The organism is Rhodanobacter thiooxydans, assembly GCF_030291135.1.
Lineage (GTDB): Bacteria > Pseudomonadota > Gammaproteobacteria > Xanthomonadales > Rhodanobacteraceae > Rhodanobacter > Rhodanobacter thiooxydans_A.
Window position 1 is genome coordinate 2,773,332 of record NZ_CP127409.1, and the last position, 114,934, is coordinate 2,888,265.

General features: G+C 67.7%; 96 protein-coding genes and 1 riboswitch (2 of these 97 only partly in view). Of the genes, 46 read left to right on the forward strand and 50 right to left on the reverse strand.

Annotation, left to right across the window (positions count from 1 at the left end):
• The 3 genes from QQA13_RS12835 to QQA13_RS12845 form a co-directional block, all read right to left on the reverse strand.
• On the reverse strand, window positions 1-665 hold the start of the coding sequence (locus tag QQA13_RS12835) for an ABC transporter ATP-binding protein (RefSeq protein ID WP_108470926.1). Its footprint begins 1,102 nt before the window's first position; only the first 665 of its 1,767 coding nucleotides appear in the window; it begins with the start codon at window positions 663-665; the stop codon falls past the left edge of the window.
• Window positions 666-854: 189 nt separating this feature from the next.
• Window positions 855-1,466 carry a peroxiredoxin gene (locus tag QQA13_RS12840; protein WP_108470927.1) on the reverse strand — a complete coding sequence of 204 codons (612 nt, stop codon included), beginning with the start codon at window positions 1,464-1,466 and terminating at the stop codon, window positions 855-857.
• 249 nt (window positions 1,467-1,715) lie between these two features.
• A complete protein-coding gene (locus tag QQA13_RS12845; RefSeq protein WP_428992318.1) occupies window positions 1,716-2,723 on the reverse strand; it encodes a serine kinase in 1,008 nt (335 codons plus the stop codon).
• Between the two features lie 292 nt (window positions 2,724-3,015).
• On the opposite strand from QQA13_RS12845, the gene QQA13_RS12850 reads away from it, so the two are divergent.
• From QQA13_RS12850 to QQA13_RS12860, 3 genes are read left to right on the forward strand one after another with little or no spacing between them, the layout of a single operon-like run.
• Window positions 3,016-4,518, forward strand: a complete 1,503-nt coding sequence (locus QQA13_RS12850; RefSeq protein ID WP_108470929.1) for a B12-binding domain-containing radical SAM protein — start codon at window positions 3,016-3,018, stop codon at window positions 4,516-4,518.
• The gene (locus QQA13_RS12855) at window positions 4,493-5,713 is read left to right on the forward strand and encodes a nucleotidyltransferase family protein (RefSeq protein ID WP_108470930.1); all 1,221 of its coding nucleotides are present in this window, start codon (window positions 4,493-4,495) and stop codon (window positions 5,711-5,713) included. Before QQA13_RS12850 ends, QQA13_RS12855 begins: the two co-directional genes overlap by 26 nt.
• 9 nt (window positions 5,714-5,722) lie before the next feature.
• A complete protein-coding gene (locus QQA13_RS12860) occupies window positions 5,723-6,682 on the forward strand; it encodes a class I SAM-dependent methyltransferase (protein WP_108470931.1) in 960 nt (319 codons plus the stop codon).
• Here the strand turns inward: QQA13_RS12860 and QQA13_RS12865 are convergent.
• The 15 genes from QQA13_RS12865 to QQA13_RS12935 all read right to left on the reverse strand — a co-directional run bounded on the left by QQA13_RS12865 (window position 6,644) and on the right by QQA13_RS12935 (window position 21,736).
• Window positions 6,644-7,789 (reverse strand): glycosyltransferase family 4 protein, encoded by a 1,146-nt coding sequence (locus tag QQA13_RS12865; protein ID WP_108470976.1) that lies wholly within the window; start codon window positions 7,787-7,789, stop codon window positions 6,644-6,646. The genes QQA13_RS12860 and QQA13_RS12865 overlap by 39 nt on opposite strands.
• Window positions 7,786-8,913 carry a glycosyltransferase family 4 protein gene (locus QQA13_RS12870; RefSeq protein ID WP_108470977.1) on the reverse strand — a complete coding sequence of 376 codons (1,128 nt, stop codon included), beginning with the start codon at window positions 8,911-8,913 and terminating at the stop codon, window positions 7,786-7,788. Before QQA13_RS12870 ends, QQA13_RS12865 begins: the two co-directional genes overlap by 4 nt.
• 13 nt (window positions 8,914-8,926) lie before the next feature.
• A complete protein-coding gene (locus tag QQA13_RS12875) occupies window positions 8,927-10,444 on the reverse strand; it encodes a B12-binding domain-containing radical SAM protein (RefSeq protein ID WP_108470932.1) in 1,518 nt (505 codons plus the stop codon).
• A 25-nt stretch (window positions 10,445-10,469) separates the two neighbouring features.
• Window positions 10,470-11,153, reverse strand: a complete 684-nt coding sequence (locus QQA13_RS12880) for a class I SAM-dependent methyltransferase (protein ID WP_108470933.1) — start codon at window positions 11,151-11,153, stop codon at window positions 10,470-10,472.
• Between the two features lie 20 nt (window positions 11,154-11,173).
• Window positions 11,174-12,394: an amidohydrolase family protein gene (locus QQA13_RS12885; protein ID WP_108470934.1), complete on the reverse strand. Its 1,221-nt coding sequence runs from the start codon at window positions 12,392-12,394 to the stop codon at window positions 11,174-11,176.
• Window positions 12,395-12,398: 4 nt separating this feature from the next.
• Window positions 12,399-13,283 (reverse strand): class I SAM-dependent methyltransferase, encoded by an 885-nt coding sequence (locus QQA13_RS12890; RefSeq protein WP_108470935.1) that lies wholly within the window; start codon window positions 13,281-13,283, stop codon window positions 12,399-12,401.
• Window positions 13,284-13,441: 158 nt separating this feature from the next.
• Window positions 13,442-14,260, reverse strand: a complete 819-nt coding sequence (locus QQA13_RS12895; RefSeq protein ID WP_108470936.1) for a Wzz/FepE/Etk N-terminal domain-containing protein — start codon at window positions 14,258-14,260, stop codon at window positions 13,442-13,444.
• Window positions 14,261-14,270: 10 nt separating this feature from the next.
• The gene (locus QQA13_RS12900) at window positions 14,271-15,440 is read right to left on the reverse strand and encodes a hypothetical protein (protein WP_108470937.1); all 1,170 of its coding nucleotides are present in this window, start codon (window positions 15,438-15,440) and stop codon (window positions 14,271-14,273) included.
• Window positions 15,437-16,366: a glycosyltransferase gene (locus tag QQA13_RS12905; protein ID WP_108470938.1), complete on the reverse strand. Its 930-nt coding sequence runs from the start codon at window positions 16,364-16,366 to the stop codon at window positions 15,437-15,439. The genes QQA13_RS12900 and QQA13_RS12905 overlap by 4 nt, the downstream gene beginning before the upstream one ends.
• Window positions 16,363-17,616: an O-antigen translocase gene (locus QQA13_RS12910; protein ID WP_108470939.1), complete on the reverse strand. Its 1,254-nt coding sequence runs from the start codon at window positions 17,614-17,616 to the stop codon at window positions 16,363-16,365. Before QQA13_RS12910 ends, QQA13_RS12905 begins: the two co-directional genes overlap by 4 nt.
• The gene (locus tag QQA13_RS12915) at window positions 17,613-18,770 is read right to left on the reverse strand and encodes a DegT/DnrJ/EryC1/StrS family aminotransferase (protein ID WP_108470940.1); all 1,158 of its coding nucleotides are present in this window, start codon (window positions 18,768-18,770) and stop codon (window positions 17,613-17,615) included. The genes QQA13_RS12910 and QQA13_RS12915 overlap by 4 nt, the downstream gene beginning before the upstream one ends.
• Window positions 18,770-19,702 carry a GNAT family N-acetyltransferase gene (locus tag QQA13_RS12920; protein WP_108470978.1) on the reverse strand — a complete coding sequence of 311 codons (933 nt, stop codon included), beginning with the start codon at window positions 19,700-19,702 and terminating at the stop codon, window positions 18,770-18,772. Before QQA13_RS12920 ends, QQA13_RS12915 begins: the two co-directional genes overlap by 1 nt.
• Window positions 19,689-20,642 carry a hypothetical protein gene (locus QQA13_RS12925; protein ID WP_108470979.1) on the reverse strand — a complete coding sequence of 318 codons (954 nt, stop codon included), beginning with the start codon at window positions 20,640-20,642 and terminating at the stop codon, window positions 19,689-19,691. Before QQA13_RS12925 ends, QQA13_RS12920 begins: the two co-directional genes overlap by 14 nt.
• Before the next feature lie 6 nt (window positions 20,643-20,648).
• Window positions 20,649-21,314: an acetyltransferase gene (locus QQA13_RS12930; RefSeq protein ID WP_108470941.1), complete on the reverse strand. Its 666-nt coding sequence runs from the start codon at window positions 21,312-21,314 to the stop codon at window positions 20,649-20,651.
• Complete coding sequence (locus tag QQA13_RS12935; protein WP_108470942.1) at window positions 21,299-21,736, reverse strand: sugar 3,4-ketoisomerase; 438 nt, start codon at window positions 21,734-21,736, stop codon at window positions 21,299-21,301. The genes QQA13_RS12930 and QQA13_RS12935 overlap by 16 nt, the downstream gene beginning before the upstream one ends.
• Before the next feature lie 286 nt (window positions 21,737-22,022).
• Here QQA13_RS12935 and QQA13_RS12940 point away from each other — a divergent pair, with 286 nt between their 5' ends.
• The 5 genes from QQA13_RS12940 (at window position 22,023) to QQA13_RS12960 (ending at window position 27,147) form a co-directional block, all read left to right on the forward strand.
• The gene (locus QQA13_RS12940) at window positions 22,023-23,378 is read left to right on the forward strand and encodes a cytochrome C (RefSeq protein ID WP_108470943.1); all 1,356 of its coding nucleotides are present in this window, start codon (window positions 22,023-22,025) and stop codon (window positions 23,376-23,378) included.
• A gap of 350 nt (window positions 23,379-23,728) precedes the next feature.
• Window positions 23,729-24,556, forward strand: coding sequence for a hypothetical protein (locus QQA13_RS12945; protein ID WP_234411281.1), 828 nt, complete (start codon window positions 23,729-23,731; stop codon window positions 24,554-24,556).
• Window positions 24,557-24,629: 73 nt separating this feature from the next.
• Window positions 24,630-25,214: an RNA polymerase sigma factor gene (locus QQA13_RS12950; RefSeq protein ID WP_108470945.1), complete on the forward strand. Its 585-nt coding sequence runs from the start codon at window positions 24,630-24,632 to the stop codon at window positions 25,212-25,214.
• Window positions 25,211-25,846 carry a hypothetical protein gene (locus QQA13_RS12955; RefSeq protein ID WP_108470946.1) on the forward strand — a complete coding sequence of 212 codons (636 nt, stop codon included), beginning with the start codon at window positions 25,211-25,213 and terminating at the stop codon, window positions 25,844-25,846. Before QQA13_RS12950 ends, QQA13_RS12955 begins: the two co-directional genes overlap by 4 nt.
• Window positions 25,843-27,147, forward strand: coding sequence for a S8 family serine peptidase (locus tag QQA13_RS12960; RefSeq protein WP_108470947.1), 1,305 nt, complete (start codon window positions 25,843-25,845; stop codon window positions 27,145-27,147). The genes QQA13_RS12955 and QQA13_RS12960 overlap by 4 nt, the downstream gene beginning before the upstream one ends.
• Before the next feature lie 61 nt (window positions 27,148-27,208).
• Here the strand turns inward: QQA13_RS12960 and ssb are convergent, their stop codons facing one another.
• From ssb to QQA13_RS12975, 3 genes are all read right to left on the reverse strand, one after another.
• A complete protein-coding gene (gene ssb, locus QQA13_RS12965; RefSeq protein ID WP_108470948.1) occupies window positions 27,209-27,724 on the reverse strand; it encodes a single-stranded DNA-binding protein in 516 nt (171 codons plus the stop codon).
• Window positions 27,725-27,886: 162 nt separating this feature from the next.
• A complete protein-coding gene (locus tag QQA13_RS12970) occupies window positions 27,887-28,870 on the reverse strand; it encodes a DedA family protein/thiosulfate sulfurtransferase GlpE (protein WP_108470949.1) in 984 nt (327 codons plus the stop codon).
• 83 nt (window positions 28,871-28,953) lie between these two features.
• Window positions 28,954-30,156 (reverse strand): MFS transporter, encoded by a 1,203-nt coding sequence (locus tag QQA13_RS12975; protein ID WP_108470950.1) that lies wholly within the window; start codon window positions 30,154-30,156, stop codon window positions 28,954-28,956.
• A gap of 130 nt (window positions 30,157-30,286) precedes the next feature.
• Here QQA13_RS12975 and QQA13_RS12980 point away from each other — a divergent pair, with 130 nt between their 5' ends.
• The 5 genes from QQA13_RS12980 to QQA13_RS13000 all read left to right on the forward strand — a co-directional run bounded on the left by QQA13_RS12980 (window position 30,287) and on the right by QQA13_RS13000 (window position 35,368).
• Window positions 30,287-31,288 carry a polyprenyl synthetase family protein gene (locus QQA13_RS12980; protein ID WP_108470951.1) on the forward strand — a complete coding sequence of 334 codons (1,002 nt, stop codon included), beginning with the start codon at window positions 30,287-30,289 and terminating at the stop codon, window positions 31,286-31,288.
• A gap of 968 nt (window positions 31,289-32,256) precedes the next feature.
• Window positions 32,257-32,877: a YceI family protein gene (locus tag QQA13_RS12985; RefSeq protein WP_108470500.1), complete on the forward strand. Its 621-nt coding sequence runs from the start codon at window positions 32,257-32,259 to the stop codon at window positions 32,875-32,877.
• Window positions 32,874-33,455: a cytochrome b gene (locus QQA13_RS12990; protein WP_108470499.1), complete on the forward strand. Its 582-nt coding sequence runs from the start codon at window positions 32,874-32,876 to the stop codon at window positions 33,453-33,455. The genes QQA13_RS12985 and QQA13_RS12990 overlap by 4 nt, the downstream gene beginning before the upstream one ends.
• Window positions 33,452-33,997: a YceI family protein gene (locus QQA13_RS12995; protein WP_108470498.1), complete on the forward strand. Its 546-nt coding sequence runs from the start codon at window positions 33,452-33,454 to the stop codon at window positions 33,995-33,997. Before QQA13_RS12990 ends, QQA13_RS12995 begins: the two co-directional genes overlap by 4 nt.
• 9 nt (window positions 33,998-34,006) lie before the next feature.
• On the forward strand, window positions 34,007-35,368 hold the full coding sequence (locus QQA13_RS13000) for a GTP-binding protein (RefSeq protein ID WP_108470497.1): 1,362 nt from the start codon (window positions 34,007-34,009) through the stop codon (window positions 35,366-35,368).
• A 121-nt stretch (window positions 35,369-35,489) separates the two neighbouring features.
• Here QQA13_RS13000 and QQA13_RS13005 read toward each other — a convergent pair whose 3' ends face one another.
• Window positions 35,490-35,720 carry a glutaredoxin family protein gene (locus tag QQA13_RS13005; RefSeq protein ID WP_108470496.1) on the reverse strand — a complete coding sequence of 77 codons (231 nt, stop codon included), beginning with the start codon at window positions 35,718-35,720 and terminating at the stop codon, window positions 35,490-35,492.
• A 66-nt stretch (window positions 35,721-35,786) separates the two neighbouring features.
• Between QQA13_RS13005 and QQA13_RS13010 the strand changes: the two genes are divergently transcribed.
• Window positions 35,787-37,169 (forward strand): L-serine ammonia-lyase, encoded by a 1,383-nt coding sequence (locus QQA13_RS13010; protein ID WP_108470495.1) that lies wholly within the window; start codon window positions 35,787-35,789, stop codon window positions 37,167-37,169.
• Window positions 37,170-37,232: 63 nt separating this feature from the next.
• Window positions 37,233-37,439: a hypothetical protein gene (locus QQA13_RS13015; protein ID WP_159082151.1), complete on the forward strand. Its 207-nt coding sequence runs from the start codon at window positions 37,233-37,235 to the stop codon at window positions 37,437-37,439.
• 68 nt (window positions 37,440-37,507) lie between these two features.
• On the opposite strand, the gene QQA13_RS13020 is transcribed toward QQA13_RS13015, so the two are convergent.
• Window positions 37,508-37,951 carry a hypothetical protein gene (locus QQA13_RS13020; protein WP_108470494.1) on the reverse strand — a complete coding sequence of 148 codons (444 nt, stop codon included), beginning with the start codon at window positions 37,949-37,951 and terminating at the stop codon, window positions 37,508-37,510.
• A 92-nt stretch (window positions 37,952-38,043) separates the two neighbouring features.
• On the opposite strand from QQA13_RS13020, the gene QQA13_RS13025 reads away from it, so the two are divergent.
• The 3 genes from QQA13_RS13025 to QQA13_RS13035 all read left to right on the forward strand — a co-directional run bounded on the left by QQA13_RS13025 (window position 38,044) and on the right by QQA13_RS13035 (window position 44,999).
• Window positions 38,044-40,146: a site-specific DNA-methyltransferase gene (locus QQA13_RS13025; RefSeq protein WP_234411248.1), complete on the forward strand. Its 2,103-nt coding sequence runs from the start codon at window positions 38,044-38,046 to the stop codon at window positions 40,144-40,146.
• Entirely contained in the window at window positions 40,143-43,085 is a 2,943-nt protein-coding gene (locus QQA13_RS13030; RefSeq protein ID WP_108470492.1) for a DEAD/DEAH box helicase family protein, read from the forward strand. The genes QQA13_RS13025 and QQA13_RS13030 overlap by 4 nt, the downstream gene beginning before the upstream one ends.
• Window positions 43,086-43,334: 249 nt before the next feature.
• Entirely contained in the window at window positions 43,335-44,999 is a 1,665-nt protein-coding gene (locus QQA13_RS13035) for an APC family permease (RefSeq protein WP_108470491.1), read from the forward strand.
• Window positions 45,000-45,053: 54 nt separating this feature from the next.
• Here QQA13_RS13035 and QQA13_RS13040 read toward each other — a convergent pair whose 3' ends face one another.
• Window positions 45,054-46,643, reverse strand: coding sequence for a hypothetical protein (locus tag QQA13_RS13040; RefSeq protein WP_108470490.1), 1,590 nt, complete (start codon window positions 46,641-46,643; stop codon window positions 45,054-45,056).
• Between the two features lie 235 nt (window positions 46,644-46,878).
• Here QQA13_RS13040 and QQA13_RS13045 point away from each other — a divergent pair, with 235 nt between their 5' ends.
• Together QQA13_RS13045 and QQA13_RS13050 are read left to right on the forward strand one after the other, a co-directional pair.
• The gene (locus QQA13_RS13045) at window positions 46,879-47,469 is read left to right on the forward strand and encodes a YceI family protein (RefSeq protein WP_108470489.1); all 591 of its coding nucleotides are present in this window, start codon (window positions 46,879-46,881) and stop codon (window positions 47,467-47,469) included.
• A gap of 124 nt (window positions 47,470-47,593) precedes the next feature.
• Window positions 47,594-48,292 (forward strand): CDGSH iron-sulfur domain-containing protein, encoded by a 699-nt coding sequence (locus tag QQA13_RS13050; protein WP_108470488.1) that lies wholly within the window; start codon window positions 47,594-47,596, stop codon window positions 48,290-48,292.
• A 19-nt stretch (window positions 48,293-48,311) separates the two neighbouring features.
• On the opposite strand, the gene QQA13_RS13055 is transcribed toward QQA13_RS13050, so the two are convergent.
• The 3 genes from QQA13_RS13055 to metX are packed head-to-tail and all read right to left on the reverse strand — an operon-like array spanning window position 48,312 to window position 51,640.
• A complete protein-coding gene (locus tag QQA13_RS13055; protein ID WP_108470487.1) occupies window positions 48,312-49,394 on the reverse strand; it encodes a homoserine dehydrogenase in 1,083 nt (360 codons plus the stop codon).
• The gene (gene metB / locus QQA13_RS13060) at window positions 49,391-50,578 is read right to left on the reverse strand and encodes a cystathionine gamma-synthase (protein WP_108470486.1); all 1,188 of its coding nucleotides are present in this window, start codon (window positions 50,576-50,578) and stop codon (window positions 49,391-49,393) included. The genes QQA13_RS13055 and metB overlap by 4 nt, the downstream gene beginning before the upstream one ends.
• 39 nt (window positions 50,579-50,617) lie before the next feature.
• The gene (metX, locus tag QQA13_RS13065; protein WP_108470485.1) at window positions 50,618-51,640 is read right to left on the reverse strand and encodes a homoserine O-succinyltransferase MetX; all 1,023 of its coding nucleotides are present in this window, start codon (window positions 51,638-51,640) and stop codon (window positions 50,618-50,620) included.
• A gap of 88 nt (window positions 51,641-51,728) precedes the next feature.
• A riboswitch (SAM riboswitch) is annotated at window positions 51,729-51,844 on the reverse strand.
• Window positions 51,845-52,017: 173 nt separating this feature from the next.
• Here metX and QQA13_RS13070 point away from each other — a divergent pair.
• Window positions 52,018-53,034, forward strand: coding sequence for a cysteine synthase A (locus QQA13_RS13070; RefSeq protein WP_108470484.1), 1,017 nt, complete (start codon window positions 52,018-52,020; stop codon window positions 53,032-53,034).
• 51 nt (window positions 53,035-53,085) lie between these two features.
• A complete protein-coding gene (locus QQA13_RS13075) occupies window positions 53,086-53,820 on the forward strand; it encodes a 2OG-Fe dioxygenase family protein (protein ID WP_108470483.1) in 735 nt (244 codons plus the stop codon).
• Between the two features lie 39 nt (window positions 53,821-53,859).
• On the opposite strand, the gene QQA13_RS13080 is transcribed toward QQA13_RS13075, so the two are convergent.
• From QQA13_RS13080 to QQA13_RS13090, 3 genes are all read right to left on the reverse strand, one after another.
• A complete protein-coding gene (locus QQA13_RS13080; protein ID WP_199909793.1) occupies window positions 53,860-54,228 on the reverse strand; it encodes a PilZ domain-containing protein in 369 nt (122 codons plus the stop codon).
• Window positions 54,225-56,423 carry a DUF1631 family protein gene (locus QQA13_RS13085; protein ID WP_159082150.1) on the reverse strand — a complete coding sequence of 733 codons (2,199 nt, stop codon included), beginning with the start codon at window positions 56,421-56,423 and terminating at the stop codon, window positions 54,225-54,227. The genes QQA13_RS13080 and QQA13_RS13085 overlap by 4 nt, the downstream gene beginning before the upstream one ends.
• Before the next feature lie 126 nt (window positions 56,424-56,549).
• Window positions 56,550-59,516: a bifunctional diguanylate cyclase/phosphodiesterase gene (locus tag QQA13_RS13090; RefSeq protein WP_234411247.1), complete on the reverse strand. Its 2,967-nt coding sequence runs from the start codon at window positions 59,514-59,516 to the stop codon at window positions 56,550-56,552.
• A gap of 432 nt (window positions 59,517-59,948) precedes the next feature.
• On the opposite strand from QQA13_RS13090, the gene QQA13_RS13095 reads away from it, so the two are divergent.
• The 5 genes from QQA13_RS13095 to QQA13_RS13115 all read left to right on the forward strand — a co-directional run bounded on the left by QQA13_RS13095 (window position 59,949) and on the right by QQA13_RS13115 (window position 66,850).
• Entirely contained in the window at window positions 59,949-60,305 is a 357-nt protein-coding gene (locus tag QQA13_RS13095) for a DUF1304 domain-containing protein (RefSeq protein WP_108470480.1), read from the forward strand.
• 11 nt (window positions 60,306-60,316) lie between these two features.
• Window positions 60,317-60,979: a M24 family metallopeptidase gene (locus QQA13_RS13100; protein ID WP_108470479.1), complete on the forward strand. Its 663-nt coding sequence runs from the start codon at window positions 60,317-60,319 to the stop codon at window positions 60,977-60,979.
• Window positions 60,976-61,482, forward strand: a complete 507-nt coding sequence (locus QQA13_RS13105) for a shikimate kinase (protein WP_108470478.1) — start codon at window positions 60,976-60,978, stop codon at window positions 61,480-61,482. Before QQA13_RS13100 ends, QQA13_RS13105 begins: the two co-directional genes overlap by 4 nt.
• A gap of 96 nt (window positions 61,483-61,578) precedes the next feature.
• The gene (fusA, locus tag QQA13_RS13110) at window positions 61,579-63,708 is read left to right on the forward strand and encodes an elongation factor G (RefSeq protein WP_108470477.1); all 2,130 of its coding nucleotides are present in this window, start codon (window positions 61,579-61,581) and stop codon (window positions 63,706-63,708) included.
• A 217-nt stretch (window positions 63,709-63,925) separates the two neighbouring features.
• Window positions 63,926-66,850, forward strand: a complete 2,925-nt coding sequence (locus QQA13_RS13115; RefSeq protein WP_108470476.1) for a TonB-dependent receptor — start codon at window positions 63,926-63,928, stop codon at window positions 66,848-66,850.
• Window positions 66,851-66,917: 67 nt separating this feature from the next.
• On the opposite strand, the gene QQA13_RS13120 is transcribed toward QQA13_RS13115, so the two are convergent.
• Window positions 66,918-67,484 (reverse strand): manganese efflux pump MntP family protein, encoded by a 567-nt coding sequence (locus tag QQA13_RS13120; RefSeq protein ID WP_108470475.1) that lies wholly within the window; start codon window positions 67,482-67,484, stop codon window positions 66,918-66,920.
• A 305-nt stretch (window positions 67,485-67,789) separates the two neighbouring features.
• Here QQA13_RS13120 and QQA13_RS13125 point away from each other — a divergent pair, with 305 nt between their 5' ends.
• Window positions 67,790-69,187, forward strand: coding sequence for a M20/M25/M40 family metallo-hydrolase (locus tag QQA13_RS13125; protein ID WP_108470474.1), 1,398 nt, complete (start codon window positions 67,790-67,792; stop codon window positions 69,185-69,187).
• 75 nt (window positions 69,188-69,262) lie between these two features.
• On the opposite strand, the gene QQA13_RS13130 is transcribed toward QQA13_RS13125, so the two are convergent.
• Window positions 69,263-69,421 carry a hypothetical protein gene (locus QQA13_RS13130; RefSeq protein WP_159082149.1) on the reverse strand — a complete coding sequence of 53 codons (159 nt, stop codon included), beginning with the start codon at window positions 69,419-69,421 and terminating at the stop codon, window positions 69,263-69,265.
• An 855-nt stretch (window positions 69,422-70,276) separates the two neighbouring features.
• On the opposite strand from QQA13_RS13130, the gene QQA13_RS13135 reads away from it, so the two are divergent.
• The 5 genes from QQA13_RS13135 (at window position 70,277) to QQA13_RS13155 (ending at window position 77,801) form a co-directional block, all read left to right on the forward strand.
• Window positions 70,277-71,878 (forward strand): peptide chain release factor 3, encoded by a 1,602-nt coding sequence (locus tag QQA13_RS13135; protein ID WP_108470473.1) that lies wholly within the window; start codon window positions 70,277-70,279, stop codon window positions 71,876-71,878.
• A 51-nt stretch (window positions 71,879-71,929) separates the two neighbouring features.
• A complete protein-coding gene (locus QQA13_RS13140; RefSeq protein WP_108470472.1) occupies window positions 71,930-72,826 on the forward strand; it encodes a CPBP family intramembrane glutamic endopeptidase in 897 nt (298 codons plus the stop codon).
• Between the two features lie 114 nt (window positions 72,827-72,940).
• Window positions 72,941-76,579 carry a response regulator gene (locus QQA13_RS13145; protein WP_108470517.1) on the forward strand — a complete coding sequence of 1,213 codons (3,639 nt, stop codon included), beginning with the start codon at window positions 72,941-72,943 and terminating at the stop codon, window positions 76,577-76,579.
• Between the two features lie 5 nt (window positions 76,580-76,584).
• Window positions 76,585-76,767, forward strand: coding sequence for a hypothetical protein (locus QQA13_RS13150; RefSeq protein ID WP_199909792.1), 183 nt, complete (start codon window positions 76,585-76,587; stop codon window positions 76,765-76,767).
• A 41-nt stretch (window positions 76,768-76,808) separates the two neighbouring features.
• The gene (locus QQA13_RS13155) at window positions 76,809-77,801 is read left to right on the forward strand and encodes a diguanylate cyclase domain-containing protein (protein WP_108470516.1); all 993 of its coding nucleotides are present in this window, start codon (window positions 76,809-76,811) and stop codon (window positions 77,799-77,801) included.
• A 19-nt stretch (window positions 77,802-77,820) separates the two neighbouring features.
• Here QQA13_RS13155 and QQA13_RS13160 read toward each other — a convergent pair whose 3' ends face one another.
• From QQA13_RS13160 to QQA13_RS13170, 3 genes are read right to left on the reverse strand one after another with little or no spacing between them, the layout of a single operon-like run.
• Window positions 77,821-78,294 carry a hotdog fold domain-containing protein gene (locus QQA13_RS13160; RefSeq protein ID WP_108470471.1) on the reverse strand — a complete coding sequence of 158 codons (474 nt, stop codon included), beginning with the start codon at window positions 78,292-78,294 and terminating at the stop codon, window positions 77,821-77,823.
• A gap of 51 nt (window positions 78,295-78,345) precedes the next feature.
• Window positions 78,346-80,796, reverse strand: a complete 2,451-nt coding sequence (locus QQA13_RS13165) for an acyl-CoA dehydrogenase (protein ID WP_108470470.1) — start codon at window positions 80,794-80,796, stop codon at window positions 78,346-78,348.
• A 9-nt stretch (window positions 80,797-80,805) separates the two neighbouring features.
• Entirely contained in the window at window positions 80,806-81,726 is a 921-nt protein-coding gene (locus QQA13_RS13170) for an alpha/beta fold hydrolase (protein WP_108470469.1), read from the reverse strand.
• Window positions 81,727-81,866: 140 nt separating this feature from the next.
• Between QQA13_RS13170 and QQA13_RS13175 the strand changes: the two genes are divergently transcribed.
• The 5 genes from QQA13_RS13175 (at window position 81,867) to QQA13_RS13195 (ending at window position 86,379) form a co-directional block, all read left to right on the forward strand.
• Complete coding sequence (locus tag QQA13_RS13175; RefSeq protein WP_108470468.1) at window positions 81,867-82,445, forward strand: TetR/AcrR family transcriptional regulator; 579 nt, start codon at window positions 81,867-81,869, stop codon at window positions 82,443-82,445.
• A 126-nt stretch (window positions 82,446-82,571) separates the two neighbouring features.
• Complete coding sequence (locus tag QQA13_RS13180; RefSeq protein ID WP_108470467.1) at window positions 82,572-84,356, forward strand: phosphoenolpyruvate carboxykinase (GTP); 1,785 nt, start codon at window positions 82,572-82,574, stop codon at window positions 84,354-84,356.
• 117 nt (window positions 84,357-84,473) lie between these two features.
• Window positions 84,474-85,019 (forward strand): RNA polymerase sigma factor, encoded by a 546-nt coding sequence (locus QQA13_RS13185; RefSeq protein WP_108470466.1) that lies wholly within the window; start codon window positions 84,474-84,476, stop codon window positions 85,017-85,019.
• Complete coding sequence (locus tag QQA13_RS13190; protein WP_108470465.1) at window positions 85,016-85,459, forward strand: hypothetical protein; 444 nt, start codon at window positions 85,016-85,018, stop codon at window positions 85,457-85,459. Before QQA13_RS13185 ends, QQA13_RS13190 begins: the two co-directional genes overlap by 4 nt.
• 17 nt (window positions 85,460-85,476) lie before the next feature.
• On the forward strand, window positions 85,477-86,379 hold the full coding sequence (locus QQA13_RS13195) for a DUF4097 family beta strand repeat-containing protein (RefSeq protein ID WP_108470464.1): 903 nt from the start codon (window positions 85,477-85,479) through the stop codon (window positions 86,377-86,379).
• A gap of 74 nt (window positions 86,380-86,453) precedes the next feature.
• Here the strand turns inward: QQA13_RS13195 and QQA13_RS13200 are convergent, their stop codons facing one another.
• Window positions 86,454-87,365, reverse strand: coding sequence for a hypothetical protein (locus QQA13_RS13200; RefSeq protein WP_108470463.1), 912 nt, complete (start codon window positions 87,363-87,365; stop codon window positions 86,454-86,456).
• Between the two features lie 242 nt (window positions 87,366-87,607).
• Here QQA13_RS13200 and QQA13_RS13205 point away from each other — a divergent pair, with 242 nt between their 5' ends.
• Window positions 87,608-90,508 (forward strand): bifunctional diguanylate cyclase/phosphodiesterase, encoded by a 2,901-nt coding sequence (locus tag QQA13_RS13205; RefSeq protein WP_108470462.1) that lies wholly within the window; start codon window positions 87,608-87,610, stop codon window positions 90,506-90,508.
• A gap of 15 nt (window positions 90,509-90,523) precedes the next feature.
• On the opposite strand, the gene QQA13_RS13210 is transcribed toward QQA13_RS13205, so the two are convergent.
• A complete protein-coding gene (locus QQA13_RS13210) occupies window positions 90,524-91,423 on the reverse strand; it encodes an Hsp33 family molecular chaperone HslO (protein WP_108470461.1) in 900 nt (299 codons plus the stop codon).
• Window positions 91,424-91,521: 98 nt separating this feature from the next.
• Between QQA13_RS13210 and mtgA the strand changes: the two genes are divergently transcribed.
• Together mtgA and QQA13_RS13220 are read left to right on the forward strand one after the other, a co-directional pair.
• Window positions 91,522-92,262 carry a monofunctional biosynthetic peptidoglycan transglycosylase gene (gene mtgA, locus QQA13_RS13215; protein ID WP_108470460.1) on the forward strand — a complete coding sequence of 247 codons (741 nt, stop codon included), beginning with the start codon at window positions 91,522-91,524 and terminating at the stop codon, window positions 92,260-92,262.
• A 98-nt stretch (window positions 92,263-92,360) separates the two neighbouring features.
• The gene (locus QQA13_RS13220) at window positions 92,361-92,789 is read left to right on the forward strand and encodes a CBS domain-containing protein (protein WP_108470459.1); all 429 of its coding nucleotides are present in this window, start codon (window positions 92,361-92,363) and stop codon (window positions 92,787-92,789) included.
• 33 nt (window positions 92,790-92,822) lie between these two features.
• On the opposite strand, the gene QQA13_RS13225 is transcribed toward QQA13_RS13220, so the two are convergent.
• Window positions 92,823-94,085: an NTP/NDP exchange transporter gene (locus QQA13_RS13225; protein WP_108470515.1), complete on the reverse strand. Its 1,263-nt coding sequence runs from the start codon at window positions 94,083-94,085 to the stop codon at window positions 92,823-92,825.
• 116 nt (window positions 94,086-94,201) lie between these two features.
• Between QQA13_RS13225 and QQA13_RS13230 the strand changes: the two genes are divergently transcribed.
• A complete protein-coding gene (locus QQA13_RS13230; RefSeq protein WP_108470458.1) occupies window positions 94,202-95,797 on the forward strand; it encodes a GMC family oxidoreductase in 1,596 nt (531 codons plus the stop codon).
• A gap of 87 nt (window positions 95,798-95,884) precedes the next feature.
• Here the strand turns inward: QQA13_RS13230 and QQA13_RS13235 are convergent, their stop codons facing one another.
• Window positions 95,885-97,771: a M48 family metallopeptidase gene (locus QQA13_RS13235; RefSeq protein WP_108470457.1), complete on the reverse strand. Its 1,887-nt coding sequence runs from the start codon at window positions 97,769-97,771 to the stop codon at window positions 95,885-95,887.
• Window positions 97,772-97,818: 47 nt separating this feature from the next.
• Complete coding sequence (locus QQA13_RS13240; protein WP_108470456.1) at window positions 97,819-98,406, reverse strand: LemA family protein; 588 nt, start codon at window positions 98,404-98,406, stop codon at window positions 97,819-97,821.
• 55 nt (window positions 98,407-98,461) lie between these two features.
• Between QQA13_RS13240 and QQA13_RS13245 the strand changes: the two genes are divergently transcribed.
• Window positions 98,462-99,769, forward strand: a complete 1,308-nt coding sequence (locus tag QQA13_RS13245; RefSeq protein WP_108470455.1) for a serine hydrolase domain-containing protein — start codon at window positions 98,462-98,464, stop codon at window positions 99,767-99,769.
• Between the two features lie 91 nt (window positions 99,770-99,860).
• Here QQA13_RS13245 and QQA13_RS13250 read toward each other — a convergent pair whose 3' ends face one another.
• The 7 genes from QQA13_RS13250 to QQA13_RS13285 all read right to left on the reverse strand — a co-directional run bounded on the left by QQA13_RS13250 (window position 99,861) and on the right by QQA13_RS13285 (window position 108,624).
• Entirely contained in the window at window positions 99,861-100,886 is a 1,026-nt protein-coding gene (locus tag QQA13_RS13250) for an energy transducer TonB (protein ID WP_108470454.1), read from the reverse strand.
• 374 nt (window positions 100,887-101,260) lie between these two features.
• The gene (metJ, locus tag QQA13_RS16215; RefSeq protein ID WP_108470453.1) at window positions 101,261-101,794 is read right to left on the reverse strand and encodes a met regulon transcriptional regulator MetJ; all 534 of its coding nucleotides are present in this window, start codon (window positions 101,792-101,794) and stop codon (window positions 101,261-101,263) included.
• Window positions 101,795-102,486: 692 nt separating this feature from the next.
• Complete coding sequence (gcvH, locus tag QQA13_RS13265; protein WP_108470452.1) at window positions 102,487-102,882, reverse strand: glycine cleavage system protein GcvH; 396 nt, start codon at window positions 102,880-102,882, stop codon at window positions 102,487-102,489.
• A 92-nt stretch (window positions 102,883-102,974) separates the two neighbouring features.
• A complete protein-coding gene (gcvT, locus tag QQA13_RS13270) occupies window positions 102,975-104,075 on the reverse strand; it encodes a glycine cleavage system aminomethyltransferase GcvT (protein ID WP_108470451.1) in 1,101 nt (366 codons plus the stop codon).
• Window positions 104,076-104,162: 87 nt separating this feature from the next.
• Window positions 104,163-106,055, reverse strand: coding sequence for an adenylyl-sulfate kinase (gene cysC, locus QQA13_RS13275; RefSeq protein ID WP_108470450.1), 1,893 nt, complete (start codon window positions 106,053-106,055; stop codon window positions 104,163-104,165).
• Entirely contained in the window at window positions 106,055-106,972 is a 918-nt protein-coding gene (gene cysD, locus QQA13_RS13280) for a sulfate adenylyltransferase subunit CysD (protein ID WP_108470449.1), read from the reverse strand. Before cysD ends, cysC begins: the two co-directional genes overlap by 1 nt.
• A gap of 254 nt (window positions 106,973-107,226) precedes the next feature.
• Window positions 107,227-108,624: an amidase gene (locus QQA13_RS13285; protein WP_108470448.1), complete on the reverse strand. Its 1,398-nt coding sequence runs from the start codon at window positions 108,622-108,624 to the stop codon at window positions 107,227-107,229.
• Window positions 108,625-108,793: 169 nt separating this feature from the next.
• On the opposite strand from QQA13_RS13285, the gene QQA13_RS13290 reads away from it, so the two are divergent.
• Window positions 108,794-110,404 carry an electron transfer flavoprotein-ubiquinone oxidoreductase gene (locus tag QQA13_RS13290; protein WP_108470447.1) on the forward strand — a complete coding sequence of 537 codons (1,611 nt, stop codon included), beginning with the start codon at window positions 108,794-108,796 and terminating at the stop codon, window positions 110,402-110,404.
• 16 nt (window positions 110,405-110,420) lie between these two features.
• Here the strand turns inward: QQA13_RS13290 and QQA13_RS13295 are convergent, their stop codons facing one another.
• The 3 genes from QQA13_RS13295 to galE form a co-directional block, all read right to left on the reverse strand.
• Window positions 110,421-111,251, reverse strand: a complete 831-nt coding sequence (locus QQA13_RS13295) for a glycosyltransferase family 2 protein (RefSeq protein ID WP_286042167.1) — start codon at window positions 111,249-111,251, stop codon at window positions 110,421-110,423.
• A 100-nt stretch (window positions 111,252-111,351) separates the two neighbouring features.
• Window positions 111,352-112,338 (reverse strand): glycosyltransferase family 2 protein, encoded by a 987-nt coding sequence (locus tag QQA13_RS13300; RefSeq protein WP_108470514.1) that lies wholly within the window; start codon window positions 112,336-112,338, stop codon window positions 111,352-111,354.
• 43 nt (window positions 112,339-112,381) lie between these two features.
• Complete coding sequence (gene galE / locus QQA13_RS13305; RefSeq protein WP_108470445.1) at window positions 112,382-113,356, reverse strand: UDP-glucose 4-epimerase GalE; 975 nt, start codon at window positions 113,354-113,356, stop codon at window positions 112,382-112,384.
• A gap of 303 nt (window positions 113,357-113,659) precedes the next feature.
• On the opposite strand from galE, the gene QQA13_RS13310 reads away from it, so the two are divergent.
• Together QQA13_RS13310 and QQA13_RS13315 are read left to right on the forward strand one after the other, a co-directional pair.
• Entirely contained in the window at window positions 113,660-114,406 is a 747-nt protein-coding gene (locus tag QQA13_RS13310; RefSeq protein WP_108470444.1) for an electron transfer flavoprotein subunit beta/FixA family protein, read from the forward strand.
• 112 nt (window positions 114,407-114,518) lie between these two features.
• On the forward strand, window positions 114,519-114,934 hold the 5' end (the start) of the coding sequence (locus QQA13_RS13315) for an electron transfer flavoprotein subunit alpha/FixB family protein (protein WP_108470443.1). The gene runs 529 nt beyond the window's last position; 416 of the gene's 945 nt are visible here — the first part of the coding sequence; it begins with the start codon at window positions 114,519-114,521; its stop codon lies beyond the right edge, outside the window.

The following is a 114,934-nucleotide window of genomic DNA, read 5'->3' on the forward strand; positions in this document are numbered from 1 at the left end:
CGCGGAAAATCCTCGCTGAGCCAGAACAGCCGCGTCATGTCGGCGACATAGCGGCGACCGACCTGCGACTGTTCGCGGCCGAAGATGCGCGAGGCAATCAGCACGAAACCGGCAAGCAGCGGTGCCACAAGCATCAGCGGCGGCGACACCCAGAACGCGAAGCCCAGGCTGACGATCGTGGTGATGCCGGCAACCAGCAGCTGCAACAGCGCGGCAAAACCCTGGGTGAGGGTTTCGACGTTGTAGGTCAGGACGTTCGCGATCTCCGCCGAGGTCGCATCGGCCAGCGAGGCCAGCGGCGCATCGACCAGCCGTGCATGCACCAGGCGCCGCCGGGTCATGCCGTAACGACTGGTCAGGCGCGCGCCCAGCCATGCCACCAGCCAGCGCAGCACGGCGAAGGTCGCGGTGGCCGCGACAAAGACGGCAGCCCGCATCTCCACGCTGCCGCCCACGTCGAACATCCCGCCGGCCAGCCGCAACGCGTGCCCGGGCTGGACCAGCGGCACCAGCAGCACCGCGGCAAGGCTGCCGACCAGTGCCGCCGCCAGCGACAACGCGACATAGGCGGCGATTTCCGCCAGGTCACCGCCGCCGAGCGTGCGCGCGAGCGAACGCAGCAGGTCGAGCGTGTGGCCCTGCGCCGGCGATGGTTCGTCAGGCATCACTGCTGATCCGGATGGATGGCCGGCAAGATCCGCCGCGGTGGCGGGAACGCTCCGTTACGATCGACGGCAGCACCTCGTCACCGCAGGCGACCGCGATGCCGGTGAGTGCCATTCGGCACGCATACGGTTGCATCGTCACCCGGCCCGGCCGGCGCGTAGCTCATCCACTACGCGCCGGGGTCCCGCTTACGGCGCCTTGCCGGCCTGTAGTTTCTGCACGATGGCCAGTGCCTGTTTCACGTGCTCGTCGGGGCGCAGGTGGTCGGTCTCCGAGGAAAGCGTGGCCACGATCTTGCCGTCGCCGGCGATGACGAAGGTCGTGCGCGGGATGAACGCGTGATCGATCTCAACGCCACGCACGTCCTTCATGCCCGGTCGCGCCGCCATCGCCTCCAGGCCGTACGAAAGAGCGACCTTGACCTCGGCGTCCGAGGCGACCGGGAACTTGCCTGCGCAGTACTTCGGATCCGCCGAGAAAGCATCGAGCCGCTCGATGCTGTCGGCCGACACGCCGATGATGGTCGCGCCGGCCGCGTCGAACTTGTCCCGCGCGACCGCAAACGTGTGCGCTTCGAGATCGCAGCCCCCGGTGTACGCCGACGGGTAGAAGTACACCACGACCGGACCTTTCCTGAGCGCATCGGCCAGCGAGAAGGTGAACTCCTTGCCGGCCTGGCTGGCCTGGGCGGTGAACGTCGGCGCCACGGCGCCGGGCGCGAGCGCGGCGGCCGCCGGCATCGCCGAAGCCAGCGCAAGCAGCGCACCCAATGCCATCGATCCCGCAAAACGCTTTTTCATTGCCGTGATCCTCGTGAGGGGGCATCGCCCCGGCCAGAGTCCATCCCGACCGGCCGTGCCCGTTGGACGTGAAACGTGAACCCGCGGAAACCCGAGCTTACTTCGTTGCTGCCACCTTGCGGATGCTCCGATCGAGCCCTGGCCCGTCATGGCTGCAAAAGCCTGAAGCCGCTGTCTTCGGGCGGCACCGAACCACCGCCCACAGGCACCCGCCCGGATCTTTCCTGAGGAAAGCCTTGCGCGGCGCGATCACGGCGCATCGTCCAGCAGTTCCCACAACGCCGCCACGCCGTCCCGCGGATGCTTGCCGCGGCGCAACTCGTGCACGCCCATCGCCATCATCCGCTGCGCGAAGCAGGGCCAGCCGGGCTGGCCGGACGCATACGGCTGATCTGCGGACAATCGCGCGGCGACATCGGCAGCCGGAACCGTGCTCAGCAAGGCGGTGGCGTCGTCGGTGGGCTGGGCCGAAACCAGCACGGTGCCGACCAGTTCCAGTGGAGCCGCGGCGAGCCGGCCGGGTCCCCGCCTCAGGTCGGCTTCGAACTTCTCCACCCCGCTGCGGCGGCGGATCACCGGCGCCCCGCTGATCCAGCGCCGGGCACCGGCGGGGTCGACGAATCGCAGCGCATCGGCCTGCACGTGCAGGTAGTTGGCCACGCCGGTGGCGAGCATGGCGTGCGGCTGCACGAACACCGCGTCCTCGGCGAGAAAATCCATGCCTTGCAGCAGGGCGAGCAAAGCCAGCGTCGATTTGCCCGAGCCGCTGGCGCCCAGCAGCAGGACGCCCTTGCCCCGCCGGCCCACGCAGGCACCGTGCAGCGGAACCAGGCCCTGCCCGCGCGTGGCCAAGGTGAACACGGCGAACTCGATGAGTTCGTAGCGCAGATGGTAGGGCCGCTCCAGCATGTCGGCGGAGGCCACCACCAGGGCCCGCTGCTGCGCGGGCGCCAGCATCACGTAGTTCGACGCGTCCATGACGCCGCAGATCCAGCCGGCTCCCGCCTGCACCTGCACCGGCGGTGGTTCGCCCCCGCCCGGCGACAGCCGCGGCGGCGACAGCTGCAGCTCGATGCGGAACTCCGGCACCGCCGCCGGCAGACGGTGCGGCGGCAGGCCGCCGTAAGCGGCCTCGACCAGCTGCAGCAGCGCCTCGCTCGCGCTTTCGAAACGGAAGCGCCCGCCGAGTATCTGCCGGCTCACGGCACGGCGGCAGCCGGATCGCTCGCGGAAAGGATCCGCGCAGGCGTCCCGCATGTCGCCGTGAGGAGTCGATGCCGTCGTCACCGATCGAGTTGCCCCGCCCAGAGGTGGTTGCACGATGTGGCGAATCCGCAGCGGGTCGCCTGGCCTTGAGTGCGCGGCCACGGCGAAAAGGTTGTCCGGGCGCCCCGCTGACGGCGCCGCGGCACCGGCAACCCGCACGGACCGCCACGCGAGGCAACCGAAGCGCCGCGCGCCGGCACTCACGTCCCGGCAGCATCGACGAGGAGGCCGGTTTCCCTCGCCGCTGCCGCCATTCCCGCGACGAGATCGAGGCCACTTCGCGATGCTGAAGATTCAGGTCGGCCACTCCTACTTCCTCAGGTACGACCCCAAGCAATGGGAACGCGGCAAGCCCTATCCCCCGCTGGCCACGATCCAGATCGCCGCGCTGCTGCGGCGGCGGGGCCACGACGTCGCCCTGTTCGACGCGATGCTTGCCGATGGCGTCGAGGATTACGCAGCCGCCGTGCGCGCCGCGCAGCCGGATGTCGTGGTCCTCTACGAGGACAATTTCAACTACCTGACCAAGATGTGCCTCGGCCGCATGCGCGAGGCGGCGTGCCGGATGATCGCGCAAGCGCATGCGCGCGGCGCCCGCGTGATCGTGGCCGGCTCCGACGCGTCGGATCAGCCGGGCCCCTTCCTCGCCGCCGGCGCGGACGCGGTGCTGCTGGGCGAAGGGATCGCGGCGCTGCTGGAACTGATCGAGCGGCTGGAGCGCGACCCGACCATCACCGCCCGCCACTGGCTCGACGGCATCGACGGCATCGCCACGCAAGTGGACGGCCAGACCCAGGCGCGACGCATCGGCGCCATGCCGCCGGACCCCCGGCTGGTCGGTCCGCCGGCCTGGGACCTGGTGGATATCGCGCGCTACCGCAGCCTGTGGCGCGAACGGCACGGCTACTTCAGCCTCAACATGGCGGCGTCGCGGGGCTGCCCGTTTCGCTGCAACTGGTGCGCCAAGCCGATCTGGGGCAACCACTACAAGCAGCGCAGCGCCGACGACGTGGCGGCGGAGATGATCTACCTGAAACAGGCGTTCGGGCCCGATCACATCTGGATGGCCGACGACATCTTCGGCTTCCACGTCGACTGGGTTGCGCAGTTCGGAGCGCGCCTGCGCAGCGCCGGTGGATCGGTTCCGTTCACCATCCAGACCCGCGCCGACCTGATGAGCGAGCGCATGACCGACGCACTCGAACAGGCCGGCTGCGCCGAGGCGTGGCTGGGTGCCGAAAGCGGCAGCCAGCGCGTGCTGGACAGCATGGCCAAGGGCACCCGGGTCGCCGACCTGGTTGCGGCCCGGGTGCGGCTCGGCCGGCGCGGCATCCGCGTGGGCTTCTTCATCCAGCTCGGCTATCTGGGCGAACAGCTGGACGACCTGCTGGCGACCCGCGAACTGGTGGCGCAAGCCGCGCCCGACGACATCGGCGTGAGCGTCTCCTATCCGCTGCCGGGAACCAAGTTCTACGACAAGGTCAAGGCCCAGCTTGGCGACAAGACGCATTGGCGGGACAGCGGCGACCTGGCCATGATGTTCCACGGCGCCTATGACTCGGACTTCTACCGCAGCGTGCGCGACCTGCTGCACGAGCAGGTCACGCTGCAGCAATCGAAGGCCACCGACCCGCCGGAGCGCCACCGGCAGGCGAGCGCGGCACTCGATGCCAAATGGGATGCGCTGGTCGCATCTGAACGGGCGCACCGCAGCGAGGATGCGACGACGACGAAGCGAATCGATATCCGGCTGCTCCCCCATGCTGCCGCCGCTCAAAGTCGTTAGGGCCGGCCTGCGCCGCACCACCGAGGCGCTCGCCGCGGAGCTGGCGCGGCCGGGCAGCGTCACGCCGCCGTGGAGTGCGCTCGACTGGCAGCTGGCGGCGGTCGCCGCGGCCGTGCATGGGGTGTCGCCGCTGCTGTGCCGATGCTGCGTGTGGCGGAACCCCTCCTGGCAATCGTTCCTGACCGACCAGCGTGAACACGTCGAGCATCGCCATCAACGCATCGATACGCTGCTGCAGCGCATCGATGCCGGCGCCCGCGCTCGCGGCATCGCCCTCGTCGCGCTGAAGGGCTCCGCCTTGCACGCGCTCGGCATCTACGCGCCCGGCGACCGGCCGATGGCCGACATCGACCTGCTGGTCCGCGCGGAGGATGCCGCGCCGGCGATCGCGCTGCTGCAGGAGCTGGGCTACGTGGAGTCGTTCGCCGGGTGGAAGCACCGGGTGTTCAGGCCGGCGGCCGGCGCTCCCTTTGCCGGCCTTGGGGAGCACCGCGACACGCCGGTCAACATCGAGCTGCACACGCGCATCCAGGAGCGGCTGCCGGTCACCGCGGTGGACATCACCGCGCGCATCCATCCGCCACAGCCGCGGCCCGGACTGAACCCCTACCCGTCGCCCGGCGCGCTGATGAACCACCTGCTGCTGCATGCTGCCGGCAACCTCTGCAACCGCAGCCTGCGCCTGCTCCATCTGCACGACATCGCGCTGCTCTCGGCACGCTTGTCCGCGGGCGACTGGAACGTGCTGTGGGACGACCCGGCCGGCGACGCTCCCTGGTATGCGCTGCCGCCACTGCTGCTGACTGCGCGCTACTACCCGGACGCAATCGCGGCCGACGTGCTGGCACGGCTCGCCACCTGTTGCCCTACCCTGCTGCGGATGGCATCGCGCCGCCAGACCCTGACCCGCGTTTCGTCCTCCGACCTGTGGCTGCATGCGCTGCACGGCATCGAATGGTCGCGTTCCCTCGGCGAACTCGGGCGCTACCTCGGGCAGCGAGTCAGGCCCACGCAGGAGGCCAACCGGGAGCGTACCGACATGCTGCGCACGCAGCTCTGGCTGCAGCAGGGGTCGAACTGGACCGGTCTGTCGCACGGACGACGCATCCTTGCCTGGCTGACCCGACCGGTACCGCGGATGGACACGATGTTCGCAGTGCGCGCGGCCCTGGAAGGCCCGGCGCCCGCGCCGTAGCACCCGCCCATGTCGCTGGCGCTACCAGCATCGGATACATCACCCACCCGCCATGCCGCGGAGGTGACGGCGCTGGCGGGTCTGCGACTGCGCTGTCCTCGCTGCGGAACGGCCATCGGCACACTGGATTGCCCGGCATGCGGCTTCGTCATCGTGATCGACGACGGCATCGCCCATGCACTGCCACCCGAATCGGCCGCACACCACGCGCGATTCATGGCCGACTATGAGCGGATCAGGACGTCGGAAGGCCGCGGCAGCGAAAGTGGAGCGTTCTATCTCGCCCTTCCCTACCGCGACACCACGGGAAGGGATCGCCGCCAGTGGCGGATGCGTGCGCGCAGCTACGACTACCTCGTGCGGCGGCTGCCGCAAGGGGGCCGCATCCTCGACCTCGGTGCAGGCAACGGCTGGATGAGTTTTCGTCTGGCGCTGGCCGGGTATCGGCCGACCGCGGTCGACCTGCTCGACAACGATCGCGACGGGCTGGGTGCGGCACGGCACTACCGGGCGCGCCTGCCGGCACTGTTTCCGCGCTTCCAGGCTGAGATGTGCCGCCTGCCGTTCGCGGACGAGCAGTTCGACGCCGCCGTGTTCAATGCCTCGTTCCATTACGTCGAAGACGGCGAAGCGTGCCTGCGCGAAGCTTTGCGCTGCGTGCGCAAGGGCGGCATGGTGATCATCAGCGACACGCCGTGGTACGCCCACGACGCGAGCGGCCGGCAGATGCTGGCCGAGCGTCGCGAAGTTTTTCTGCGCCGCCATGGCACGGCCGCCGATGCCATCGCCAGCTTGGGCTATCTCACCGACGAGCGCCTGCGCCATATGGCAGACGCGCTGTCAATTCGCTGGGAGGTGCATCGTCCCTGGTACGGCCTGCGCTGGGCGCTGCGCCCGCTCATCGCGAAACTTCGTGGCCGTCGCGAGCCTTCAAGGTTTCGACTTTACGTCGCCCGCAAGCCCAGCTGATTCCCGCGATTCCGTGCATGCGTGGCGGTACAGCGCATCGAACAGGCGCGCGGTGCTGTCGGCGTCTTCCAGCAGCGCCCGGCACTGCGCGGCTTGGACCATGCGCAGCCGCAGCGGTTCGTCCGCAAGCACCTGTCGGACGGCATCGGCCAGCGCATCCGCGTCGCCGACGGGCACGCTGCGGGCCGCCGCAGGCGACCACTCCACAAAGTGCCCGACCCCCGTACCCACCGCCGGCACGCCGGCTACCGCTGCCTCCAGCAGCACCAGCGGACCGGCTTCGTGCAGCGACGACATCACCAGCAGGTCGGCCGCTTCCATCAACGGGCGCAGTTCGCGTTGCGTCTTGAAGCCAAGGAAGTTGACGCAGTTTTCCAACCCGAGCTGGTGAACCAGCTGCTGCATCTCGCCCTGCAAAGTGTCCACGCCGACGATATCCATGCGAAAGGCCAGCCCGGCGTCGCGCAACATGGCCAGTGCGCGCAGCAGGATCGGCTGATCCTTCACCCGGTTGAGGCTGGCCACGTGGATCAAACGCGCCGGACCGGCGCGGCGCGCACGCGGCGCGAGCGGCGGCCAAGTCCGCAGGTCGACGCCGAGCGGCACGCGCCGGGCCGCCACGCCGAGCGCGCGCAGCGCCTCGATGACCGGCGCGCTGGCCGCCGTGACGACATCGGCGGCGCGCAGCACGCACGCCTCGCGCAGCCGTCCCTTCCATTGCAGCCGCCCGCCATAGTCGATCGCGTGCAGCGCAACCAGCTCGCCGCCGGCGACATGCACCAGGCTCGGCAGCCGCAGCAGCCTGGCCGCGGCCACGGCCACCAGGCCGCACGAGCCGGAGAAGATCGCCTGGATCCGGTCGAACGGCGCGCGGCGATGCTCGGCGCGGATCGCCGCGATCGCGCGCCATCGGGTCCAGCCGGCGCCGATGTTGTGGATGCTCGCGCCAGCAAGTTCCCAGCGGCCCGCCGCCGCCTCCTGCTGCAGCGCGAAGACGTGCACCTCGTGGGTGCGCGCCAGTCGTTCGATCAGCGCCAGCAAGGCCGGAATCACCCGGTACTCGCCGCTGCGATCCACCCCGCCCGGCACCACCAGCGCGAGTTTCACGACGCTCTCCGGCGCCGCTCGTCGTGCACCTGCGCGTAGGCAGCGGCCCATTGCCGGCCTACCGCAGTGAATGACAGCGCGGCGTCGAAATGGGCGCGCACCTGTGCCGCCGGCGGCCGGTCAGCGGCGGCAGCGACCAGCGCCTCGGCCAGCTGTGTCGCCTCGCCGCAAGCCCACAGCTGACCGACGCCGCTGTCGCCGATCAGCGCGCGAAAGGAGGGAATATCCGTGAGCACCGGCGTGACGCCGCAAGCCAGCGCTTCGAGCGCGGCGTAACCGCAACTTTCGGCGCGGCTGCCCGAGACGAACAGGTCGGCCGCGCGCATCAGCAGCTCGACCTGCGCGTGCGCCACCGTGCCCAGCAAGTGCACGCGCCCGGCAAGCTGCGGATCGCGCGCGCTGCGCGCCCGCACCGCGCCGAGCAGCGGCGCGCTGCCGAAGGCGCACCACAACTGCAGGTCGGGCAGCCGCCGCGCAGCCAGGCTGACGCCGTCGAGCACGCTCAACGGGTCCTTGCCGGCATTCAGATGCCCCACCCACAGCACGCCGGGATCGCCATGCAGGCCGGTGCTGGCGCGGGCATCGGCACGATGGCCGACGCTGAAACGGCTGCTGGATTCGGGTATCGCAAACTGCCGCGTGTGCGGCGCGAACAGCCCGGCCCGGACAAACGGTCGCGCCAGTTCGGGCGCGGTGAAGGCGACGCCGGCCAGCGCCGCATACCAGCGCCGCCACGGCGACCGCCGCCACCGGCGCGGCGGCCGATCGGCGTGGTCCTGCAGGATGATCGGCAGTCGCGGCAGGCACTGCGCGATGGCGAAGGCATCCTCGGCGAAACCCAGGCTGTGTCCGTGCAGCACGTCGATGCCGAGCTGGCCGAGCACGCCGGCGAAACGGCGGCCCCGCTCGGCCGCCGTCGCCAGCCCGCGGATGTCGACGAAGTGATAGTCGATGCCGTCGCGCATGATCCGCTCCTCGCGCGCCGCCGCCTGGATCACCGACACGCGGGTGCCGGCGCTGGCGACTGCCTCGGCGATGTCCGCCAGCGAGTGCCATCGTTCCAGCACCGCGGCCGGCGCAAGTCCCGCCGGCGCGGGCAAAAAATTGAGCTGCGCGACGTGCACGGCGTGCACCCGGCTAGAGGCCCGACACCTGCGGCATGCGCAGGCGCACCAGCCGGTTGGCCAGCTCCAGTTCCCACGGCCGGTTGTACCTGCCGTAGCGATAACGCCAATCGGCCATCGCGCTCAGGCTGCGTTTGGCCCAGGGCGGCGAGCGCAGGTCCTGCACGGTGGGGAAGCGGCAACGCAGCACGGTGACGAAATCGTGGATGCGCTGGCGCAGTTTTTCGTCAAGCCAGGGCGCATCGGCATGGCAGGTGTAGTCGACCCAGCGCGGCTGCGCCCACTCCTCCGGCGTGGTCGGGAACACCACCGGTGCGCCGTCGAGACCGAACAGCGGCTTGGCCGGACGCCGCGCGCGGTCCTGTTCGTGCCGGCTGTTTTCCGGCAGCGGCGTGTAGACGTAGATGACGATCTCGGACTGCGGGTTGATCCGCTTCAGCGCGCGGATGAACTCGAAGGTGTGCTCGGTCTCCTCCTCGGTGTTCTCCGGCGGTGCGACCATGAACGACAGCTCGGGGATCACGCCGTGGCGGCGGCACAACTCCACCACCGCCATCGTCTGGTCCGGCCGCGTGCCCTTGCGGATTTCCTTGAGCATCTGGCCATTGGGCGATTCCGCGCCGATGTAGGCCATCCGCAGCCGGCTCTTGCGCACCAGCTTCCACGCTTCTTCCGACAGGTTGAGCAGGGCGTCGGCGCGGGCGAAGCACCACCACGGCATTTCGAACCTGGCCATCACTTCGAGCAGCGGCAACATGTCCCGTTCGCGATCGAAGAAATTGTTGTCGAAGTACTGCACCGAGTCCGCGCCCAGCTCGTACTTCAGATAACTCAGGTCGCGTTCCAGTTGCTCCGCCGCCGGCAGCACGGTGGTGCCACCGAACATCGCGGCCACGCCGCAGAAGGTGCAACGGAAGCGGCAACCGATCGACGCCTGGTGCGCGACGGTGCGGCGGCCGAGATAGGTGCGCGCGAGGTAGCGCCGCGGGTCGCCGAGCTTGTCGTATGGCAGCACCATGCCGTTGTCGGCCAGCGTGAAACGGCGGTTCGGGTTGTGCACGACCGCGCCGCCCTGCTTCCACGACAGGCCGCCGATCGTCGCCAGCTTCGCCTCGGCCTTGCCGTCCAGCGCGGAAATCAGTTCGGGCAGGGTTTCCCCGGCCTGCCCGCGCACCGCGTAGTCGACGTAGGGCGCGGCCAGCGCCGCGTCCGGGTTGAGCGTGGGGAAATAGCCGCCCCAGATGATCGGCACCACCGGAAAGCGCTCGCGGATCGCGCGGGAGACGGCGATCGCCGGCGCCAGCTGCGGACCGCCCATGACGCTGACGCCGACCGCACCGAAGGCGCCCTGCTCCAGCGCGTGCAAGGTGTCGTTGACGAAATCGCGGTCGACGTTGCCGTCGACGATCTGGCTGTCGTGGCCGCTGCGCTCCAGCGCGGCCGCCAGGTGCAGCAGGGACAACGGGAAGCGCGCGCTGCGCCGCGAGGTGATGGTCGGGTTGATCAGCAAGGTGCGTGAGGCATGGGTCATGGCAAGAGCCTGCGAATTCGGGAAGTCACGGCCCGCGCCGCAGCCGGAACACCAGCGCCACGGGAACCGCCAGCGCGGTGTGGTCGAAACGCGCACCGGCAGGGACGTCGGCCGGGTCGAGCATCGGTTCCAGCACCTGTTCGATGCGCAGCCCGAGTGCGGCGCAGGCCGCGTGCCAGTGGCTGTACAGGTGCTGCGTGTGCCGCACGGCGTAGTGCTGGCCGTCCGACTTGAAGTCGCGCAGCCAGCCCAGCGCATGCCCGATCGGATGCACGTCGCTGCACAGCAGCGTGCCGCCGGGCCGGGTCACCCGGCACAGCTCGGCCAGCGCGCGCTGCAGGTCGTCGAGATGGCCGACGACCAGGCCGCAGAGGGTCAGGTTCGCCCGCGCATCCGGCACCGGCAGCGCTTCGAGGCTGCCCTGCACCAGGTCGATGTCCGCGCCAGCTTGCCAGGCAGCCAGCTCGACGCCGGCGCGCGCGAGCATCGGCGACGAAAGATCCACGCCGATCACGCGCGCCGCACCACGGCGCAGCGCATGCAGCATGTAGCGTCCGCTGCCGCAGCCGACATCGAGCACGGCCTGCCCATGCAGCGTGGCCGGCATCAGCCCGAGCATGGCGCGCTCCTCCGCCTGCATCACCGGGTTGTGCGCATGCGCGGGGTAACTGGCTGCCCACAAGGCATACGCCTCGGCTGGCAGCAGCATCGGCGGACGCGTCGTCACGGCTAACCGGCCTCCATGGCGAGGTTGTGCGCGTGGTGCGCAGCGGCCAGTTCAAGCCCGGGTTCGAGCGCCACCAGCCCGGCGTCGGCCAGCGGCCTGGCCAGCAGTTTCGGCCTGCCGTCCAGCGTCACCGGCACGGCGTCCATGCCGGCGACATCGAACCATTCGGCGAAATCCGGATCGGCGATGCGCGGCACGCCGTGGCGCACCACCGCCCGGATCCGGCTGCGCTCGATGCCGACCAGGCCGCAGCGCTCGTCGCCGCCGCGGTCCTCGACGATCACCAGATCCGCCAGCGCACCCGGCGCCAGGCTGCCGCCGGAGGGCAGCCGCAGGATGCGCGCGGCCTGGCTGGTGACCAGGCCCAGCAACTGCCCGGCGTCCAGCTCGCCGCGGGCGACGATGCCGCGCATTTCATCAAGCAGGTCGCGGGCGCCGCTGAGCCGCGAATCGCTGCCCAGCGCGAGCCGGCCCGCTGCGCACAGGCGCCGCGGGTCCAGCGTGCGTCCGAGCAGGTTGCGGTTGCTGGTCGGACACCAGACCACCGCCGCGCCGCGCTCGATCACCCGGTCGACGTCCTGCTCGCGCAGGCCGACGCCGTGGATCAGCACGCTGTTCGCCGCCAGGCATCCCATCTCGTCGAGCCGGGCCAGTTCCGCCTGCGCGATCGCATCGGTGCCTTCGGCCAGATGGATCAGCCACGGCCGATCGGCAGGCGTGGCGGCGAAGCTCGACCGCACCGGCGGGCCGTAATCGGGCCAGCCCAGCGCATAGCTCCAGCCGTAGTCGCGCAGCACGGCGACCGGGAAATCCGGCTCGTCGAGCGCCGCATGCCAGGGGTCGTGATGCGCCACGCAGGTGGTGCCGGCAAGCAGGTTCTTCAGCGCCCCGTGGCGCAGCCGCAACGCCTTCGGCACCCGCAGCGCGGCGATCACCGCCGGCTCCTCGAAGTGCGCCCGGAAGGCGGCGATCCAGGCGTAGCTGTTCGGGAACGGCGCGCGGGCTGGCAGCGGCGGCACCGTGTTGACGTGCAGATGCTCGTGCGCGTTGATCAGGCCGGGGAAGACCAGATGGTCATGCAGGTCGAGCCGGTACGCCCGCGCCGCCAGCGACGCGCCGATCCGCCCGCCCCGGATCGGCAGCGGCATGCGCGAGTGGCCCGCGGGCGTGACCGAGACGGCCCGGCACAAGCTGACATCCATCGCGGCCTGCAGGAAGTCCATCGACTCAGCGCCGTCGCAGCACGATCAGGAAATGGTCGCCCATGTCGCGCAGCAGCGGCAGCGCGCCCAGGCGATCATCGAGCCGGCCGAGACGCTCGCACCAGCGGCGTCGGCGGCGGTAGTAGTCCACCAGGTAGGGCGGCGGCAGGAACAGGCCCAGCGCGCGATAGCCCTGCAGCGAGAACTGCCCGCTGAAGGCACGGTAGAACTCGCGCGGCAGGTAGTAGCAGGTCCAGATCGTGTGGCGGTTCATGCCCACCGCCGTCGCGCCACGTGCGGCGCGCACGCCGGCGCGCTTGAAGCGGCCGCGCAGGGCGTAGTGCCCCAGCTCCCACGGACAGATCCGGCCCATCACCGAAAACACCAGGGTGCCGCCGGGGCGCAGCAGGCGCGCGCATTCGGTGGCGACGGCGCCGAGGTCCGGCACGCAGTTCAGCGGACCGAAGTTCGAATAGATGCCGTCGAACTCGTCGTCGAGCCGGGCCAGTTGCTGGATGCCGAGGTGTGCGACCGTCACGCGCGACTGCATGGCCGCGGCCGCCGCCCGCGCCCGCGTACGTTCGACCATCAGCGGCGACCAGTCGGTGGCGACGACATGGAAGCCGCGCCGCGCAAACTCCAGCGCGTCGATGCCAGTGCCGCAGCCCAGGTCCAGCAGGCGCGCGCCAGGCGGCACGATGCTGTGCACGGTATCCCACAGGATCAGCCGCATGCGCTGGATCAGCTCGTTGTTGCCGAGGGGCCCGTCGTAGTCGGCGGCGACGCTGTCGAAGGCGCGCTGCGTGTCGAGCAGCTGCGCCTCGTCTGGCGGCGGATGCCGCGGGTGCTGGCGGGTGCTTCCGGCGGGCACGGCGCGGTGCCCGGGTCGCAGCTTGTGCAGTCCACGCATATCGAACGAACTCCGTCCCACCGTGAGGCAGACATCCCTTCACCGCGACACTGCCGACCCCGTCACGGGTCGGCCCCGGCACTTCATGGATCCGCTCCGTGAGTGCGCGCCGGCGCCGGTTTGGTTGAACGGCGCCGGCAGCGGATGCAGCGCCGGATTCAGGTTCCCTGCCGTCGACCGGCCTTCGCCACGGCCGCGCATGCGCCGAGCAGCAGGCCCAGCAGCAGGCCGATGCCCCAGGTCAGTTCGGGATTCGGGAAGGCCTGCTTGTCGGGCACGTAGACCGGCCACATCATCGACGTTGCATAGGTGTAGGTCGGGCCGAGACGTTCCATGAGATCCATCCGCGCCTGCCGCAAGCCGCGAACCTCCTCGTTCTTGTTCGCCAGCAGCAGGCTGGCCAGCACCGCACCCGCGGCATCCTTGCTGCCCGGTGCAGCCGCCCGTTGATAGCGAGCCAGGTCGCCTTCGGCGGTCTGCAGGTCGGCCTCGATGCGGGCGAGTCGCGCGCGCGCCGCCTGCAGCGGCGCCTCTTCCAGGTGCTGGTGGACTGCGGCCAATCGGGTCACCGTCGCCGTGGCCAGTTCGGCGGCCTGCTCGCGGGAGTAGGCCCGCACGCTCAGGCGGATCAGCGGGCCGGCATAGGGCATCGGCTCCAGCTTCAGGCTGTTGCGATAAAGCCTCGCCACGGACGAATCGCGCGCATGGCCGGCGCCTTTCAGGATCTCGTTCTCGAACGGCACCAGCTCCAGCCGCTCGATCACGCGCAACAACGGCTCGACCTTCGGATCCTGGCCCGGCAGCACCTGCCCGACCTGGGCGATCTGGATCCACGCGGTCGCCTGCCACTGGCGTTTCACCAGGTGCGCGAAGGCATAGGTGCCGGCCAGGGTCAGGATCAGCACGCCCGCGAACCAGATCCAGCCGCGGGTGAAGATTCGCCAGAGGTCGATCAGGTAGATTTCGTCTTGTTCCATGGTTGGGCACTCACTGGGGAGAGGACGGAGACACGATCGGCGCAGCGGGCGCGGACATGGGCGCCGGCGCCCGGCGGTTCGGCAGCCAGGCCGCGACAACCTGCATGACCAGGCACAGGCCGATGAAGCCGACGTTCGTCCACGTGTAGGCCTGCGGCGCGAACGGCGCCATCACACAGACGTAGGAAACACGCAGGAAGATCAACAGGGAAAACAGCGACACCGTGGCGCGCAGCCGCGACACGCTCCAGCGCAGCATCACGTACAGCACGACGGCAGCGGCCACCGCGCCGACCGGGCCGAACGCCATCAGGAACGGGAAGAACTCCGTGCCCACGTTGATGGTCGGCGCATCCAGCGGAATACCCGTGCCCGCGGTGGCGACCGAGCCGCTCAGCGGCACGACCTGGTGGATGAGGAAGCTGGAGTTGCTGTAGTGCTTGGCCAGGATCGCGCTGAAGTTGTACGGCCCGGCGGTAGCGTAGAGGAGCAGCCACTTGATGCCTTCCGGTGCCGCGCGATACATCGCGCTGAACGGCAGGGTGAGGTGGTCCAGCGGCCCGGAGCGCAGCATGCCGAGCAGCGAGAACACGCTGACGCCGGCGAAGCCGAGCAAACCGACCGCCTTCCACGGCACGGGCCGGGCCTCGTCCCGGCGCAGCAGGATCACCAGCGCGAACGCGAACACCGCGGCGAACACCCGGTTGCGGTCGATCACCAGGATCGGGAACAGGAAGCCGATGCCGATGAGCGTGTTGCGCAGCCACCGTTTCCTGGCGCACAGCAGCCCGATCGGCGGCAGCACCCAGCAGATGTCCGATACGTGCCGGACGTGCTCGTGCCCATCCTGCATCACGGCGTAGGACGACGGGTTGCTGAACAGCGGGATCGGGAACAGCGCGAGGTCGAGCACGCAGAAAACCGCGATCAGCCCCGCGAAGGCCAGCGCCACGAACGCGTCGCGGGTGCCGACGTAGCTGCGTGCGCGAAAGCGCGAGGCCGGCGGAATCCTGATCTGCGCCTGCACGTCGAACCAGCCGATCGCCGCGGCAACCACCGCCAGCAGCAGCAGGCCCTGCAGATAGTCGACCGGGAGATCGTAGGTGAGCAGGGTCAGCGCGCAAGCCAACAGCAGCGGCAGCGCGAGATAGGCCGACGGCAGACACAGCAAACGTTTCATGCCGCCTCCACGCCATGGCGTCCGGATGCAGGGCGCAGCTTCGACAGCAGCCACAGCCACGACCAGGCGAGCAGATGCTGCGCCAGCGACCACGGCTGCCCCTGCAGGAACGCGATCTTGGCGCCGATGTGGTGCGCCTGCGCCCGCAGCAGGGTCCGGTACGGCTCGTCGAACAGGCACGCCCGGCGCAGCGCCACCTGGCGCGACTCGGCGAGGTTGCCGATCCGCGTGGCGGTGTGCCGCGTCCGACTCAGGTTCGCGCCGTGGATGCGGTAGGCGCAGACGCTGACGTCGATGAAGCCGAGCGCGTCGCGGGCCGCCAGGCGCAGGAACAGGTCCCAGTCCTCGATGCGCAGGCCTTCGCTCCAGCGATCGACGGTGTCCAGCGCGCTCCGGCGCATCAAGGCCACCGGCCCGCCGATGGCCCAGTGGCTGATGATGGCGCGGCGGATACCGTCGTCGGAGCGATACAGGCTCTTGCTGCCGCCGCGAAGCAGGCCCATGCCGCTGTCGTGCAGCCGGTTGCCGTGCTGGTCGACCACGACCGAATCGCCGATCACTGCACCCTTGTCCGGATGCGCCAGCAGGTAGCGCACCTGGGCATCGAGACCGCCCGGCAGCAGGTAATCGTCGCTGGCGCCGGGACGGAGAAACTCGCCGTTCGCGCGCGCCGCCAGCTCGTTCAGCGTCGCCGCGATGCCGCGGTTCTCCCGCCGCACGTACTCGATCGGGATATCCATGCAATGCGTCGCCACCCAGTCGGCAATCCGCTCGGCGGTGCGGTCGGTCGAGCCATCGTCGATGACGATGAGCTCCTTGGCCGGATACGGATCCTCCAGCACGCTGTCCAGGCAGCGCTGCACGAAACGCTCGTGGTTGAACGCGGGGATCAGCACGGACACCAGCGGCACGTCGTCGCTCATCATCGCAGCCCTCCCAGATAACGCCGGGCCACCAGCAGGTTGAAGACGAGATACAGCAGATAGTTGACCGCGAAGGCATACATCGCGCCGACCAGGCCGTAGCGCGCGGCGAACACGTAGACAAGCACGAGGTAGCTGGCCGCGAACACGCATTCGGAGATGACGAACAGTTTCGTCATCGCCTTGGCCAGCATCAGGTAGGAAAGAACGAAGGAGGCGACCTTGATGACGTCGCCGACCAGTTGCGGGCCATACAGCGCGTTGGCGGGAGCGAACTGCGGCGTGAACAGCAGCCAGGTCACCCATCCGCGCAGCGCATACACCATGGTCGCCACCACGATGACCGCCGGCAGGACGTGGCGGCCGGCGCTGCGCAGCTCGGCCAGCAGCGCCTCGCGGCCGTGCGTCGAGGCCAGCTTGGGCAGGTAGTAGATGTTGATGGCCGCGGTGAAGAACAGCAGATAGGCGTCCGACACCTTGCTGACCGCCTGCCAGTAGCCGACCTGCTCCCAGCCGAATTGCAGCGCGAGATGATCGCGCACGGCGATGTTGACGAGCGGCGGCAGCAGCGCGGAGGTGAGGGTCATCACCGAGAACGTCGCCAGGCGCAAGGTCATCTCGCGGTCGTAGCGCAGCCGCAGCATGCCGCGGCGGAAGTACGAGCTGCGCCACCACGCCGGCAAGGCGATCGCCAGCCACAGCAGCTGGCCCAGCACCAGCGCCAGCAGCGCGCCATACAGATGCAGCCAGCGCGCCAGCCAGATCATCATGACGATGCCAACGAGCGCCCCGCCCGCCTGGATGAAGGCCAGCCGGCGCACGTCCATGAAGCCGTTGACCACCGCGAGGATGTAGTTGAGCAGCGCGATGCCGAGCTGGGCGACGGCGAGCACGCGGATCAGGCCGGCATAGCCCGGGTCGCCCAGCAGCCACGCGGCGAGCTGCCGACTGAGCAGCAACGCCGCGCCGCCCATCAGGCAGGAAGCGCAGAACGCGTACCACAGCGCGGCGGACAGCAGGCGCGACAGCCGGGGCGGATCGTCGCGGTACTCGGCGACGTACTTGACGATGGCCGCGCTGATGCCGCCGCCGGCCAGCACCGCCAGCAGCGACATCAGGCTCATGAACTGGCCGAGCCGGCCAACGCCCTCCGGGCCGGCGAACCACGCCACCAGCTTGATCGCCACCAGCCCGGCGAGCAGCCGCGCGGCGGTCGCGAGGCTGGTGTAGAAACCGGCGCGCACGATGTTCATGCGCCGCCTCCGAACGCGTTGCAGGCATCGATCACCCGCGCCACGTCGTCATCGCCCAGGGTCGGCCCCAGCGGCAGGCTCAACACCTCGTCGCACAGTCGCTCGGTCAGCGGCAGGCAGACACGGCGCAATGCGGGATACGCCGGCTGCCGATGCGCCGGCACCGGGTAATGCACCTGGGCCTGGATGCCCTGCGCACGCAGGTGCCGCTGCAGCGCATCGCGCTCGGCGCAGCGCACCACGAACAGGTGCCAGGCGTGCTGTTCCTCGCGCACCGCGCCGGGCAAGCCGATCCGCGGGTGGCGGATGCCGTCGCGATAGCGATGCGCCACCCGGCGGCGCCAGGCCACGTCCGCATCGAGATACTTCAGCTTCACCCGCAGCAGCGCCGCCTGCATTTCGTCGAGCCGCGAGTTCAGCCCCTGGCAGAGGTGGCGGTATTTCACCTCGGAGCCGTAATTGCGCAGCGCCGCGATGCGCCGTGCCAGCGCCGCGTCGCCGGTCACCACCGCGCCGCCGTCGCCCAGCGCGCCGAGGTTCTTGGCCGGGAAGAAACTGAAGGCCGCCGCGTCGCCGAACGCGCCGGCCCTGCGCCCGTCGCACAGCGCGCCGTGCGCCTGCGCCGCGTCTTCGATCAGCAGCAAGCCGCGCCGCCGGGCCAGCGCCGCCAGCGCCGGCATGTCGGCCAGCTGGCCATACAGATGCACCGCCATGATCGCGCGCGTGCGCGGTCCGATCGCCGCCTCCACGCAGGCCGGGTCGAGGTTGAACGTCGCCGCATCGGGCTCCACCGGCAGCGGCACCAGCCGGTTCTCGCTGATCGCCAGGAAGCTGGCGATGAAGGTGTTGCCGGGCACGATGACCTCGTCGCCCTCGCTGAGGACACCGAGTTCCTTGTAGCCGCGCAGGATCAGCGACAACGCATCCAGGCCGTTGCCCACGCCCACGGCATGGCGCACGCCGCACCAGCCGGCGAACTCCTGCTCGAAGGCGACGAGCTCGTCGCCGAGCACGTACCAGCCCGAATCGATGACGCGTGCCGCAGCGGCCTTCAGCTCGTCGGCGTAACGCGCATTGACTTCCCGCAGGCTCAGGAACGGGACGTCGGCCGGGGCGGCTTCCGTCGGTGCGTTCTTCATCACGTCGAGGCCCATCACAGCGGCCACTCGTAGCAATCGTGCACGATGCCGCGCGCACCGAAGTATTCCTTCTGCGTCACCAGCCCGCTGTTGAGCACCGCCCCGGCCTGCTCGGTGGAAATGCCGAAGGAGAAGTAGTGCCGGTCCGCATACGTGCCGCCGATCAGTTCGGCGAGCAGGAAGCTGAGCGCGTCGAGCTGCCGCCCCTCCTCCGATGCAGCCAGGTACTGGGTGTGCACCACCCGGCCAAGATCGTAGACGAGGGCGCCCGCCAGCAGCACGCCTTCCCGGCGCGCGTCGTGCAGAACGATCTGCCGCGGGAAGCGCGCCTGCAGCAGGCGCAGCTCCTGCAGGCTGTGGGTCGGCGCGACGTGATGCTTGCGCAGCACCTGCGACAGCAGCGCGTGGAACGACGCCGGATCGGCGCCGACGTGCAGGCTGATGCCGGCTCGCCCCGCCCTCCTGACCGCGCGCCGGCGCGGCTCGGTGAACTGGAACGGTTCCTGCAGCGCAATCACCGAGGACAGGTCGCGACGCACCACGCGTGCCCCCATGCGCTGCAGCGCGTAAAGATCCTCCTCGGCCGGGTACGCATGGAACACGTGCGGCACCGCCTTGTAGACGATGCGCTGCGCGCCCAGCGCCCGGTAGAGATCGGCCATCTGCCCGAACACGGCGAGCGTCGCTTCGGCACGCAGGGCATGGCCGCTGATCAGCCCGGCATAGGTGAGTCCGCCATGACTGGTCACCAGCTTGTCGCGGATATCCGCCGGGAACACCGCCACGATCCGGCCTTGGTGCTCGACGACCAGCGAACAGTCGACGAAGCGATCGGCGTGGTAGTCCATGTAGCCGCGCCGGTGCAGCAGGTTGCCGTTCCTGGAGCGCTCGACCAGGGCGTCCCAGGCATCGGCATCGGCGGGAACGTAGCGCCTAACCGCGAGCATCGGCGCCACCGTCGAGGTGCGACACGAGGGCTTCGGCCACGCCGAAGCCGTCCACGCCCATGTCGTTGCCGTTGTAGAACATCAGCAGCTTGTCGCGCTGGCGGATCAGCGCGGGGTAGCAGATGGTCCGCGAGTCCCAGCCGCTGTCGGACAAGCCCAGGCCCAGCGCATCGTCGCGGCGTTCCCAGCGGATGCCGTCGTCGCTGCAGGCCAGGCCGGGAAAGTATTCGCCGCTGAGGTTGCCCCGCGTGAAGTACATGACGTACCCGCCGCCGCGCCGGTACACCCGTGGCCGCCCGATCCGGTACTCGCTGCCGTGTGGCAGCAGGCAGACCTGGTCTTCGTGCGGCATGGCGCGCAGATCGTCGGTCTCCGCGTAACGGATGTGGTAACGCGGAAACGGCTGGCCGCCGATGATTTCCCAGTCGTCGCCCACGGCGTACCACAGCCGCCAGCGGCCGCCTTCATGGATGGCCGAATGCACCGCGCCGATCGTGCTGCGGCCGGGCGCGCGATCCAGGATCGGCGTCTCCTGCACGCGCCGGAAGTGCTCGCCGCCATCGGTCGAAATCGCCAGGCCGGTGAAGGCCAGGAACTTGGCCCTGGCCACGTGCTGGAAGCCGACATAGAACAGGTGCAGGCCGCCCGGCGCGTCGACCACGTCGCCCAGGATCATGCCGTTGTCATCGAAACACCCGCCCCGGCCGACGTCGAGTACCGGTTCGGCGCTGACGCGCACGATCGTGGCCGGGTCGTCCGCGCGCACGTCGACATAACCGATGCGGCTGACGCCATCGCCATCGCGAAAGCCCGCGTAGACGCGGATGCGTTCGTCGTCGATGCGATACGGGGTCGGCGTGAGCGCCGAGTGGCGCATCCAGCCGCCCACGCCATGCCGCGCGGTGTCGAATACCAGCCCTTTCTTCCTCCACGCGGCCATGGCCATTCAAAGCTTCACGTCGAAGCTGGACTTGTCGGGCACGGCGCGCGCCGGCGAACCGACGTAGATCCGGCCCGGCTCGGTATCGCGTGTCACCAGCGCGCCGGAGCCGATCACGTTGTCGGGCGCCACCTTCACGTGGTCGTTGAAGGTAGTGTTCACGCCGACGAAGCTGCCGGCGCCGATCTCGCAGTAGCCCGACACGACCGCGTGCGAGGCGATGAACACGTTGTCGTGCACGACCGTGCGGTGCCCCACGTGGTTGCCGCTCCACAGGATGCAGTTGTTGCCGATGCGCACGAAAGGCTGGATCACGTTGCCTTCGAAGATGAAGCTGTTCTCGCCCACTTCGGCATTGCGCCACACGAACGCACGCGTGCTGACATAGGTGGCGAACCGGTAGCCCCGGCGTTTCAGCTCCTGGTAAAGGCGCGTGCGCAGCCGGTTGAGTTGGCTGGCGGGGATCGCGACAAACACGTCCACCTCGCCCGGCGGGTAGTCCGCTTCGAGTGTTTCGAAGGCCACCACGGGACGCCCTGCCAGCGTCGGCTGCACCAGGTAGTCGCGCTCGACACTGAAGGCCGCCACGTCGTAGTCGCTGTCGTGCTCGAAGTACTCGCAGGCGATCTGCGCAAACTCGCCGGCGCCGATCAGGACTAGCGGCCTTGCCATGCCGTCGCCCCCTCCAGCTGCATGACGCCGCTCACCTCGCGCAGGAACTGGTCGTAGTCGGTGATGTAGTCGTCTGGATCGAACGGGTGGTCGGCCAGCACCATCAGCACGCAGTCGTCGCTGAAGTCGTAGAGCTCTCGCCACACCATGCTGCCGAGCAGCAGGCCCTGGGCGGGATCGTCGAGCACGATCTCCGCCACGCCGCTGCCGTCATCCAGCAGGAAAGTGACCGAGCCGCGCACCGCCACCGCCAGCTGGCTGAGATGGCGGTGCGCGTGCCGGCCGCGATGCACGCCGTTCTTCGTGGCGAAGATGTAGTACACGCGCCGGATCGCGAAGGGCACGTTGCCGTCCTGTTCCAGCGCGACGAGCATGCCGCGGCTGTCGCCATGTTTGTGCAACTGGATGCGTTGGATTTCCATGGGTCGGACCCGGCTGCAAATCATGGGATGGCGACTTACAGGCTTGAGTGCCGCCCGACTGGACAAAGGTTGCGCCGGGCAGCAGGCGGCGGATCGCCGGCGCCGCACGGCCTGCCCCCGGGTCAGGCGCAATCGCCGGCGCGCCCAGGCGCCGCGCGCAACCTTTGGTGGCCCGGCCGGCACTTACCCGCAGCCTGCAGCGGTCTGCCGGTACGGCCGGGGCAGCATCGCTGGCCGGCGCGTGGCCCGCGCATCGCCGCATCCGATCAGGACCCAAGGAGAACCCATGTTGCCTTTTCCGACCCGATCCGAAACCGGCCGCCGCGGGAGCCTCCTGTGGCACGGCCTGGCGATCCTGCTGCTGTTCGCCAGCAACGCCGTCCATGCAGTTCCCTCGTTTGCCCGGCAGACCGGCTACGTCTGCGCGGTCTGCCACTCCAGCGCCTTTGGCGGCGGCGACAACGGGCCGGGGCTGACGCCGGTCGGCATGCGTTTCAAGCTCAACGGCTACACCGACGCGAACATCAGCGACGCGCTGCCGGTGGCCGCGCAACTCGTGGCGGCCCGCACCAACCCCGCGCGTGGCGACAGCAAGAGCCGACTGACCGAAGCCGACATCTACCTGGCCGGGCGACTGACTGACCACGTGGGCAGCTTCGTCAAGATCGAGACCGACAACATCGGCAACGGCAAATACAACACCAGGCTGAGCAACCTCGATCTGCGCTTCGTGGCCAAGGCGCTCAAGCTGGGCGGCAAGGATCTGACGCTCGGCGTGAGCGTCAACAACAACCCGGGGTTCAACGACCCCCTCGCCGTGCTGCCAGCCGCTTCGACCCTGGGTCCACCCGGCGTCACCGGGACCCTGCTGAACCTGTCCAGCCCCGGCGCACCGGCCAACCGCGTCATCGGCGCCACGGTCTACGCCCTGTACGACTCGGACTGGTACGGCGAAGTCGGCACCTACAACTCGTTGCAGACGTCCGTGCAGGATCGGCTGGGTTATTCGGTCGGGGGCGATCCGGGCAAGTTCAGCGACACCGGATACTTCCGCTTCGCCTACATGAAGGAGTTCAAGGCCCAGTTCGTCTCGGCCGGCGTGGTGGGTCTGACCACCCGGCGCCAGCGGCCCCGTCTGGGGCCCGCCGACGACATCACCGACCTGGGTTACGACCTCACCTACCAGTACCTGGGCAACCGGCAGAACATCCTGCAGCTCAGCTACGTGAACATCTTCGAGAAGCGCGATTACGGCAGCACGCCTGCCAGTCCCATTGTTCCGGGCCTGCTCGCGCTGCCGCAGGGCTCAGCCCGCGACCAGATCGCCACCGCCATCTACACCTTCAGGCAAAGCTACGGCATCGCGCTGTCCCGCATGGTCAGCACCGGGTCGCGCGACCCCGCCCGCTACATTCCCTACGGCAATCCCGATACCACCAGCAACCTGATCAGCGTGTTCTGGGTACCGTTCGGCAAGACATCCTTCAACTCCCTGGCCAATCTGAGGATCTACGCCACCTGGTTCCGTTTCAGCCGCTTCAACGGCGCGCGCACCAACATCTTCGGCGCGCCGCCCGGGGCGCCGATGACCAACGCCAGGGACCTGAACGCCTTCACGATCTCCGTGAGCGCGGCATTCTGAAGGCGCGCAAGGGCATTGCCGCGTGGCCCGCCCCGTTCACCGGACACCCGCGGGGCTGGCCGCCTTGTACGCGCGGACGCCGGCGCCGTTCCCGCAGCCGGCCGACGATGCCCGTGCCACGTCCGGGCATCGTCCCTTGAGAGAGGACACCCCTTTCCGCGCAGATTCGGCTATAACGCGTGCATGCCTTCCGTGGTGCGGCCATGCCATGGGGCGCAGCCGTACTCGACCGATCGAACAATGACGCGATGTGGCTTACCTGTCCCGCGGTCAAGGCCTCTGGCGCACGTCGCCGCGACGGCGCGTGCCCACGGCACGGTGCCCGTGCGTTCGAGCCCCAGGTAGATTCGATGGCGGCACGTGGCCCACGCTGCGCAGGCATCGTGCCGCACCGGGCCCGGCCCTTCCACCTCGACGTCGGCACCCGCGGCCGCTGCCTTGCCCGCATGGGGCTGGGGCTGCTTGCCGTGGCGATGGCCGCCGCGTATCCCGCCCGGCTGCACGCGCAGTCGACCAGGGTGGCCGGTACGGTCGCACTCGGTTCGCAGCTGGCCGACCGCGGCCTGGCGATCACGCCGGCCACGCCCACCCTTCAGGTGGCTGCCTCGTGGATCTCGTCGACAGGCTGGTCGGTGAGCCTGTCCGGAAGTGCCGAAGTCCGTACGCCGGGGCGCATCGTCCAGACCCTGCTCCAGGGGTCGCGCCACTGGTCGCTTTCCGGCGACTGGCAGATGCAGGCCAGCGTGCTCTACTACCGCTATTCCGGCGACGCCCGCTCGACCGCCTACGACCGCGGCGAAGCCGGGATCAACTGGCTGTACCGGGACATCCTGACGTTCGGCCTGTCGGCCAGCCGCAGCATCGGCTCCGCGGATCGGCGCACGCGGGCCGCCGCCGATCTCGATTTCCACTGGCCGTTGACGGAACATGCCTTCGTTTCCGCCGGAGCGGGCGTCGCCCACGTCCCACCCGCGCGGTACAGCCACTACGGCCAATATGGGCATTACCGGCCCCACGATGGCGAAGGCTTCTACCGCTACGGCCACGTCGGGCTGATGTGGGTCGATGGCGCATGGCGGCTGGAACTCGATCGCGTCATGACGGACCTGGGATCGCGATGGTCGACGCGGGACATGGCCGCGCAGCCCTGGGTCGCCACGCTCTCGCGGTCCTTCTGATCCACCGGCAACCTTTGCCGGCCGAAACGGTACTCACGCATGGACCGACCGCGTTCCGACCACCCACGAAGCCATGAACGACGCTGATACCGACGCTGACGCCACCGATCGCATGCTGCTCCAGCGCATGTCGATGGGCGACCGTACCGCGTTGGCGGTGCTCTACCGCGGCTACCACGGCAGGTTGTGCCGCTTCCTGTCCCGACTGACGCGGCGTCCCGACGTCATCGAGGAGGTCATCAACGACTGTTTCTGGATCGCCTGGCAGAAGGCGGACAATTTCCACGGCGACTCGCGCGTTTCCACCTGGATCATGGGCATTGCCTACCGCTGCGGACTCAAGGCACTGCGCCAGCATGGCGACGAACCCGTCGCCGACGACGCGCTGGGGCAGGATCGCATCCCCGCCCACGACCCGGGCGAAGACCGCGAACTGCGCGACTGGCTGAGCAAGGGTCTCGGCTGCCTGTCGGTGGACCAGCGGGTCGTGATCGAGCTGGTCTACGGCGTGGGGCATTCCCTGGATGACGTGGCCGCCATCATGCAATGCCCCGTGGGCACGGTGAAGGCGCGGCTGTTCCACGCGCGCGTGAAACTGCGTAACGTACTTCCCTCCCTGGCTGGAGACTCGCCGATACGCAAGGAGGGCGCGCCATGATGTTCCAGACGAGTTCCGGTCGCGACTGCGCCCGCGCCTGGGAAGCCATGCCCTGGGTGCTGCAGGGCAGTGCCCCGCGGGAGCAGGGCGAAGCGCTGATGGGCCACCTGGTGCACTGCGAAGCGTGCCGCGCCGAGTTTGCGCAGCAGAGCCGCCTGCAACTGGCGCTGTCGCTGCCCTCCGATATCCCTCTCGACGCCAACGTCGGGCTGAAACACTTGCTGGGCCGCCTCGACGCGCCGGCTCCGCTGGAGGCGCCGTTTCGTTCACGCACGGCAAGCCGGCTGACGCGCGCCCTGGCCGCCGTCGTGCTGATCCAGGCCATCGGCATCGGGGCATTGGGCACGAAGCTGTGGTCGGAAGGCGGTCGCCCGTACTACCGCACCCTCAGCGAGTCGCCCCGGCCGGCCACCCCGGGTTCGATCCGCGTCGTGCCTGATGCGGCCATGAAGCTGGCCGACTGGGACGCGCTGCTGCACGCCCTCGGCCTGCAGGTGGTGGATGGCCCCAACGACGTCGGCGCCTATACCGTCGTACCGCGAAGCACCACCACGACGGAGCAGCAGGTGCTGCAGCAGTTGCGCGCCACTCACGGCATCCGCCTGGCGGAGCCCGTCGCCACCACGCCATGAAGCATGGCGCCATCGTATTCGCTGCGGCGATGGCCCTGAGTGCCTGTGCGCACCTGCGGCCCGCAGCGCCGGCCGATGCCCCCGCCGAACCGCACCGTTCATCCGTGGCCAGCGCATCCGCCATGGACAGCCAGCGCGACATCGTGCTGGCCGTCGCCAACCCGCTGGCCCCTCCCGCCACGCATGCCGGTTCCAGCGTGCTGGGCTATGTCCCGTCCGCAAACTATGGAGTCGGCCAGCGGGCAGCATCGACGCTGGCGGCGCTGAAGAGAACCTACGGCTGGCAGGAGGTCACCGGCTGGCCGGTCAAGGCGCTCGACCTGTACTGCATCGTGCTGACGCCGGCCCCCGGCATGCCCCGCGCCGCCCTGCTCAAGGCACTTGCGGCAGACGCCCGGGTGCGGCTTGCCCAGCCACTGCAGGATTATTCCGTTTACGCCGATCCACCACGGCAGGGTGCCCACCACTACAACGATCCCTATGCCGACTTGCAGCGCGGCTTCGTCGAAACCGATGCGGCACTCGCGCACAACTTCAGCCAGGGAGCCGAGGTCGATGTCGCGATCGTCGATACCGGCGCCGACCTGACCCACCCCGACCTGCGCGGACGCATTCGCGACACCACCAACCTGGTCGACGCGGATCGCGCGGCGTTCGACCGCGACAATCATGGCACCGAGGTCGCCGGCGTCATCGCCGCCGACGCCAACAACCACCAGGGCATCGTGGGGATGGCGCCCAAGGCCCGGCTCAGCATCTACAAGGCATGCTGGTATCCGCCCTCGCCCGGCGCCGGCGCCCGCTGCAACACCTTCACCCTGGCCAAGGCCCTGGCGGCGATCATCGACACCGATACCCGCATCATCAACCTGAGCCTGGGCGGCCCGGCCGATCCGCTGCTCGACCAGCTGCTTGCGCGGCTGCTGGAGCAGGGCCGCATCGTGATCACGGCCCTGCCGCCGGACGGCAACGCCGCCGGCTTTCCCGACAGTGCGCCGGGAGTCATCGTCGTGCGCAGCAGCAACGCATCGAGAGCGCCGCCGGGGGTGCTGAGCGCACCCGGCAACGACATCCTGACCACCCAGCCGGGCGGCGGCTACGACTTCACCTCCGGGTCGTCCATGGCCGCCGCGCACGTGAGCGGCATCGTCGCCCTGCTGCTCTCCATGGCGCCCGGGCTGGATGCGCGTTCGGTGCACGACTTGCTGCTGCAAAGCAGCCGGCTTTCCGACGGCACGCTGCAGGTGAACGCCGCGTCAGCCGTGGCGCGCCTGCGCAGCAAAGAGAAGGCCGCCCCCTGACGGAAACGGCCCGCCAGAGGCGGGCCGTCAGGGAAAGGCGACAAGCGTCGGAGGGTGTTCCTCAGAACGGGATCTCGTCATCCGCGAAACCGTTGTCGGCTGGAGCCGGCGACTGGCGCGACTGGTTGCCGTAATCGCCGCCGCGCGACTGGCCACCGCTTGCGCTGCCGCCGCTACCCTGGCGCTGGCCGCCCTGCGGGCGCTCGCGCTGGTAACCGCCGCCACCCGCGCCACCCTCGCTACCGCCGCCGAGCATCTGCATCTCGCTGGCGATGATGTCGGTGAAGTACTTTTCCACACCATCCTTGCCGGTGAACTTGTCGGTGCGGATGGACCCCTCGATGTAAACCTGGCGCCCCTTCTTCAGGTACTCGTTGGCGATTTCACCCAGCCGGCCGAAGATCTTGATCCGGTGCCACTCGGTACGCTCCTGCTTCTCGCCGGACTGCTTGTCGGTCCACGACTCGGAGGTGGCCAGGCTGAAGCTGCAGATGCTCATGCCGCTGCCGGTGCTGCGCAGCTCCGGGTCTGAGCCAAGGTTGCCGATCAGGATGACTTTGTTGACGCCACGTGCCATGGGTATGTCCTCGTTGAGCCGGGCGCAAGTCTGCGATGGGTTGCGGCCGGAGTGGTGGATCAGGCGGGCTATCATAACCGCAGCACGGGTCCGGCGCAGCGGCCCGGAACCCCGGCAGACGTGGGTTTCGTCCGGCCCAGGCCGTCCGGGCCAGGCGGTGCTTCAGGCCGGCGTGCCGGCAGCCCGCAGGTCGGCCGCAGCGGACGGTACAGGCAGGCGCTCGACCCCGTAGCCGGCCGCGTCCCACGCCTCCAGTCCGCCCAGCAGCGGGCGCACCCGGCGATAACCCTGCGCCATGAGGACCTTGGCCACCCGGGCGGCGGACACTTCGTTCGGGCAGTTGCAGTAGACCACCAGCTCGCGGTCGAGCGGGATGTCGTGCACGCTGCGGTCGATGCCGTGGTCGTCGAGCAGCAGCGCGCCGGGGAGCACTCGCGTATCGAGCAGCCGCGAGCCTTCCGCGCGCACGTCCAGCACGACCGGCGCCGACTCCGACTTCATCGCGCGCTCCAGCTCATCGACCGTGATGCGCGCCATCCGCAGCGTGCGCAGCAGGCGCCGGCGCTGCCACCAGCGTGCCAGGACGTACAGCGCGAGCAGGACCAGCAACACTCCCAGCGCGAACGTGCCGGCATCCGCGATGGCTGCCAGCAGGTCGTCGATCTGATCGGCAAAGGCATAGCCCAGCCCAACCGCCACCGCGCCCCACAGCAGCGAACCCAGCCCGTCGAACCACACGAACCGCGACAGCGGCAAGCCCATCGCACCCACCAGCGGCGGCGCCACCGTGGCCAGCCCCGGCACGAACTTCGCGATCAGCAGCACCTGCCCGCGCCAGCGCTGGAACTGGATCTCGGAGCGCTGCACGCACGAGTCGGGCGACAGCGAGATACGGCACAGTAGGCGCATCACGCCCCCGCCATAACGGCGGCCGGCCGCGTACCACAGGGCATCGCTGAGCAGGCAGGCCGCCACGGTGACCAGCAGCACGCCAACCGGCGACACCTGCCCATGCGCCGCCAGCGCACCGGCCACCACCAGCGTCGGCACCGCCGGCAGCGGCGCGCCAAGCTGGGTCACCAGCACGTTGAGGAACACCAGCAGCACGCCGTACTGCGCGATCAGTGCGAGGATTTCATGAGCCATCGAAGCGGTACCCGATGCAGCGAAGCGCCGAGCATCCATGATTGGCCCGCCAATCGGCTATTGCAAACCCTGCGCGGGCCGCACTACGCCGGTTGGGCTTCGCCTGCAGTCTGGCGACCTATCCGGCGCGAGCCGGCAACCACCAGCGGCAGCCACAGCAGGGTCAGCGCCGCGGCGTAGACGAACACGCCGTCGGGCCCGAGTCGACCCAGCGTGATGCCGCCAAGCGTGCCGCCGACGAACGCGCCGATGAACTGGCTGGTCGAATAGGCACCCATCGCCGCACCGCGCAGGTGTTCCGGCGCCAGCCGCGAGACCAGGCTGGGCAGTGCCGCCTCCAGCAGGTTGAAGGCGGAGAAGAACACCGCCGCAGCCACGCCGAACGCGGCCAGGTGGTTGCCGGACAGTGCGAAGCCGAGCAGGGCCAGACCGATCGCCACCACGCACACCATCACGATGCGCAGGCTCTGCGCGATCTCGCGCATGAGGTGCAGGCTCGCACCCATCACAAACGCAGCCACCGTCATCACCGGCAGGTACAACTCCCAGTGCCGGTTCACCGGCAGGTGCAGCGTGTTCGCCAGCAGCAGCGGCAGGCCGACGAAACTGGCAGTGAGCAGCGCGTGCAGGAAGAACACCGAGCCGTTAAGCACCAGCATCCGCCCGTCGCGCAGCATCGCCAGCACCGGGCCGAAGCCAGCCGCTGCCGGCGCACGGGCACGCGCCGGCGTGGGCACGATCAGCCACAGCAGCGCCAGCGAGGCCAGCGCCAGGATCGAGGTGGCGGCGAACAGCCCGGGCAGCCCGGCGACCGCCTCCAGCGGCGGCCCCAGGATCAGCGCCAGCAGGAACGCCAGCCCGATCGACACGCCGATGATGCCCATCGCCTTGCCGCGGTTTTCCTCGGCGGTGAGATCCGCCGCCAGCGCGATGCCGGCACCGGCCACCGCGCCCATGCCCTGCACCGCGCGGCCGACCACGATGCCGGCCAGCGTATGCGACATCGCCGCGATCAATCCGCCGATGGCGAACAGGATCAGCCCCAGGGTGATCGCCGGCTTGCGCCCGATGCGGTCCGACAGCAACCCCAGCGGAATCTGCAGCAGCACCTGGCCGATGCCGTAGACGCCCAGTGCCAGGCCGATCATGAAGCCGCTGGCGTCGGGCATCGCCTTCGCGTACAGCGAGAATACCGGCATGATCAGGAACAGGCCGAACAGGCGCAGGCTGATCACGCAGGCCAGCGTCAACGCGCTGCGCAGTTCAATGCTTGAGAGTTTGCTCACTGGGGGATGTACATCGCCAAAGCCATGGCCGGCATTATAGGGGGCACCACGCACAACGACTGTGGTGACATGTCGCGGCGCAAGTTCCTGCAGCCCCTATAATCACGTCCTACGCCGCTGCGATGCACCCATGAACTCGATGCCTGCCGACGCCACCCGCCCCGCCGACTTCGCCCAGGTGCGCGATCTTGCCGCCGCCGACATGCAGCGCGTCGACGCGCTGATACGCCAGCGGCTGTCCTCCGACGTGGTGCTGATCAACCAGATCGCCGACCACATCATCGCCGGCGGCGGCAAGCGGCTGCGCCCGATGCTGCACGTGCTGGCCGCCGGTGCCGCCGGCTACCACGGCGAGCATCACACCAAGCTCGCCGCGATCATTGAGTTCATCCACACCTCCACCCTGCTGCACGACGACGTGGTCGACGAATCCGACCTGCGCCGCGGCCGCAAGACCGCCAACGCGCTATGGGGCAACGCCGCCAGCGTGCTGGTCGGCGACTTCCTGTACTCGCGCTCGTTCCAGCTGATGGTGGAACTGGACGACATGCGCATCATGCGCATCCTCGCCGACACCACCAACACCATCGCCGAGGGCGAAGTGCTGCAGCTGCTCAACATCGGCAACGCCGACGTCAGCGAAGCGGCCTACCTGGCCGTGATCGAGCGCAAGACCGCGGTGCTGTTCGCCGCCGCCACCGAACTGGGCGGCATCCTCGGCGGCCTGCCGGAAAACCAGATCGCCGCGCTGCGCCACTACGGCATGGAACTGGGCTACGCGTTCCAGATCGCCGACGACCTGCTCGACTACACCAGTGACGCCAGCACGCTGGGCAAGAACATCGGCGACGACCTCGCCGAGGGCAAGCCGACCCTGCCGCTGATCTACGCGCTGGAGAAGGCGAACCCGGAACAGGCGCAGTCACTGCGCCATGCCATCGAGCACGGCGGGCTCGACTCGCTCGACCGCATCATCGCCTCGATCCGCGATTCCGGTGCGCTGGAACGCACCCGCGAGCGCGCCCTGCTGCACGCCCGCGCCGCCCGCACGGCCCTCACCGCGCTGCCGGCATCGGCGCATCGCGATGCCCTGGCGACCTTGGCCGAGTATTCGGTGCAGCGCACGTTCTGACGGTTGGCGGAATTCAGCCGCGGGGCTCTCCACTTTCGATGCGCTGGCGGGAGCGCATTTTGTCCGCAGGGGGCCTGTGGTCGTGCGCGATGCTCCTGCTGCATTCACAGCAAAAAAGCGTCAGAGGCAAGAGCTTTCGTGCGCCTGCGGCGCCCGAGTTACTTTCTCTTTGCGTGGCCAAAGAGAAAGTAACCCAAGAGAAAGGCCACCCCGCTTACGCGCCTTGCGGGCATCCTGCCCGCAAGGTTCGCGGTCGGGCTACGGGGTTTGTCGACAGGGCATCCTGCCCTGACGACAAACTGGCCGGCATCCATGCCGGCCACCCTGCGGGCTTTTCCTCCGCCCGCCCGCCGCTGCAGAGGGGCCCCGGGTAGAGCAGCGCGCATCCTGCGCGCACTCTTCAAAAGAGCCAGATCAAAAGCCCAAACGAAGCCACAGCAAAGCGACGCTTTGCTGTGGCTTCTGCTCTTCAGCTCCATCACCGAGTGCGGGCCACGATGGCCCGCCGCTCCACCCGGGGTCCCTTGCGCGGCGGTGAGGCGGGGTCGACAGGCCGCGCAGCGGGCGTTGCCAAGGATGGCAACGCCTTTTCGCGCGGGCACGATGCCCGCTCGAAAAGCCCGGCCCCGACTCACGGACTTGTTGGGCAGGATGCCCAACAAGCGCCAAGCGGGGTGGCCTTTCTCTTTGGTTACTTTCTCTTTGGCCACGCAAAGAGAAAGTGACTCGGGCGCCGCAGGCGCACGAAAGCTCTTGCCCCTAGAGTTTTTTGCTTTGAAGGTGGCAAGAGCATCGCGCACAGGGTGCGCTCCTACAGATGTACCCGGCGAGCAAAAGCCCTGTGCTCAAAAGAGAGCAGAGGCCACGGAGTGAACCCATCGACCGTCCCCCATTGGCTCACCCACGGAAACCCATCGTTCAGCCCCCGTCGCTGGCGGCCTCGCCGCCGATCGGCGAGACTTCACCGCATGTTCCGAATGCGCCCAACCCGCTGGCTGTGGTGTCTCGCGGCAACCGTGCTGCCGCTGGCGTCGGTGCACGCCGCCGCGGACGGCTGGCGCTACGACACGGTGCATAGCCAGATCGTCTTCAGCATCAGCCACAACGGCTATTCGCGGCCGTTCGGGCGGCTGCACATCGCACGCGGCTGGCTGCGTTTCGACCCGGACAACTGGAGCACGGCGGCCACCGAACTGGACATCGACCTGGCCAGCTTGGACATGGGCGACGCCGACTGGAACAAGGCCGTGTGCAAACCGGCCCTGCTCGACTGCGCGGGCCAGCGCTACGCGCATTTCGTCAGCACCGGCGTGGAGCGCACGGACGACCGGCACGGCGTGCTGCACGGTCAGCTGACCCTGCATGGCGTCACCCGTCCGCTGGACCTGGCGTTCACCTTCAACCGCGCCGCCAGGACCATCTACGAATCGCACAAGGTGGCCGGCTTCTCGGCCACTGCCAGCCTGGACCGCAACAGCTTCGGCATCACCGCCAACGCCAACTCGATCGGCGCCAACGTCAGCGTGTGGCTGGAACTGGAAGCGATCAGTGACGAGCACGCCGTTCCATCCACCAAGGAGCAACCATGAGTCTGCGCAGCAACGACCACCAGTGGGGTTCGGTCGCCAGGTTCTTCCACTGGATCATCGCGCTGGGCATCCTCGGCAACGGCCTGTTCGGCCTGTTGATGGATCTGGCCAGCTCGCCGATGCAGAAGATCAACTGGCTGGCCCTGCACAAGTCGATCGGCCTTACCGTGCTGGCGCTGGCGCTGCTGCGCATCGCGTGGCGCTGGACCGACCGCCGCCCGGCCGAGGAACCGGCGCCGCGCTGGCAGCAACTTGCCGCGCGAGCGGCGCATGGCGCGCTGTACGTGTTGATCGTGCTGCTGCCGCTCAGCGGCTGGTGGTTCAACTCGGTCACCGGCAAGCCGCTGCAGTGGTTCAAGCTGTTCAACCTGCCGGCGCTGGTGCAGAAGAACGACACGCTGCGCGATTTTGCGCACGGCGTGCACGAGTACCTGTTCTGGTTCCTCATCCTGGTGCTGGTGGCGCATGTCGGCGGCGCGCTGAAACACCACCTGCGCGACCACGACGACACGCTGCGCCGGATGCTGCCGTTTGGCCGTCTGCGTGAGCGCCGCCCTTCCGAAGGAGACCATCGATGAAACGTCTTGCCATCCTGCTGGCGCTCGCCCTGCCCGGCGCCGCCGCGGCCACCGATTACACCGTGCAGCCGGCGACCAGCACGCTCGGCTTCAGCAACACCTTCCAGGGCGAATCGTTCGACGGCCGGTTCGGCCAGTGGACCGCCGCGATCAGCTACGACGCGGCGAACCTGGCCGCGTCGAAGTTCGACGTGGAAGTGAACCTGGCCAGCGTGAAGACCGGCGACAAGGACCGCGACGGCGCGCTGCCCGGTTCGGACTTCTTCGACGTGGCGAAATTCCCCAAGGCGCACTTCGTCACCACCGGCTTCCGCCAGAGCGGCGGCAAGGTGATCGCCGACGGCCAGCTCACCCTGCGCGGCGTGACCAAACCGGTGAGCCTCGAGGTGACGTTCAAGCCGCAAGCCAGTGGCGCCACGCTGGACGTGGCCGGCACGCTGAAGCGGCTGGACTTCGGCGTGGGCACCGGCGACTACGCCGACACCTCGGTGATCGGTGGCGAGGTGAAGGTCACGGCACATCTGCAGCTGGCGGCGAAGTAAACCTCCACGATGCCGAACGACAGCCTGTGGCAGCGCCTACGTGGACTGGTCAGCGGCGGCGGCGACCGGGCCACCACGCCACCACCGCGCGCGGACGCCGGCTCCACCCAGGTGGCCGACAGCCTGCGCGCGCTGCTGGATGACCCGAGCATCTCCGCGTCGGTACGCAGCGAGCTGGCCGCGGATTTCGGCCGCATCGAGCAGATGCTGGACAAGCTCCAGCGCGGCGAACTGCACGTGGCCGTGTTCGGCCGCGTCTCCGCGGGCAAGTCGGCGCTGGGCAATGCGCTGCTCGGCCGCGAGGCGTTCACCGTGGGCGTCCTGCACGGCACCACCACCACGGCCGACCACGCCCTGCTGGACGAGGCCCAGCACGACGGCCTGGTACTGATCGACACGCCCGGCATCAACGAGCTCGACGGCGAGGCCCGCGAAAAGCTGGCGTTCGAGGTGGCCGAGGTCAGCGATCTGGTGATCTTCGTCTGCGACGGCGACCTCACCCGCGAAGAACTCGACGCGCTGAAAAATCTCGCCGCGACCCAGCGCCCGCTGCTGCTCGCCTTGAACAAGGCGGATCGCTATGGCCGCGACGAACTGGACGGCCTGCTGGAACACCTGCGCCTGCGCGTGGCTGGGCTGGTGCGCGCCGAAGACGTGCTGGCGGTGGCGGCCCACCCGGCCCCGCAACGCGTGGTCGAGGTCGACACCCGGGGTCACGAGCACCCGCGCGAGCAGGCGCGCACGCCGGACGTCGCCACGCTGCGCGAACGCCTGCTGGCGATCGCTGCGCGCGAAGGCAAGACGCTGTCGGCGATCAACGCGGGGCTGTACGCCGGCCGGCTCACCGACCAGGTCAGCGCTCGCATCGCCGAAACCCGCAAGGCGGTGGCGGCGAAACTGATCCATCACTACTGCATCGCCAAGGGCGTCGCCGTGGCGCTGAACCCGATCCCGGTCGCCGACCTGCTGGCCGCCGCGGGGCTGGACGCGGCGATGGTGGTGCAACTGTCCCGCGTCTACGGCCTGCCGCTGACCCGCGCCGAATCCGGCCGGCTGGTGGCGGTGATTTCCGCGCAGTTGGCCGCGCTGATGGGCGCGATCTGGGGCATGCAACTGGTCGCCTCGGCGTTGAAAGGCGTCAGCGCCGGGTTGTCCGTCGTGGTCACCGCCGCGGCGCAGGGCGCGCTGGGCTGGTACGCCACCGTACTGATCGGCCGCGCCGCGGAGCGCTACCTGATCGCCGGTAAATCCTGGGGCCAAGCCGGCGCCAAACGCGCCGTCGCCGACATCGTGGCCAGCCTCGACCGCGACTCGATCCTGCGCGAGGCGCGCGAGGAAATCCTGAAGCGGCTGAAGTCGCGCCGCGCCTAGCAGCTTTGCTCCTCCCCCTGCTTGCAGGGGGAGGCTGGGAGGGGGTTAGGCTTTTGACTTTGCAATCACGATCAAAAGCGAACCCCACCCCAACCCTCCCCTGCTGCGCAGGGGAGGGAGCTCAGGCTCCGAGGAACGTGCGCACCGCCGCCGCATCGAATGGCCAGTCCAGTTCGCGCCCATCGCGCGTATCGCGCAGCACCGGCACGCGGGTGCCGTAGCGCTGTTCCAGTTCGACCGAATCGTCCACCCATGCGCTGTCGAAATCCGGCGCACGCGCCTCGGCCATCACCGCCAGGGCGAGATCGCACAAGTGACAGTAATCACGCTGGTACAGGATCAGGTCGGACATGCGGCTGCGAATGGCTGGGAACGCCGCGTAGAATAACCGGCCAACCCACACCCAAGCAGCGCACCCATGGCCGTCAGCGTATTCGACCTGTTCAAGATCGGCATCGGACCTTCGTCGTCACACACGGTAGGGCCGATGCGCGCCGCCGCGCGCTTCGCCGAGCACTGGCTGGAAGAGAAGGGCGTGCTCGACCGCGTCGCCCGCGTGCGCGCCGAGCTGTACGGCTCGCTGGCGATGACCGGCCGCGGCCATGGCACCGACAAGGCCGTGCTGCTGGGCTTCGAGGGGCAGCACCCGGACACGGTCGATCCGGACCAGATCCCCGCCACGCTGGAGCGTATCCGCGGCACGGGCCGCATCCATCTGCTGGGCAAGCGCGAGATCGCCTTCGACGAGAAGGCTGACCTGGTCTTCAACAAGCGCCAGAAGCTGCCGTTCCACACCAACGGCATGCGCTTTTCCGCCTACGACGCCGACGGCAACGAACTGGCCACGCGCGACTACTACTCGGTCGGCGGCGGCTTCGTGGTCAACACCGACGAGGCGGCGGAAGACCGCATCGTCGCCGACACCACCGCGCAGCCCTACCCGTTCAACACCGGCGACGAAATGCTGGCACTGTGCAAGCAGCACGGGCTGACCATCGCGCAGCTGATGATGGCGAACGAGAGCGTGTGGCGCTCCGAAGCGGAAACCCGCGCCGGCCTGCTGACCATCTGGCAGGCGATGAAGGACTGCGTCACCCGCGGTCTGCGCTCGCCCGGCACCCTGCCCGGCGGCCTGCACGTCACGCGCCGCGCGCCGGCGATGGCCGACGAGCTGCGCAACCAGCCCGAGGCCGCGCTGAAGGACCCGCTGACCATCCTCGACTGGGTCAACCTCTACGCGCTCGCCGTCAACGAGGAAAACGCCGCCGGCGGCCGCGTGGTCACCGCGCCCACCAACGGCGCCGCCGGCATCGTGCCCGCGGTCGGCCACTACTACCTGCGCTTCTGCCCGAAGGCGGACGACGAAGGCATCATCAACTACCTCCTCACCGCCGCCGCCATCGGCATCCTGTACAAGGAAAACGCCTCGATCTCCGGTGCCGAAGTCGGCTGCCAGGGCGAAGTCGGCGTGGCCTGCTCGATGGCCGCCGGCGGCCTCACCGCCGCGCTCGGCGGCAACGTGATGCAGGTGGAGAACGCCGCCGAGATCGGCATGGAACACAACCTCGGCCTCACCTGCGACCCGATCGGCGGCCTGGTGCAGATCCCCTGCATCGAGCGCAACGCAATGGGTTCGGTCAAGGCCATCAACGCCAGCCGCATGGCACTGAAAAGCGACGGCAAACACCGCGTCTCGCTCGACAAGGTCATCAAGACCATGCGCGACACCGGCCGCGACATGAAGGACAAGTACAAGGAAACCAGTCGCGGTGGCCTCGCGGTCAACGTCATCGAGTGCTGAAGCCTCACCCGTAGGAGCCCGCCCGCGGGCGATGCTCCACAACCGCGACGGACCGAAACAAGCATGCCTCACGAACGCTACAACCCAATTCCACTGAACATCCCGGCCACGAAGAATCGCTGGTCGAAGAATCCCGCGTTTGCCGAGACCTATAACGCGCTTGCCGACGAATTCCCTGCGCTGGGCCACTGCGCCAATGCCGTCGGTTGTGAATTGCACAGCGCACAGGCACCGAAACCCAAGGCGTCCCGCCGCAACCTCCCCCGCTGAGAAGGGCCGCCGGCCTGTTCACTGTATGGGGGTGGCCGTACGTCGCAACGCCGCCCCGCCGCGCGCAACTACCGATGACTGTTCGCTTTCGTGCCGCTGCGTGGCTTGGCTGACACCAGCCGTCTTGAAGGCGACGCCAAGGCAAGGATCACGTCGCATACGACCTTCTGCTGCGCCGCCGGCAGCTGCCGGTAGATGTCGAAGACCTTCTGGTCATCGTAGGTCGGAGCGTCTTCCTTGACCTGCCTCGCACTACGCTTCCCGCGCGCCGCGCGATCACCGAACCGCAGGAAATCCGGGCTTTCCTTCAGCCAGTCCGCCAACACGACCAACTTGTCCTGCTCGGGGATCCCCTTGCCGCTCAACCAGCGCGAAGCCGTCTGGAACACCACCGAGGTACCCGGAAAACGCAGGTTGAACTGCGTGACCAGCACCCCCGGGCGCGGCTCGTAGCCCTGCGCAATCATTGCGGCAGACAGGCGTTTCGAGAATTCGGCGCGTTCATTGCTCATCCCTTGGCAAGTTACCGACCGTCCTGCCTTCCAGTTCACGTATTGAGTTCACTATGATTAACGTATGTAGTTAATTCATGGGGAACGGCCGCGTGACCAATTCACTGCTGGAACAGCTGCCGGAGATCGTCAGGGAAGGCCGCAAGCACGCCGAGAAGATCCTGGAGAGCCTGGAAGGGCGCCACCGGGTCAGCCTGCAGACGCGCGAATGGGTGCTGCCTTCGAAGGACACCCGCGACAGCGACTGGATTGCCGCGGCGAACCGGCAGGCGCATCTGGGCGAGGAAGGCACGGCCGACTGGACCAACCGGCTGATCTACGGCGACAACCTGCTGGCTATGGCCGCGCTGCTGGCCGGCGACGAACACACGCCCAGCCTGCGCGGCAAGGTCGACCTGATCTACATCGATCCGCCGTTCGACTCCAAGGCCGACTACCGCACCAAGGTTTCGCTGCCGGGTGTCGAACTGGAGCAGCGGCCCACGGTGATCGAGCAGTTCGCGTATTCCGATACGTGGTCGGACGGTACGGCGTCGTATCTGGCGATGATCACACCGCGGTTGATTCTGATGCGGGAGTTATTGAGCGATAGCGGGTCGATCTACGTGCATCTTGATTGGCATGTGAGTCACTACGTCAAGTTGATGATGGACGAAGTATTCGGGAAGGACCGCTTTCAAAACGAAATCATCTGGGAGCGGACCAACGCCCATAACATGCCCACGAAGACCTACATCCGGGCGCAGGATGTGATTTTCTTTTACAGCAAGATGGAGTCGTTCCACTTCGCCAAGCAATTTACTGAATACGGCGAAGCACAGTTGTCCCGATACAAGAAAGACGAAAGTGGACGGCTATTCACCGGGCGCGACCTGACGTTTTCCACCGCTAATAGAAATCGTCAATTCGAATGGCGGGGCACGCAACCACCCGCACACCGTTCATGGGGATATTCCCGGGATGATCTGGAGCGGCTCTACCAAGAAGGTCGGATTCTGCTGAAACAGGATGGAACACCTCGCCTTGATGGACTGAAGGTCTACTTGGACGAAACCAAAGGCAAGCCGCTTACAACCATCTGGAACGATCTCGGACGGATCGGCAACACATCTGCTGAACGCATCGATTACGCAACGCAAAAGCCCGAAAAACTTCTCGAACGGATCATCCAAGCGTCTTGCCCAGACAACGGCCTCGTCGCCGATTTCAACGGTGGCTCCGGCACCACCGCCGCCGTCGCCGAAAAACTTGGCCGTCGCTGGATCACCACCGACCTCGGCAAGCCGGCCTGCATGATCATGCGCAAGCGGCTGATCGACCAGGGCGCCAAGCCGTTCCTGTACCAGGCGATCGGCGACTACCAGGTCGAGGCGGCGAAGAGCGCGATGGGACGCAGCTTCCGCGTCGGCGACCTGTCCGGCATCGTGCTGTCGCTGTACGGCGCGCTGCCGCTGCAACCGGAAGACAATCCGCTGCGCAATCTCGGCGCGGTGGTGTATGGCGGCAAGAAGACCCTGGTGCTGGTCGATTCGCCAAACAAGCTCACTGGCGCCGCCACCCTGCGCAAGGCGATCGCCCAACGCGAGCAATTGCTTGGCGGCTGGGATTCAGTAGTGGTTCTGGGCTGGAACTTCGAGCCTTCGATCGGCGAGAGCATTACCGCGCTCAACGACGACCGCCTGAAGGTGCTGGTGATCCCGCCCGACCTGCTCGACCGCCTGCGCAAGAAGGGCGGCATAGAGAAGCTGCGCGGCCAGGTGCGCTTCTCCAGCCTGCAGTACCTCACGATCAAGCCGGTGCGACGCGTACCCTCACCCCCAACCCCTCTCCCGGAGGGAGAGGGGAGACAAGAACAGCTGCAGGTCACCCTGGACAACTACGTGCTGCTCTCGCCCGAAGCGATCAATCTCGACGACGACAACCGCAAGAAGCTGCTCAAGGTGGCGAACGCCGAACCGCTGGCGCTGATCGAGTATTGGGCGGTAGACCCGGACTACGACGGATCGGTGTTCCGGTCGGTGTGGCAGGACTACCGCGGCAACACCGCCAACGACGACGACCCGCTGCGCGTGATCACTGCCGCCGAGTTCAGCGTGCCGCGCAAGGCCGGTGAACGTCGGGTGTGCGTGCGCGTGGTCGACGTGTTCGGCTTCGAGGCTGAAGTGGTGCAGGTGGTGGCGGAGCCGAAGGCATGAGTGTCGCCGACAACCCGCTGGCGCTGGCTTCCGCGCTCACCCACCGCACCGAACAACTCTGCATCGGCCTGGAACAGGGCATCGCCGACATCTACGAGCTGGTGACGCCGGTGACCACCGAGCTGTTGCGCTGGTGGTTCGGCGAGGATGCCTGCCAGTCGCGCACGTTCAATTTCCACCCCGGCCAGAAGCAGGCGATCCTCAACGTGATCGTGGCGCACGAGGTGCTGGACAGTCCGAACCTGAAGAACCTGTACGAGCAGGTCTGCGCCGAGGCGCTGCTGGAAGGCACGCGGCTGGCCGACGTGGCGCAGGACAAGCACGGCCACCCGAAGTACTGCCTGAAGATGGCCACCGGCACCGGCAAGACCTGGGTGCTGCAGGCGCTGCTGGTGTGGCAGCTCTTGAACAAGACCGCGGCACTGGACGAGGGGCGCGACGACCCGCGTTTCACCCGCCGCTTCCTGATCGTGGCGCCGGGGCTGATCGTGTACGAACGGCTGCTGGACGCATTCCTCGGCAAGGAGAACGAGGACAAGAGCCGCGACTTCGCCAGCTCCGACATCGCCAGCTACGCCGAGCTGTTCGCGCCGCCGGCACGGCGCGAGCGCATCGCGCAGTTCGTGCGCGGCAACGTCTGCACCAAGACCGAGATCGGATTGAAGGCTACCGGCAACGGCATGATCGCGATCACCAACTGGCACCTGCTCAGCGAGGCCGAAGAGGAGATCGAACAGGACGAGGCCGAGCGGGTCGACGCGCCCGGCATGGTCGCCGACGCTTCCCGCGTCGCCTACGACGTATTGCCACTGGTGCCCGGCCGCGCTGCCGGCAACAGTCTCGACGTGCTGGACCGGCGCTGGGCGCGCGGCAATGTGCTGAGTTACCTCGCCGACCTGCCCGAGCTGATGGTGTTCAACGACGAGGCGCACCACATCCACGAGTTGAAGAAGGAAGGCGAGACCACCGAGGTCGAGTGGCAGAAGAGCCTGTCGATCATCGCCGCAGGCAAGGGCCGCCGCTTCGTGCAGATGGACTTCTCGGCCACGCCATACAACGACGTCGGCAGCGGCAAGAAGAAGAGCAAGAAGTACTTCCCGCACATCGTGGTCGATTTCGACCTGAAGGACGCCATGCGGCTGGGCCTGGTGAAGTCGCTGGTGCTGGACAAGCGCAAGGAACTCGGCGCTCTGCCGCTGGAGTTCACCGCCGAGCGCGATGCCGATGGCAACGTGGCGCTTTCCGAAGGCCAGCGCGTGATGCTGCGCGCCGGGCTGCAGAAGCTGCGCAAGCTGGAGGCGGATTTCGTCCGGCTCGACGCCACGCGTCACCCGAAGATGCTGGTGGTGTGCGAAGACACCAAAGTATCGCCGCTGGTGGCGCAGTTCCTGCTTGACGAAGGCCTGCATGACGACGACGTGCTCACCGTCGACTCCGGCAGGAAGGCCGAACTGGGCGAGAAGGACTGGGCACCGTTGCGCCAGCGTCTGTTCAACGTGGACAGGCACGCACAGCCGCGGGTGATCGTCAGCGTGCTGATGCTGCGCGAGGGTTTCGACGTCAACAACATCTGCGTGATCGTGCCGCTGCGTTCCAGCCAGGCGCAGATCCTGCTGGAGCAGACCATCGGCCGCGGCCTGCGGCTGATGTGGCGCGATCCGGAATATGCCGACATCAAGCGCGAGAACCGCGAGCGGATCAACCACGGCGAGGAACCGGGTTCGCTGATCGACATCCTGTCGATCGTCGAGCACCCGGCGTTCCAGAGTTTCTACGACGAGCTGATGCGCGAAGGCCTGGTCGGCGAGACCAGTGACGACGAGGGCAGCAGCACCGGCGACCTGATTCCTTCCGAGCTGCGCGAAGGCTACGAGCAGTACGACTTCGCCATCCCGTTCATCCTGCGCGAGGTAGATGAGAGCGTCGAACACCTGCCGATCGAGGTCGCCAGCCTGCCGAGCTTCAGTGCGATGACCCGCGCGAAGCTGGCGGAGCTGCTCGGCAAGGGCGACACCTTCACCTCGCAGGACCTGCAGAGCAGTACCTTGTTCGGCGACTACCGCGTCGATGGCGCGGCGATGAACGTCAGCGGCTACAACGAGCTGTTGTCCCGACTGACCCGGCGGGTGAGTCAGGCGCTGAACCATCCACTGCCGAAGGGCAACAGGATTTCTCCGCACCTGGATCGCCCCTACCTGCAGATGAATACTGCCGCGCTCGCCACCGCGCTGGACGACTACATCCGCGAGCAGCTGTTCGGCGAAGCGTTCGAGCCGTTCGAGGACGAGGGCTGGCGACTGTTGCTGCTGCAGCCGGTGATCGAACACATCGTGCGCATCTTCGGGCTGGCGCTGGTGCGCGCCGAGGAGCACACCGTCACCGGCAGCACCGAGGTGCGACATCGCCGTCTCTCCGAGGTGACCCGGCTGATGGTGCGCGAAAGCGCTTCACTGGAAGTGACCAAGTGCATCTACGAGCGCCTGCCCTACCCCACCCGCAGCGGCGGTCTGGAACGGGCGTTCATCGAGTGGGCTCAGGCCGATGCCGGCGTGGAGGCGTTCTGCAAGATCAGCGAGAACCGGCACGACTTCGTGCGCCTGCGTTACGTCAAGGAAGACGGCATGGCGGCGCTGTACATCCCGGATTTCCTGGTGCGTACCGCCGACGCGATCTACCTGGTCGAGACCAAGGGGCAGGAGCAGGTCAGCCATCCGAACGTGCAGCGCAAGCTGAAGGCCGCGACGACCTGGTGCGAGCGGATCAATGCGCTGGAGCCGGAGCAGCGCGGTGGTCGCGTGTGGCATTACGCACTGGTCGGCGAATCGCTGTTCCATGACTGGCGAGAGAAAGGTGCCCGACTGGGCGAATTGCTGGCGTTCTCGCGGGCTCGCGCGGCACCGACGGCGCAGTCGCAGGGCGGGCTGGCACTGGACGACTGAGTTCACCCCCTTGTACACAGCGCGCCCCGTCACGCAGGAGCCCGCCCGCGGGCGATGCTTTTCGAATCCCGAATCCCGGCTTTCAACAGACGAACGTCTGCTCATTCCGGCCAGCAACATCGCCCGCGAGCGGGCTCCTGCCAATGGGGTCGTGCCGGGCCGTGACCTTGGCGGGGTGACAGGGGGCGGTCAATTCTGCAACCATCGGCCCCTTTCCGGCGCGCTGCGCGTCGACACGGGAACCCTCACATGACCCAAGAACGCGCGATCCGCCGCGATGTCGGCCCGTTCGCCCTGATGCTCACCGGCCTGGGCTCGATCATCGGCTCCGGCTGGCTGTTCGGCGCCTGGCGCGCGGCGCAGATCGCCGGGCCCGGGGCGATCTGGGCGTGGGTGATCGGCGCGGCGGTGATCATGGCGATCGCGCTGACCTATGCCGAACTCGGCTCGATGTTCCCCGAATCCGGCGGCATGGTGCGCTACGGCCACTACTCGCACGGCTCGCTGGTGGGCTTCATCGCGGCGTGGGCGAACTGGATCGCGATCGTCTCGGTGATCTCGGTCGAGGCGGAAGCCTCGGCGCAATACATGTCGTCGTGGAAGTGGCAGTGGGCGAAGGACCTGTACCACCAGGCGCCCGGCGGCCACGGCGAGCTGAGCACCGCGGGGCTGATGATCGCCGCCGCGCTGGTCATCGTGTACTTCTTGTTCAATTTCTGGAGCGTGAAGCTGTTCGCGCGCTCGAACACCGCGATCACCCTGTTCAAGCTGGTGATCCCCGCGCTCACCGCGGTGCTGCTGATGATGAGCGGCTTCCACCCGGAGAATTTCAGCGTCGGCATCCACGGCGAACTGCACAAGACCGACTTCGCCTCGGTGCTCACCGCGGTGGCGATCGCCGGCATCGTGTTCAGCTTCAACGGTTTCCAGAGCCCGGTGAATCTGGCCGGCGAAGCACGCAACCCCGGCCGCAGCATCCCGTTCGCGATCGTCTGCTCGATCGCGCTGGCCACGGTGATCTACGTGCTGCTGCAGGTGTCGTTCATCGGCGCGGTGCCGCGCGAGATGCTGGCCAACGTGGGCTGGCACGGCATCAACTTCAGCTCGCCGTTCGCCGACCTGGCGATCATCCTCGGCCTGCAGTGGCTGGCCACGCTGCTGTTCATCGACGCGGTGATCAGCCCCAGCGGCACCGGCATGACTTATACCGCCACCACCGCGCGCATGCTGTACGGCATGGAGCGCAACGGCACGCTGCCGAAGATCCTCGGCCGCATCCACCCGAAGTGGGGCGTGCCGCGCCCGGCGATGTGGGTGAACCTGGTGGTGTCGTTCCTGTTCCTGTTCTTCTTCCGCGGCTGGGGCACGCTGGCGGCGGTGATCTCGGTGGCCACGATCATCTCCTACCTGACCGGCCCGGTCAGCGTGATGACCCTGCGCCGCACCGCGCCGGGGCTGCACCGCCCGCTGCGCCTGGCCGGCCTGCCGCTGCTGGCCGGCGTCGCCTTCGTCATGTCCACCGAGCTGCTGTACTGGGCCCGCTGGCCGCTGACCGGCGAGATCATCCTGCTGATGGTCGTGGCCCTGCCGATCTACTTCTACTACCAGGCGAAGAGCGGCTGGCACGACTTCGGCCGCCAGATGAAGGGCGCCTGGTGGCTGGTCGCCTACCTGCCGACGATCGCCTTTGTCTCCTGGGCCGGCAGCACCACCTTCGGCGGCAAGGGCTACCTGCCCTACGGCTGGGATCTGGTCGTGGTAGCGGCGATCGGCTTGGTGTTCTACCTGTGGGGTGTGCGCTCGGGCTGGCGCACGCCGTCGGTGGAGGCGGCCGAGCTGGAGGCGCACGCCCATCCGGACGCGCCGCTGGTACCGCCGGACGAATGGGCCGCCGAGCGCATCACCGGGCATTGAGCAGCCTGTGCCGATGCCACGGAACGCGCGGCGACGAGCCGCGCGTTTTTGTTTTCAGCGAACGGCAGCCGTGCGCCGCGCATCGCCCAGCGACAGCAGCACCAGCACGATCGCCAGCACCAGATAGGCACCGGCGAACTGCCACACCAGCCCACGCGATGCGGCATCGAGCAGCCACGGCAGGTAGATGCCGCCGGACAGCTCGACCGAATGGATCACCCCGAACAGGCTGAGCGCCCCGCCCAGCAGCAGGATCAGCGCAGCGCGCCGCGGGCGGTGGTCGATCAGGGCCACCACGAAGCTGGCCCAGACCATCGCGGTGATGATGAAGCCGTTGCCCAGCACGGTGATCACCGCCAGCTCGGAGATGCCGTGCGCGCCGTCGTTGAACAGCCGTGCGAATTGCTCCGGCGAGACGTACGTTGGGTCGCTCAGCTTGATCGTGAGCATCCGCGCGATCGCCGGGAAGAAACTGAACACCACCGCGGCCGCGTAGCGCATCGGCGTCGCCTCGAACGCCTGCACGGTGATGCCGATCGCCACGAACACCAGGATCGGCGCCAGCACCGGCAGCGGCAGCAGCTCGACCAGGTTCGACAGATAGCCGAACACGCCGCCCAGCCCGACCACGATGCCGGTGAGCAGGGTGTAGCCGCTGCGCGCGCCCATCGCCTTGTACGACGGCTGGCCGATGTACGGCGTGGTCTGCGCCACGCCGCCACAGAAGCCGGCCGCCAGCGTGGCCAGCGCCTCGACCAGCAGGATGTCGCGGGTGGCATAGTCGTCGCCGGCGGCGCGTGCGCTCTCGGTAACGTTGATGCCGCCGACCACCATCAGCAAGCCGAACGGCAGGATCAGCGGCAGGTACGGCACGATGTACGCCAGCCCGTCCACCCATTGCAGCGTCGGCCACGGCAGCGCGAAACGCCACTGCCACGCCGCCGGCGGGTGATAGCCCGTGCCCAGCCAGCCCGGCGCGCCGAGCCCGTAGTACAGCAGCGCACCCACCACGAACGCCACCAGCACCCCGGGCAGGCCGAACGGCATCCGCGCGTGCGCGACCAGCGCGTACAGCACCACACCGAGCCCGGCGAATCCCACCACCGGCAACTTCAGGATTTCCACCAGCGGCAGGAAGCCCATCAGCACCAGCGCGATGCCGGCGATCGAACCGAGCAGGCCCGCGCGCGGCACGTGCCGCTGCACCAGCGCGCCGAAGAACGACAGCACGAACTTCAGCACGCCCATCACCACCAGCGAGGCCATGCCCAGCTGCCAGGTGGCGATCGCTGCGGCATGTTCGTCCATGCCGCCCTGCCTGAAGCCGAGGAAGGCCGGGCCGAGCACCAGCAGCGCGATGCCGATGCTGGTCGGCGCATCCAGCCCCAGCGGCATCGCGGTGACGTCGTCGCGGCCACTGCGCCGGGCCAGCCGGCGCGCCATCGCGGTATAGGCGAGGTTGCCCAGCAGCACGCCCAGCGCGGTGCCGGGAAACATGCGCAGGAACACGATGTCCGCGGGAAAGCCGAACAGGCCGATCAGCGCCGCGGCGAGGAAGCCCATGATGGACAGGTTGTCCACCAGCAGGCCGAGAAAGCCGTTGAGGTCGCCCGGCGCGAACCAGCGGTTGACGGGAGTGCTCATGCGCAGGACCCGCCAGTGCCGATCGCGCCGCCGCCGTGCGGGCATGCCGGCGACGCCGGCGAACGGGAATTCATCGAGTCATCTCTCCAGCATGGGGATATCCGGACATTGGCGGCAACCGCGCGGCGACGCAATACGGGATGGTGGCGAATACCCGCGCATGGCATTGTCGAAATCGCGGCGCCCGATTCGTCGTTCCCGCAGACACCTCTCCTGCCACGCAAGGAAACCGTCCATGATCCGCACCGCCCTTCACGCCCTCGGCCTGCTCGCCCTGCTGTCGCTGGCCACCGCCAACGCCACCGAGGTGAAGTACCAGCTGGACCCCGACCACACCTACCCCAGCTTCGAGGCCGACCACCTCGGCGGCCTGTCGGTGTGGCGCGGCAAGTTCAACCACAGCAGCGGCACGGTGACGCTGGACAAGGCGACCGGCAGCGGCACAGTGAACGTCGTGGTGGACATGAAGAGCGCCGACTTCGGCCAGGACCAGCTCAACCAGAAGGCGCAGGGCGAGGAGCTGTTCGACACGGCGAAGTATCCGCAAGCCATCTACCAGGGCCACCTCGCCGGCTTCGTCGACGGCAAGCCGACCCGCGTGGACGGCACGCTCACCCTGCACGGCACGACCCGCCCGCTGACGCTGAAGATCGACAGCTTCAAGTGCATGCCGCACCCGCTGCTGAAGCGCGAACTGTGCGGCGCCGACGCGCTGGCCACCTTCCAGCGCGACGCCTTCGGCATGGATGCCGGCAAGGCCTACGGCTTCAACATGGCGGTAACGCTGCGCATCCAGGTCGAGGCGATCGCCGTGCCCACCACCTGAGTCGCCTCGGGCCAGCGCCACGTACCGCGCGCTCTGTCATTTCGAATGACCGCCCATCACGGCACAAGTTGTACAGTGGATTCCTGGATCGTGGCCTTCACGTTGTTCAACCGAGGGGCGTCAGATGAATCCGCAGAAGCCGGTGGGTGCCCGAGTCAAGATTTCGAAGAACGGCCCCTATCTCGTCTCCGGGGCGCTGCCTCTGCACAAGCAGACCATCGGCACCAACGAAGATGGCGAGTCGACCAGCTGGGACAAGGGCCGGCAGTACCCCGCGCAGGAGCAATATGCGTTGTGCCGCTGCGGCCACAGCGCGAGCAAACCATTCTGCGATGGTACGCACGCCAGGATCGGATTCGACGGCAGCGAAACAGCGAGCCGCGAGCCCTATCTCGATCAGGCCGAAGTCATCCGCGGCCCGACCATGTCGCTCACCGACGTCGAGGGCCTGTGCGCGTTCGCGCGCTTCTGCGACCCGCATGGCAAGGTATGGAACCTCGTCGGCGAATCCGATGAGCCCGTGGCCGGCAAGCACTTCGTCAGCCAGACCTGCGCCTGCCCGTCCGGGCGGCTGGTGGCCTGGGACAATGAAACCGGCAAGCCGATCGAGCCCGCGTTCGAGCCATCGATTGCCCTGATCGAGGATCCTGCCCAGCACTGCTCCGGCCCGATCTGGTTGCGTGGCGGCGTGCAACTGATCGGCGCTGACGGCTTCGCCTACGAAATACGCAACCGGATGACCTTGTGCCGCTGCGGTGCGTCGCGGAACAAGCCATTCTGCGACGGCTCGCATGCGTCGATCGGGTTCAGCGACAGCGAATGAGCCGTCGGCCCGGGCGGGTTCAGCCCAGCGCCAGCACATCCCCCAGCAACGCCTGCGCAGTCACCTCCGGTCCCGCACCCGGCCCCTGGATCACCAGCGGCTGGGCGTGGTAGCGGGTGGTGGTGAGCGCGAACTGGTTGTCGGTGCCATACAACCGCGCGGCCGGGTGGGTGAGCGGCACCTCGGCCAGGCCGACGCGGGCATGCCCGCGCTGGTTGAGCCGGGCCAGGAAGCGCAGCACGCAGCCGCGCGATTTCGCCTCGGCATGGCGCGCCGCCAGCGGTACGTCGAGTTCGTCCAGCCGCGCCAGGAACGCCTCGGTATCCAGTTCGCGCAGCGACTCGGGCACCAGGCCTTCCACCTGCACCTCGTCGGTGCCCAGCGCGAAGCCGGCGTTGCGGGCGATGATCAGCAGCTTGCGTGCCACGTCCTCGCCGGACAGATCCGAGCGCGGATCGGGTTCGGTGTAGCCGAGCTGGCGCGCTTCGCGCAGCAGCTCGGAGAACGGCCGGCTGCCGTCGTACTGGTTGAACAGCCACGACAGCGAACCGGAGAACACGCCTTCCAGGGTGAGCAGGCCGTCGCCGCAAGTGCGCAGCCGGCGCAGCGTGGACAGCACCGGCAGACCGGCGCCCACCGTGGCCGAATCGCCGTAACGGCCGCCATTCGCCAGCGCCGCCTGCAACGCACGCCAGCCGGACAGTTCGCCGCCGGCCAGCGCCTTGTTCGCGGTGACCACGTGGTAGCCGTGCGCCAGCCACTCGGCGTGGCGCGCGGCCAGCGCCGTGCTGGCGGTGGCGTCGATGATCACCTTCACCGCCGCGTCGCTGGCGTCCAGCGCGGCGAGCAGGCTGGCGTTGTCGCGCGGGGTACCGTGCTGGTTCAACTGCTCGCGCAGGTTGCGCCGGGCCAGGCTTGCCGGATCGGTCTGCTGGCGCCGCGAGTTCGCCGCGCCGACCAATCGCAGCGAGCCCGCAGCGGTGGTGTTGAGCAGCTTCAGCAAGGCGCCGCCAACCACGCCGGTGCCGAGCAGCACGACCGCGATGGTGGAGGATGCCTCGTTCGCGACGCCTGCCGCGCGCTCGGCGAGCACCGCGCTCATGCAAGCACCCGGCGTTTGGACGTCCCTGCCGCCGCGGCACGGAGCAGCGCCGCGTCGAGATCGCGCAGCAGGTCGTCGCCGTCCTCGATGCCCACCGACAGCCGCAGCAGGCTGTCGGCGATGCCGGCGGTGCGGCGCGCCTCCGGCGCCATCGATGCATGGGTCATGCTGGCCGGGTGCGCGATCAGGCTTTCCACGCCGCCCAGCGACTCGGCTAGCGAGAAATACTGCAAGCCGTCGACGAAGGCCTCGATCTGCGCCACGTCGCCGTCCAGTTCGAAGCTCAACATCGCGCCGAAACCCTGCTGCTGGCGCGCCGCCAGCGCATGGCCGGGGTGGCTGGCCAGGCCGGGGTAATACACCTTGCGCACGGCGGCGTGCGCGTCCAGCCGCTCGGCGATGCGCGCAGCGCTTTCCTGGTGCTGGCGCAGCCGCACGCCGAGCGTGCGCAGGCCACGCAGGGTCAGGTAGCTGTCGAACGGCGCGCCGGTGAGGCCGTTGCAGTTGGCCCACCACTTCAGCTGCTCGGCCAGCGCCGCGTCGCGCGCCACCGCCGCGCCGCCGACCACGTCGCTGTGGCCGTTGATGTACTTGGTGGTGGAGTGCACCACCAAGTCGGCGCCGAGCAGCAGCGGCTGCTGCAGCGCCGGCGACAGGAAGGTGTTGTCGACCACCAGCAGGGCGCCCACCGCGTGCGCCGCCTGCGCCACGTGGCGGATGTCGGTGATGCGCAGCAGCGGGTTCGACGGCGTCTCCACCCACACCAGCGCGGGCTTCTTCGCCAGCCCCGCGACCAGCGCTGCCGGATCGGTGAGGTCGGCGAACTCGACCTGGAAGCGGCCCTTCTTCGCCCATGCGTCGAGCAGCCGCCAGGTGCCGCCGTAGCAGTCGTGCGCCGCCAGCACCCGCGCGCCGGCCGGCACCAGTTCCAGCGCCAGCGCCACCGCCGACATGCCGCTGGAAGTCACCACCGCGCCGGCGCCCTGCTCCAAGTCCGCCAACGCCTCGCCGAGCAGGTCGCGGGTGGGGTTGCCGCTGCGCGAGTAGTCGTAGGCGCGCTTGCGGCCGAAGCCGGCGAAACTGTAGTTGGTCGACAGATGCAGCGCGGGCACCACCGCGCCGTGCTGGGTGTCGCTCTCGATGCCGGCGCGCACGGCGCGGGTACAGGGGGCGGGCTCGGTCATCGGGGCAATCTCCGGTTCTGGTTGTGCGGGGACGGGGAATCAGGCCAGCGCTTCGCGCAGCAGCGGCGCGAGCTGTTCGGGTTCTTTCAGGAAAGCGTCGTGGCCGTACGGCGACTCGACCACTTCCAGCGTGGCCGGCCCATGCAGGCGGCGCTGCAGTTCGCACAGGTCGGCCAGCGGCACCAGCCGGTCGGAGGGGAAGCCGATCAGCGTGGCCGGCACGGGAATCTGCTCGGGCTGCACGTCGTGCAGGTCGATCGACTCGGACAGCGCGAGGAAGCGGTCCGCATCGAAGCGCTCGACGAAACGGCGGCCCTGGTGCGCCAGGTAGTCCTCGACCGGGAAGTGGAAGCGCTCCTCGCGCCACTCCGGCCCACCGGCGAAACGTCGGCCGAACTCGGCGCTGCCGCGGTAGGTGGTGATCGCCAGCTGGCGCGCCAGCGCCAGCGCCTCGTCGGCCTGGCCGCTGGCCTGGCCCAGCCGCACGATGCCGCGCTGCACGCTGCGCTGCGCAGTGCTGAGCGGATGCGGCCGGTGTGCGCCAGCCAGCAGCAGCAGGCGGTCCACGCTGCGCGGGTGCCGCGCGGCAAACGCCAGCGCCACCATCGCGCCATAGGAGGAACCGACGAAGGCATGCGCCTGCGCGATGCCCAGCTCGCCGAGCAGCGCGGCCAGCGCGTCGGCCTGATCCTCGCTGGAGACCGAACCGGCGCCGAGCCGGTCCGGGCTGAGCCAGTCGATGGACAGCACGCGCCAGCGCTCCAGGTCGATCGCCGCGCCGCGGCCGACCAGCGCCTGCCACCAGCCCGGCGCCGCATCGCCGTCCAGCGCGGTGACGTCGCGGTCGGCCGAGATGCCGCCCTGCACGATCACGGTGGGCGCACCCGGCGCACCGCACCACAGGTAGTCCACCTCCACCTCGCGCGGACCGCTGCCGTACTTCGGGCTGAGCCGCAGCCGGCGCGTGCTGCGCTGGGCGGCCAGCCGTGCACGCGGTTCGGCAGGAACGGCGCAGGCGGCCTGGCTGGCTTCGGTACGGCGGGCTTCGCTCTGGAACGTCATGGAACTCTCTCCGGTCGGCATCGCCCTGCGAAGTGCCGGAAAGGTCGCCAGCCCCGGTTTCGGCGGCAGACCGCCGCGAGCCGGATGGCGCCCATCTTCCGGTGGGTGCCAAGGCACCTCCGCAGGAGTTGGCACCGTGGCGGAAACGCTCCGCAGGTTGCCCCGGCTTCAAAGGGCCTGTCCCTCAGCCGGTCTCGATGAGTGGAACGGATAGTGATGGCTTCATGTATCCGTGTCAATAGACGTCTAAACGTCTAGGCGTATATATGTTCATTCGATCGTGTCATCCGTCGCGTCGCCCCCGATGCCCAGGAAAATCCCTTTGGGATGCGGAAGGAAAGGCGCAAAATCGACACTCCCAAGCCAAACCTTCATCGATGAGCATCCAGCCCGACCTCTCCGCCGCCATCGGCCACACGCCGCTGCTGCGCCTGCGCCACGCTTCCGCCCTGACTGGCTGCGAGATCCTGGGCAAGGCCGAGTTCCTCAACCCCGGCGGCTCGATCAAGGACCGCACCGCGCTGGGCCTGCTGCTGGACGCCGAGCGGCGCGGGCAGATCCGCCCCGGCGGCCGCATCGTCGAGGGCACTGCCGGCAACACCGGGATCGGCCTGGCCCTGCTTGGCGCCAGCCGCGGCTACCGCACCACCATCTTCATGCCGGACACGCAGAGCCGCGAGAAGATCGACGCGCTGCGCATCGCCGGCGCCGAGGTGCGGCTGGTGCCCGCGGTGCCGTACAAGGACCCGCACCACTACGCGCACCAGGCGCGCGCCCATGCCGCGGCCGCGAACGCGGTCGAGCCGGGCAACGCATGGTTCGCCGACCAGTTCGACAACACCGCCAACCGCGACTGGCACGAGGCCAGCACCGGGCCGGAGATATGGGGCGATGCCGGCGGCCGCGTCGACGGCTTCGTCTGCGCCGCCGGCACCGGCGGCACCCTGGCCGGGGTGGGGCGCGCGCTGAAGGCACGCAACCCTGGCGTGCGCATCGCGCTGGCCGACCCGGCCGGCTCGGCGCTGGCCAGCTACGTCAACACCGGCGAGCTGGTCGCCAGCGGCAACTCGATCAGCGAGGGCATCGGCTCCAGCCGGGTCACCACGAACTTCGACGGCGCGCCGATCGACCTGGCCTGGTCAATCCCCGACGACGAATCGGTACCGCTGTTGCACCGCCTGCTGGCCGAGGAAGGCTGGTGCACCGGCGGCTCCAGCGGCGTCAACCTGGCCGGCGCGATCCGCCTCGCCCGCGAGCTCGGCCCCGGCCACACCATCGTCACCGTGCTCGCCGACGCCGGCACGCGCTACCAGGCCAAGCTGTTCAACCCGGCGTTCCTGCGCGAGAAAGGCATCCCCGTACCGGACTGGCTGGCACGGGCGTTTCCGGGCTGAGCATCCCGCACAGCCATCGCCGCTTCATGCCGGCCCTGCTAACGTAAACAAATGACTCCCCTCCCCGACACGTCCGCGCTGCACGACCGGCTGCAGCGCGACGGCTTTGCCTTCGTCACCCCCGACATCATGCGCACGCTGCTGGAAGCTTCCACGCTGGACGACTGGCCCGCCTTCGTCGCCAGCTGGAACGACCTGGCGCCGGACACCTACCTCGCCGCCAGCGGCCGACACCGGCGGCGCCGGCATGCCACGTTCGCCGCCGATGCCGATGGTGGCATCCGCCGCGAGGCGCACCAGCCGCACTACCAGAGCCTCAAGTACAACCCGCTGCAGGGCGACATCCAGCGCTGGTTCGAACCGGTGCTGCCGGCCATAGGCGACGGCGCCAGCCTGCACCGCATCCTCGGCTTCTGCCGCGACTGCTTCGGCGCGCTGGCCCCGGCTGTCAGCCGCTGGCACGTCGAGGTGCACCAGTTCCGCATCGAGGCGCGCGCGGACGAGGCTGGTGAACCCACGCCCGAAGGCGTGCACCGCGATGGCGTCGACTATGTGCTGGTGCTGTTGATCGACCGCGAGAACATCGAAAGCGGCACCACCACCATCCACGCCCGTGACGGCGCCGTGCTGGGCAGTTTCACGCTCACGCATGCGCTGGATGCGGCGCTGGTCGACGACGCCCGCGTGCTGCACGGCGTCACCGCGGTGACGCCGCTCGATCCGGCCCGACCCGCGCATCGCGACGTGCTGGTGGTGACGTTCAAGGCCGTGACCAGCGCGACTTGAGACGCGCTCGCGCAAGGCAGTTCCCGCCTGGCACGAATCTCAGCCGGGCAGCGCCAGCCACGCGTCGAGCCGCGCGTCGTCCTCTTCGCTGATCGCGATGATGCGATAGCCCGCCCAGACCAGGTCCGCCGCACCCGGCGACTCGTGCCACTGCTCCTGGATGCCTGCCTCGATGTATTGCGGCACGGCACTGTCACCGGACAGCGGCAGGCGCACCTGGTGGATCGCCTCACTTTGCGGCGCCGCCGGGCAGATCAACAGCATGCCGGTACCGGACAGGTTGCCGATCTGCCCCATCGGCTCGCCGGTGATGACATCCATCACCGTCGCCGCGAAGGCGACCGGTTTGCGCCGGGTTCGGCGCTGGTCGCGATCGTGTTGATGCGGATGGTGGCCAGCCTGGCTCATGCGTCACCTCCCTGGCGGGGCGAATGGGATTGCCGGCCCAGCTCCCGGGTAACCGCGCGCCAGGCGTGATCGAGTACGTCCTCGTGCTCCGAGGCGATCTCGCGCACACGGGCGCTGGCGATCTCGCGCGCCAGCTGCAGCTCGCCCAGCTCCTCCGCCCGCTGGCCACTGCGCGTGACAAACAGGCTGTGCCCGGTCAACGACGAATACCAGACCAGCCGCCGCCGGGTCGCGCGTCCGCCGGCCGGATCGGCGAACTCGAACCATGCCCCGGGCGGCAGTGCGCGTAGATGTCGATGCACGCGCAACACATCGGGGCCAGGCGCACTCGCGGCCAGGTCGGGCGCATGCACGGCGGGCGCGACGCCCGCGTCTCGCGGAGGATCGTCCGGCCGCTTACGGCTTCCGAATCGCGTGGCGAGCTGGTCGGCGCCGGCGGGCTTGTCCGATGCCCCCTCCCGGCTCGCTTCCGTCATCTGCCGGGCCAGTGTCGCGAGCTCCTCGTCCGGCATGCCGATCTGCCGCAGACCAGCTTCCACTTCGAGCTGCAACTTGTGGCGATCGCCCACCGGCAAGGCGCCGAGCAACTGGTCGGTGACCGCCAGTCGCGTTCCGAAGACCTGGCTCTGTTCGCCATGACGCAGCAGGGTCAGCGCCAGCACATCCGACCACGCCTGATCGAGCTGACCGCGCACCCGCGATGCCCTGGCGAGGCGAGGGGACAGCAACTCGCCCACCCGGTGGCGCGCCTGCTCCAGGCGCTCGAGCCCCTGCATCGCATCCACCTGGCGGCGCTCCGCCAGTTGGGTCTTGTGCTGCAGGTAGGCGAGGTATTGCTCGATGTCGTCCAGCAGCGAGACGTAAAGCGCCACGCTGGGCGCTTCATGACCGGCACGTTCGATCAGCTGGCCCAGCTGCATGCGCAAGCCGCGATCGGACAAGCCGCCGGCGTCATCGAGCCAGTCGCGGGCGATTTCGGCGATCCGGCCAAGCACCTTGCGCGCGGGATGGTCATGCTGCTCGGAGAACCCGCGATCGATCAGCGCCATGCGCAACATGGGCAGCTGCAGGTCACGGATCAGGGTCTGCGCGTCGCTGGCGGGCGGCAACTGCCGGGCGATCTGGCCGAACAGGCGCACGATGAGTTCCACCGTGTCGTCCTGCTCGCTGGACAGGCTGGCGCGCGTGGCGTGGCCCGGGCGCCCGACGCTGAGCTGGATGAGCAGCTCTTCGCGCAGGCGCGAAGGACGGTTCAGATCGATGCGAGTCTCCTCGTCCGCATCCCGCAGGTGCGCCTGCAAGGCGGCGAGCGCGGCTTGCAGCTCCTCGTCAGTGACCGCGTTGTTGTCCCGCCCGCCGAAGGCACCACCCATGCGCGGCGGCACGGGCGCTGCACGCGGCGACGGCGGCGCGACGGCCTGCGTGGCGACCGCCGGCACGGCCGGCCTGGCTGGCGCCTCCTGCCTGGCCGGATCGCGGCGTGGCGCGGTGCGCGGCAACGCAAACGGGCGCAGCTGCGGCAGGATGCCATCGGCGCAGAAGTGGGCATTGACCAGCTCGTACAGCGGCGCCAGCCCCTGGATCAGGCTGCCCTCCAGGCTCTGCAGCAGCAGCAACTCATGCACGCTGGGCAGACCCAGCGTGCGACTGGCCTCGCGAAAGGCGCCGGCCATGGCCTGCGGCCCGATCGGCAGCGCTTCGCTCTCCAGTGGCGACGCCCCGATCAGCACGGCAAACCGATAACCCAGCTCGATGAGTTGCGGACCGCCGCGTGCCTCGCTGCGTGCGACCAGCTGATCGAGCGCGGCAGCCAGTTCGTGCTCAAGCGGGTCGAGCAGGCTCAGCGTTTGCGGGGCGGCCGCCGCGGTCCTGGCGATGGGCATGCCGAGGCGGTCGAATGCCCGATCGACACTGGCGATGAAGCGCTGATCGAACACCTTGCGCTCGTCGCGCAACCGCAGCCGGGTAGCCAGATACCGCTCCTGTTCGAGATGGCTGGCCGTGAGCTGGGACTGCCGGTGCAGGCTCATGTCGAAATGGTCGAGGCTGCGCCCCAGCGGCTCATGCAGCCAGTTGGCGCAGAGCGTACGCAGCTCGCCAAGCAGGCGGCGCGTGCGTGCCGGCCAGCGTGCGTCCGGATGGCGCACCGGATCGGCATCGCCTCCCGTGCGCGGACCTGTCTGTTCATCAGTCATGACAACCTCCAGACCCGGACGGCATTCCATCGCCACCGGGCCGATCAAGCCGGTATCGGTCAAAAGCGGCAGACATTCAGCCCACGCCCGCCGTCAAGATTCTGGAAATCCGCCCGCACCGTCATGTCATGTCCCAAACGCATCCGGCGGCACCGGAAGGGCGCCTGGCCGACCCAGCAGATAGCCCTGGCCGAGCTCGCAGCCCATGTCCAGCAGCATCCGGCGCTGGGTCTGGGTCTCGATGCCTTCGGCGACCACCTGGATGTTCAGCGCGCGCGCCAGCGCCAGGATCGCCTCCACCATGACACCGCTGGTGTTGCTCGTGTGGCCGACTTCGTCCAGTTTCTGCACAAAGACCTGATCGATCTTCAACATGCGCAACGGCAGCGAGTGCAGGTAGCTGAGCGACGAATAACCCGTACCGAAATCATCGAGCGCGGCGCCTACGCCGGCCACGCGCAATCGTTCGAGCGTGGCGTGCACGCGTTCGGCATCGTCCAGCAGCGCGCCTTCGGTGACTTCGATGATCAGGCGCGAATTCGGCAGGCCGGTGGACTGGAGCAACTGGAGCAGGCGCGTGTCGAAATCGACATAGCGCAGGTGCCTCGCCGAGACGTTGAGCGTCATGAACGTGTCGTCGCGGCCATGAAGCATGAGCTGGCGGCAGCTGAGTTCGAACATGCGCCAGTCGATCGCTTCGATCAGCCCGCTGTCCTCGGCGATCCTGATGAAATCCCCGGGCCCGAGCAGGCCGCGCGCCGGATGGTTCCAGCGCAGCAGTGCCTCATGGCCAACCACCCGACCGTCCCCGAGTCTGCAGATCGGCTGGAAATACGGTTCGAACTCGTCGTTCTGCAACGCATGGCGCAGTTCGGCCTCCAGCGTCAGCACGTCGACCATGTTCTTTGCCAGCGCCTCGTCGAACATCTCGAAACGCTTGCGGCCACTCTGCTTTGCCCGATACAGCGCGATGTCGGCATCGCGCAGCAGGTCATCGGCGCTGTCGTAGCGACAGTGCTTGTCGGCAACGGCGATGCCGATGCTGGCCGAGGGCTCCAGCTCCTTGCCTACCAGCTGCAGCGGCTCGCTCAGGCATTTCAATATGCGTTGCGCCACCATCACGGCCATGGCGGGGGTTTCCACGCCCTCCAGCAGGATCGCAAATTCGTCGCCCGAGAGCCGCGCCACCACGTCGGGCTCACGCACGCAATGCATCAGCCGCCCGGCGATTTCCTTGAGGAACGCGTCCCCGGCCAGATGGCCGAGGCTGTCGTTGATCACCTTGAAGCGATCGACGTCCAGATACAGCAGCGCACAACGCCGTGCCGGTTCGCGTCGCAGCAGCGCCAGCACCCGATCGAGTCGATCACGCAGGTAGCCGCGGTTCGGCAGCCCGGTCAATGAATCGTGCATCACCTGATGCTTCAGCTGCAGCTGGATCTGCTCGCGCTGGCGAATCTGCTGCAGCAACTCGTGCGTGCGCTCTTCCACCCGCTGTTCGAGCTGCGCATTGGCCTGGTGCAGCGAAGCGGTGGAACGGCGGCGGTAGATGCTGTTGGCGATCTGCAGCGCGGCGAAGCTGAGCAATTCCTGATCCGCGGCGTCGTAGGCGTTCTCCTCCGCGTAGTTCTGCACGGCCACGAGTCCGATCACCTCGTCGGCGACCACCAGCGGCACGCCCAGCCAGCATTCTGCGGGGGCACCGATGTTGTGCCGCATGACTTCGCCTTCCTGCAGCAGCATCTCGACATCGGCCAGTCGCCCCAGGAACGGACGGGCACGCCGGAGAACGTATTCGCTCAGACCGTGCCCGAGCGGCCGAACCAGCGTGCGGCGCACTCCCTCGTCCACGTAGTAGGGAAATTCGAGCATCTCGTGATCGTCGGAAATCAGCGCGATGAAGAAATTCTCCGCATTGAGCAGGGCACCGACCACCGCATGGGTTCGTGCGTAGAACTCGTTCTCGTCGATGTCCGCGGTCGCCAGCTGCGCCAGCTGGAACAGGGCACCCTGCAGTTGCTCGGCACGCTGGCGCTCCAGCACCTCCAGCTGCAGGCCATGATTGGCCTCGGCCAGCTCGAGTGTTCTGGTCTGTACGCGCAGCTCCAGGTCGTTCTTGCTCTGCTTGCGTTCGAGCGCGGTAAGGATGTGGCTGCCGACGAACTCCAGCAGCGCCCGGTCTTCAAGCGTGTATATGGTGCCCTCGCGATAGCTCTGCACCACCAGTGCACCATGCACCTGGCCATTGCGCAGCATGGGCACGCCGAGCCAGTCGGCACTTTCGGGGCCAGCCTTGATGACCGGCCCGTTCACCTGTTCGTCAAGCTGCTCCTGACTGCCCATCAACGGCTTTCCGCCGGTCAGCAGATGCCAGGTCAGGGTATGGCGCCGGCCTTCCAGCGGCACGTCGCGGGTGGTGTCGAGCCCTTCCTTGTCCTCGACGTCGGCGTAGTAGAGGAAGCGCATCGTGCCGCGCTCCTCGTCGTAACGGACGATCAGGAAGTTCTCGCCATACATCAACGTGCTGACGATTTCGTGGATGCCGCGCAGGAGTTCGGGCATGTCCAGGTCCGAACCGGCCAGATCGGAAATCGCGAACAGCGCCCGCTGCAGCTTTTCCGAACGCTCCAGCTGCTTGTGCGAACCTTGCACGCCGGTCAGCTTCAACGTCTGTTGCAACCGCTGGCTGGCCATGTCGAAATGCCGATCGAGCGCGATGGGCAGGCTGGTCGCCAACTGTCCGCGAGCGAAATGAAGCAGCAACACCGCGCGGTCGTCCGGCACCAGCCGCCATGCCAGACGACGGCCATCGGCATCGAGGGCAAAGCCATTGCCGACAAGCGCCGCCTGTGACCAGGCAGCCTCATCAGGGGTCACGCTGGCTCCGCAGGGATGCGCGTCGATCTCGCCACCCCACAACACGCTCGCTCTCTCGCAGTCGGGGAAGGCGCACGCCAGCTCAACGATCACCTCTGCGACCTCGACGGGCGTCGTCGCGACGATCAAGCGACGCAGCCATGCCCGCTCCTCCGCCGCCGTAAGCGGCATCGGGCAGGAGATACGCGATTGCACGTTGATGTTTGTTGTGGACATGCCCGCAGCATGCAATGCCTGTTCCAGACAAGCTGAACGACGACGGCCGCGGCGGCTACTGTGATGTCCATCACATATATCGGCGGCTTGCGTTCATACAAAGCCCGTCGCCGGGCAGAACGAGGGCCGGTGATGCGCAGGGGCCGTTGCCGCGAGAGTGATCCAGCCGTCCGGGTTCGTGAACCGTTCAGCGCACCGGTCAACGCGGGAAAGTCCGGCGCGCGGCCGTGGTCACAAACTGCCTGAAACCGGCATGGTCGAGACAGCCATTCCGTGCGGCCACGGCGTGCACCATCCGGCGCGGATCGCTCGCCCGGCACTACTTGATGGAACGATACATACCGGCGTTTGCGATGGACCGGAACGGCTGCGACACTTCACGGCACGACGCCGGCGCAAGAGGCGCCTCCCGCCGCCACCGGAACCCGTGCCATGTCCATCGCCGGAAATGTCGTGATCGCCCTGGTCGCCCTGCTGCATCTGTGGTTCCTGATCCTTGAAATGTTCCTGTGGACGAGGCCTTCTGGCCGCCGCGCGTTCGGCACCACCGCCGAGTTCGCCGAACAATCGAAGGCACTCGCTGCCAATCAGGGGCTTTACAACGGTTTTCTGGCGGCCGGCCTTGCGTGGGGCCTCTGGCTCGGCGCCGACGGTTTGGGCGTCAAGGTGTTCTTCCTCGCTTGCGTGCTTATCGCCGGCATTTTCGGCGGATTGACCGCGAGCCGGAAAATCCTGTGGATACAGGCGTTGCCGGCCGTGATCGGGCTGGTACTCGTTCACCTGGCTTGAGACCGGCATCCATGGCGCCTCCTTCTCGCGAAGCGGTCGGGCCACGCTTCGATCCCACGCTCATGCAGCGGGCCCGCGAGAAAACCTGGGCGGCGCTGCACGGTATCCGCGCGCGCATGCGGCCGGGGATCAGCGAGGACGAAGCGAAAATGGAGGCCGCCGAAGTCTTCCGCGAGCTGGGTTTCGAGCGGCTGTGGCATCCGGCGCTGATCCGCATCGGCGCCAACACAGTAAAAACCTATCGGCAGCGCTCCGACCCCGGTGTGCGGCTGGGCGAGAACGACAGTTACTTCATCGACCTCGGGCTCGTGTTCGACGGCCATGAGGGTGACGTGGGCGATACCTTCGTGGTCGGCCACGCGCCGCAGCGGCAGGCCTGCGCGGAGGCGGCGCGCGCGCTGTTCGGCGAAGTGGCCGACGCGTGGCGGGCACAGGGGCTGAGCGGCCAGGCGCTGTATGCGTTTGCCGGCGAGCGTGCCGCGGCGATGGGCTGGCGGTTCAATCACGCGATCAGGGGGCACCGGGTCAGCGACTTCCCGCACGCGATCCACAAGGGCGGCGACCTCGGCGATCTGGAAGCGTCGCCTTCGAGCGGATTGTGGATACTGGAAATCCAGATCGCGCATCCGACGGAACCGTTCGGTGCGTTCCATGAGGATATGCTCGTCGCATGAAGGTCCTCGTCTACGGCAACTCCGGCTCCGGCAAGAGCACACTCGCCATGCGGCTGGCCAAACGACACGCGCTGGCCCACCTGGATCTCGACACCATCGTGTGGGAGCCGGTGCAGATCGCCGTGCTCCGTGCAGCCGATGCCATCGCTGCGTCGCTGCACGAATTCCTCGGCAGTCACGCTGCCTGGGTGATCGAAGGCTGCTATGGCGAGCTGGTGGAAGCCGCCGCGCCGCATTGCAGCGAGCTGGTATTCCTCAATCCCGGACGCGACGCCTGTCTCGCCAACAACACGCGTCGCCCGTGGGAACCGCACAAGTACGCGTCGCCGGAAGCACAAGACGCCATGCTGATGAATCTGCAGGCATGGGTCAGCGGCTATTACGAGCGCGACGACGACTGGTCGTATCGCAGCCATCGGCAGATCTTCGATGCCTTCGACGGCAACAAAGCGGAACACATCCAGCCGGTTCCGCTGCATACTGATTCAGCCGATCGCCGCTGATCGCCTGCACTTGTCGCCCATTGAAATGCCGTCGACAGGCAGCACCTGAGCAGTCCCCACCCTGCGCTTGTCGCAGCGCTTTCCGGAGTCCCGCCCGTGGCCCGCAAGAAACCCCTGACCCTCTACCGCAACATCGGCATCATCGCGCACATCGACGCGGGCAAGACCACGACCACCGAGCGCATCCTCTACTACACCGGGCGCAAGCACCAGATCGTCGACGTGCACGACACCAAGGACGGCAAGGGCTCCACCACCACCGACTACATGGAGCAGGAGCGCAAGCGCGGCATCACCATCCAGTCGGCGGCGGTGACCGCGGAGTGGAAGGGACACCAGATCAACGTGATCGACACGCCAGGACACGTCGACTTCACCATCGAGGTGAACCGCTCGCTGCGCGTGCTCGACGGCGCGGTGGTGGTGTTCGACGGCGTCGCCGGCGTGGAGCCGCAGACCGAGACCAACTGGCGCCTGGCCGACCAGTACAAGGTGCCGCGCCTCTGCTACGTCAACAAGATGGACCGCATCGGCGCGAATTTCGCGCACTGCGTGAAAGGCATCCGCGAGCGCCTCGGCGCCAATGCGCTGCTGTGCCAGGTGCCGCTGGGCAGCAGCGACGAATTCGTCGGCATGGCTGACCTGGTCGCCGGCGTGAGCTACCTGTGGGCCTCCGACGACAAGGACAGCGTGTGGGAAACCGTGCCGCTGGAACAGCTGAAGGATCGCCTGACGTTCGGCGCCAGCGCCGACAGCGCATGGGTCGCCGACCTGCCGAAGCTGCGCCAGGACCTGCTGGAAACCGCGCTGGCGCTGGATGACGACGCCTTCGAGCGCCTGCTGAACACCGGCGAGTTCGACCCGGCGGTGCTCAAGCAGTGCATCCGCAAGGGCACTGTCACCGGCGCACTGGTGCCGGTGCTGTGCGGCTCGTCGTACAAGAACAAGGGCGTGCAGCAGCTGCTGGACGCGGTGGTCGATTATCTTCCCTACCCGGGCGAGAACGGCGGCATCGCGCTGGTCGACGAGGACGGCCACGTCATCGGCGAGCAGGCCGTGACCGACGATGCGCCAGCGCGCGCGCTGGCGTTCAAGGTGATCAACGACCAGTTCGGCACGCTCACCTTCTGCCGCATCTATTCCGGCGTGATCAGGAAGGGCGACACCCTGCTCAACGTCACCCGCGGCAGGAAGGAACGCGTGGGCCGCATCGTCGAGGTGCAGGCCGACGACACCCGGGAAATCGACGAGGTGCGCGCCGGCGACATCTGTGCCTTCGTCTCGATGAAAGACACCGAGACCGGCGATTCGCTGGCCGACCCGGCGCATCCGGCGCTGCTGGAGCGCATGCGCTTCCCCGACCCGGTGATCAGCGTGTCGGTGGAACCGAAGAACCGCAACGACGTCGACAAGCTGTCCAGCGCGCTCTACAAGATGGTCAAGGCCGACCCGTCGCTGAAGCTCGAGGTGGATCAGGAAACCGGCCAGACCGTGCTCAAGGGCATGGGCGAGCTGCACCTGGAGGTGACCATTGACCGCATGCGCACCGAGCTGGGCGTGGAGGCGAACATGGGCAAACCCAAGGTCAGCTTCCGCGAGGCGTTCGGCAAGACCGTCGAGCACACCTACACGCACAAGAAGCAGACCGGCGGCAGCGGCCAGTTCGCCGAGGTGACGATGATCTTCGAGCCGGGCGAAGCGGGCTCGGGTGTGGTGTTCTCCGACGAGGTGGTTGGCGGCCGCGTGCCGCGCGAGTACATCCCGGCAGTCGAGCACTCGATCAAGGCCGAAGCGCAGGAAGGCCAGGTCGCCGGCTACGAGGTGGTCGACTTCACCGCGCGCCTGATCGACGGCAAGTACCACGACGTCGACTCCTCCGCGCTGGCGTTCGAGATCGCCGCCCGGCAGTGTTTCCGCGAGGCGCAGAAGCTCAGCAAGCCCAAGCTGCTGGAACCGATCATGCGGCTCGAAGTGGTGATGGAAGCGGACTACCTCGGCGACGTCATCGGCGACATCAACCGCCGCCGCGGCAACGTCAGCGACCAGGGCCAGAAAGGCAGTTCGGCCTTCGTGCAGGGCTTCGTGCCGCTGGCCGAGATGTTCGGTTACATCAACTTCCTGCGCTCGGCCACCCGCGGCCGCGGCACCTTCAGCATGGAGTTCGACCACTACCAGGAGGTGCCGGCCGGCATGGTGGACAAGCTGATGGAGAAGGAAGCGAAGTAGGCTTCCCGCCCGCCCGGTGCGCATGCCGCGCAGCGGACGCGGCGCGCTGCGATGCTGCATTGCAGCGCCAGCGACATACGCCTCCGTACATGTACGGAGGAAAAACGGGGGCGGGCGCGCCGACCCCGACGCGCAGTAGCATAAGCCGGCCTGCGGAGCTGGCTCTGCCGGCACCCGAGTGCCGGGTGGGGCACTCACATCTCAATCGAGGGATTCCATGAATTCTTGCCGCATGCCGCAGGCGCGCTTCGCGCGGCCTGTCCATTTCCTTCAGCGACCGCTGGCCATCGCCTGCGCCGCTGCCCTGTTTGGCCTGGTGCTGGCCGGCACGGCCTCGGCCCAGGATGCGCAACAGGCGCCTCCGTCGACCGACCAGCAGACCGCACCGGCCAACCCGAACGCGAAGCCCGCCAAGAAGACCAGCAAGAAGTCCGAGGACAGGGTCAGCACCCTGGACGCGATCGTCGTCACCGGCATCCGCGGCAGCATCGAGAACTCGCTGAGGGCCAAGCAGAACTCCGACAACATCATCGAGGCGATCTCGGCCGAGGACATCGGCAAGCTGCCCGACGCGAGCATCGCCGAAAGCCTGTCGCGCGTGCCGGGCCTGGCCACCCAGCGCCTGAACGGCCGCGCCAACGTGATCTCGATCCGCGGCCTGGACCCCGGTTTCGCCGGCACTACGCTGAACGGGCGCGAGCAGGCCACGATCGGCGAGAACCGCGGCGTCGAATACGACCAGTACCCGTCCGAGCTGATCAGCGGCGTGGCGATCTACAAGACGCCCGACGCCAGCCTGATCGGCCAGGGCCTGTCCGGCACCGTCGACCTGCACACCATCAAGCCGCTGGACCTGCCCGGCCCTGCCTTCGCGGTCAATGTGCGCGGCGAGCACACCACCAACGGCAAGCTCAACCCGGGCAGCGGCGTGGGCGACATGGGCCACCGCGCCAGCATCTCCTACATCAACCAGTTCTTCGACCACACCCTGGGCCTGGCCGTGGGCTTCGCCCACCTCGACTCGCCGATCCAGGAAAAGCAGTACCAGGCCTGGTGGTGGAGCATGAACAACGGCCCGGGCAGCGCCGAGGACAACTGGGGCGCACCGCACACGCCCGGCATGCCCGACGGCGTGATCTCACAGGAAGGCATGCAACTGCGTGCGCAATCGCTGCGCCAGAAACGCAGCGGCCTGATGGCCGTGCTGGAGTGGGCGCCGGGCGACCACTACCACTCCACCCTGGACGTGTACCACTCCATCTTCGGCGAGAAGAAGTTCACCAACGGCGCGCAGTGGTCGAGCAACCCGTGGGACAACGTCAGCTACTCCAACGTCGGCGTCACCCCGGCGCAGCCCTACCCGATCGTCACTTCCGGCACCATCAGCGGCATCGCGCCGATCCTGCAGAACCAGTACACCAAGGAACACGACAAGCTGTTCTCCGCCGGCTGGAACAACCAGTACGACTTCGACAACGGCTGGACGGCGACCGCGGACCTGTCGTACTCCAGCGCGAAGAAGAAGCTGCACGACGCCTACCTGTTCACCGGCCTGGCCGGCGGCGCCTTCACCAGCGTCGACTTCCGCACCCCGGCCGGCAACGGCTATCCGTACTTCTCGCCGGCGGTGAACCTGGCCGACCCGTCGCTGGTGGTGTTCACCGACCCGGACGGCTACGGCTACAACGGCCGCCAGGAGTTCGACACCCAGAAGGACACCATCAAGGCCGTGCGGCTGGAGGTAAGCCACCCGCTGGGCTGGATCTTCAGCAGCATGAACCTGGGCGTGAACTACTCCGACCGCACCAAGACCAAGCAGGCCGACGTGCAGTTCGCCTGGTTGAACGGCAACGGCTCCACCCGGGACACCTACGACAACCACTTCAGCGCGCCGGTGAACCCGGGCTTCCTGTGGGCGCCAACCTCGCTCGGCTACGGCGGCATCCCGGGCATACTCAGCTACGACGTGCTGGGCGCGCTGGCGAACCAGTTTTACTTGACCGAGCGCAACGGCCAGGGTGACTGGAGCCGCAACTACACGGTGGAAGAAAAAGTCCCGGTGGCCTACGCCAAGTTCAACATCGAGACCACGCTGGGCAACGTACCGCTGACCGGCAACGTGGGCGTGCAGTTCGTGCGCACCGACCAGTCTTCCACCGCGCTGCAGACCAACGGCGACACCCTGGTCGGCAGCATCAACGACGGCGCCAAGTACAACAACGTGCTGCCCAGCCTGAACCTGGTGGCGCATCTCACCGACCGCCAGTACCTGCGCTTCGGCTTCGCCAAGACCATGGCGCGCGGGCGCATCGACGACGAGAAGGTCGCCACCTCGGCCGGCTTGTCGAAGGTGCAGGACGGCCCCGCCGCCGGCCAGGTGCTGTGGTCCGGCAGCGGCGGCAACCCGAAGCTGAAGCCGTACGTGGCGGTGGGCACCGACCTGTCGTACGAGTTCTATTTCGGCAAGTCCAGCTACTTCGCCGCGGCGGTGTTCAACAAGAACCTGCTGAACTACATCTACAACCAGACCACGCTGGACTACGACTTCTCGCACTACACCAACAACGATCCCACGCTCACCCCGACCAGCAACATCGGCTCGTTCACCCGGCCCGCGAACGGCACCGGCGGCAAGATGCAGGGCCTGGAGCTGTCCGGTGCGCTGGAAGGCGGGCTGCTGGCGCAGGCGCTGGACGGCTTCGGCGTGCAGGCCAACTTCTCGCTGACCAACAGCAACATCCCGAAGAACTCGATCTCGTCGATCCCCGGCGGCCCGGCGACCCTGCCCGGGCTGTCGCGCAAGGTCGCCAACCTGGCGCTGTACTACGAGAAGTACGGCTGGTCGGTGCGCGTGGCCGAACGCTACCGCTCGTCCTTCACCGGCGAGGCGGTGGCGCTGTTCGACCAGCTCGGCTACACCAAGATCCTGGCCAACCGGCAGACCGACTTCCAGCTCGGCTACGCGTTCTCCGAGGGCAGCCTGAACGGCTTGTCGCTGCTGCTGCAGGTCAGCAACCTCAGCAACACGGCGGACAAGAGCGTGCAGATCTCCGGCCTGCCCAACAACGTGCAGGTGACGCGCCCGCTGGAGTACGACACCTGGGGCCGCACGGTGATGTTCGGGGTGAACTACAAGCTGTAGGCGACCCGGCAAGCGCGGGAAACCATGGAACCCGGGGAGCGATCCCCGGGTTTTTCATGGGTGCCCGTCAGGCGGAAAGATGCTCGTACAGGATCACCGCGCCCACCCCGATCAGGATGACGCCGCCGATGATCTCCGCGCGCCGGCCGACCATCGCGCTCAGCACATGGCCGAGCATGATGCCCAGCGTGACCATGCTGAACGTGCACAGGCCGATCACCAGCGCCACCACCGCGATCGGCGTATCGACGAAGGCCAGCCCCACGCCCACCGCCAGCGCGTCGATGCTGGTGGACAGACCGGTGATGGCGAGGCCGACGATGCCGTGCTTCTTCGCCTCGTCGACCGGCTCGCCCGAGTCTGGCTGCACGCCAGCCCAGATCATGTGCAGGCCCAGCACCAGCAGCAGGCCGAAGGCGATCCAGTGGTCCCAGGCCTCGATGTAGCGCGAAGCGCCCTTGCCCAGCAGCCAGCCGAGCACCGGCGTGATCGCCTCGATCACGCCGAAGATCAGGCCGGCGCGCATGGCCTGGGACAGCCGTGGACGCGTCATGGCCGCGCCCTTGCCGATCGCCGCGGCGAACGCGTCGGTGGACATGGCGAAACCGAGCAGCAGGATGGAAACGGGATTCATGGGTTGCCATTAGGTCGGGCCAGGCGCAACGGCACGACGGCGCGCCCGACCGTCGTGGCGCCATCAGCCGTTGGTCTCGCCAACCAGGATCGGTGTCTTCGCCACGGCAGATTCAAGCCGAGCATGTTGACGAAGACGCCTCGTCGGGACGAGGCAGGCTACTCCCCAAGGGGTGTCGCGCTGGCGGCAGCACCGCCAGCGCGGCGGCAAGGTTAGCACGACCACGCGGCCAATCCGCCATGTGCAGGCAGCGGGGCCGCCGCGCATACTCGGACTTCGTCCAGGACAGACACAGGGAACCTCGCATGAGAGCACCACGAGCACTCGGATCCGCCGCCGCGACCACACTGGCCTTCTGCGCCGGCATCGGCATGGTCCACGCCGGCACCACCGCCGAGGCGCTGCCCGAAACCATGGCCATGCTGAGGCACGCCATCAGCATCCCCACCGTCGAGGGACAGCACCAGGTGCCGGTGCTGGCCACCTATCTGGCCGACAAGCTCAAGGCCGCCGGCATCCCCGCCGGCGACATCGAGATCATCCCGGTGGGCGAAACCGCCGCGCTGGTGGCGCGCTACCGCGGCACCGGCGAAGGCAAGCCGATCCTGCTGTCCGGGCACATGGACGTGGTGGCGGCCAAGCGCCAGGACTGGAGCCGCGACCCGTTCACCCTGATCGAGGAGAACGGCTACCTCTACGGCCGCGGCACCGCCGACATGAAAACCGCGGTGGTGGTGCTGGTCGAGACGCTGATCCGGCTCAAGCGCGAAGGCTTCAAGCCGCGCCACGACCTGATCCTGCTGCTGTCTGGCGACGAGGAGACCGCGATGGCCTCGACCCGCGAACTGGCCAGGCGCTACCACGATGCCGAATTCCTGCTCAACGCCGACGCCGGCGGCGGCACCCTGAATCCCGATACCGGCAAGCCCGCGCTGTACCAGATCCAGGCCGCCGAGAAGACCTATGCGGACTTCCGGATCGCCCTCACCTCGCCCGGCGGGCACTCCAGCGAACCCACCGCGGACAACGCGATCTACCGGCTGGCGCGCATCATCGACCGCGTCGCCGGCTACCAGTTTCCGCCGCAGAGCAACGAGATCACGCGCGCCTCGCTGCGCGCGCTCGGCGCCCACACGCCCGGCCCGCTGGGCGCGGCGATGACGCAGTTCGCCGCCCACCCCGACGATGCCGCCGCCGCGGCCACCCTCTCCACCAACCCCGCCTACGTCGGCCAGATCCGCACCACCTGCGTGGCGACCATGCTCAACGGCGGCCATGCGCTCAACGCGCTGCCGCAAAGCGCCAGCGTCAACATCAACTGCCGCATCTTCCCCGGCACGCCGGTCGACAGCGTGCGCGACACGCTGGTCAAGGTGATCAAGGACAAGTCCGCCAGCGTCACCGTGCTGTCGCCCCCGCCGGTGGAAAGCCCCGCCTCGCCGCTGCGCCAGGACGTGATCGCCGCCGTCACCGACGCCGTGCACCAGCGCTACCCCGGCGTGGAAGTGGTGCCCGGCATGTCCGCCGGCGCCTCCGACAGCATGTACTTCCGCAACGCCGGCGTGCCCAGCTACGGCATCGACGCCTCCTTCACCAAACCCGACGACACCTTCGCCCACGGCCTCAACGAAAAGCTGCCCGCATCGGAAGTCGAGGCGGGGCTGGAGTTCTGGCATCGGGCGCTGGTGCAGTTGGCGAAGTAAAGCGGATAGCGCGGCGGTTTCAAGATCCAAGTCGCACACATGGAGAATGTGCATGCACATATTGCAGAGATTTTGTTATGTGATTTTCGGAACGATCCCCTGGCTATTTGCAGCCTTAGGCAATGGCTTGGCCGTCATCGTCATATTGTCAGGCATGTCAGGCGCCAGCGACGGTACAAACGGGTCGAGTGCATCCATTGGGACCATGGCATTATCGCTATGTTTGTTACTCATGGAGGCTTCAGTCCTCTTGGCGGGAGTTACCTCCTGCTATGTGTCACTTTCGCCGACGATTCGGAAGCGCGAACGTTGGGTGGCGGTGATTTTGTTTGCGGGGGGAGTTGGATACCTTCCGCTAGCCATAACTGCTCTGTGGCCACCTCCTTACCAGATGGATTTGCAGATCTTTACCACCCACCCGCTTCAAGCCCTGTGGAGCCTACGAGAGCAAATCCTGGGGTGGGGCCCACCTTTCGTCGCACTTCATTACTTCCTCCGGAGTAGGTCTGCAGAGGACGAACATGGAGATCCAGCTGATGAAAACGCATGATTCGTCTCTTGATAATTGAACGGCCTGATAAGTCCTGGTGACTGCGCGGAGGAAATCCTCTGGTCAGAGTGCACTTTCGAGTGACCGCCTCTGGCCGAACCGAGGCATTCCCGCATTTAGGAATTCGCATTCAAAGCGGCGGCTCTGGCGATCAGCTCTTCCGCCACCGCGCAGCGGTGGCACACCGAGTGCGGGCCACGATGGCGCGCTGCTCTACCCGGGGCCCCTGTGCGGCGGTGAGACGGGGACGACAGGCCGCGCAGCGGGAGTCGACAGGAGGTCGACTCCTTTTCGCACGGGCAGGAGTCCGTTCAAAAAGCCCGGCCCCCGCTTGGCGCTTGCCGGGCAGGATGCCCGGCAAGCGCCAAGCGGGGTGGCCTTTCTCTTTGGTTACTTTCTCTTTGGCCACACAAAGAGAAAGTAACTCGGGCGCCGAAGGCGCACGAAAGCTCTGGCCCTCGGCCCGACGCCCGCCAACCAGGCCCAAACCCCGATCCACGCTACAATTGCCGGTTCGCGCTCCCGCCGACCCGCACCTCATGCCGACCCACCTGCAAGAAACCCGCCGCCGCCGCACCTTCGCCATCGTCAGCCACCCCGACGCGGGCAAGACCACGCTGACCGAGAAGCTGCTGTTGTTCGGCGGTGCGATCCAGATGGCCGGCTCGGTGAAGAGCCGCAAGACGTCGCGCAGCGCCACCTCGGACTGGATGGCGCTGGAGAAGGAGCGCGGCATCTCGGTGACCTCGTCGGTGATGCAGTTCCCGTACGAGGGCAAGATCGTCAACCTGCTCGACACGCCGGGCCACGCCGACTTCTCCGAGGACACCTACCGCGTGCTGACCGCAGTGGACTCGGCGCTGATGGTGATCGACTGCGCCAAGGGCGTGGAGGAGCGCACGATCAAGCTGATGGAAGTCTGCCGGCTGCGCGACACGCCGATCATGACCTTCATCAACAAGCTCGACCGCGAGGGCCGCTCGCCGATCGAGTTGCTGGACGAGGTGGAGTCGGTGCTGGGCATCGCCTGCGCGCCGCTGACCTGGCCGATCGGCATGGGCAAGCGGCTGAAGGGCGTGTACCACCTGGCGCTGGACGAGGTGCACATCTTCGAGCAGGGCAAGAATTTCACCCGGCAGGATTCAACCATCTTCCAGGGCCTCGACGCGCCCGGCCTGGCCGAGAAGATCGGCGCGGAGGCAATGCGCGAGCTGCGCGAGGAACTGGAGCTGGTGCAGGGCGCCGCGCCCTCGTTCGACCTCGACGAATACCTGGCCGGCCGGCAGACGCCGGTGTTCTTCGGCTCGGCGGTGAACAATTTCGGCGTGCAGCTGCTGCTGGACTTCTTCGTCGAGCACGCGCCCAGCCCGCGCCCGCGCGCGACCACCACGCGCGAGATCCAGCCGGAAGAAGAAAAACTTTCCGGTTTCGTGTTCAAGATCCAGGCCAACATGGACCCGGCGCACCGCGACCGCGTGGCCTTCATGCGCGTGTGTTCGGGCACCTACAACGCCGGCATGAAGATGATCCAGACCCGCACCAACAAGGAGGTGCGCATCGCCAACGCGCTGACCTTCATGGCCAGCGACCGCGAGATCGTCGAGACCGCCTACCCGGGCGACGTGATCGGCCTGCACAACCACGGCACCATCACCATCGGCGACACCTTCACCGAGGGCGAGCTGGTCACGTTCACCGGCATCCCGAACTTCGCACCCGAGCTGTTCCGCCGCGCGCGGCTGCGCGATCCGCTGAAGATGAAGGCGTTGCACAAGGGCCTGGCGCAGCTTTCCGAGGAAGGCGCCACCCAGTTCTTCCGCCCGCTGATGTCGAACGACCTGATCCTGGGCGCGGTCGGCGTGCTGCAGTTCGAGGTGGTCGCCTACCGGCTGAAGGACGAGTACAACGTCGACGCCAGCTTCGAGCCGGTGACGGTGACCACCGCGCGCTGGGTGCACTGCGACGACCCGAAGAAGCTGGAGGAATTCCGCGAGAAGAACGCGATGAACCTGGCGCTGGACGCGGCCGGCGAGCTGGTCTACATCGCGCCCACGCGGGTCAACCTGCAGCTGGCGCAGGAGCGCTGGCCGCAGGTGCGCTTCGCCGCCACGCGCGAGCATGCGGCGGCGGTGGAGCTGTAGCGGCAGCGCGATACCACTGCTAACGTGCGGGTCTTTGCCGGGCGGCCACGCATGCACGACCAGACCATCGCCTTCACCACGCCGCCCGATGCGCCACGCTGGATGCGCTGGATGCTGTTCTCGCCGCTGGCGCGGATCGTGATCTTCGTGCTGCTGTTCATGGCGCTGAGCTTCGCGACCGGAGCGCTGATGCACGCGCTGGGCTGGCTCGGCAAGGGTGCCCCGGCGACCATCCACGGCCTGGCACAGTTCCTGATGCGCGCGCTGCCGGCGCTGTTTGCCTACCTGCTGCTGGTGCGTTTCGTGGAACGCCGCCCGATCAGCGAGCTGGCGCCGAGCCGGCTGCTGCCGGATGGCGCTATCGGAACCGCCGCGGGCCTGCTGCTGTTCAGCGCGGTGGTCGGCGTGCTGTACCTGCTCGGCAGCTACCACGTCACCGGCACCAACCCGAATGCGGACTGGGTACCGGCCCTGCTGATGGTGGGACTGGGCGCCGGCATCGGCGAGGAGATCATCTGCCGCGGCGTGCTGTTCCGCATCGTCGAGGAAGGCATGGGCAGCTGGTGGGCGCTGCTGGTCTCGGCACTGTTCTTCGGCGCCGTGCATATCGGCAATCCCGGCGCCACGCTGTGGAGCTCGGCCGCCATCGCGATCGAGGCCGGCCTGCTGTTCGGCATGGTCTACCAGGTGACCCGTTCGCTGCCGGTCTGCATGGGCCTGCACGCGGCCTGGAACTTCGCCCAGGGCACGATCTACGGCATCCCGGTCTCCGGCACCGCCGCGGACGGCTGGCTGGTGTCCACCCGCAGCGGCCCGGACTGGCTCAGCGGCGGCGTGTTCGGCGCCGAAGCGTCGGTGGTCGCGCTGGGCCTGTGTTCGCTGTGCACGCTGACCTTGCTCGTCGTTGCGCTGCGGCGCGGCTCGATGGTGCCATTCGGCCGACGCTGAACCACGGCGTGCGGGCGGCTATGGTGCGGCGACGGCACCGGCTACCCTGTTGATGGCGCGGTCGCCGATCCGGCGCCCGCAGGACAGACCACCTACCGAGCCGTGGTGACCCGCATGCAGCAACCTGTGCGCCTGAAAAAGAACTCCTGGCTGGCCGATCAGCCGATACAGCGCAAGATGATGCTGGCGATCGGCCTGCTGCTGGGCCTGCTCCTGCTCACCAGCCTGGTCACCCTGCACTCGCTGCGCCAGCAGGAAAGCACCCGTAACTGGGCCATGCACACCTATCAGGTGCGGTTCGAACTCGATCATGCACAGCGCGCCCTGCAGACCAGCCAGATCGGTGCACGCGGCTACGTGCTGACGCAACGCGCCGACCAGCGGGCGATGTTCGACAGCGGCATCGACGACCTGCACGAACGCCTCGCCCATCTGCGCCAGATGACGACCGACAACCCGCTGCAACAATCCCGTGTCGATTCGCTGGAAAAAATGGCCACCCAGTGGCAACGCGAGATAACCACCGACGCGATCGATGTGGTCGCCCGGCTGAAGGGCACTGATACGGCACTGGCGGCGCTGGAACTGCAGCATGTCCAGTCGGGTTATCTGGCGAATCGCACGGTTCGCAGCGAGGACCTGCACGCCGCCATCGAGCAGATGGTTGCCGAGGAAAGTCAGCTGCTGGAGGTGCGCAACCGGCAGCTCGACAATGCCCTGGTCACCACCAAGTGGGTCAATATCATCGCGATCCTGCTCGGGGGCCTGCTCGGCATCACCGTGATCCGGCTGACTTCGCAGCTGGTGATCCGACCGCTGCGTCGCCTTACCGGCCTGATGACGCGACTGGCGAATCACGATCACGATTTCGAGATCCGCCGGCTCGACCGCCGCGACGAGGTCGGTGAAATTGCCCGCGCGCTGCAGGTGTTCAAGCAGATGTCGCTGGATACCAACACGCAGACCTGGATCCGGTCCCGCGTGTCGGACATCTCGCATGTGCTGCTGCAGGCCACCACGCACAAGGATTTCGCGCAGTGGCTGGCCAGTGAATTGGTGCCGCTGTGCAAGGCCGGCGTGGGCCTGTTCTATTCCTTCGACGACACGCGCCACCGCCTCGATCTGCTGGGCAGCTACGGCCTGCGCCTGAACAACCGTACGGCGGACCACTACCTGCCCGGCGAGGGACTGGTGGGCCAGTGCGCGATCGAACGCAAGGCCATCGTGCTCGACGAGGTGCCGGAAAACTACCTGCACATCGACTCGGGCAGTGGCGAGGCGCTGCCACGCCACCTCGCGATCCTGCCCGTGCTCTACCGCGACACCCTGATCGGCGTGCTGGAACTGGCCAGCTTCGAGCCGCTCGCCGCACAGCAGAAGCAGTTGCTGGACGAACTGCTGCCGATCGTGGCCTTGACCCTGGAGAACCTCAACCGCGCAATCAGCACGCACGACCTGCTGCTGCAGACACAGGAGCAAGCCGACGACCTGCGCGTGTCCGAGCTGGTGATGCGCCAGCAGAAGGAAGTGCTGCGCGACAGCAACGAGGCACTGCAGGCGAAGACGATCGAGCTGCAGGAACAGTCCGAACGGCTGATCGCCTCCGAGGAAGAACTGCGCACGCAGGCCGAGGAGCTGCAGGCGTCCAACGAGGAGCTGCGCGAAAAGACCGAAAGCCTGAACCGGCAGAAATACGTGCTGGAGGACCTGCAGCAGGAAACCGCCGAGAAAGCCGCCGAGCTGGCGCGGGCCAGCCAGTACAAGTCCGAGTTCCTGGCCAACATGTCGCATGAACTGCGCACGCCGCTGAACAGCCTGCTGATCCTGTCACGCAGCCTGGCCGAGAACGACACCGGCAACCTCGACGAGGAACAGATCGAGTCGGCGCGGATCATCCACGACGCCGGCAACAGCCTGCTGCACCTGATCAACGACATCCTCGACCTGTCCAAGGTTGAGGCCGGCAAGATGGAACTGGTGATCGACAACCTGGCGCTGGCCGAGCTGGGGCAGCGGCTTCGGCGCACGTTTGCGCACGTGGCCGGGGAAAAACGGCTCGGCTTCACCCTGGACATCGACCCCGGCCTGCCCGCGGTCCTGCGCACCGACGGCAGCAAGCTGGAGCAGATCGCCAACAACCTGCTCAGCAACGCGTTCAAGTTCACTGCCGATGGCGCGGTGAGCCTGCGCATCGGCCGCCCCGGCAGCGACGTCGACATACCGGAAACACTCCGCGGCCAATCGCTGATCGCGTTGACGGTAAGCGATACCGGCATCGGCATTCCGCAGGACAAGTTCCAGCGCGTCTTCAACGCATTCGAGCAGGTGGATGCCGGCACCAGCCGCCAGTTCGGCGGCACCGGGCTGGGCCTGGCGATCTCGCGGCGAATGGCGCAACTGCTGGGCGGCGACATCGTGCTGCGCAGCGAGAGCGGCCACGGCAGCCACTTCACCGTGCTGCTGCCGGAGACGCCGCCCGCGGCATCCGGGCCCGCCGAAGAGGTGCCCCGCGCCAGCACGACCAGGCTCAGCCGGACCCTCTCGCCGTATCCGCCGTCGAAGCCGATCGACGACGACCGCGACACGCTGCTGCCGGATCAGACCACGATCCTGGTGATCGAGGACGACCCTGCCTTCGTGCGCATCCTGATCGACATGATCCACCGCAAGGGCTATCGCGCCCTGGCCGCCGGCGATGGCGCAACGGGCCTGCAACTGGCGCGCAAACATCGTCCCACCGGCATCCTGCTGGATGTCTCGCTGCCGGTGATGGACGGCTGGAGCGTGCTCGACCAGCTCAAGGCCGATGACGCCACGCGGGCCATCCCGGTGCACTTCATCTCGGTCGCCGACGAAGGTACGCATGGGCTGGAGCGCGGCGCCGTGGGCTTCCTGACCAAGCCGGTCAGCCGCGAATCGATCGGCCTGGCACTCGAGCGCCTGCTGCATTTCGCCGCCGACCAGCAACGACACCTGCTGATCGTCGACGACGACGCCGACTCACGCACCGCCGTGCGCATCATGCTGCGCGGCGACAGCGTGCAGATCGACGAAGCGGGCTCGGCCGAGGACGCACTGGCGAAGATCGCCCATACGGATTACGACTGCATCGTGCTCGACCTGGGCCTGCCCGGCATGTCCGGGCTTGAACTGCTGACGCAACTGGCACAGACCAGCAAAGGCGTACCGCCGGTGGTGGTGTACTCCGGCCGCGAACTGAGCCGCGAGGAGAGCGCGAAACTGCACCAGTACACCGAGGCCATCGTGGTCAAGGGCGCGCGCTCCACCGAGCGACTGCTCGACGAGGTCAGCCTGTTCCTGCACAGCGTCCAGCATGCGCCACCCCGCAGCGCCGCCGAACCGGTGGCGGGCAGCGAGCTGGCGGGCCGTCGCGTGCTGCTGGTGGACGACGACATGCGCAACCTGTTTGCGCTGTCCAAGGTGCTGCGCGACTGGGGGCTGCAGGTGAGCATGGCGCAGGACGGGCCCAAGGCACTGAAGATGCTGGCCGACGACGAAGCACCGGAACTGGTGCTGATGGACATCATGATGCCGGGCATGGACGGCTACGAAACCATCCGGACGATCCGCGCGCAGCCGCATTTCGCGACCCTGCCGATCATCGCGCTGACCGCCAAGGCGATGCGTGGCGATCGCGAGAAGTGCCTGGAGATGGGCGCCAGCGATTACCTGTCCAAACCGATCGACACCGACAAGCTGGCCGCGCTGATGCGCGTGTGGCTGCAGCGCTGAGCAGCATGCCGGCATCGATCACCGCCAGCGAAATCGAACTATTCGTGCAGGCGTTGCAGCACCGCCACGGTCGCGACTTCAGCCAGTACGCACCGGCCTCGCTGCTCCGGCGCGGCCGCTGGCCCGCCCCGCCCGGACCTCCCGGAATGATGCCGCCGTTCACGCCGGCCATGGCCGCCAACGGTTAAGGTTGGTCGAGGAGAACCGCTCCGCCACCGACATGAATGCGATGCCACCGAAAATCCTGGTCGTCGACGATACCGCCGCCAACCTGGTCGCCATGCGGCGGCTGCTCGCCAACAGCGGCGCGCAGCTGTTCGAGGCGCGCAGCGGCAACGAAGCGCTGGCGCTGTGCCTGGACCACGAGTTCGCGCTGATCCTGCTCGACGTCAACATGCCCGACATGGACGGTTTCGAGGTGGCCGCCCTGCTGGGCGAGGCCAAGCACCTGCACGACACGCCGATCATCTTCGTCACTGCCGCCTACGCCGATGACATGAACCGGCTCAAGGGCTACCGCTCCGGCGCGGTGGATTACATCGCCAAGCCGATCAACGACGTGATCCTGCAGTCGAAGGTGCGCGTGTTCCTGGAGCTGTACGCGGCGCGCGCCAAGCTGCAAAACGCGCTGGACCAGCTGGCGGAGCGCAACCAGCAGCTGACCCAGGAGATCGCCGAGCGCGAGCTGATGGAGGCGATGGTTCGCCACCAGGCCCACCATGACGCCCTGACCGGCCTGCCGAACCGCATCCTGTTCCACGACCGCCTGTATGGCGCGATCCAGCGCGCCAACCGCCACCACAGCCGCTTCGCGCTGGCCTGCATCGACATCGACGGATTCAAGGGCGTCAACGACAGCCATGGCCACGCCGCTGGCGACGCCTTGCTGCAGGAAATTGCCGCGCGGCTGTCGGCCCACCTGCGCAGCAACGACACGGTGGCCCGGCTCGGCGGCGACGAGTTCGCGCTGGTGCTGGAGGACATCGAGGAGCCACAACTGGCACTGCAGCTGTGCGGAAAGTTGTGCGCGGCGCTGGGTGAGCCCTATGCGCTGAGCGTCAGCGGCCAGCCGATCGAGGTGCGCGTGGGCGCCAGCATCGGCATCGCACCCTACCGCCCGAACGGGCAGCCCGACGCCGACGAGCAGCTGATGCAGGCGGCCGACCACGCCATGTACGCGGCCAAGCGCAGTGGCAAGAACCGCTGCGTGCTGGCGGACTGACCGGGCGCACGCGACGCGTTCAGGCGCGCTTGCGCGGCGATACCCACATCAGCACGCGCGCCCGGAACACCACCTCGCCCGCATCGTCCATCACCTCCACCTTCATCGGCCACTCGTGGCCGTCGCCGGACACCGGCGCGGCCAGCTCCGGCGTGGCGACGCCGTGCATCGTGCCGACGGCTTTTCTCAGGTAGTCGACCGACATGCCCTTGGGAATCCAGCGCAGGTCAGCCGGGATGGTCGCATCGGTCATTACCCCGGCGGCCAGCTCGGCCAGGTTGCACAGCGCGATCGCATGCACGGTGCCGATGTGGTTGTGCACGCGACGCCGGTCGCGGATGCGTACTTCGCAGCGACCCGGCTCCAGCACCACGAAGCGCGGCGCGATGGTGGCGAAATACGGTGCCTTCAGGCAAACAAGTCGCGAGAAGATCCAGTGGCCTGCCGGCCAGCGCGTGATGCGGCGGTACAGCGACAACACCGAAGCACTCATCGATGACCCCCGGGAAAAGAACCGGCCCGCAAGGCGGGCCGGTCGGTCGATTTACGCGGCATCCGCCCGCGTCTTGAACGCGCGCAGCTCGTCGGTATCGAAGTCGTCCACCGAGATGAACTCGAACACGCCCTCGCGCACGCGCTTGAGCAGGTCCGCCTCGGCTTCGGAAATCACCCCGGCCTGCTGCGCCTCGGCGAGCTGGCCCAGGTAGTCGTGCGAGGCGAACTGGCCGGCCTTCAGCGCCTTGCCGAACTTGCGGTCGACCGGCTCGGCGGCGATCACGTCGGGCAGCAGCGCCTTCATGCGGCCGATCGTGTTGTTCGCCGTGGGCGTGGTGTAGACCCAGTCGGTGAGGCGGTCGAGCGCTTCGTTCGGCGCGGTGAGCAGCGCGGCCACGCGGCGGCCCAGGCGGTCGGACGGCGGCACCTCGCGCCGGCCCAGCGGGAACACCAGCGCGCGCAGCAGCCACGCCACCGGACGCACCGGGAAGTTGCGGATCGCGCCATCCAGCGCGTTCTGGATCAGCCACATGCACTCATGGAAACCCCAGGCCAGGAACGGGCGATCCGCCTCCGGCCGGCCGTTGTCCTCGTACTGCTTGAGCATGCTGCCGGCGATGTACAGGTAGCTCAGCACGTCGCCCAGGCGTGCGGAAAGTTTTTCCTTGAACTTCAGCTTGCCGCCGAGCACACCCATGAACACGTCGGCGCACAACGCCAGCGCCGCGGAGTAGCGGTTCAACTTGCGGTAGTAACGACGCGTATAGGCATCGCCGGCAGTCTCGCCAATGCGCGACCCGGCCAGTCCCATCGCGAAGCTGCGCACCGCGTTGGAGATGCCGAAGCCGATGTGGCCGAACAGCAGCCGGTCGAACGTCTTCAGCTGCTCGCCGCGGTCGGCGATCGACAACGCCTGCATTTCCTTCAGCACGTAGGGATGGCAGCGGATCGCGCCCTGGCCGAAGATCATCAGGCTGCGCGTCATGATGTTGGCGCCCTCCACCGTGATCGCGATCGGCACCGCCGACCAGCCACGCCCGGCGTAGTTCTTCGGACCCAGCTGCACCGCCTTGCCGCCGTGTACGTCCATGGTGTCGCTGGCGATCTGCCGCGCCCACTCGGTGGCGTGGTACTTGGCGATCGCCGACGGCACCGCCGGCTTCTCGCCGCGATCGACCGCCGCCGCCGTGGCGCGCGACAGCGCGGCGGTGGCGTAGGTGAGGCCGCCGATGCGCGCCAGTGCTTCCTCGACGCCCTCGAAGCGGGCCACCGCCAGGCCAAACTGCTTGCGCATGCGCGCGTACGCGCCGGTGGCCAGCGCCGAGGCGCGCATGCCACCGGTGGCGTTGGACGGCAGCGAGATCGCGCGGCCCACCGACAGGCATTCGACCAGCATGCGCCAACCGTGGCCGGCCATGTGCGGCCCGCCGATCAGCACCGACAGCGGCGCGAACACGTCCTTGCCGCGCACCGGCCCGTTCTGGAACGGGATGTTCAGCGGGAAGTGGCGGCGGCCGATCTCCAGCCCCGGCGTCGAGCGCGGCAGTAGCGCCAGCGTGATGCCGAGGTCTTCCTTGTCGCCTAGCAGGTGCTCCGGGTCGAACATGCGGAAGGCCAGGCCGACCACGGTGGCGACCGGCGCCAGCGTGATATAGCGCTTGTCGAAGCTGAGCCTGATACCGAGCGTCTCGACACCGTCGACGATCTGCTTGCAAACGATGCCGACGTCGGGGATCGAGGTGGCGTCGGAACCGGCGTATGGGCCGGTCAGCGCGAAACAGGGAATCTCCTCGCCCACCGCCAGGCGCGGCAGGTAGTGGTTCTTCTGTTCTTCCGAGCCGTAGTGCAAGAGCAGTTCGGCTGGACCCAGCGAGTTTGGCACGGCCACGGTGGAGGACACCGTCGCCGACATGGTGGACAGTTTCTGCAGCACCGCCGAATGCGCCAGCGCGGAGAACTGCAGGCCGCCGTACTGCTTCGGGATGATCATGCCGAAGAAGCGGTTCTTCTTGATGAACGCCCACACGTTCGGCGGCAGGTCAGCCAGCTCGTGGGTGATCTGCCAGTCGTCGATCATCGCGCACAGCTGTTCCACCGGGCCGTCCATGAAGGCCTGCTCCTCCACCGAAAGTTCGGGCTTGGGCTGCTTCAGCAGCTCGTGCCAGTCCGGCTTGCCGGAGAACAGCTCGCCCTCGAAACCGACGGTGCCGGCCTCCAGCGCGGTCTGCTCGGTCTCGGACAGCTTCGGCGTGACCTTGGCGAACAGCTTCAACAGCGGCAGGCTGATCTGCTTGCGGCGGAAGTCCACCAGCAGCAGCGGCAGCGCGATTACCAGTTCGACGATCAGCAAAATCACCATTGTCCACGGCGCGTGCACGATCAGGCCGACCACCAGTGTGGCGACGATGGTGACGATCGCCCAGGTGCGCAGGCTGCTGCGGTGGTAGGCGCAGGCACCGGAGGCAATCAGCGCCGCCAGCAGGGTCAGTATCACGGACATCTCAACACCTCATGGCGATGGAGCGGCGCCGGCGACGCGCCGGCTGGCGGGTAATGGAGCAAGACTCTGCACGAAGCGCACGACTTCGCGCGTGAAGGCATCATTCGCATCGCCCGCCACCATGTGCGTGGCGTGCGGCAACTCGACATGCTGCGCGTGCGGCACCAGCTGCAGGAATTCGTCGACGGTGGAGCGCGACACCACGTCGCTGCGCGCGCCCGAGAGCAACAGCACGGGCACGTCGATCTTCGTCGCGGCCGCCTGCAGGCGCGGCTGGTAGCGCTCGCTTTCCTGCACCAGGTCGCCCGCCAGCAGGGCCGGGTCCCAGTGCCAGCGCAAGCGACCGTCGGCACCTTCGCGCAACAGCGGACGCAGCTGCTGCTCGCTCTTGCGTTCGCGCCGCTGCGGCAGGTAGGCGGCGATCTGCTCGGCCGCGTCGGCGTAGTTCGCGAAGCCGTCCGGGTGCGCCTGCATGAAGGCGAGGATGCGTTCCACCCCGGCGGTTTCCCAGCGCGGCGTGATGTCGACCAGCACCAGCGCGCGGAACGGTGCCGGCCGCGTTTCACCGGCCAGCACGATGCCGAGCAGGCCACCCATCGAGGCGCCGACCAGGATCGGCGGCTGCGGCTGTGCCGCGGCCAGGCGCAGCAGGTCGTCGGCAAACTGGTCCATGTGGTAACCGCTTGCGGAATCCGCGCCAGCCGCCATCCAGTCGCTCTCGCCGTGGCCACGCGCGTCGAAGGTGACGCAGCGGCAACCTGCCTGCGCCAGCGCCGCAGCTGCACCGCCCCAAGCGCCGCGGGTCTGGCCGAAACCATGCGCGAACAGCAGCGCCGGGCTGCCGCCGGGGCAACGCGTCTGCACCGCCAGACTCAGGTCGGCGACGGGGAAGCGACTGCTCGAAGATGAAGCATGGGAATCACTTACCATACGGATGAGTATGGATTGCTCCATGGAGCGTCGTCAACCGTCCCGCCCCCGATCGCTGCCGAATCCGGAAATACGCCGCTGTTTCAAGCAGATCGGGCGCACCACATTACAAATGCACGGGGGATCGTTACCATACGTGCATGAATGTCAGTAGCAAGCCAGAACGCACCCGGCTGTCAGCCGAGGATTGGGAACTTGCCGCCCTGCAGATGATTGCCGAACACGGCGTCGGCGCACTGGCCGTGGAGGCCCTGGCGCGCCAGCTGGGCGTGACCAAGGGCAGTTTCTACTGGCATTTCCGTACCCGTGAAGCCCTGCTGCATGCCGCGCTGGAGCGCTGGGAGCAGTACGGCGAGCGCGAGGTGCTGGGCCAGATCGAACAGATCAGCGACCCGCGCAAGCGCCTGCCCGAACTGTTCCGCCGCGTCGCGCACGAGCTGCAGCCGCACCGGGTTTACGCTGCACTGCTGAAGGCGCTGGATCACCCGCAGGTGGTGCCGGTGATGGCGCGCGTGTCGCAGCGGCGTATGGAATTCCTGACCACGGCCTACCGCGAGTCCGGCCTGCCGCCGCCGCAGGCCTTGAACCGGGCCCGCCTGACCTATGCCGCCTACGTCGGTTTCCTGCAGCTCAACTTCACCCTCGGACTGCCGCGGCTGAATCTCGAAGAGTTCGACGCCTATGTCGAGCACATGATCGCGACCCTGATTCCGGCCTGAGAAAAACCGCGGCAAGTCCTCGAACGGCGCCATCTGGCGCCGTTTTTGCTGCATCGAACCTTGCAATACCAGTGCACGCAAACTACCGTTTCCGATCACTTTTTCTGAAAGCCTCAAGGGGACACGATGGCCAGCAAGCTGGAAGCGCTCGAACAGTGGGTCAACCAGGTGGCGGCGCTGACCCGCCCCGCGCAGATCCACTGGTGCGACGGCTCGGATGCCGAATACCAGGCTTTGGTGCAGCAGATGCTGGCCGACGGCACCCTGCTCGAACTGAACCAGCAGACCCATCCGGGTTGCTACCTGCACCGCTCCCACCCCACCGACGTGGCCCGCGTCGAGCACCTCACCCTGGTCTGCCACCCGAACAAGGAAGACGCCGGCCCGAACAACCACTGGATGGACCCGGCCGAGGCGCACGCGAAGATCGACGCGCTGTTCGACGGTTGCATGGAAGGTCGCACCCTGTACGTGATCCCGTACTGCATGGGTCCGATCGACTCGCCGCTGGCGCGCTGCGGCGTGGAGATCACCGACAGCCCGTACGTGGTCGCCAACATGAAGATCATGACCCGCATGGGCGCCGCCGCGCAGGCGCGTATCGAACGTGAAGGCCACTTCGTCAAGGGTCTGCATTCCAGGGGCGAGCTCGACCCCGAGCGACGCTGGATCATGCACTTCCCGGCCGAGCTGTCGATCAAGTCCTACGGCTCCGGCTACGGCGGCAACGCGTTGCTCGGCAAGAAATGCCATGCCTTGCGCATCGCGTCGAACCAGGCACGCAGCGAAGGCTGGCTGGCCGAACACATGCTGATCGTCGGCATCGAGAACCCGCGGGGCGAGACCCACTACGTCGCCGCCGCGTTCCCGTCCGCCTGCGGCAAGACCAACCTGTCGATGCTGATTCCGCCGGAAGGCTACCTGCGCGACGGCTGGAAGGTATGGACGGTCGGCGACGACATTTGCTGGATGCGCCCCGGCGCGGATGGACGGCTGTACGCGATCAACCCGGAAGCCGGCTTCTTCGGCGTGGCGCCGGGCACCAGCGACAGCACCAATCACAACGCGATGCAGAGCATCTCGCACGACACCATCTTCACCAACGTCGCCGTCACCGCCGACAACCAGCCGTGGTGGGAAGGCCTGCCCGGCACGCCGGTCACCGACTGGCAGGGCCGTCCGTACGACCCGGCCAATGGCCCGGCCGCGCATCCCAATTCCCGCTTCACGGTCAGTGCGAAGCAATGCCCGACTTGGTCGGAGATGGCCGAAGCCGCGCAAGGTGTGCCGATCAGCGCGATCGTGTTCGGCGGTCGTCGGCCGTCGCTGCTGCCGCTGGTGATGGAGGCGCGCGACTGGAGCCACGGCGTGCTGATGGGCGCGGCGATGGGTTCGGAAACCACCGCCGCCGCCACCGGCGCGGTCGGCGTGCTGCGCCGCGACTCGATGGCGATGAAGCCGTTCTGCGGCTACCACTACGGCGACTACTTCGCGCACTGGCTGTCGTTCGACCGGCCCGGTGTCAAGTTGCCGAAGGTGTTCCACGTCAACTGGTTCCGCAAGGGCGCCGACGGCAAGTTCCTGTGGCCCGGCTTCGGTGACAACCTGCGCGTGCTGGAATGGATGATCGACCGCGCCGAAGGCCGCGTCAGCGGCGTCGAGACGCCGATCGGCATCCTGCCCGGCGAGGGCGAGCTGAAGCTGGACGGACTCAGGCTCGACCGCGCCCGGCTCGACGAGCTGCTCGACGTGGACCTCGCCGGCTGGCAGGCCGAGCTGTCCGCCATCGGCGAATACCTGGACGGCTTCGCTCCACGCCTGCCCGAACGCCTGCGCCGGGAACAGCAGCGCGTGGCCGACGCGCTGGATGCCGCCAGCGACCAGCCGCGCCGCGAAGCCGCCGCCTCCTGAGGCGATCTTGATGCGGGCAGGCCGCCACGGCCTGCCCGCACGGCTTCAAACCCTTTCGCGCCACGCCGCATCCAAGCTGGCAAGATGAGCGCCGCCTGTCCTGCCCCTGGAAGCACCATGTCGCCTGCCTCAGCGGGAGCCAACGACAGCGATGACGTGCGCGCCGCGGCTGCCGGCGACCGCCACGCGTTCCAGCGACTGTACCGGCTGCACGTGGGCCGCGTGCACGGCGCGGTGTACCGACTCGCCGGCTACGACCTCGCCCGCGCCGAGGACCTCACCCAGGATGCGTTCGTCCGCGCTTGGCAGAAACTGCCCGACTTCCGCCACGAAAGCGCGTTCGGCACCTGGCTGTACCGGCTGGCGGTGAACGTGGCACTGATGGATATCCGCGCCCGCGGCGCCAACCCGGTCAGCATGCTCGACGACGAACACCTGCCGGATTCCGCCGAAACACCGTTCTGCGCCGCCGAGCGGGAGGAACTGGAACGGGCCGTCGGCAAGCTGCCGCCACGCGCGCGCGCCGTGCTGGTGCTGCACGACATCGAAGGCTGGAAGCACGAAGAGATCGCGGCCGAACTGGACATGGCCGTCGGCACCTCGAAAGCGCAACTGCACCGCGCCCGCGGCCTGCTGCGCAAGGTATTGGGAGAAAGCGCATGAACGAATTCGAATGGCGCCGCCAGCTGCGCGACCTGCGCCAGCCACTCGCACCGCAGCGCGATCTGTGGGCCTCGATCGACGCCGCACTGGACGCCGCCGAACGCACGCAGGCATCCGCGCACGCGCCACGACCGGTGCGCCACCGGCGCGGGCTGGTCGCCACCGGTCTCGCCGCCTCGCTGCTGCTCGCCGGCGGCATCGGCTGGCGCCTGCTGCACGCACCGACGGCCATACCGGTCGCCGACAACACGGCCTCCTCCACCCGCTGGAAGCCGTCCGACCCGCGCCTTGCCGGCGCCGCGATCGAACTGGATGCCGCCCGGATGGAACTGCAGCTGGCACTCCAGCAGGCACCGGACTCCCCCGCGCTGCAACGCCTGCTCGACCGCACCGAACAGCAACAGGCGCAATTGCGCCAGCTGGCCACCCGGGCCGGCTGATACCACCAGGAACGACCATGAAAACCACCCGCTACCTTCCCCTGCTGCTGTGCTTGTGCATCGGCCAGGCCCTGGCCGACACGCCGATCCAGCTGCATCACGACGCCACCCCGACCGCCCGCATCAGCATCGGCAATGTCGCCGGCACGGTGACCGTGACCGCCTGGGATCGCAACGAGGTGCAGGTCAGCGGCCGGCTCGGCGACGGCGCTAGGCCGCTGGTGATCACTGGCAGCAACGGCGACCTGGCAATCAAGGTGGAACCGCAGGGCGGCTCCGGCTGGTTCAACTGGGGCGGCGACAGCAGGATGGCGCCGACCACGCTGGAACTGCGCGTCCCCAAGGCCGCCTCGCTCGACGTCGACGTGGTCAGCGCACCGCTGGTCATCGACGGCATGGAGGGCGGCAGCATCCAGGTCAATACGGTTAGTGGCAAGGCTCGTATCAACGCCCGCACGCCCTCGCTGAAGGTGGACAGCGTCAGCGGTGGCATCGAGCAGGCCGGGCACGCCGGGCAGGCCGAGCTGCAGACCGTCAGCGGCGACATCCTTGCTCCCGCACTGGGCCGCAGCGTCACGCTGCAGACCATCTCCGGCCGGATCCAGGCCCACGGCGGGCCATGGCAGAAGCTCACGCTCAGCACGGTATCCGGCGACGTGCAGCTCGGCGGCGCGCTGGCAGCCGCCGGCAGCATCGGCATCGACAGCATGAGCGGCAATGTGCAGGTTCAGCTGCCCGCCAACACCTCCGCCAGCCTGCACGCCAGCAGCTTCAGCGGCGACCTGCGCAGCGATTTCGGCAACGCGAAGAAACCCGAGCACGGCCCCGGCAGCTCGCTGGACGTCCACCTCGGCGACGGTGCCGGCAAGATCAGCATCGAGACCTTCAGCGGCGACCTGCGCGTGCGCAAACAGGATTGAACGTTCTCCTGCGGAACGAAAAACGCCGTCGCTAGGCGACGGCGTTTTCATGCATCCGGCTTTTGGAAAACCGGTCAGAGATCCTGGTGATACTGCACGTACGGCGTACGCGACTGATCCGGCTCCGGACCTGCCGGCGTATTCGCCGGGGTGCCGGACGACCACAGGTTCTGCGCACCGACGCTCAGCGAGCCGCGCCACGGCAGGCGCCAGGTCACGCCCAGGTCGATGCTGTTCCAGCGCCGGTCGGCGTTGAGACCGCCCGGTATGCCGGCCTGTGGCTGCATCGTGCGGCCGATCAGCACGCCACTCAGCGGGCCGTGGTCGACGCCGAAGCTCAGCGCCTTCTGGTCCAGCGTGTCCACGCCAAGCAGGTTGCCCGGCAGCAGGTGGATGCGGCCCACGCTGGCGCCCAGGTCGATGCCGCTCTTGCTGCCCAGGGCCAGCCGGCCATGCGCATTGAGCTGGGCGCTGCTGTCGAAGCTGGACAATCCATCCACGCCCGGCGCGGCGCCCGGCAGCACGCGCGGCAGCACGTTGCGCCGATCCGGTGTGGTGTTGGTGCCGACGCTGACGCCGACGCTGTAGCGACCGGCGTCGTAGGTGGCGCCCACTTCGCTGCCCTGCACGCGCAGGCCCGGATTCGTCCACGCACGCTCGCTGACTTCCGCATGCGCCTGCAGCCGCGGCCCCAACCCGTATTCCACGCCGGTCGTCATTACCGTGGAGGCATCCACAACGCGCAGTGCCAGCGGCGCATTCTTGCGCAGGGCCTCCGCACCGGTGCTGCGATCGGCCTTGAGCGCCAGCAGGCGGCCATCGGCACCGCGCCACAAAGGCACCACCACACCCGGCTCGACCTCGGCGGTCTGATCCGGCGGCTGCGCCAGCAGGCGCTCCGCCATGCCGTTGTCGCCATCCACAGACTGCCCGGCCGCGGCAAGCGGCAGCAGGAGGATCAGCAGCAGGGCAGGCAGGCGGCGCATGGCGATGGACCGATGACTCGCTCGATGGAGGATACTTGGCCTTCAGTATAAACCGTTTTACGTTTTACTAACACCCCGAGAACCTGTTTCAACGCACAGAATGGCAGCATCCGATCCTGATTCGGACCACTCCATCCTGCGCGGGTTCCCACCCGGAAAACTGGCGAGGGAGCAGACTTCCACGATATAAAGACACGCCACGTCGATCCAGCCTGGTCGCCCCGGAAGCAGTCGCAGCCCCAATGAGCGCCACACCGACGATCCGTTCATCCCAGCCACCGACGGTGGTTCGGGATCTTGCGGCCATGCACACGGCGGTCGAGCGGCTGTTCGAGGCCCCCGACGCCGCCGGCGTGATGGAAGTCTGCGAGCTCCTGTTGGGCAATTTCGGAGTCCACGGTCGCTTGCGCTGGCGGCGCATGGACGAGCTGCCCGCTCCGCTGGCCGGGCAGATGGATCTGGCCGAGGATCCGCAAGGCCCACGCACCCTGATCCTCGAATGGGCCGACCTGCCGCTGCCCGAGGTCGTGCGCGACCGGCTGGACTGGCTGGGCCGGCTGGCCGATATCCGCCTGCGCCAGCTGGCCGAGACCAGCCGCCTGTACGAGGCGATCTCGCGGCTGGCACAGGCCGAGCGGCTGCAGCGCGCGCTCTACGCGATCGCCGAGCAGGCCGGCGCCGAGCACGACATGCCCGAGATGATGCGCTCGCTGCATGCCATCGTCAGCAGCCTGATGTACGCGGAAAATTTCTACATCGTGCTGTACGACGCAGCCACCGACACGGTTCGCTTTCCCTATTACGTCGACATCGCCGATACCGATCCGCCGCCGCCGGAGCAGAACCTGCCGTTGCACGACATGCTGCACAGCCTCACCTGGAACCTGCTGCAGGAAGGCCGGCCGCTGATGGGTTCATTCGAGGAGCTGAAGCAGCAGTTCGGCGACCACTTCGTCCCGATCGGCCCCACTTGCGAGTACTGGCTGGGCGCACCGCTGCTACGCGGCGGTCACGTCGTCGGCGGCATCGTGATGCAGAGCTATCGCGCCGACACCCATTACTCGCATCACGACCTGGAACTGCTGAACTACGTGGCCCAGCATGTGCAGACCGCGCTGGAGCGACGCGAGGCACACCTCGAGCTGGGCCGCCGGGTGACCGACCGCACCGCCGCGCTGCGCGAGGCAAATCGCGTGCTGCGCCAGCAGGTGCTGCAGCGCCAGCGCGGCGAACGCCTGCAGGCGGCGCTGTTCCGCATCGCCGAGCTGGCCAACACCTCGGACAGCCTGGAAAAATTCTACGCGGCGATGCACCAGGTGATCAGCGGCCTGCTGTACGCGCGCAACTTCTACATCGCGTTGGTCGACGACGAGAACGGCTACCTCACCTTCCCCTACTCGGTGGACGACGTGGACAGCGTGCGCCTGCCGCGCGCGCACGGCCGCGGAGCCACCGAATACGTGCTGCGCCACGCCAAGCCGCTGCTGGCCACGCCGGAGGAGATCGACCGACTCAGTGCAGAGGGCGAGATCAGCCGCTTCGGCGCACCCTCGGTGTGCTGGCTCGGCGTGCCGCTGATCTGGGGCGGCAAGGCGATGGGCGTGCTGGCGCTGCAAAGCTACTCGCCCGAGCACACCTACAACGAGCGCGACCAGGAACTGCTGACCTTCGTCAGCTACCACATCGCCAACGCGCTGCAGCGCAAGCAGGCGGCGACATCGCTGAAACACGCCTACGCCGGGCTGGAGCGCCGCGTCACCGAACGCACCCGCGCGCTGGCGCTGGCCAACCGCGACCTGCGCGAACAGATCGCCGAGCGCGAGCGCGTCGAACGCCGGCTGAAGTACGAAACCCTGCACGACTCGCTGACCGGCCTGCCGAACCGCACTCTGCTGCTGCAGCGACTGGAGCAGGCGATGCAGCGCTACAGCGCGAACCCGGTCGAGCAGTTCGCCGTGCTGTTCATCGACCTGGACCGTTTCAAGGTGATCAACGACTCGGTCGGCCATCTGGTCGGCGACGACCTGCTGTTCCAGGTCGGCGGCCGCATCCGTGCCTGCCTGAAGACGCGCGACGTGGTCGCGCGCCTGGGCGGCGACGAGTTCGCGGTGCTGCTGGAAGGCATCGTCGATACCCACAAGGCGACGCTGATCGCCGAGCGCATCATCAGCGAACTGCAGACGCCGTTCCGGCTCGGCACCAAGGAGATCTTCACTTCCGCCTCGATCGGCATCGCGCTGTCCGGCCCGCATTACCGCCAGCCCGAGGAACTGCTGCGCGATGCCGATGCCGCGATGTACAACGCGAAGGACGGCGGTCGCCACCGCGCGGCGATGTTCGACGACCGCCTGCGCCGCGAGGCGCTGTCGCTGCTGGACATGGAGAGCGACCTGCGCCACGCGCTCAGTCGCAACGAGTTCGAACCGTTCTACCAGCCGATCGTGGAGCTGGCCGACGGCCGCGTCGCCGGCTACGAGGCGCTGCTGCGCTGGCATCACCCCGAGCGCGGCCTGCTGCCGCCGCACGATTTCCTGCTGATCGCCGAGGAATGCGGCTGTGCCGAGGCGATCGACTGGCAGATCTTCGAGCAGGTCTGCACCCAGGCCGTGCGGCTGATCGGCACCGAGGGCTTCATCAGCATCAACGTCTCCGGCCGGCACTTCCGCTCCGCCGACCTGGACCAGCGGCTGCTGGCGTTGTTCGACCAGTACGCCGTGCCGACACGCTGCATCCGCATCGAGGTCACCGAGCACGCGCTGCTGGAGAACCCGACCCAGGTCAAGCAGATGCTGCAGAACCTGCGCAGCCACGGCGTCGGCATCGCGCTGGACGACTTCGGCACCGGCTATTCCTCGCTCAGCTACCTGCACCAGTACCCGTTCGAGACGCTGAAGATCGACCGTTCCTTCATCACCGAGCTGCCGCCGGACGACGCCGAGACGCAAGGCCTGGCACTGGTGCGCGCGATCCAGGTGCTGGCCGATTCGCTGCGGATGAAGGTGATCGCCGAAGGCATCGAGGAAGAATCGCAGCGGCAGGCGCTGCTGCGCGTCGGCTGCCGCTACGGCCAGGGCTTCCTGTTCGCCGAGGCGCAGCCGGCCAGCACCTGGCTCGGCGCGGACAAGCCGCTGCTGTTGGCTTGAGCGAACCGCCTTGCGTCACTGCGCCGTATCCGGCGCGGCCGGCGCTGCACTTTCGCTGAGCAGGTGCTCGGCATCGATGCGGTCGAAGTGGTAGCGCTGCGCGCAGAACTCGCAGATCACCTCGATCTCGTCGTTGCGCGCAGCCAGCGCCGCCTCGACTTCGTCGCGACCGAGCGAACGCAGCATCGCGCTTACCCGCTCGCGGCTGCAGCTGCAGCCAAAGGCCAGCGGACGCGGCTCGAACAGGCGCACCGACTCCTCGTGGTAGAGCCGGTACAGCAGTTGCTCCGGCGCGCTGGCCAGCAGTTCCTGCGCGCCCAGGGTGGCGGTCAGGTGCACCACGCGATTCCACGCATCGTCGTCCTGCACGGCATCGCGGCCGCCCTCGCCCGGCATCTTCTGCAGCATCAGACCTACTGCATGCTCGCCGTCGGCGGCCAGCAGGATCCGCGCCGGCAACTGTTCGGACTGCACGAAATAGTCTTCCAGCGAACCGGCCAGGTCAGCGTGCTGCAGGTCGACCAGGCCCTGGTAACGCTGGCCGCGGTCCACGTTGCCGATGGTGATGGCCATGATCGCGTCGGCCAGCACATCCAGCGCCAGCGGTTCGGGCAACGGCTCGTTCCAGCGCGCCAGTCCGCGCAGACGGCCCTGGTCGCTGCACTCGGCGAACAGCAAGCGCAGCGCACCGGCGCTTTTCAGCTCGATCGACAGCGCGCCGTCCAGCTTGATGTTGCCGGTCAGCAGCGCGCTGGCGGCCAGCGCCTCGCCCAGCAAGGCGTGCAGCGCCGACGGGTAGCTGGCGCGGTCGGCCACTTCGCGCCAGGCCGGCCCCAGTCGTACCAGGGTGCCGCGCACCCCGGCGCGCTCCAGCAGGAAGCGGTGCAGCACGTCTTTGACAGGCAGGTTTTCCACGGCGGATGTTCTCGTTGAAGTCAGGCGCAACAGATGGGGACGCCGCAGCGCCGGAACAACGCCCCTTATACTGCCCGCATCTCCCTGCGCGTACCGCCATGCCCGTTCTGTCCCGCCGCCCCATGCTGGCCCGTTTGCTGCGCTCGCTGGCGATCCTGCTGCTCGCATGGCTGGCGCTGAGCTGGCTGGTGGTGCTGGTGCTGCGCTTCGTGCCGCCGTGGACGTCGGCGGTGATGATGGAGCGCCAGCTCGGCGCATGGATCCATGGCGAGAAGGATTTCCACCTGCGCCAGCACTGGGTGCCGTGGACGCAGGTGTCGAGCTGGGTGCCGCTGGCGATGGTGGCCGGCGAGGACCAGAAGTTCCCCTACCACCACGGCTTCGACCTCGACTCCATCCAGGACGCGCTCGACGCGGCCGACGACGGCAAGCGCCTGCGCGGCGCCAGCACGATCAGCCAGCAGACCGCCAAGAACCTGTTCCTGTGGAACGGCCGCAGCTTCGTGCGCAAGGGGCTGGAGGCGTACTTCACCGTGCTGATCGAGCTGACCTGGCCGAAGCGGCGCATCCTCGAGGTGTACATGAACATCGCCGAGCTGGGCAACGGCGTCTATGGCGTGGGCGCGGCCAGCGAGGCGTACTTCCACACCGTGCCGGCGCAGCTCGGTCCGGCCCAGGCCGCCCGCCTGGCCGCGGTGCTGCCCAGCCCGCGGCGCCTGCATGCGGACCGGCCCAGCGCCTACGTGCAACGTCGCACCGAGTGGATCCAGCGGCAGATGTCCCGACTCGGCGGACCCGCCTACATCGAAGGCCACGCGCCACCGCACACGACTCGCTGACCGCCGCGCGGCGGGTTCACAACTTCACTACACGTCGTCGCAATGGCGGCGTTAGACTCGTCCCGGACGGCCCGCCCGGGCCGCTGGGAGACCCAAGCATGAGCCAGGTCAAACATCTGCTGCAGGGCAAGGGCAACGCGATCTACAGCATTGCACCGGATGCGCCGGTACTCGAGGCGATCAAGCACATGGCCGAACACCGGATCGGCGCACTGCTGGTGATGCGCGGTGAGCAACTGGTCGGCGTCATGTCCGAACGCGACTACGCGCGCAAGGTGATCCTGCAGGGCCGCTCCTCGTCGCAGACCGCCGTGTCCGACATCATGAGCAGCACCCCGCTGACCGTCGGCCCGGACACCGACGTGTTCGACTGCATGCGCCTGTGCACCGACAGCCGCATCCGCCACCTGCCGGTGGTAGAGGACGGCAAGGTGGTGGGGGTGATCTCGATCGGCGATCTGGTCAAGGCGGTGATCGACGCGCAGGCCGAGCAGATCGAGCACCTGCAGCGTTACATCACGAGTTGAGATTCGGGATTCGGGATTCGGAAAAGCATCGACTCAAGCCGATGCTTTCGCCGTCTTGTCCTCGGGCGCCTGCTCGTCCGGCGCCAGATCCGGCGACCAGCCGGCACGCCGGGACACCATGACGGCCAGCGCGGCAACGCCGGCACCGGCCAAGGCCAGGCCGGCCACGCCCCAGCCCAGCAGGCGCAGGCCGCTCACTGCGCTGGTCACCACCACGTCGCCGAACCGCCACACTGCGGTTTCCACGAAGTTCTTGCCCTTGTAGCGCGTCTCGCGCGGCACCCTCGTATACAGCGCATCCACCGCCGGCTTGGTCATGCCGTAGGCGAAGCCGCGCGTGATCACCTGCATCACCGCCAGCAGCGGCACGCTGTAGCTGAAGAACGCAAAACTCCCGCCACCGATCAGCGCCACCCCGGCCAGCAAGGCCAGATTCACCAGCGACGGGACCACCAATCCCCAGCCCGCGCCGCGACGCACCAGCAGCCATGGCGTCACGCTCAACTGCAGCACCGCACCGAGCAGATTGGTGGCCAGGTCGAGATTGCTGTAGAACAGCGTGCGCGCGACCGTGCTGGTGAAATGCGCCTTGGCATAGTCCGCCACCAGCGCATAGGCCAGCGTACCGATGCCATCGCCGAACAGCATCAGCAAAGCCATGTAACGCAGGAAGGGGCGCGACCAGAGCTGCCTGATGCCAGCCCACAGCGAACCACCGATCGCAGCCTCGCCAGCGCTGCCCGACTGCCGATCGTGTTGCGCGGAAAGCCGCAGCAAAAGCGCCAGCGAGAGCGTCAGCGCGCATGCAGAAACCACCAGCAACGGCGCCACCCCGATCAGCTGCACCAGCAGCCTGGTCACCAGCGGACCAAAGACCGCGCCAGCCATGCCGCCCAATGCGATCAGCGAAAACACCCGCCGTGCCTGACCGCTGGAGAAGATGTCCGCCATGAAGCTCCAGAACAGCGACACCACGAACAGGTTGAACACGCTGGCCCAGACGAAGAACAGCACGCCCAGCTCGCGCGCGCCGATGCGATCCTGCGCCATGAACGCAGGCACGAACGCGAGCAGGCACAAAATGAAGAAGCTGTAGCTCCAGCCAAGCAATTGCCTGCGCGGGAAGCGCGCCACCAGCATGCCGAACACCGGCGCCAGCAGCAGCATCACCACGAACACCGCGCCGTAGAACAGCGGCAGCGACTGCGAACCGACCGCACCGCTCAGCTGGCCCATGACTGGCCGGATGATGTAGTACGAGGTCATCACGAAAAAGAACGCCAGCGCGGACAGCATCGGCGCGGCGGCTTGTTCCACAACGGTCTGACGGGGCAAACTCACGGGGGCATCCAGCGTGGGGCGCGGCAAGCCTAGCATGCGGCCATATCCATCCAGCGAAGCGTGGGGAAGCCTTGAACCACTACGACTACGTCATCGTCGGCGCCGGCTCGGCCGGCTGCGTGCTGGCCAACCGACTCAGCGCCGATCCGGGCAGGCGCGTGCTGCTGCTGGAAGCCGGCCCCACGGACTGGAACCCGCTGATCCACATGCCCGCCGGCATCGCGCGGCTGGCCAACAACCGCGCGCTCAACTGGAACTATCGCACCGAGCCGGAGCCCGCGCTCGGCCAGCGCCGCCTGTGGTGGCCGCGCGGCAAGACGCTCGGCGGTTCCAGTTCGATCAATGCGATGTGCTACATCCGCGGCGTGGCAGCCGACTACGACCGCTGGGCCGAAGCCAGCGGCGACCCGCGCTGGTCATGGCACGAGGTACTGCCGTGGTTCCTGCGCAGCGAGGACAACAGCCGCGGCACCAGCACGCTGCACGGCACGGGCGGTCCGCTCGGCGTCGCCGACCTGCGTCACCACAACGTGCTGTCCGCCGCGCTGATCGACGCGGCCGTGAGCGCCGGCTTCGCGCGCAACGACGACTTCAACGGCGAACTACAGGCCGGCTTCGGCCTGTACCAGGTGACCCAGCGCAACGGCGCGCGATGCTCCACCGCGACCGCATTCCTGAAACCTGTGCGCCGACGCGAGAATCTGCACGTGCGCACGCATGCACTGGTCGAGCGCGTACTGATCGAGCAGCACCGCGCCATCGGCGTGCAGCTGCGCCGCGGCCGGCATGGCGTCGAGCGGATCGAGGCGGGCGAGGTGATCCTCGCCGGGGGCGCGATCAACACGCCGCAACTGCTGATGTTGTCCGGACTCGGCCCGGCCGACCACCTGCGCGGGCACGGCATCGCGGTGCTCGCCGACCTGCCCGAGGTCGGCGCCAACCTGCAGGACCACCTGGACATCTGCACGCTCGACGGCAACCCGGGCAAGCTCAGCTACGATCACCTCAACGAACTGTCCGCCGGCTGGCGCTGGCTGCGTCATCGCGACGGGCCGGGCAGCTCCAACGTGGCCGAGGCCGGCGGCTTCGTGCGCAGCCGCTTCGCCGGCGACGAACGCTGCGACCTGCAGTTCCACTTCGTGCCGGCGCTGCTCGACGACCACGGTCGCCATCGCCTGCCCGGCTACGGTTACACGCTGCATGCCTGCTACCTGCATCCGCGCAGCCGCGGCCGCTTGCGCCTGCACTCGGCCGACCCGGCGCAGCCGATCGCGATCCATGCCAATTACCTCGGCGACCCGGAAGGCCACGACCTGAAGATGATGATCGAGGCGGCGCGGCTGTCGCGCGAGATCCTCGACCAGTCGGCGTTCACACCGCACCGCGGTGCGCCGGTGTTCCCCGAGCGGCGCATCGGCACCGACGCGGAATACGCCGACTTTATCCGGCGCAAGGCGGAAACCATCTACCACCCAGTCGGCACCTGCCGCATGGGCAAGGACGATCGCGCAGTGGTTGACAGCGAGCTGCGCGTGCGCGGCGTGGACAGGCTGCGCGTGGTGGACGCTTCGGTGATGCCCAGCCTGCCCACAGGCAACACCAACGCGCCCACGATCATGATCGCCGAACGGGCGAGCGCGTTGATTCTCGGCGAAGGAACCCTGTAGGAGCGCACTTGTGCGCGATGCTTTCCGTCACGTGACGAGGAGCATCTCGCACGACCGAAGGAAGTCCCTTGTGGACAGAGTGCGCTCCTACAAAGGCACCGGGCAATGCAGGCTGGCGCAGATCACCCGCAACAACTCGGCCTCTTCCACGCTGACCTGGCCGTCGGCGTGGACCGCGCGCAGCAAGGCCTGGATCACCAGCTCCTTGGCCATCGGGCTCAGCCCGTCCAGATCGTCCAGCGCGTGCTCGAACGGCGCCTGCCAGGCCGCCGCCGGCGGCGTCCACTCGATGGCCTCGCCGGGGAACGCCTGCTGCATCGCCAACAGCCAGGCGCGCCTCGCAGCGGCCTCGTCCGAGCAGCCAGCCGCGGCGACGATGGTGCAGACCAGGATCACGCTGTCGCGCGCCGCCGGGAGTTTCTTCACGCCATCGACCGGTGCGCGGCGCGGCGAGCGCGCCTCGCTCAGGTGAATGCGCAGCAGCCGCGCCAGGCAGTACTCGTTGATGTCGACCCGGCCATCCACCTTGACCAGGTCGTCGAGCGCGCGCAACAAAGTCTGCTGGCGTCCGTCAGGCAGTTGCCTGAGCGCGGGAAACGCCAGCGAGACCAGCGGCAGGCGCGCGATCGGCGCCAAGGCGGCCAGAACGGAAACCTGCGCCTGCACGGCGCGCTGCACGTCGTCGCCAAACGCATCGGCGACGATCCGGCGCTGCGCCGGCTGCAGCTCCGCCTCCAATGACAGCGCCAGCGCCAGCATCACCGTCAGCGCGGACTCGGGCTGCTGCACGGCTTCGCCCAGGCTCGTCGGTATCGCCTGCTGCACGGCCGCGGCATGCTGGAACGCCGGAGCGACTGAGGCAACGCCGCCGGCCAGCACGCCCGTCAGTATCGGTGGCAACGACATGCCCGGCACGCTCGAGGCGGCGGCCAGGGGGCCGTTCGCTGGCGCAGGTGGTGGCGACGCCGCTTCGCGCTGCATCCCCGCCGCCATGCGCGCCAGGTCAGCCTCCTTGAAGCCAGGCTCCAGCATCCGGATACGCTCGAGCAAGGGCGGGTGGGTGGCGAACAGCGCGTTGAACGTACCGGCCTCGCCGAACAGCATGTGCGCCACTTCCTGCTTGTTCGCCACCTGCAGGGTGGAGCCTTCGGCGAGGATCGCGATCTTCTTCAACGCGCCGGCGATGCCGTCGGTCTGGCGGGTGAACTGCACCGCCGAGGCATCTGCCAGCGATTCGCGCGAGCGCGCCACCGCGGCCTGGATCAGTCGCCCGAAGAAATAACCGATGTAGCCGACCGCCATCAGCGCCAGCCCGATCAGCCACACCTGGCCGCCACCCCGACGGTTGCCGCTGCCGCCGAACCAGATCACCCGGCGCCCCACGATCGCCAGCACCAGGATGCCGAACAGCAGGCCCATCAGGCGGATGTTGAGCCGCATGTCGCCGTTCAACACGTGGCTGAACTCGTGCGCGATCACGCCCTGCAGCTCGTCGCGGCTGAGCTGGTCGAGGCAGCCCCGGGTCACGCACACCGCCGCGTCGGAGGCCGAGTAGCCGGCAGCGAAGGCGTTGATGCCCGCTTCGTCGGCCATCAGATAGATGTCCGGCACCGGCACGCCCGCAGCGATGGCGACTTCCTCGATCACGTTGCGCAGCCGTCGCAGCTGCGGGTCGCGGGTATCCGGCGGTACCGGCACCGCGCCCATGCTTTCGGCCACCGCCTTGCCACCACTGGACAGGCTCATGATGCGGAACAGCGAACTGAGCCCGATCCCGGCGATGACCGCGCCGCTGCTGGCGAACAACAGCGGCAGGTTCGATGCAGCCGGTTCGCCGGCGGCCGCGTGATGGCCCATGGTCAGCCATACCACCGCGTCGATCGTCGCCACGATCGCCACCACCGCCAGCACGAACAGCAGCACCAGACGCCGGCTGCTGCCGCGCACGCGCGCCTGTTGCGCAAAGAAATCCATGGAAGCTCCCGGGTGGCGCCGCGGCATGCGCCGCGACGCGACGGCGATCAGCTGAAGGAAACCTTCGGCACGTCGCGTACGGCCGGGTCCTCGATCTTCAGCGGTTCGGCCGCGGCGAAGCCGAAGCTGTTCGCCACGAACGAGGCGGGAAAGACCTCGCGCTTGTTGTTGTAGGTCAGCACCGAGTCGTTGTACGCCTGGCGCGCGAATGCCACGCGGTTCTCCGTGGATGTCAGCTCTTCGGAGAGCTGCATCATGGTCTGGTTCGCCTTCAGGTCGGGATAGGCCTCCTGCAGCGCGAACAAATGGCCCAACGTCTGGGTCAAGGCATTCTCGCTGCTGGCCAGCTGCTGCATCGCGGCCGGATCGCCCGGGTTGGCCTTCGCACCGGCCAGCCCGCTGACCGCCGCGTTGCGCGCCTGCACCACCGCCTCGAGCGTGCCGCGTTCGTGCGCGAGATAGCCCTTGGCGGTCTCGACCAGGTTCGGAATCAGGTCGTGGCGCCGGGTGAGCTGCACGTCGATCTGCGCAAACGCGTTCTTGTAGCCGTTGCGCGAGGTGACCAGTCCGTTGTAGATCGCCACGAAGTACAAGACAATCAGGACAACAACAATCAGAAAAACGATCAGACCCATCGTCGAGCTCTCCACCCTGAGGCGCATCCCCACGCCGGAACCACGTCAGAATACCATGCAGTTTCATAAGATCTTCCTGCTGATCGCGGGCGCACTGGGGCTGGCCTGCACGCCGCTCCGCGCCGCCGCGTCACCCGCTTCCCCGGCGCCCGCCACGCTGTCGGTCAGTGTCGGCAACACGCCGCAGAAACTCCCGCCACTGCGCGTCAAGCAGACGCTCGCGGACTACCAGCGTTGGCTGAACCTCCTCGCCCAGCGCGATGCGGTGGCCGGCCTGGCCACCGCCGTGGTGGTCGACGGCAAGGTGGTCTACGAGGGCACCGTCGGCTATGCCGACGCTGCCACCAGGCAGCCGATCACGCCGAACACCGTGTTCCGTCTCGCCTCGCTGTCGAAGGCGTTCGCCACCGCCATCGCCGGCCTGCTGGTCGACGACGGCAAGCTGGGCTGGGACACCAAGCTGATCGACGTGCTGCCGTACTTCAAGCTGAAGGACATGCAGGCCGCCTCGCAGGCCACCGTCGGCGACATCCTGGGCCAACGGCTGGGCCTGCCACGCAACACCTACGACAACATGCTCGAGGGCGACACCTCGTACGAAGAGCTGGTGCGCAAGCTGGACGAGGTCGACATGATCTGCGGCGTGGGCCAGTGCTACGGCTACCAGAACGTCGCCTTCAGCATGATCGGCGACGTGGTGCTCGCGCGCACCGGCGACTTCTTCTATCACCAGGTCGACAAGCGCATCTTCTATCCGCTGGGCATGACTACCGCCAGCTACGGCCGCGCCGCACTGGAATCCAGCAAGAGCTGGGCGCGCCCGCATCGCGCCACCAGCCGGGGCTGGGTGCCATTCGAGCCGAGCGAAACCTATTACCGGGTCGCGCCGGCGGCCGGCGTCAACGCCAGCCTGCGCGACATGGAAAAATGGCTGATCGCGCAGATGGGCGGCCGCCAGGACGTGTTGCCCACCTCGCTGCTGGACATGCTGCACGCTCCCGGCGTCGCCACACCCAGCGAACTGCACGCCACTCCGTGGCGCCGCGCGCGACTGACCGACGCGTACTACGCACTCGGCTGGCGGGTCTACAAATACGGCGGCGAGACCCTGATCTATCACGCCGGCGCCGTGGCGGGCTATCGCACCATGATCGGCTTTTTCCCGAAGTACCGTGCCGGCGTGGTGACCCTGTGGAACTCCACCGGCCCCACGCCGAGCGGGCTGATGCCGATGGTGTTCGACGACCTGCTGGGCCTGCCGCACGTCGACTGGGCCAACCTCGACAGTGCCGCCAGACCCGCGGCGAAGCCGAAGGCAAAATCGAAAGCGCGCACGCATCGTCGCGCACCGCGTCACCGCTGAGGGCCCGCACCGGCGCCGGGCTGCAACATCCCAAAAAAAGGGCGGCGCATGCGAAACATGCGCCGCCCTTTTTGCTTTCCTCACGTCAGGGTCAGAGCTTGAACTCGATCCGCTGCTGCTTGACGCTGGAAACAGCCGTGCCGTCTTTCATCGCCGGATTGAAGCGGTAACGTTCCACCGCGTCGATGGCGGCGCGATCGAAGACGTGGCGCGGCTGCGAATCAACCACCTTCACGTTGCTGGTCGTGCCGTCGGGATCGACCGTGAACGACACCACCACCCAGCCCTCCTGGCGTGCCCGCATCGCGGCCGTGGGATAGCGTGCCGCCATACCCTTCACCAGCACTGCTGCCGTGTCCCCGCCAGCCGCAGTAGCACCGTCCGCACTTGCGGCGCCGCCATCAGCCGCCGCACTCGCCGCGGCCTGCTGGCGCGGCTGTTGCGCGGTGCGCGCCTGCTCTGTCTTCTGCTGTTCGGCCAACTGGGCCTTTTGCTGCGCAGCCAGCTGATCTGCCGCCTGCTTTTCCGCCGCGGCCTTCTGGGCGGCCAGCTGCGCGGCCTTTTGCTGATCGACGGCCTGCTGCTTGTCCTGCGTCTTGCGCTGGGCATCCAGCTTGGAACGGAGAATGGTCAGGGTGAAGTTGGCCGGGTCGGCCTTCGCCAGCAGGTCGATCTGGCGCTGCGCTTCGCCGAGGTCACGCGAGTTGATCGCCTGCTCGGCCGAAGTGGCCGCGAACGGGAACGTCTCGCGCAACGCATCGGAAGCCACCTTGTTGCCGGGATCCTTTTCCAGCACGCGCAGGTAGAACTCGAAGGCGTTGTTGCCGGCCGGCGCCAGGTAGCGCTGCTCGTTCATGGCGCTGCGCGCCTCGGTCAGCAGCTGGTCGAGACCCATCGCCGCCACGTTGGCCGGCGGCGGCGCCGTCCGCGTCGCCGCGGAAACCGGCGTGGACGGATGACCGCCCGAGTCGGCCATGATCAGGTCCTGGTGCGGCTTGATGATCAGGAACCACGCACCCACGGCGAGCAGGGCGAAGATGGCGATGATGGCAATGATCAGGGGCCGAACGGCCCCGCGCGCATGCCGGCGCGTATGAAGTATGTATCGGGTATCCATGGTCTCTCACTGAGTGTCGACAGATACCCGCGCTTTTTCCCCCTGTCCATCCAGGAGCGGCGAATCCCCTGATTCGCCGCGGCGCGGATGTGCAGAAGGTAACTCCAATGGCGCAGCACGGCAAATGACCCGTAGACCCGTGGCGCCTGGCGGACATCCGTCGACGCAAGCCGTCGCTGCAATCGCCGGAAAGCGGCGCGGTCGAGGCGGGCAGCGGAGTGGCATGCAGCCACCGTGGAAGGAATTTGCCAGCCCCGGAAACGAAGCGTCCCGGCCAGGCCGGGACGAAGGCTTCTCGAAGTGCTCTCCCCGCGCTGGGCACCGCGGGGAGAGAAGTCGATTGCTTGTCTTATTGTGGAGTGTTGCGTGTCGCCTTACTTTTTCGCTTTGGCCTTCGCGGTCTTGGTGGCCTTCACCACCTTGGCCGGTGCAGCTTTCTTGGCGGCAGCCTTCTTCGGCGCAGCCTTCTTCGCAACCTTCTTTACAGCAGCTTTCTTGGCGGCTGCCGGCTTCTTGGCAGCTTTCTTGGCGGCCGGCTTCTTGGCGGCAGCCTTCTTGGCGGCCGGCTTCTTGGCAACCGGCTTCTTGGCGGCGGCCTTCTTCACGGCGGGTTTCTTGGCGGCGGCCTTCTTGGCGGCCGGTTTCTTTGCAGCGGATTTCTTGGCAGTGGCCATGGTTCGTCTCAGCTCCTCATCAGTTGGCAGTGGTTGCCCAGTAAAAGCGTGCAGGAACGCCTCGACCAACAAGTCGCTGTTGGTAGCGTGCCGAAGATTGTTCACTTGACGGTGGGTGCGCAAATCAGAAAGCCGCCGCAGCACATGCAGCGGAATCGAGACAGTGATCTTGCGTACTGCATTGGCCTTTTCACCGTGCTCGACATACGGCTTGATGAATTTCGTTGTCGCCATAAAACGCATTCCCCGTGATCTGTTGCGAAAGCTATCCCCGAAGATTTCTGCTGTCAATTGATTTCAATCATCAAATCAACCCGCCTCACCCCCTCCCAAACCGGCCCGCAGCCTGCCTCGACAAGGCTTTCGGGGCAATGATCCTATTTATCAAATGGACGTCCAGACATCCAAAGTTTTTTTACAAAAAAATGTAATAAACGCCCATAACCCTTGGTACACAACGGTTTCGAGGCATGAGCCAAACAAAGACGCGTAAAATGGTCAACGCATGGCATCACTCGCGCGCGACACATTCCTGGCCACCGGGCGACTCCCGGCAGATGAACAGAACACGACTGAAACCCGTCAAACCGGTATCCCGGCACAGGCAAAAAATATCCGGCACCCTGCCCTAGGCGCACCCCGGGAACGGCGCGAACGGGATGTGCGGCACTCCGGCGCTGCTCGCTGATGGCGACGCCGCGAGGTCGATTCGCGCGCGATGGCATCGTCGATGACATGCATGCGCGGCGCGATCATCGGGATGATTTCATCGGAGGAGAGGAGCTCGCCTGCGGACCCACGGTTTCGCTCGATGGCACACACGGAGAATGAAGCGGCCGCATGCATGGCGCGATGACACGTCCACCCCGGAAACAGTGCCGGCCGCACTGGGCGGCCGGCAAGGTCGAGCATGTTCGCGGGTGACTTCAGTGGTCTTCGTTCTCGACCAGTTCTTCGTAGTCGTTCGCGTCGAGTAGTTCGTCGAGCTCGGCGCGGTCGCTGGGGCGCACCAAGAAGATCCAGCCTTCGCCGAAGGCATCCTCATTGATGGTCTCGGGCTTGTCGTTGAGCAGCTCGTTGACCGCGACGACCTCGCCGGACACCGGCGAATAGATGTCCGAGGCGGCCTTCACCGACTCGACCACCGCGGCGCCGACGCCGGCCTTCACGGCGGAGCCGACTTCCGGCAGCTCGACGTAGACCAGATCGCCGAGCTGGCCCTGCGCGTGGTCGGAGATGCCCACCCGGACCAGGCCGTCGTCTTCGGCGCGGGCCCACTCGTGGGACTTGAGGAATTTCAGATCGCCGGGAATCTCGCTCATGATCGGGGTCCAGTCGTTGGGTTGGGTCGGGTTACAGGCGGTGATTCTAGCCACATCCGCCGGGGGAAGAATGTACCGCGGCGCGATGCCGCTCAGATCCCTTCGCAGGGCTTGCCGTCGCGCACGAACGGGTATTTCACCAGGCGCACCGGCACTTCGCGGCCGCGGATATCCACGCGGATCGCACCCGGCTCGCCGACGGGTATGCGTGCGAACGCCACCGCCTTGTCCAGCGTCGGCGCAAAACTGCCGGAGAGGATCTCGCCCTCGCCGTTCGCGGTCAGCACCTTCTGGCCGTGGCGCAGCACGCCCTTGTCGTCCAGCACCAGGCCGACCATCACACGCGGCACCCCGGCTGCCTTCTGCTGCTCCAGCGCGGCACGGCCGATGAAGTCGCGGCCTTCGTCCAGCGCGATGGTCCAGCCGAGGTTGGCCTCCCACGGCGTGACGCTCTCGTCCATATCCTGGCCGTACAGGTTCATGCCTGCTTCCAGCCGCAGCGTGTCGCGCGCGCCGAGGCCGGCCGGCGCCACGCCCGCGGCGGCCAGCGCCTCCCACAGCGCGATGGCGTGTTCGGCCGGCACGATGATCTCGAAGCCGTCCTCGCCGGTGTAGCCGGTGCGCGCCACAAACAGCGGCATGCCGTGCGGGCCCTGCGCGGCGGCGGCACTGAACTTGCCGAGCTTCTCGATGCGCGGACGGTCGACCTCATGCAGCAGGCCAAGCACCTTCGCGCGCGCATGCGGGCCCTGCACCGCGATCATCGCGAACTCGGGGCGCTCCTTCACCTGTACGTCGAACGCCTGCGCCTGGCGTTCGATCCAGGCCAGGTCCTTGGCGCGGGTGCCGGCGTTGACGACCAGCCGGAAGAACTCCTCGCCGAGGTAGTACACGATCAGGTCATCGATCACCCCGCCGCGCTCGTCCAGCATGCAGGAGTACAGCGCCTTGCCGTGCACCTTCAGCTTGTCGATGTTGTTGGCCAGCAGGTGGCGCAGGAATTCCCGGGTGCGCGCGCCGTGCAGGTCGACCACGGTCATGTGCGAGACGTCGAACATGCCGGCGTCACGACGCACCGCGTGGTGCTCCTCGATCTGCGAGCCGTAGTTGATCGGCATGTCCCAGCCGCCGAAGTCGACCATGCGCGCGCCGAGCGCACGGTGGGTGGCGTTGAGTATGGTCTTCTCGGTCATCGCGGCGGCGCCTTGCGGGGAAAGTCCCACATTATCGCCGCCGGCAACGGGCAATCCAAGCGGTGCGCGGCCGTTGGCCGCGGTGCGTCAGTCGTCCGCGCCGCCATCCAGCGTGGCCAGCACCCGCGCCACGACCTGTTCGGCCAGCTGCTCGGCGCGCTGCCCGTCGCTCAGCAGATGGATGTCCGGCGCCTCGGGCCGCTCGTACGGCGCGTCGATGCCGGTAAAGTTGCGGATCGTGCCGGCGCGCGCCTTGCGGTACAGGCCCTTCGGATCGCGCCGCTCGCACTCCGCCAGCGGCGCGTCCACGAACACTTCCATGAATTCCGACGCGGCGAACAGTTCGCGCGCGGAGCGCCGCTCGCTGCGGTACGGCGAGATCGCGCTGACCAGCACGATCAACCCGGCGTCCACCATCAGGTGCGCCACCTCGGCGATGCGGCGGATGTTCTCCACGCGATCCTGCGGGGTGAAGCCCAGATCCCGGTTGATGCCGTGGCGCACGTTGTCGCCGTCGAGCAGGTAGGTATGGCAACCCAGCGCATGCAGGCGGCGCTCGACCAGATTCGCAACGGTGGACTTGCCGGCGCCGGACAGGCCGGTGAACCACAGGCACAGCGGCTGCTGGCCCTTGCTGGAGGCGCGCACGCCCTTGTCGATGTCGACATGCTGCCAGTGCACGTTGGCCGAGCGGCCGAGCGCGAAGTCCAGCATGCCGCAGGCCACCGTGGCGTTGCTCTGGCGGTCGATCAGGATGAAGCCGCCCAGCGTGCGGTTGTCCGCGTACGCCTCGAACGCGACCTCGTCGTCCAGGCCCAGCGTGCAGTAGCCCACCTCGTTGAGCGCCAGCTGCCGCGCGGCGAGCTTGGCCTGGCTGTTGACGTCCACCTTGTGCTTGATCGACATCACCCGCGCGTTGACGGTACGCGTGCCGAGCTTCAGCCAGTAGGCGCGGTTCGGCAGCAGCGCATTGTCACCCAGCCACAGCAGGTGGCAGGCGAACTGGTCGGCCACCAGCGCCGGACGCTGCGCGTCAGCGATCACGTCACCGCGGCTCGCGTCGATCTCGCGGTCCAGGCACAGCGTCACCGCCTGGCCGTCGCCGGCGCTGGCCAGCTCGCCGTCGGCGGTGACGATGCGTTCGATGCGCGCGTGCTGCACGCCGGGCTGCACGATCACCTCGTCGCCCTTCGCCACGCGGCCGCCGCAGATCGTGCCGGCGTAGCCGCGGAACGACTGGTCGGGCCGGTTCACCCACTGCACCGGCATGCGGAAATCCGCCCCACGCGCAGGCATCACGTCGGCCGACTCCAGCAGTTCCAGCAGGCTGGGTCCCTGGTACCAGGGCATGCGCGCGGAACGCGTGCCCACGTTGTCGCCGCCCGGCGCGATCACCGGCAGGCATGCCACGCTGGCGATGCCCAGCGTTTGCGCCAGCGCCTGGTAAGCCTCGCTGATCTCGCGATAGACGGCCTCATCGCAACCGACCAGATCCATCTTGTTCACCGCCAGCAGCACCTGGCGGATGCCGAGCAGGCTGCATATATAAGTGTGCCGGCGGGTCTGCGGCAGCAGGCCCTTGCGCGCGTCCACCAGCACCACCGCCAGCTCGGCGTTGGAGGCGCCGGTGGCCATGTTGCGCGTGTACTGTTCGTGTCCGGGGCAGTCGGCCACGATGAAGCTGCGCCGCGCGGTGTGGAAGTAGCGGTAGGCGACGTCGATGGTGATGCCCTGCTCGCGCTCCGCGTCCAAGCCGTCGGTGAGCAGGGCGAAATCCAGCGTGTCACCCGCATCGGCATGCAGCCGGCGGCTGTCGCGCGCCAGCACGGCGAGCTGGTCGTCCGGCACCGTGCCGGCGTCGTACAGCAGGCGGCCGAGCAGGGTGCTCTTGCCGTCGTCCACGCTGCCGCAGGTGATGAAGCGCAGCAGACTCTTGTCGGCGTCGGCAGCCGTGATGGCGGAAGCAGTCGAGGCGGCCATCAGAAGTAACCCTCCTGCTTCTTGCGTTCCATCGAGGCGTCCGGGTCGTGGTCGATCACCCGGCCCTGCCGCTCGGAGCTGCGCGAGTCGGCCATCTCCTGGATGATCTTGTCCAGCGTGTCGGCGGATGACTCCACCGCGCCGGTGAGCGGATAGCAGCCCAGCGTGCGGAAGCGCACTTCGCGCATTTCCACCGCCTCGCCCTCACGCAAAGTGAAGCGCTCATCGTCGACCATGATCAGCGCGCCGTCGCGCGCCACCACCGGGCGCGGTTTGGCGAAGTACAGCGGCACCACCGGGATGTTCTCGCGGCGGATGTACAGCCACACATCCATCTCGGTCCAGTTGGACAGCGGGAACACCCGCACGCTCTCGCCCTTGCGGATCTGCGTGTTGTAGGTATGCCAGAACTCCGGGCGCTGGCGCTTCGGGTCCCAGCGATGCTGCGCGTTGCGGAACGAGAACACGCGCTCCTTCGCGCGCGACTTCTCCTCGTCGCGGCGGGCGCCGCCGATCGCCGCGTCGAAACCGTACTGGTCCAGCGCCTGCTTCAGCGCCTGGGTCTTCATCACGTCGGTGTGCACGGTGGCGCCGTGGGTCAGCGGCGAGATACCCTGGCGCACGCCGTCCTGGTTGATGTGCACCAGCACCTGCACGTCGCCGGCTGCGGCCACCTGATCGCGGAACGCGATCATCTCGCGGAACTTCCAGGTGGTGTCGACATGCAGCAGCGGCAGCGGCGGCTTCGCCGGATGGAACGCCTTGCGCAGCAGGTGCAGCAGCACCGAGGAATCCTTGCCGATCGAATACAGCATCACCGGGTGGCGGAAGCTGGCCGCCACCTCGCGGAAGATGTGGATGCTTTCCGCCTCGAGGTCGTCGAGGTGCGAGCGCGTCGACGCGTTGTCTTTGCTCATGCGTGGAACCCAGGCCAGTCTTGCGCGGCGCGCCATCGCGCGCCGGTCATCCGGGCATGTTACGCGATCGCCGGCGGGGTTCCGAAATAACCTTGCCCGGCGCGCGCAGCCACGCGGGGCATATGCGCAGCGGATTTCCCCTCCCCCTGCATGCAGGGGGAGGCCGGGAGGGGGGCTTCTCGGGATGAGCGCACGAGCAAAAAGCACCCCACCCCAACCCTCCCCTGCGCGCAGGGGAGGGTGCGCGATGCACGTCAGGCGATCACCGGATACGTCGGCTCGACATCCAGCGTGGCCGCACACACCGAGGCCAGCTCCAGCAGGCGCAGGTCCGAGCCGCGCGCGCCGACCAGCTGCAGGCCCACCGGCATGCCATTCGGCAGCGTGCCCATCGGCAGGCTCACCGCGGGGCAACCGGCCAGGCTGGCGAAACTGGTGAGGTCACCCTGCGAATCGGGCACCGGACCGTCCAGCGGGAACGCGCCCTGCGGCGTGGTCGGCAGCACCAGCACGTCGACCTGGGCGAACAGCCGGCGCATCTTCAGCGTGGCCGCGTCGAGCACGCGGTCGGCCATCGCGTAGTCGGCCGCGCTCTTGCCGGCGGCGTAGCCGAGCAGGCGGCGGAAATGTTCCGATACCGGGTGTTCGGTGTTGGCCAGGTCCGCGGCGAAGGTGCCAAGCATCTCTGCCTCCATCAACAGCAGGCCGGCGCGGCGGGTGCGCGCGAAATCCCAGTCGGCGAAGTCGACCGTGCGGCGATCGCCCAGCGCATGCGGCAATTTCGCCATGGCTGCCTCGAACACCTCGACGACTTCCGGCTGCACGCCAACCGCAGCCAGGTCCGGCAGCAGGCCCGCGCGCAGGTTGCCCGGTTCCCAGTCCGGCAGCGCGAACGCGACGCGCCGGCGGCGCGAACGGGCATCGTCGGCGTCGTAGCCGGCCAGCACCTGCAGCAAGACGGTGAGGTCATCCGCGCTGCGCGCCAGCAGGCCGACCGCGTCGAGCCGGCGCGCCGCCGGCACCAGGCCGCGCGCGGAGATCTCGCCGTGCGTCGGCTTCAGCGCATACACGCCGCAATAGCTGGCCGGGATGCGGATCGAACCCAGGCTGTCCGAACCCACCGCGGCCACCGCCAGGCCTGCCGCCACGGCCGCCGCCGCACCGCCGGAGGAACCACCGGCTGTATAGCCGTGCCGGTGCGGGTTGTGGGTGGCACCGAAGTGCGGGTTGTCGGTGACCGCACCCAGCGCGCCCTCGTCCATGTTGGTCTTGCCCAGCAGCACCGCGCCGGACGCACGCAGCCGCGCCACCACGTGCGCATCCTCCTGCACCGGCTTGTCGCGACCGGGCAGGCCGACCCGCGTGGGCCAGCCGGCGATGTCGAAGTTGTCCTTCAGGGCCAGCGGAATACCGTCCAGCCGCCCGATCACGCCCTCGCGGCGGCGGCGGTCGGCCAGCTGCGACTGGTCCTGCACCAGGCCCGAACGCTGGTCGACATAAGCATGGAGTTGCGGATCGATCCGCTCGATCGCCTGCTGGTAGACGTCGGCCAGCGCCTGCGGCTGCACGCGGCCCACCGCCAGCCAATGCAGCAACTGGCACAGCGAGGCGCGGCGCAGGTCGAGATCGGCGATCGGCGGCATCGAATTCATGAACGCTCCCTTGGTTTGGCCCGATTATCGCCGCGTCCGGTGAAGCTATTGCAAGCGGTGGCGCAGCACGCGTTGCCGCACGGCGCGCGAAAACGGACAATGGCGGCCTGCCCCATACCCGCGCGCACGGCAACCGCCGGCGCCACCACCCAGCCTCAGGGAGTCCGCCATGAGCGAACGCGAAACCATGGAATACGACGTCGTCGTGGTCGGTGCCGGTCCGGCCGGCCTGTCGTTCGCGATTCGCCTGAAGCAGCTGAAGCCGGACACGAGCGTGTGCGTGATCGAGAAGTCATCGACCATCGGCGCGCAGATCCTCTCCGGCGCGGTGATCGAGCCGCAGCCGCTGGACGCGCTGCTGCCCGGCTGGCGCAGCAACCCGCCGCCGATCTGCGTGCCGGCCGGCGAGGACGAGTTCTGGCTGCTGTCGAAAACCGGCGGGCACAAGATGATGGTGCCGCCGGGCATGAAGAACCACGGCAACTTCATCGTCTCGCTGGGCGCGATGTGCGCGTGGCTGGCGCCGCAGGCCGAGGCACTGGGCGTGGACGTATTCCCCGGCTTCGCCGCCGCCGACAACATCTATGACGAGCATGGCGCGGTTGCCGGCGTGCGCATCGGCGACATGGGCGTGGCGAAGGACGGTTCGCACAAGGCCGGCTACACCCAGGGCATCGACATCAAGGCCAAGGTCACCGTGCTGGCCGAAGGCGCGCGCGGCAGCCTCACCAAGCAGCTGATCAAGCGCTACGCGCTGGACAAGGACAGCGACCCGCAGGGTTACTCGATCGGCATCAAGGAGCTGTGGCAACTGCCGCCGGGCCGCGTCACCCCGGGCAAGATCGTGCACAGCTTCGGCTGGCCCGCCGACACGCATACCTATGGCGGCAGCTTCGTGTACCACCTGGACCAGGACCGCATTGCGCTGGGCTACGTCAGCGGGCTCGACTACAGCGACCCCAAGTACCAGCCGTGGGAAGCGTTCCAGCAGTGGAAGAACCACCCGATGAACCTGCCGCTGCTGGAAGGCGGCAGCATCCTCTCCGCCGGCGCGCGCGCGATCGTCACCGGCGGCTGGCAGTCGCTGCCCAAATGCGAGATGCCCGGCGCGCTCTTGATCGGCGACACCGCCGGCCTGCTCAACGTGCCGAAGGTGAAAGGCACCCACCAGGCGATCCGCAGCGGCATGCTCGCCGCCGAGCACCTGGCCGCGAACGGCCTCAGGGCCGAAGGCTTCGACGCGAAGCTGCGCGGCTCCGAGGCGATGGCCGAGCTGAGGAAGGTGCGCAACATCAAGCCCGCATTCAAGAAGGGCCTGTGGTTCGGCATGCTCAACGCCGCCTGGGAAACCGCCACCGGCGGGCTGTCGCCGTGGACGCTGAAGAACAAGCCCGACTGGTCCAGCCTGCACAAGCTGGGCGAGTACGAAGAACCGAAGCGCGACTACGTGCAGCGCACGCTGCCGCCGCGCGACCGCCTGGCCAGCGTCTACTTCGCCGCCACCGAGCACGACGAGGACCAGCCGGTGCACCTCAAGGTGGCCGACACCGACATCTGCGCCACCAAGTGCGTCGAGGAGTACGACAACCCCTGCACGCGCTTCTGTCCCGCCAACGTCTACGAGATGGTGGCCGACGAAACCCAGCCGCACGGCAAGCGCCTGCAGATCAACTCCGCCAACTGCGTGCACTGCAAGACCTGCGACATCAAGGACCCGTACGAGATCATCACCTGGGTCACGCCGGAGGGCGGTTCGGGGCCGAATTACCAGAACCTGTAAGCAGTCGCAGTCGCGCTCAGCCGTATCCGGAAAGCTCGTCCGGGCACGCCCCACGCCGGCCCCGCAGGCCGTCGTGCAGGCCGCGCAGCATGCAACGCAGGTTGCGCCAGCGCGGGCCGACCAGCACGCCGAAAAGGAACAACTTGGCCAACACCCTTGGCAGATCCTGCGCAACCCATGTCCGCGGCGTGTGCGGCAGCCGGTACAGCAGCAGGCGATTGCGCATCATGTAGTACAACCGCAGCGAACCATGCACCACGATCTGCCTGCGGCCGAACGGCAGCGCGCGGCGGCCGTCGCCGAGACGGTGATACATGGTCGCCGCACATACGCCATGTAGCGCATAACCCTGCGCCCGCGCGCGAAAACCCCATTCCAGATCCACGTTGTCGATGAACAAGCCTGCGTCCATCGGGCCCACCCGATCCAACACGGCCAACGGAATCAGCATACCCGAGCTGATCAGGAAATCGCAGGCGATGGATGGCGTATCGGCAGCACACCACTGTTTGCGGTTCAGCGGGAAACCGATGCGCACGAAGGGCGCATCGCGGTGCTCGCGCAGGTCATGGAAACGCGGCCCCACCGCAGCCACCCTGCTGGTTGCGGACAGCACCTGCAGTGCCCGCCACAGGGCAGCCACCATGCCGGCGTCCGGTTGGCTGTCCTGGTCCAGCAGCAGCACATGGCAAAAACCACGCGCACGGGCCCAGTCGATGCCGACGTTCTGCGCGGCAGCCAGCCCGATATTGCGTGGCTGATCCAGCAACGCCCCGCCGTGAGCGGCCAACAGTTCACCGACCGCCATCTGCCAGCCTCCGGCGCTGGCGTTGTCGACCAGCGCCACGGCGCCGACCTGCGGCATTACCGTCTCCAGCAGATCGGCAATAGCGGCCGGGTCGGGCTGGTAGCTCACGATCACCGCGCAGACGTCGCTGACAGGAGCCTCAGTCATGTCGCAGCAAATCCCGCAACATCGAGCGACCGCCGGTGCCGTAGCGGCGATAGCAGCCGCTGCGCGCCTCCCGGATGATCGCCGGCAGGCGCCGTAGCCGTGGTAGACGGCCGATCGCCACGCGCCGATCGAAATGATCGAACTTGTGACACACCTGGGCGGCGCGTTCGGCGCTGCCGGGGAATCCGCTCCGGGTCAGGAATGCTTCCAGTTGCTTCAAGCGCAGCGCCTCATCGGACAACAGGCGGCCGCGCGGCAGCAGCAGGTCCTGCCACTTCATCGCCAGCGTGCGCCTGCGCATGCCGATCTGGTTGGCGCCATGCTGGCGGTAATCGATCAGCGGTTCGTCGACAAAGTCGATCTTGCCAACCGCCGCCGCCACCGCAGTCAGCCATTCGTCGTGAACCCAGCCCGTTTCCACCGGCAGCGCCAGCTCCACCAGGCTGCGTCGCAATGCCGCAGTGGCGCCGGTCACGAAGCTGCGCCGCAGTACCACATCGAACGCATTGCCGGCATGGATCGCCTGCTTCTCCTGCGGCGTCATCTGCAGCGCGTCGAACAGCGAACATTGCAGCGAACGGCCCTGCGCATCCACCAGCCGCGCATCGCTGTGCAGCAAAAGCAGCGACGGATCGCGCTCGAGGCGTTCGACCATCCGCGCCAGCTTGTCGGCGCGCCATACGTCGTCCTGGTCGCACAGGAACAGCAGCCCACCCTCCGCCCTACGCAAGCCTGCGGAAAAATTGCCTACGTAACCGAGGTTTTCCGGGTTGCGCTGCAACTGCACCGCGATACCGGTCTCACGCGCCCGTTGCGCGAACGCCTGCAGCATATCCATGCTGGCGTCGGTCGAGCCGTCATCAGCGATCACGATCTCGTCCGGCAGGCGCGTCTGCGCCAGCAGGCTGTCCAGCTGCGGCTGCAGGTAGGCAGCGCCGTTATAGGTACAGAGCACGATGGACAGGTGCGGACGCGTCATGATCACTCGTTGGTACGGAGGGGGTGCCAAACTACCGATTGCATCAGTAGCGCGGCAGACAATGCCAACGGTATGCGGTCTCGATAATCCGCTCGATATCAGTAAAGGCGGGAGACCATCCCAGCTGTTCTCGTGCACGCTTGCTGGAAGCTACCAGCACAGGTGGGTCACCCGGGCGCCGTGGAGCACGCTCAAACGCAATTTGCGTGCCCACAGTCCTCTGCGCTGCGGCAATGACCTCAAGCACGGTAAAACCTTGTCCATTTCCAAGGTTGAACACGTGTGCTCCATCATGTGTCGACATGAACTCCACCGCTCTCAGATGTGCCGTTGCCAGATCGTTGACGTGAACATAGTCACGCACGCAGGTACCGTCACGAGTCGGGTAGTCATCACCAAAAACCCTTAGTTGACCACCCTTGCCAAGCGCCGCCCGCAAGACATTCGGAATCAGGTGCGTTTCCGGCTCGTGCGATTCGCCGATATCACCAAACGTATCGGCACCAGCGGCATTGAAATAGCGCAGTGCTACGGAACGCAAACCATAGGCGAGCGCCGCATCAGCAAGAATCCGTTCGACCATCAGCTTGCTGGCACCATACGGATTGATCGGCCGAGTGGGATGATCCTCGTCGATCAGCTCATACTCCGGATTGCCAAACACGGCTGCCGTCGAGGAAAACACCAGCTTGTCGACGTTTGCCCTTCGCATGGCCTGCAACAGGTTCAAGGTACCTGCGACATTGTTCTGGTAGTAGAGATATGGCTCCTTCACCGAAACGCCCACCAGCGACAGGGCGCAGAAGTGCATTACCGCATCAACCCGGTGGACAGCGAACAGGGCTTGCAGTGCCTTTGCATCCGACAGGTCGCCCTCGATGAGAGCGGCTTCGCCTATCGACTCCCGATGCCCTGTCGACAGGTTGTCGAACACCACGACCTCGTGCTTCTGCGCAAGCAGATGACGCACCATGTGCGAACCGATGTAACCCGCGCCGCCACAAACCAACACTTTCATGCATTGCTCCTCGATACCTGCCGCGGATCATATCCGCCCTTCTGCACTTCCGCGGTTGACTCCCGGCCCCATCCCACTGCCTGTCAACAGCGGCGGACGCGGCTCCAAGGAATCATTCGATGCTTTCCTGACAGCGCTTAAGACCCAGCCTCTCGGCCGCGATTGCTCACGAATCGGGATATCTGAAGCCATTTCCGGATACCTCCATACCTAGCCGCATGGAAGGTTCGAACGAGTTAGAATACCGCGCTGAACCACCGCGCCCCGCCACCCCGGCGCCCTGCAATTCAAAAGGAACAGCTGATGAAAATTCTGGTTGGTTACAAGCGCGTCGTGGACTACAACGTGCGCATCCAGGTCAAGCCCGACGGCACCGGCGTGGTCACCGACGGGGTGAAGCTGTCCGCCAATCCGTTCGACGACATCGCGCTGGAAGAGGCTTTGCGCCTGCGCGAGAAGGGGATAGCCGAGGAAGTGATCGTGGTCGGCATCGGCCCGGCCGACCTCACCGCCCACCTGCGCAACGGCCTGGCGATGGGTGCGAACCGTGCCATCCATGTGGTCACCGGCGATGCCGTGCAGCCGCTGACCGCTGCCCGCGTGTTCCTCAGGCTGATCGAGAAGGAGCAGCCGGGGCTGGTGATCCTGGGCAAGCAGGCGATCGACGACGACGCCAACCAGACCGGCCAGATGCTCGCTGCGCTGTGGGACCGTCCGCAGGCCACCTTCGCCAGCAAGGTGGCGATCGCTGACGGCAAGGCCACGGTGACCCGCGAGGTCGACGCCGGCCTGGAAGTGATCGAGGCGGAACTGCCAGCCGTGATCACCACCGACCTGCGCCTCAACGAGCCGCGCTTCATCAAGCTGCCCGACATCATGAAGGCGAAGTCCAAGCCGATCGACACGATCGAGTTCGGTTCGCTCGGCGTCGAGGCGCACGACCACCTGAAGACCACGCACTACGCGGCACCAGCCAAGCGCAGCAAGGGCGTGATGGTGAAGGACGCGGCCGAACTGGTGGCCGCGCTGAAGCAGAAAGGCCTGCTGTAAACCCCAATTCCGGATGTAGGAGCCCGCTCGCGGGCGATGCTCTTCCTTCAAGGCCCAGAACCGAAGCATCGCCCGCAAGCGGGCTCCAACAACAAAAGCTGCGGAGACACACATGAGCAAGATCCTGGTCATCGCCGAACACCTCGGCGGCAAACTCAACTCCTCCACCGCGCGAGCGGTGAGCGCCGCCATCGCGGTGAAGGGCGAGGCGATCGACGTGCTGGTGCTGGCCGACAGCGCCGACGCCATCGCTGCCGAGGCGGCGAAGATCGAAGGCGTGAGCCGCGTGCTCACCGTGGCCCGCAGCGAGAACGCGCATGCGCTGGCCGCCGTGCTGGCGCCGCAGATCGCCAAGACCGCCGCAGGCTACAGCCACGTGTTCGTGCCCTCCACCACCTTCGGCAAGGACGTCGCCCCGCGCGTCGCCGCCCTGCTCGGCGTGGCGCAGGTCAGCGACGTGATGAGCGTGGAAGGCGCCCACACCTTCAAGCGCCCGATCTACGCCGGCAACGCGATCATCACGGTCGA

Bases quoted from the DNA above. Each gene is read 5' to 3' on its own strand.
- QQA13_RS12840 (WP_108470927.1), bottom strand. From the start codon at position 1,466: ATGAAAAAGCGTTTTGCGGGATCGATGGCATTGGGTGCGCTGCTTGCG.
- QQA13_RS12845 (WP_428992318.1), bottom strand. From the start codon at position 2,723: ATGCGGGACGCCTGCGCGGATCCTTTCCGCGAGCGATCCGGCTGCCGC.
- QQA13_RS12850 (WP_108470929.1), top strand. From the start codon at position 3,016: ATGCTGAAGATTCAGGTCGGCCACTCCTACTTCCTCAGGTACGACCCC.
- QQA13_RS12855 (WP_108470930.1), top strand. From the start codon at position 4,493: ATGCTGCCGCCGCTCAAAGTCGTTAGGGCCGGCCTGCGCCGCACCACC.
- QQA13_RS12860 (WP_108470931.1), top strand. From the start codon at position 5,723: ATGTCGCTGGCGCTACCAGCATCGGATACATCACCCACCCGCCATGCC.
- QQA13_RS12875 (WP_108470932.1), bottom strand. From the start codon at position 10,444: ATGACCCATGCCTCACGCACCTTGCTGATCAACCCGACCATCACCTCG.
- QQA13_RS12880 (WP_108470933.1), bottom strand. From the start codon at position 11,153: ATGCTGCTGCCAGCCGAGGCGTATGCCTTGTGGGCAGCCAGTTACCCC.
- QQA13_RS12885 (WP_108470934.1), bottom strand. From the start codon at position 12,394: ATGGACTTCCTGCAGGCCGCGATGGATGTCAGCTTGTGCCGGGCCGTC.
- QQA13_RS12890 (WP_108470935.1), bottom strand. From the start codon at position 13,283: ATGCGTGGACTGCACAAGCTGCGACCCGGGCACCGCGCCGTGCCCGCC.
- QQA13_RS12895 (WP_108470936.1), bottom strand. From the start codon at position 14,260: ATGGAACAAGACGAAATCTACCTGATCGACCTCTGGCGAATCTTCACC.
- QQA13_RS12900 (WP_108470937.1), bottom strand. From the start codon at position 15,440: ATGAAACGTTTGCTGTGTCTGCCGTCGGCCTATCTCGCGCTGCCGCTG.
- QQA13_RS12905 (WP_108470938.1), bottom strand. From the start codon at position 16,366: ATGATGAGCGACGACGTGCCGCTGGTGTCCGTGCTGATCCCCGCGTTC.
- QQA13_RS12910 (WP_108470939.1), bottom strand. From the start codon at position 17,616: ATGAACATCGTGCGCGCCGGTTTCTACACCAGCCTCGCGACCGCCGCG.
- QQA13_RS12915 (WP_108470940.1), bottom strand. From the start codon at position 18,770: ATGGGCCTCGACGTGATGAAGAACGCACCGACGGAAGCCGCCCCGGCC.
- QQA13_RS12920 (WP_108470978.1), bottom strand. From the start codon at position 19,702: ATGCTCGCGGTTAGGCGCTACGTTCCCGCCGATGCCGATGCCTGGGAC.
- QQA13_RS12925 (WP_108470979.1), bottom strand. From the start codon at position 20,642: ATGGCCGCGTGGAGGAAGAAAGGGCTGGTATTCGACACCGCGCGGCAT.
- QQA13_RS12930 (WP_108470941.1), bottom strand. From the start codon at position 21,314: ATGGCAAGGCCGCTAGTCCTGATCGGCGCCGGCGAGTTTGCGCAGATC.
- QQA13_RS12935 (WP_108470942.1), bottom strand. From the start codon at position 21,736: ATGGAAATCCAACGCATCCAGTTGCACAAACATGGCGACAGCCGCGGC.
- QQA13_RS12940 (WP_108470943.1), top strand. From the start codon at position 22,023: ATGTTGCCTTTTCCGACCCGATCCGAAACCGGCCGCCGCGGGAGCCTC.
- QQA13_RS12945 (WP_234411281.1), top strand. From the start codon at position 23,729: ATGGCGGCACGTGGCCCACGCTGCGCAGGCATCGTGCCGCACCGGGCC.
- QQA13_RS12950 (WP_108470945.1), top strand. From the start codon at position 24,630: ATGAACGACGCTGATACCGACGCTGACGCCACCGATCGCATGCTGCTC.
- QQA13_RS12955 (WP_108470946.1), top strand. From the start codon at position 25,211: ATGATGTTCCAGACGAGTTCCGGTCGCGACTGCGCCCGCGCCTGGGAA.
- QQA13_RS12960 (WP_108470947.1), top strand. From the start codon at position 25,843: ATGAAGCATGGCGCCATCGTATTCGCTGCGGCGATGGCCCTGAGTGCC.
- ssb (WP_108470948.1), bottom strand. From the start codon at position 27,724: ATGGCACGTGGCGTCAACAAAGTCATCCTGATCGGCAACCTTGGCTCA.
- QQA13_RS12970 (WP_108470949.1), bottom strand. From the start codon at position 28,870: ATGGCTCATGAAATCCTCGCACTGATCGCGCAGTACGGCGTGCTGCTG.
- QQA13_RS12980 (WP_108470951.1), top strand. From the start codon at position 30,287: ATGAACTCGATGCCTGCCGACGCCACCCGCCCCGCCGACTTCGCCCAG.
- QQA13_RS12985 (WP_108470500.1), top strand. From the start codon at position 32,257: ATGTTCCGAATGCGCCCAACCCGCTGGCTGTGGTGTCTCGCGGCAACC.
- QQA13_RS12990 (WP_108470499.1), top strand. From the start codon at position 32,874: ATGAGTCTGCGCAGCAACGACCACCAGTGGGGTTCGGTCGCCAGGTTC.
- QQA13_RS12995 (WP_108470498.1), top strand. From the start codon at position 33,452: ATGAAACGTCTTGCCATCCTGCTGGCGCTCGCCCTGCCCGGCGCCGCC.
- QQA13_RS13000 (WP_108470497.1), top strand. From the start codon at position 34,007: ATGCCGAACGACAGCCTGTGGCAGCGCCTACGTGGACTGGTCAGCGGC.
- QQA13_RS13005 (WP_108470496.1), bottom strand. From the start codon at position 35,720: ATGTCCGACCTGATCCTGTACCAGCGTGATTACTGTCACTTGTGCGAT.
- QQA13_RS13010 (WP_108470495.1), top strand. From the start codon at position 35,787: ATGGCCGTCAGCGTATTCGACCTGTTCAAGATCGGCATCGGACCTTCG.
- QQA13_RS13015 (WP_159082151.1), top strand. From the start codon at position 37,233: ATGCCTCACGAACGCTACAACCCAATTCCACTGAACATCCCGGCCACG.
- QQA13_RS13020 (WP_108470494.1), bottom strand. From the start codon at position 37,951: ATGAGCAATGAACGCGCCGAATTCTCGAAACGCCTGTCTGCCGCAATG.
- QQA13_RS13030 (WP_108470492.1), top strand. From the start codon at position 40,143: ATGAGTGTCGCCGACAACCCGCTGGCGCTGGCTTCCGCGCTCACCCAC.
- QQA13_RS13035 (WP_108470491.1), top strand. From the start codon at position 43,335: ATGACCCAAGAACGCGCGATCCGCCGCGATGTCGGCCCGTTCGCCCTG.
- QQA13_RS13040 (WP_108470490.1), bottom strand. From the start codon at position 46,643: ATGAGCACTCCCGTCAACCGCTGGTTCGCGCCGGGCGACCTCAACGGC.
- QQA13_RS13045 (WP_108470489.1), top strand. From the start codon at position 46,879: ATGATCCGCACCGCCCTTCACGCCCTCGGCCTGCTCGCCCTGCTGTCG.
- QQA13_RS13050 (WP_108470488.1), top strand. From the start codon at position 47,594: ATGAATCCGCAGAAGCCGGTGGGTGCCCGAGTCAAGATTTCGAAGAAC.
- QQA13_RS13055 (WP_108470487.1), bottom strand. From the start codon at position 49,394: ATGAGCGCGGTGCTCGCCGAGCGCGCGGCAGGCGTCGCGAACGAGGCA.
- metB (WP_108470486.1), bottom strand. From the start codon at position 50,578: ATGACCGAGCCCGCCCCCTGTACCCGCGCCGTGCGCGCCGGCATCGAG.
- metX (WP_108470485.1), bottom strand. From the start codon at position 51,640: ATGACGTTCCAGAGCGAAGCCCGCCGTACCGAAGCCAGCCAGGCCGCC.
- QQA13_RS13070 (WP_108470484.1), top strand. From the start codon at position 52,018: ATGAGCATCCAGCCCGACCTCTCCGCCGCCATCGGCCACACGCCGCTG.
- QQA13_RS13075 (WP_108470483.1), top strand. From the start codon at position 53,086: ATGACTCCCCTCCCCGACACGTCCGCGCTGCACGACCGGCTGCAGCGC.
- QQA13_RS13080 (WP_199909793.1), bottom strand. From the start codon at position 54,228: ATGAGCCAGGCTGGCCACCATCCGCATCAACACGATCGCGACCAGCGC.
- QQA13_RS13085 (WP_159082150.1), bottom strand. From the start codon at position 56,423: ATGACTGATGAACAGACAGGTCCGCGCACGGGAGGCGATGCCGATCCG.
- QQA13_RS13090 (WP_234411247.1), bottom strand. From the start codon at position 59,516: ATGTCCACAACAAACATCAACGTGCAATCGCGTATCTCCTGCCCGATG.
- QQA13_RS13095 (WP_108470480.1), top strand. From the start codon at position 59,949: ATGTCCATCGCCGGAAATGTCGTGATCGCCCTGGTCGCCCTGCTGCAT.
- QQA13_RS13100 (WP_108470479.1), top strand. From the start codon at position 60,317: ATGGCGCCTCCTTCTCGCGAAGCGGTCGGGCCACGCTTCGATCCCACG.
- QQA13_RS13105 (WP_108470478.1), top strand. From the start codon at position 60,976: ATGAAGGTCCTCGTCTACGGCAACTCCGGCTCCGGCAAGAGCACACTC.
- QQA13_RS13115 (WP_108470476.1), top strand. From the start codon at position 63,926: ATGAATTCTTGCCGCATGCCGCAGGCGCGCTTCGCGCGGCCTGTCCAT.
- QQA13_RS13120 (WP_108470475.1), bottom strand. From the start codon at position 67,484: ATGAATCCCGTTTCCATCCTGCTGCTCGGTTTCGCCATGTCCACCGAC.
- QQA13_RS13125 (WP_108470474.1), top strand. From the start codon at position 67,790: ATGAGAGCACCACGAGCACTCGGATCCGCCGCCGCGACCACACTGGCC.
- QQA13_RS13130 (WP_159082149.1), bottom strand. From the start codon at position 69,421: ATGAGTAACAAACATAGCGATAATGCCATGGTCCCAATGGATGCACTC.
- QQA13_RS13135 (WP_108470473.1), top strand. From the start codon at position 70,277: ATGCCGACCCACCTGCAAGAAACCCGCCGCCGCCGCACCTTCGCCATC.
- QQA13_RS13140 (WP_108470472.1), top strand. From the start codon at position 71,930: ATGCACGACCAGACCATCGCCTTCACCACGCCGCCCGATGCGCCACGC.
- QQA13_RS13145 (WP_108470517.1), top strand. From the start codon at position 72,941: ATGCAGCAACCTGTGCGCCTGAAAAAGAACTCCTGGCTGGCCGATCAG.
- QQA13_RS13150 (WP_199909792.1), top strand. From the start codon at position 76,585: ATGCCGGCATCGATCACCGCCAGCGAAATCGAACTATTCGTGCAGGCG.
- QQA13_RS13155 (WP_108470516.1), top strand. From the start codon at position 76,809: ATGCCACCGAAAATCCTGGTCGTCGACGATACCGCCGCCAACCTGGTC.
- QQA13_RS13160 (WP_108470471.1), bottom strand. From the start codon at position 78,294: ATGAGTGCTTCGGTGTTGTCGCTGTACCGCCGCATCACGCGCTGGCCG.
- QQA13_RS13165 (WP_108470470.1), bottom strand. From the start codon at position 80,796: ATGTCCGTGATACTGACCCTGCTGGCGGCGCTGATTGCCTCCGGTGCC.
- QQA13_RS13170 (WP_108470469.1), bottom strand. From the start codon at position 81,726: ATGGTAAGTGATTCCCATGCTTCATCTTCGAGCAGTCGCTTCCCCGTC.
- QQA13_RS13175 (WP_108470468.1), top strand. From the start codon at position 81,867: ATGAATGTCAGTAGCAAGCCAGAACGCACCCGGCTGTCAGCCGAGGAT.
- QQA13_RS13180 (WP_108470467.1), top strand. From the start codon at position 82,572: ATGGCCAGCAAGCTGGAAGCGCTCGAACAGTGGGTCAACCAGGTGGCG.
- QQA13_RS13185 (WP_108470466.1), top strand. From the start codon at position 84,474: ATGTCGCCTGCCTCAGCGGGAGCCAACGACAGCGATGACGTGCGCGCC.
- QQA13_RS13190 (WP_108470465.1), top strand. From the start codon at position 85,016: ATGAACGAATTCGAATGGCGCCGCCAGCTGCGCGACCTGCGCCAGCCA.
- QQA13_RS13195 (WP_108470464.1), top strand. From the start codon at position 85,477: ATGAAAACCACCCGCTACCTTCCCCTGCTGCTGTGCTTGTGCATCGGC.
- QQA13_RS13200 (WP_108470463.1), bottom strand. From the start codon at position 87,365: ATGCGCCGCCTGCCTGCCCTGCTGCTGATCCTCCTGCTGCCGCTTGCC.
- QQA13_RS13205 (WP_108470462.1), top strand. From the start codon at position 87,608: ATGAGCGCCACACCGACGATCCGTTCATCCCAGCCACCGACGGTGGTT.
- mtgA (WP_108470460.1), top strand. From the start codon at position 91,522: ATGCCCGTTCTGTCCCGCCGCCCCATGCTGGCCCGTTTGCTGCGCTCG.
- QQA13_RS13220 (WP_108470459.1), top strand. From the start codon at position 92,361: ATGAGCCAGGTCAAACATCTGCTGCAGGGCAAGGGCAACGCGATCTAC.
- QQA13_RS13225 (WP_108470515.1), bottom strand. From the start codon at position 94,085: ATGCTGTCCGCGCTGGCGTTCTTTTTCGTGATGACCTCGTACTACATC.
- QQA13_RS13235 (WP_108470457.1), bottom strand. From the start codon at position 97,771: ATGGATTTCTTTGCGCAACAGGCGCGCGTGCGCGGCAGCAGCCGGCGT.
- QQA13_RS13240 (WP_108470456.1), bottom strand. From the start codon at position 98,406: ATGGGTCTGATCGTTTTTCTGATTGTTGTTGTCCTGATTGTCTTGTAC.
- QQA13_RS13245 (WP_108470455.1), top strand. From the start codon at position 98,462: ATGCAGTTTCATAAGATCTTCCTGCTGATCGCGGGCGCACTGGGGCTG.
- QQA13_RS13250 (WP_108470454.1), bottom strand. From the start codon at position 100,886: ATGGATACCCGATACATACTTCATACGCGCCGGCATGCGCGCGGGGCC.
- metJ (WP_108470453.1), bottom strand. From the start codon at position 101,794: ATGGCGACAACGAAATTCATCAAGCCGTATGTCGAGCACGGTGAAAAG.
- gcvH (WP_108470452.1), bottom strand. From the start codon at position 102,882: ATGAGCGAGATTCCCGGCGATCTGAAATTCCTCAAGTCCCACGAGTGG.
- gcvT (WP_108470451.1), bottom strand. From the start codon at position 104,075: ATGACCGAGAAGACCATACTCAACGCCACCCACCGTGCGCTCGGCGCG.
- cysC (WP_108470450.1), bottom strand. From the start codon at position 106,055: ATGGCCGCCTCGACTGCTTCCGCCATCACGGCTGCCGACGCCGACAAG.
- cysD (WP_108470449.1), bottom strand. From the start codon at position 106,972: ATGAGCAAAGACAACGCGTCGACGCGCTCGCACCTCGACGACCTCGAG.
- QQA13_RS13285 (WP_108470448.1), bottom strand. From the start codon at position 108,624: ATGAATTCGATGCCGCCGATCGCCGATCTCGACCTGCGCCGCGCCTCG.
- QQA13_RS13290 (WP_108470447.1), top strand. From the start codon at position 108,794: ATGAGCGAACGCGAAACCATGGAATACGACGTCGTCGTGGTCGGTGCC.
- QQA13_RS13300 (WP_108470514.1), bottom strand. From the start codon at position 112,338: ATGACGCGTCCGCACCTGTCCATCGTGCTCTGTACCTATAACGGCGCT.
- galE (WP_108470445.1), bottom strand. From the start codon at position 113,356: ATGAAAGTGTTGGTTTGTGGCGGCGCGGGTTACATCGGTTCGCACATG.
- QQA13_RS13310 (WP_108470444.1), top strand. From the start codon at position 113,660: ATGAAAATTCTGGTTGGTTACAAGCGCGTCGTGGACTACAACGTGCGC.